Source organism: Halomonas icarae (genome assembly GCF_009901955.1).
In the GTDB taxonomy this organism is placed as follows: domain Bacteria; phylum Pseudomonadota; class Gammaproteobacteria; order Pseudomonadales; family Halomonadaceae; genus Halomonas; species Halomonas icarae.
The window spans coordinates 869,034-983,839 of sequence record NZ_WUTS01000001.1; the positions used below are offsets into that span (position 1 = coordinate 869,034).

Genomic DNA, 114,806 nt, shown 5'->3' on the forward strand with positions numbered 1-114,806 from the left:
TGCAGCTTGCAGCTTGCAGCTTGCAGCTTGCAGCTTGCAGCTTGCAGCTTGCAGCTTGCAGCTTGCAGCTTGCAGCTTGCAGCTTACGGCGCCTCTTCCATTCCCTGTTCGCGCTGAGTCTGGGCCCAGCCGCCGATCTCCTTGTAGCGATTGACCATGGCGCAGAACAGCTCGGCGGTGCGTTCGGTATCATAGCGAGCCGAATGCGCCTCGCTGTTGTTGAATTCGATGCCGGCGGCCCGGCAGGCCCGGGCCAGTACCGTCTGGCCGTACATCAGGCCGGCCAGGGAGGCGGTATCGAAACTGGAGAAGGGGTGGAAAGGATTGCGCTTGATGCCGCAGCGGTTCACCGCGGCATTGAGGAAGCCGTGATCGAACGCCGAGTTGTGGCCGACCAGGATGGCGCGGGTGCAGCCATGGGCCTTAATCGACTTGCGTATGGGTCGAAAGATCTCGTTGAGCGCCTCGGACTCGTTGACCGCCACCTGGCGACGCAGGGGATCGTCGAGCCGGATGCCGGTAAAGTCCAGTGCCGACTGCTCGATGCTGGCACCCGCAAAGGGCTCCACGTGGAAGGCATAGGTCGACTCGGGGAGCAGGTAACCCTCGGCGTTCATGGTCAGGGTGACCGCGGCGATCTCGAGGATCGCATTGCGCTCGGAATCAAAGCCGCCGGTTTCCATGTCGACCACCACCGGCAGGTAGCTGCGGAATCGCTGTGCCATCAGGTCGCGGGCGATCGCCTCGCTCATGCACCTCTCCTTCGTGTTTGGCATTGATGTCGCGGGCAGGCTGGCCGCGGCCCGGCTCGAATCCGCGCAGTCTAGCAGCTCGCTCCCGCGAGGTCCCGTGGATGGGCGGTATTCGAGGCGAGGTTGGCGCGCTATACTGGCAGGTCTTCGTATTCATCAGAAAGGAGCTCCTCGAATGTCCGATGTCAAGAAGGTGGTGCTGGCCTACTCCGGCGGCCTGGACACCTCCGTAATCGTCAAGTGGTTGCAGGAAACCTACAACTGCGAGGTGGTGACTTTCACCGCTGACATCGGTCAGGGCGAGGAGGTGGAACCGGCGCGTGCCAAGGCTAAGGCACTGGGCGTCAAGGAGATCTACATCGAGGATCTTCGCGAGGAGTTCGTGCGCGACTACGTCTACCCGATGTTCCGTGCCAATACCATCTATGAGGGCGAGTACCTGCTCGGCACCTCCATCGCCCGCCCGCTGATCGCCAAGCGTCTGATCGAAATCGCCAACCAGACTGGCGCCGACGCCATCTCCCACGGCGCCACCGGCAAGGGCAACGACCAGGTGCGCTTCGAGCTCGGTGCCTACGCGCTGAAGCCCGGCGTCAAGGTGATCGCCCCGTGGCGTGAGTGGGACCTGAACTCCCGCGAGAAGCTGATGGCTTACTGCCAGCAGCACGACATCCCGGTGGACTTCGCCGGCCAGAAGAAGAAGTCGCCATACTCCATGGATGCCAACCTGCTGCATATCTCCTACGAGGGGGGCATCCTCGAGGATCCCTGGGCCGAAGCAGAAGAGGACATGTGGCGCTGGAGCGTCTCGCCGGAGGCCGCCCCGGACGAGCCCACCTACGTCGAGCTCACCTTTGACCAAGGCGATATCGTGGCCATTGATGGGGTGCCGATGAAGCCCCATGAGGTGCTCGAGAAGCTCAACAAGATGGGTGGCGATAATGGCATCGGCCGTCTCGATATCGTCGAGAACCGCTATGTCGGCATGAAGTCTCGCGGCTGCTACGAGACGCCCGGAGGCACCATCATGCTCAAGGCACACCGCGCCATCGAGTCGCTGACGCTCGACCGTGAAGAGGCCCACCTCAAGGATGAGCTGATGCCCAAGTATGCCGAGGTCATCTATAACGGCTACTGGTGGAGCCCTGAGCGTCGCATGCTGCAGGCCGCCATCGACGAGACCCAGCGCAATGTCTCGGGTGTGGTTCGCCTCAAGCTCTACAAGGGCAACGTCATCGTCGCCGGTCGCCAGTCCGATCAGTCGCTGTTCGACGAGTCCATCGCGACCTTCGAGGATGATGCCGGCGCCTACGACCAGAAGGATGCCGAAGGTTTCATCAAGCTCAATGCCCTGCGCCTGCGTATTGCCGCCGGCAAGGGGCGCAAGCAGGACTGATGTCGCATTGGGGCGCCTTCGGGCGCTCCAATGCTTTATGTGCCGCAAGGATCGTGGGTACTAGTAGGAGGCTTGTCATGTTCAAGAAGCTTCTTTCGGGGCTGTTGGGTGCTGGCGATGACGATGGCTCTGCGGGCCATGCCCCGGCCGCCGAGCCGGTGGAGCACAACGGCTATCTGATTGTCTCCGAGCCGGCACAGGAGGGTGGCCAATACCGCGTCAGCGGCTGGATCCGTCGGCCGCTGAGCGGGGATGGCGAAGAGGACGAGGATGAGGTGCTCGAGCACCGCTTCGAACGCTCTGATATGGTGCCCGGCCGCGAGGCCTGCGACGAGCTGATGATCAGCAAGGCGCGGCGCTTCATCGACGAGATGGGCGACGGCATGTTCGCTCGCTAGTCCGGTCGAGAGAGTCGTGCGCTTTCTGCATCGCGCCTCACCGTGGCGGGAGCTCTTTGCCGGGGAGACCCTGCCGGATCCCGCCAGCCTGCCTGATCTTGTCGCGCCCCTGCGCGATGCCCTGATCGATCTGGGGTCTCATCCCGACCTGGCCGACGCCCATGCCTGGCAATCCACCCTGGTGGAGGCACTGTTGCGTCTCGATCTGCCTGCCTGGCGGATTTCCCAACTGATCAGCGACCATAACGCCTGGCTTTACCGCCGTGCCGTCCGTCTCGCCGAGGCCGAGATGAAGGGACAGGGGTGGGGCGCGCCGCCGGTGGCGTACTGTGTCGTGGTGCTGGGCTCTGGAGGTCGCCACGAGAGTCTGCTGGCCCCGGATCAGGACAATGCCATGATCATCGATGAGTATCCGGATGCCCGGCATCTCGAGATTGACGGCTATTTCCAGTCGCTGGGCGAGCGCTTCAGCGATCGGCTCGATCGCGCGGGGATTCCGTTGTGCAGTGGTCATGTCATGGCCCGCTGGCCGATGTGGCGCAAGCGCCTCTCGGAGTGGCAGCGCCAGCTCGAGATATGGAGCGCCGACCGACGGGTCAAGCGCGTGCAACAGGCCAATATCCTGCTCGACTTCACCCCGGTCTTCGGTGACATGGGCCTCGCCGAGGCGCTGAGCGACTGGGTAGCAACGCGTCTTCCCGCGGCGGGGCTCTTCCTCGACGAGATGGGGGCGCTGTTCGATGAGCAGCCGGTGGCGCTGGATCGCCTCGGCCGGTTGGCCGGGGCGCTGGAAGGGGCACCCCACGAGCGGGCTATCAATCTCAAGCATCAGGCCATTTTGCCACTGGTCGCCGCGGCAAGGCTGATGTCGCTGCGGCACGGTGTGCGCGAAACCGATACCCGGCGGCGGCTCGCAGCGCTGGTCGCCAGGGGCAAGCTGGGGGCCGACAGCTGCCGAGAACTTACCGCCGCCCATGGGCGCTTGCAGGCGCTGCTGCTCCACGAGCAGTGCCACAATCTCGCTGCCGGCCGTGCCGCCGACGGCTGGGTGGATATGACACGCCTCGGCAAGGACCAGCGGATGTTACTGCGCCATGATCTGCAGCAGATACGGGCGCTGCAGCGTCGCGGACGCCGGGGCTAGCCGGGCTCCGGCGGCGCCTCGGGAAGCTCCATGATCAGGCAGGCGCCCCCTAGATGGGGGGCCTCTTCCACCCATAGACGACCACCGAGGTGGGCCACGATCCCGCGGCTGATGGGCAGGCCGAGGCCGCTGCCTCGGGGGCGACCATGACGGCTGTCGGGCGCTGCATCGGCGCGCTGGATCTGGTGGAACTTCTCGAACACGCGCTCGCGCTCCTCCTCGCCGATGCCGGGGCCATTGTCCTCCACCATCAGGCGGTAGTGACGCTTGTGTGGCAGCAGACTGAGTCGTACTCGCGCGTCCTCCTGGTCGGCAAACTTTCCGGCGTTGTCGAGCAGGTTGATGATCACCTGCTCCAGGCGATCCGGGTCGCCGATGACCGGGGCCTGCTCCGGCTCGATCACCACCTCCAGCGCCACTCCCCGGTCCGCCTGCATATGATGCACCGCATCCACGCTGTGACGCACCAGCGCCACCAGGTCGAGAGATTGAGGGTGGAGCGTCAGGCGCCCGCTCTCCAGGCGTGCCAGGTCGAGGATCTCCTCGATCAGTCGTGAGAGTCGCTGGCTCTCCTTGACCACCACATCGAGGAAGTGGACCCGCTTCTCTTCAGGCAGGTTGTCGCTGTCGCGCAGGATCTCGGCGAAGGCGCGGATCGAGGTTAGTGGGGTGCGCAGTTCGTGGCTGACCATGGCGACGAACTCGTCCTTCAGGCGGTCGAGTTCGCGTAGGCGCTCGTTGGCGGCACGCAGCTCCTCGCTGGCCAGGGCCAGTTCACTGGACTTCTGTTCCAGGCGTCGGTTGATCTCCAGGGTCTCGGAAGTGGTATCGAGGATGCTGAGGATCGACTCCAGGTCGAGTGCTTCACCGCGTACCACCGAGTTGATCAACACCCGTGCCGAGGCGTTGCCCAACGCCCCGGAGAGGGCCTGTTCGGCGCGCGCGATCTGGGCCGGGGTGGCCGGCTGTTCGGCATCACTCGTCTGGGGTTCGGTATCGGCGAAGACCCGAGCGGTCGTTCCTGTCCCCAGGTAGCGGTCGAGGAGGGTGCGCAACTCGCCACGGGTGGTCTGGCCGTGCCATAGAGAGGTCTCCAGCAGATTCGGGTGCATGGCCTCGGCAAACAGCGCCGCCTGAGTCTGCTCAAGCGGCGATTGACGACTGAACAGCGAGACCCCGACCAGCAGGCCGAGGTTGGCGGTCAGGCTCCAGAGCAGTGAGTGGGTATAGATGTCCCAACCCTCCAGGCCGAAGAGTGCATAGGGTCGCAGCCAGACAATGCCGAAGGGACCCTGCTCGAGAAAGGTGGCATCGAGCCAGCCGGACTGGGCGAAGCCAGGGATCAGCAGGGTCCAGGCCCAGACCAGCGTGCCGGCGATCAACCCCAGGGCGGCACCACGGTGATGTGCGCCGCGCCAGTACATGCCGATCAGCATGGCGGGGGCGAATTGGCAGGCTGCGGCGAACGAGACCAGGCCGATGGTCACCAGACTGTAGGCGTCGCCGACCAGCGCATGATAGAGGTAGCCCAGCAGCAGTATCAGCACGATTGCCACCCGGCGGATGCCCAGCAGCCAGCCGGCCAGCTCGCCGCTGGCACTGCGGTGCAGGCGGCGGGTACGCAGCAGCAACGGCATGATCAGCTGGTTGCTGACCATGGTGGAGAGCGCGATGGTCTCGACGATGACCATGCTGGTCGCCGCCGAGAGGCCGCCGATAAAGACCAGCAGCGGCAGGCCCTCCAGGTCGGCCGAGAGGGGCAGGGTGAGCACGAAGCGGTCGGGGTCGGCATCTCCCATCAGCAACAGGCCCGCCATGGCGATGGGGATCACGAACAGGTTGATGGCCAGAAGGTAGAGCGGGAATAGCCAGCTGGCGCGAGCCAAATGGCGCTCATCGACGTTCTCCACCACCAGCACCTGGAACTGCCGGGGCAGCGTGAGAAATGCCAGAAAGGCCAGCACCAGCATGCCCGCCCAGCCGGTTGCGCCACCGGGTACGGCATCCAGCCCCAGCCGTGCTGCCAGTTCCGGCGTGGCGGCGACCCGGGCGAAGAGATCGCCGGGGCCCTGGAAGAGCACGAAGACCGTGAAGATACCGACCGACAGGAAGGCTATCAGCTTGACCAGGGACTCGAAGGCGATGGCGGCCACCATCCCCTCGTGGCGCTCGCTGGCATCCAGGTGGCGGGTGCCGAAGAGAATGATGAAGACGGCCAGCACCAGTGCTACCCAGAAAGACTTGTCCAGCCAGAAGGGCTCGTCGGCCAGACGCAGGTCGCCGGCATCGGGGTAGTTCACCAGCACCGCGTGGGTAACGGTGATCGCCTTTAACTGCAGGGCGATATAGGGCGTGATGCCGATCAAGGCGATCAGTGCCACCAGGGCCCCGAGGCCCGAGCTCTTGCCGTAGCGGGCACTGATGAAGTCCGCAATCGAGGTGATGCGCTGAGCGCTAGCGATACGCACCATCTTGCGGATCAGGAAGGGAGCCATCAGCATCGCCAGGGTTGGCCCAAGATAGATCAGCAGGAAGCTGGGGCCGAACTGGGCGGCGCGACCCACGCTGCCATAGAAGGTCCAGGCGGTGCAGTAGACCGCGATGGAGAGCGCATAGACATTGGGCGAGCCGATCAACGAGCGTCCCTGCTCGGCGCGTCGGTCGCCCCAGGCGGCGATCAGGAACAGCAGTGCCAGGTAGCCGAAGGCGACGCTGAGCACCACGATGTCGCTGCGCATGGCCTACTCCCTTGGTGGCTTGCGGGTGCTCGGGCTCTCCATCAGCCAGGCCGTCAGCCCGATGATGAGCCCCCAGGCGATGAACAGGTAGAGCGGCAGCCAGGAGATCGCCATGGCCCGGTCCGGCACCAGCACCAGGGGCGGGGTGAACAGCAGCGCGGCCAGGATGATCAATGCCAGCAGGCGCTCGCGGCGCCGCGGTACGCTCAGCATGGCAAGACGCTACGATCGTATGTGGTCGTCATGAGGCGCAGGCATCCTCCTTGCTCAATGCACTGTGCTGCAGGGCCAGGGCCTTCTCGAGTGTGTCGATGCCGCGGGCCTCCAGGCGGGGCAGCAGCGATAGCCATAGCTCGGCGGTGACCCGGGCATCGCCCAGGGCGGTGTGGCGAGTGCCCGGGGGGAAGGAGAGGTCATAACGCTCGGCCAGGCTGTCGAGGTCATGCCCATCCAGGCTGGCATCCAGCGCCCGGGAGATCAGCAGGGTGTCGAGTATCGGCATGTCCAGTGCGATGCCGGCTCCTGGTGATTGCAGGGCAAGCAGATCGAAGGCGGCGTTATGGGCCAGCAGAACGGCGTCTCCCACATAGTCGCGGAAGCGAGGCAGTGCCACCGAGAGTGGAGGAGCGCCGGTGACGGCGTCATCGGTGATGCCGTGAATGGCGGTGCTGGCCGGAGGGATCGGTTTTCCCGGATCGACGTAGAGGTCGAAGGTTTCACTGGCCAACAGTCGTGCGTTGACGACCCGACAGGCGCCGATGCTGATCACGGTGTCGCCGCGGCGTAGCTCGAGGCCGGTGGTCTCGGTATCGAAGGCCACCACTTCCAGGGCGCGTAGCGGTCGGGCGGCCAGCTCCGCATCGGGTGCCGGCAGGTCGGCGATGCCGAAGTCGTGGAACTCGGGGCGCGGCGGAAGCGTCGGGCGCGGTGCCCCGACCCGCCCCGCGGCGTGAAAGGGCAGGCGCAGCCGGGCATGCTGACCATCGTCATCGGCCAGGCTCCAGACGTCGCTATCGTGCTGATGCAGCACGTCGGCCACCCGGGGGGTGAAGGGAAGTGCCTCCAGGCGCTGCTGTTGCCACTCGCCGAGCCGGGATTCGGCAAGCGGCTTGCCCTTCCAGATCAGGTCGAGGTAGACCCGCCTGTTGCCCAGGCGTACCTCGCCCTCCAGGGAGACATCGCCCAGCGTCGAGGCCAGCGTGTCGAGCAGCGAGCCCAGCAGCGCCAGCAGGGCACTGGCATCACCCTTCAGCCAGGCCGGCATGCCGACCGCGGTGAGCTGGCGTGTCGTCGGGAGCCGCTCGTTGAGGCTGGCCCAGAGGTCGTTGGACCACAGGGGGATCAGCCGCTCGCCCTCCTGCTGCATGCGCTCGACAAGGGACGAGAGGCCATCGATATCCTCCCCCAGGGCCTGGCTCTCCTCAGCGATCACCCGCTCCAGCCGCCGACGCATCTCGCCGGCGCCTTCGGGCAGGGCGGAGAGGGCGTCGGCGGCACTGGTCAGGCTGGCGCCATGGCGACGTAGCCGCGGCAGACCATCGAGCAGCTCGGCACGGGCACCCATCTCGCTGGTCCAGGCGGCGGTGGTGTCGATCAGGGTCAGCATGGTCTCGCCATGGCTGCCGGGTACCCGGCGCAAGGTGGCAAGCAGCCAGCGCTCGCCGCTGGGCACCAGCACCTCGCGAGGGGCTCCATTGGCGGGTAACTGGCCCAGGGCATGCTGCAGACTCACGGCGGGCAGCAGGGCCTCGAGACGCTTGCCAAGACCAAGGCTGGCGTGATCCTCGAACAGTGTCTCGGCAGCCTGGTTGAACAGCAGAATGCGACGGTGGTGGTCGCATAGCAGGAGCGGCGTATCGAGCACCTGCAGCAGGGTCTCGAGTTCCTGGCGTATCCGTGCCGCGCTCCGCGCGCCTTCGGTGTGGGCGGTGGCCAGTCGGGAGCGGTCGCTGCGCCATGCCTCGCGAACCCGCACCAGATCGGGGCCAAGGGCACGTAGCCAGCCCTCCGGGGGATAGTCGTCCCGGGCGTCCGGATTGGCCACCAGTCGTGCCAGCTGCACCTGCAGGTGACGAAGCGGCGTGAACAGCTGGCGCTCGAGCAGCAGGCCGACCAGGAAGATGGTGCCGCCACCCGAGAAGCAGCCCGCCCACAGTACCAGGCGGGCGATCCCTCGGGGCTGGAAGAGGGTATCGAGCCATAGCGCGAAGGTGGCGCCACCGAAGATGCTGATGCCGCTGAGCAGCAGCCACAGGCCGATCAGCCGCTGGCGGCGGGGCAGGCCGGAGAGCCGACGACTCATCAGGACACCTCGGAGAGCAGAGCCTTGACCTTCTCCACCAGCGCCTGGGTCGAGAAGGGTTTGGTGACGTAGTCATCGGCGCCCAGCGCCAGGCCCTTCTCGCGCTCGACCTCGCGCCCATGGGCGGTGAGCATGATGATGGGCAGACGGCGATGGGTCGGATCGCCACGCAGACGCTCGAGCACATCGAAGCCGCTGATGCCGGGCAGGCTAATATCCAGCAATACCAGATCCGGCGCCCCCTCCGCGACCCGCACCAGGGCGTTTTCACCATTCTCCGCGGTGACCACCTCGAAGCCGGCCTGCTGCATCAGAAACTCCAGTGAAAGGACGATATTCGGCTCATCGTCTACCACCAACACCTTGGCCATGACGCACTCCAGGTCATTATGATCGTTGTTGTTGTCAGTCTAAGTGGGTGTTGATGGCCGGGCAAAGACGACCTTGGCACAAGGCGGCGATAGCGGGGCGTGCTACGGTGGGGCTCAGGCTCTGTCCGAAAACTGGCTGCGCTCGGCTATACGGCGTTAACAATCGACTCAAAGACCTCATTTACACTCCGTAAACTCGTGCGCGAGCCCGGTCCGTCTTTTCGCCGATTTTTGCCTTGCCTAACCTTCTCTCGCCGACTTTTCAGACAAAGCCTGGTGTCTTTTTCTCTTCCTATCTTCCTTCATTTCTTTCAGTCGGAGATATGCGCATGATCGAACTGCACCATCTGGAAAACTCACGCTCGCAACGGATCCTGTGGCTGCTCGAGGAGCTGGGTATCGACTTCGAGATCGTCAGCTATTCGCGGGACCCCGAGACGCAACTGGCGCCGGCGTCGCTGCGTCAGCTCCACCCGCTGGGCAAGGCGCCGCTGATTCGTGATCTGGGCCGCGACGAGCGGGTGGTGGCCGAGTCCGGTGCTATTATCGACTACCTGGTCGAGCATCATGATACGCAGGCCCGACTGGCCCCATTGCCCGGCAGCGAGGCCCATGAGCGCTACCGCTTCTGGCTGCATCATGCCGAAGGCTCGGCCATGCCGCCGCTTGTCATGCGGCTGGTGTTCTCGCGGCTCGGACAGCCGCCGGTGCCAACCCTGGCACGCCCGCTGGGCCGGCTCTTTGCCCGCGGTGTGGAGCAGCAGTATCTGGGGCCGGAGATCCGGCGTCTAGGACAGTTCTGGGCGGAGGAGCTGGCGTCGCGAGGGCCATGGTTCGCCGGCGAGGCCTTCACCGCCGCCGATATTCAGATGAGCTTTCCCCTGCTGGCGCTCGAAAGCCGAGGTGGGCTGGTCGATTTTCCCCGGCTGGCCGAGTTCCTCGATGCTTGTCGTGAACGCGAGGCCTATCGGCGCACCGTGGATCGCATCGGCGAGTTCGGCCTGGGGTAAGGATGGTGGGTCGAGCAGTGGCGATACTGGGTGCTACTTTCGTCGTGCCTGGGTGGCTTCGATGGCCCATGTGATGGACGTCGCGCATATAAGAGACGAAGATCATCTAGCAACTGAAAAGCTTGTAACTGCCTGTCACGTTCACTGCTAGGAGAGTGCCATGAGTGCCATTCTCGTCATGGTCCTGGGTCTTGCCGCGATGGCGGCCGGGTACTTCGTGTACTCGAAGTTCATCGCCGAGAAGATCTATCGACTCGACCCCGACTTCAAGACGCCGGCCCACGAGTACGAGGACGGCATCGACTTCGTGCCCACCAACCGCTATGTGCTGTGGGGGCATCACTTCACCTCCGTGGCCGGTGCGGCGCCCATCGTGGGCCCCGCCATCGCGGTGATCTGGGGTTGGCTCCCGGCCTTCCTGTGGGTCGTGCTGGGGACCATCTTCTTTGCCGGGGTTCACGACTCGGGAGCGATCTGGGCCAGCGTGCGCAACCGGGCCAAGTCGGTCGGTGCCCTGACCGGTGATGTGGTGGGCAAGCGTGCCCGCAGCATCTTCATGATCGTCATCTTTCTGGTGCTGCTGATGGTCAACGCGGTGTTTGCCGTGGTGATCGCCGGGCTGATGATGAACTTCTCCAGCGCCGTGGTGCCGGTGTGGGGGGCTATCCTGGTGGCGCTGGTGATAGGTCAGATGATCTATCGCCGCAAGATGAGCCTGCCGATGGTCTCCATCGTCGGCGTGGTGGCACTCTATGCGCTGATCGGCATCGGGCCCTCGGTGCCCCTGCAGATGCCGGCGGAAGTGGCGGGTGTCTCCGGCAACGCCATCTGGATCCTGCTGCTCTTCGGCTACGCAGCGATTGCCTCGCTGCTGCCGGTCTGGGTGCTGCTGCAGCCGCGCGACTATATCAACGGCCTGCAGCTGTTCGTGGGGCTGATCGTGCTGTATGGCGCCATTCTGTTGCTTAACCCGAGCATGGTGGCGCCGGCGTTCAACGACAATGTGCCGGCCGGTACGCCCTCGCTGATTCCGTTGCTGTTCGTGACCATCGCCTGTGGCGCCATCTCCGGCTTCCATGGCCTGGTGTCATCCGGTACCACCTCCAAGCAGCTCAACAAGGAGACCGACGCACGCTTCGTCGGCTACTTCGGCGCCGTGGGTGAAGGCATGCTGGCGCTGGCCGCCATCCTCGCGGCGACCGCCGGCTTTGCCTCCTTCGCCGACTGGGAGGCGATGTACACCGCCTTTGGTCAGGGGGGCGTCAACGCCTTCGTCGAAGGGGGAGCCTTCATCATCTCCAATGGCCTGGGCCTGCCCGAAGCCACCGCGGCAACCCTGTTGACCGTCATGGCGGCACTGTTCGCCGGCACCACCATGGATACCGGCCTGCGCCTGCAGCGCTATATCTTCCAGGAGTGGGGCGAGATCTATCAGCAGCGCTGGATGCAGAAGCCGGCGATCGCCACCCTGCTGGCGGTGGGCAGCTGTCTGCTGCTGGCCTTCGGCGCGGGCGGAGCGGATGGCTCCGGCGGGCTGATCATCTGGCCGCTGTTCGGCACCACCAACCAGTTGCTGGCCGGTCTGTCGCTGCTGGTGGTCACCGTGATGCTGGTACGCCTGGGTCGCCCCATGTGGTTCACCCTGGCACCGCTGGTGTTCCTGCTGGTGGTCACCATCATCGCGCTGTTACTGCAGCTGCGCAGCTTCTTCGAGCAGGGCAACATCTTCCTGCTGGTGCTGGATATCGTGGTGCTGATCGCGGCCATCCTGGTTTCGCTCGAGTGTGTGTCGGCCCTCAAGCGGATCAAGAGCGAGGCCCCTGCCCAGCAAGAGTAACTAATGAAGCTTGAGGAGTCACAGGATGAGCGACGACCATGAGGAGGGTCGTGCGGCTCGTCTCGAACGGATTCGGGCCTGGCTAAGCCAGGCCCGTTTCTTCGCGGAGGAGGTCTACTCCTCTCGCTACCGGGGCGCGATTGCCCGCGCCCGTCGAGACGAGGACGACCTGTTCATGCTGCTGGTGTTCTCCGAGATGATGGGAGTTCCCAATCCGGCGGCCTACTACACCCTGGAACTGCAGCCCCTGTTGCTGGAACGCTTCCATGACTGGCATCAACGCATGGGAATGGAGCGCTCGCCACTCGACCACTTCAAATGTTGTTGAGGGTTCAATGAAAGAACTTCTGGAAAAACGTCTGCTCTGGGTGGGCGGCAAGGGCGGGGTCGGCAAGACGACCGTCGCCGCGGCCCTGGCGGTGCTCGCGGCCCGCCGTGGGCGGCGGGTGCTGGTGGTCTCCACCGATCCGGCGCACAGCCTGGGCGACGTTTTCGATCGTGAGCTGAGTGATGTGCCGCGGCGGCTGCTGCCCAATCTCGATGCCATGGAGATCGACCCGGATGCCGAGGTGGAGGCCCACCTGACCCGTGTCACCGCCCAGATGCGCCGCTACGCGGCACCGGAGATGATGGCCGAGCTCGAGCGTCAGATGCGACTGACCCGGCAGTCACCGGGCACCCAGGAGGCGGCACTGCTGGAGCGGCTGTCGCGCCTGGTCACCGATGATTCGGGGGAGTGGGACCTGATCATCTTCGATACGGCCCCCACCGGACATACCCTGCGCCTGTTGACGCTGCCCGAGGCGATGGCCGCCTGGACCGATGGACTGCTGGCCCATAGTCGCAAGTCCGAGGAGCTGGGCAAGGTGCTGTCACACCTGGCGCCCAAGCGCGGCAAGGATGTTTCGACGCCGTTCGATGACCCCCATGAGGATGGGCTGGCGGACCTCGATGAGAAGACACGCGATGTGGCCAGGACCTTGATGGAACGACGGCGGCTGTTTCATCAGGCACGCCGACACATCGAGAATCCGGACGAGACCGGTTTCCTCTTCGTGATGACCCCGGAGCGACTGCCGATCCTCGAGACGGCGCGCGCGGTGGCGGCCCTGGAGGAGGCCCATGTGCCGGTGGCGGGCACGCTCGTCAATCGGGTCATTCCCCCGGAGGCCGACGGTGACTTCCTCAACGCACGCCGTGAGCAGGAGGCCACCTACCTGAGGCGCATCGACGAGGAGCTGGGGCATCTGCCGCGCCCGCGGCTGCCGTGGCTACCCACCGATGTGCAGGGCATCGAGATTCTCGAGCAGCTGGCCGAGCGTCTCGAGGCGGAAGGCTTCTAGCGTTGAAACGGCCTTGGTCGCGCCCACTCATGCAGAACATGATGGTTGGCGCTTTCGCTCACAGCTCGATCTTCTCCTTGAACTCGCACAGATCCTCGATCACGCAGCTGCCGCAGCGGGGCTTGCGGGCGATACAGGTATAGCGGCCGTGCAGGATCAGCCAGTGGTGGGCATCCTGCCGGAACTCCCTGGGCACGTGGCGCAGCAGCTTCTTCTCCACCTCGACCACATCCTTGCCCTTGGCGATGCCGGTGCGATTGGAAACCCGGAAGATATGGGTATCCACGGCGATGGTGGGCTGGCCGAAGGCGGTGTTGAGGATCACGTTGGCGGTCTTGCGCCCGACGCCGGGCAGCGCCTCCAGGGCGGCGCGCGTCCCGGGGACTTCGCCGCCGTGCTTCTCCACCAGCAGATGGCAGGTCTTCATCAGATTCACGGCCTTGGTGTTGTAGAGGCCGATGGTCTTGATGTGTTCCTTGAGTCCATCGAGGCCCAGCTCGATGATCGCCTGGGGGGTATTGGCCACGGGGAAGAGCCGCGCGGTGGCCTTGTTGACGCCCACATCGGTCGCCTGAGCGGAGAGCAGCACCGCGGCCAACAGCTCGAAGGGGGTTTCCCAGTGGAGCTCGGTGGTGGGGTGGGGGTTGTGCTCGCGCAGCCGCGCGAAGATCTCGTAGCGTTTCTGGGCGTTCATGGCAGTCCGTGGCGATGGAAAGGCGGCGTTGCACCACTATCCGGGGCTTACCCGGCGACAGGTCTGCGAGGAGGCGCTGTGAATACGTCCCTGTACGCTACCGACGCCTTCCTTGGCGTAGGACCTCCTCTTCGACCTGTCCCCGGGGCCCCTACCTTTGGCAGTAAAACCGCGAGTCCGGTTTGGGTTTGATTGGCTTTGGCTCGTGATTTCGGAGAGGGACTAGCTTTACTCGCTCTTGTCCAGCGCGCTTCTGGCCTCGGCGAGCAGCCGCTCGGCTTCGGGCAGCTGGGCCAGTGCAGTGGCCTCGGCCTTGTCGTCGCCGCGGCGGCGAGCGCTCTCCAGCTGCTGTTGCACACGCTTCAGGGCCTGCTCGGCGGCCTTGAAGGCCATTCGCCGCTGGCGCTGGATGACCGCGCCACCGGGTGAACCGCTAGTCCCCTTGCTGGCAGAGCCGCGCCGTTGTTGCATCAGTCGCTTCTGGCGCTCGAGTCGCTTGTCGCGGGCCTCCCGGGCCTGGCGTTGCTGTCTGGTGCGGTGGCGTCGGCGACCCAGCTCGGCGCGACGCGCCAGGTAGGCGTCGCGCTCCGCATCGCTTTCGGCAGACGCCCAGGCGGGGTGAGGCACGAGGTCGATGCAGTCCACCGGGCAGGGCGCCACGCAAAGCTCGCAGCCGGTACACTCGTCGGTGATCACCGTATGCATGCGCTTGGCCGCCCCGAGGATGGCATCCACCGGGCAGGCCTGAATGCACTTGGTGCAACCGATGCACTCGGCCTCCCGAATTACCGCGGCCAGGGGCAGCTGGGCGGGCTCCGCCAGAGGCTGCTCGGGCTGGCCGGTCAGGGTGGCCAACCGAGTGAGCGTCGGCTCGCCGCCCGGGGGGCAGCGGTTGATCGGCTCGCCCTCGGCGATCGCCTCGGCATACGGCAGACAGCCATCGAAGCCACACTTGCCGCAATGGGTCTGGGGCAGCAGGGCATCGATGGCCTCGATCAGGTCATGGTGACTCACGGTGGCTCAGGTCACCCGCTGACCGGGCTCGGCGCCGGAGTCCGGCGAGAGCAGATAGATGCCCTCGTCGTTGCCCGAGGCCAGCACCATGCCTTCGGAGATGCCGAAGCGCATCTTGCGCGGCGCCAGGTTGGCGACCATCACGGTGAGGCGACCCTCCAGTGCCTCGGGGGCATAGGCGGCACGGATGCCCGAGAAGACCGTACGGCTCTCTCCGCCCAGATCCAGGCTCAGCTTGAGCAGCTTGTCGGCGCCCTCGACATACTCCGCCTTGGCGATGCGTGCGATGCGCAGGTCGACCTTGATGAAGTCGTCGAAGGAGATCTCCTCGGCGATCGGTTCCTCGGCCAGGGGTCCCCTTGGGGTCTCCTTGAGCTTCTGTTCTTCCACCAGGTCCTCCTTGGATGCCTCGATCATGGCGTCGATTTTATCCTTCTCCACGCGGGTCATCAGCGGCTTGAACTTGGCAATCTCGTGGTCGAGCAGCAGCTCGTGCCGGCTATGCCAGTCGAGGGAGTCGAGCTTGAGGAAGCCACGGGCCTGCTCGGCCATGGCCGGGACTACCGGCGCCAGATAGACCATCAGCTGACGGAACAGGTTGATACCGACCGAGCAGATATCCAGCACCTTCTGCTCGCGCCCCTCCTGCTTGGCCAGTACCCACGGCTCCGCCTCGGCGATATAGGTGTTGGCCTCATCGGCCAGCTCCATTACCAGGCGCATGGCGCGGCCGAATTCGCGGGTCTCGAACTGCTCGGCGATCTCGTCGCCGGCGCTGATGAAGCGGGCGACGCGCTCGGGCTCGGCACAGTGGACGGAGAGCTTGCCGCCACCCAGCTTCTTGACGAAGCCGGCGCAGCGGCTGGCGATATTGACGACCTTGCCTACCAGGTCGCTGTTGACCCTGGCGGCGAAGTCCTCGAGGTTGAGGTCGAGGTCGTCGACCCGCGAGGTGAGCTTGGCGGCGAAGTAGTAGCGCAGATATTCCGGGTTGAGGTGGTCTGCATAGGTGGCGGCCTTGATAAAGGTGCCACGGGACTTGGACATCTTGGCGCCGTTGACGGTCACGAAGCCGTGGCAGTTTACCGCCGTCGGGGTGCGGAAGTCGGCACCATGCAGCATGGCGGGCCAGAACAGGGCGTGGAAGTAGACGATATCCTTGCCGATGAAATGGTAGACCTCGGCATCGCTACCCCTCTTCCAGTAGCTGTCGAAGTCGATGCCCTCGCGGTCGCAGAGGTTCTTGAAGCTGGCCAGGTAGCCGATCGGGGCATCGAGCCAGACGTAGAAGTACTTGCCTGGGGCGTCGGGAATCTCGAAGCCGAAGTAGGGCGCGTCACGCGAGATATCCCACTCGTTGAATCCGGCCTCGAACCACTCCATCAGCTTGTTGCGGATCTGGGGCTGGACATGACCATCGTTGATCCAGCCATGCATGAAGTCGGCGAAGTCGGGCAGCTTGAAGAAGTAGTGGGTGGAGCTGCGCACCTCGGGCGTGGCGCCGGAGATGGCCGACACCGGGTCGATCAGCTCCGCCGGGGTGTAGGTGGCTCCGCACGCCTCGCAGTTGTCGCCGTACTGGTCGTCGCTCTTGCACGAAGGGCAGGTGCCCTTGATGAAGCGGTCGGCCAGGAAGAGCCCCTTCACCGGGTCGTACATCTGCTCGATGTCGCGGGTCGCGATATGGCCCTTGTCGCGCAGGCGAGTGTAGATCAGCTCGCTGAAGTAGCGGTTCTCTTCCGAGTGGGTCGAGTGGTAGTTGTCGAAGGCGACGCCGAAGGTCGCGAAGTCCGCCTGGTGTTCCCGGCTGACACGCTCGATCAACGCCTCGGGTGTGATGCCTTCCTGCTCGGCGCGCAGCATGATCGCGGTTCCATGTGCGTCATCGGCACACACGTAATGACACTGCTGGCCACGGCTCTTCTGGAAGCGCACCCAGATATCGGTCTGGATATATTCGAGCAGGTGGCCGAGGTGAATCGCGCCGTTGGCATAGGGCAGGGCGCTGGTGACCAGAATCTTGCGAGTGGCGTTCGTCGACATGTCGGCTCTTGAATCCCTGGAAAATCAGATGCTCGATTGTAGCCGGGATGGCGTCTCGCCGCACCCGGCATCCTCGTGTGCAACAGCCCCGGCCTATCCACTCAGCGCCGGGCGGAGGCGTGATAGACACCAAAGTGGGTAAGGCCTCGGTCATGGAGGTGTAGCGCCTGCATACGGCTCATCACGCCCTGCTCGCAGTACAGGAAATAGTGCCGGTCGTCGGGCAGCTCCGGGGCACGCTGTTGCAGCTCGTAGAAGGGGATCTCGAGGCGTTGGCCCGACTTCAGGGCGAGCGGGGCCACCTCGCGCTCTACCGGAGGGCGAATGTCGATAACGCTGACATCCTCGCCCGCGTGGGCTTCGGGGACATCCTCGCCGGCCTGGTGGCCAGTTGAGACGTGCTGGTCCTCGCCGAGGCGGTCGGTACGGGTGGTCTCGGCGGCCTCGATGACGGCGTCCAGTATGGCAAAGTCGAACTCGGCCTCGGCCTCGGCGATCTGGTCGCGACGGGCTCGGGTGTTGGGGCGTCGCGAGATGACGCCGCAATACTCTGGCATCACTTCGGCGAAGCGGGCGGTATCGATCTGTCGCGCCTGGTTGATGATGGTCTGCTTGTCATCGGTCAGCAGCGGACGCAGTATCGGCAGGTCGCTGGCATCATCGATCAGCGCCAGGTTGGTCAGGGTCTGGCTGGAGACCTGGGCGATGGCGTCACCGGTGACCAGCGCCGGTATGCGGGCACGCAGGGCGATGCGTGAAGCGGCCCGCGCCATCATGCGCTTGAGCACCACACCCATCATGCCGTCCGGCACCTTGCGCAGGATCTCGCCGACCACCGGCTCGAAGGGGACCGAGATGAAGTTGACGCGATGCGACAGGCTGTAGCGTTGCCAGAGGTGTTGGGTGACCTCACGCACGCCCCGCTCATGCTCGGGGCCGCCCAGGTTGAAGAACAGGAAGTGGGTCTTGATGCCGCGGCGGATCATTCGCCAGGCGGCCACCGGTGAGTCGTAACCGCCGGAGATCAGCGCCAGCGCCTGGCCCTGCAGGCCGAGAGGGTAGCCACCCAGCCCGGTCAGGCGCCGATCGATCAGGCGCAGTCGTTGCTCGACCACCTCTACCGTCACATTCACTTCGGGGTGCTTGAGATCGACCCTGGCATCGGGCGCGGCGGCGAGCAGTGCCGCACCGAGATGGCGTTCCAGGTCGGAGGAGGTGAAGTCGTGCTGGCCGCGGCGTTTGGCCGAGACACGAAAGCGCCGGCTGGCGATGCGCTGCTGCCAGCATGGCACGACATGAGCGGCGATATCGTCGAGGTCATCGAAATCGACCTCGCGAACCTCCTGAACCTCCTGAGCACCAGGAACCCGACAGAGGCGCGCCTCGATCTCATCGATCAGCGTCGCCTCAGCGCTATCGGGTACCGACACCATCAGCAGGTCCCATCCCGCGCGCACTCCGATGCCGGGCTCCAGAGGCTTCAGGGTATTGCGCACATTGGCGGCGAGACAGCGGGTCATGTGCTGACGAACGGAGCGCGACTTGATGGTGATCTCGGGGCTTAGCTTGAGGAGGTAGTACATGATGGTGAAGGCTGTATAGCTCTAGTCAAATCAATGGGTTGTTATTCTAACAGAGTCGTGGTGCACGAACACGCAAACGCCCGGCAGGTGCCGGGCGTCGCTGGGGGCTTGCCTGAAGGGGGAAGGCCATTACTCAGTAGAGTGCCTGCTCCTCGTTGACGACCTCACGAAGCAGCTCGAGGAAAAGCCTGTCGGCTTCACTGTGCTCCTCGGGATCCTCCGGGATATGAATGCTGGTAGTGTCCGATATCTCGTTGGCGATACGGGCCATGACCTCCTGAGAGTTGCCTTCAGGCACATGACGACGGGCGATTTCCAGCGCCTGGTCGAGAATTCGAGGATCCTGTAGCAGCTTCCTTATGAAACCCTGCAGTTCGTTGATGACGCGTGTCTTCTGAATTTCCGATGAGGACATGGCGTGCTCCTTGTGATAACCGGCCGTGTCGATGCTACGACGATAGCACGTTTACAGGACGCATTGCTGATATCTTACGGTGGTTTCTGGGTAATGGAGATAGAGTAGGCCAGTCTGACTGAGGTGCCTGGTTTCTCTCGAATTACTTTGTATTTGACTCAGGGATGTTTGATCCAGTGGAGAAATCCTCACTCGTATCATCGCTCGGTGACCCGTTGGTTCCTCGCTTCACTCAATAGACCTCGCTTGGCTGCTGGGCCGGTTCAGCTGGCGGATGCCTGGACCGGTGACGCCCTTGATCCCGAGCTTGAAGATCATCTCGGCCTCTTTCAGGCTGGCGACACCCTCGGCAATGGCTATCATGCCAATGGAGTGGCAGAGAGTGGCGATTCCCCGCAGGAGTGTCTGTTGATCCAGGCTCTCGTGAAGACCCTCGACCAGAGTGGCGTCGATCTTGATGTAGCTCAGACCCAAGCCCTCGAGGTCGGTGATACGGCGAAACTCGCGACCCACATGTTCCACACCCAATCGACAGCCGAAGAGCTGAAGCTCGCGACCCAGGCTGTGCAATGTCTCCAGGTCGTGGGTCAGCATGGCTTCCGGCACTTCGATCCAAAGCTGGCGTGCGGCTTCCCGATTGCCCTGGAGCAGATTGCGGAAGTCCAACATGAAACGACCTTCGCGCAGCGACGCCGGGGAGAGGTTGATGCCCAGCGGCATGCCGTGGCGGTTGATCTCGCGCAGTGTCTCGCGGGCCACCGCCAGGTCCAACAGAGGTTCGAATCCGAGGCGAGAGATCCAGGGCATGAAGATATCGGCCGGGCGCCACTCGCCCTTAAGGCGCAGACGCGCCGGGCACTCGAGGTGCAACAGCTGACCCTGAGTGTCGAGCACCGGATAGCGGCCTAGATATACGCCGCCATCGAGTGCCTGAGACAAGGCCTGGCGCCACTCGGCGTGACTATTGAAAAGCGTCAGGCGCTGAGCTCCCTTGGCCACCAGCTGGACAAGATGGCCGCTATTCTCGGCATTGGCGAGTGCTCCGTCGAGGCTTGCCAGAAGGGCGCTCGGTTGGTCGCCCTGGGCGTAGGTGATCAACGCCGAAGGAAGCGTGAGGGTAGCCTCCTGCTGTGCCTGCTCGAGGGTTGTCAGTCGCTGGATGATCTCCTCACCGATCAGCTTGGTGTCACTCGAGGAGGGGATCAACAGGGCGAAATCACTGCCGTTCAGGCGTCCGGCAACCCCTTCGCCCACCAGCGTGCCAACCTGTACGAGGCTCTGGCCCAATTCGTGCAATAGCCGGTCGGTTTCGGCCTGCCCCAGGCTTGCGTTGATCTTTCCCAGTCGTGACAAGCGCACCAGGGCAAGCGTGCCTGTAGCCCGATGATCACTGCGCCTGAGGGTATTGTGAAGGTGGCTCATGAAGGCTTTTCGATTGAGCACGCCAGAGACCGAGTCATGCTGCAACCGCTTGCGAAGCAGGTCGATGCGTTCACTCTCACGGCCAAGCATCTCGGCCAGGGATTCGGAAAGGTGGTTCATGGCATTTACCACCTTTCTTACCTCGCGCAGGCGAGGTTCGGGCGTGGTGATAAACTGCCGGTTACCAATCTCATGGGCTTGCTTTACCAGGCGTCGCAGCGGTCGACGAATACTTCGCGCGACCCATGCGGCGAGGAATAGACCGACTATGCAGAGCATGCCGAACCAGCCGGCAAGCTTGAGCGTCGCGAGCCACAGCGGCCGATAGGCGATGCCGGGCTGGCTCTCGAGGGTCAGAGTACTGTAGCGGTTCAAGGGGTCATTAACGGTCGCATGGCCGGCCGGTGCTTCGATGTTGGCCAGGTTGACAAACCAACGCGGAACCTCGATAGACGGCTTGCTGTCCTCATGCAGGGCCACGACATTGCCTTGAGTGTCATGCAGTGCGATGCGGCGGTAGTGGCCGGAATCAAACTGGGTGGCCAGCAGTTGAGCGACGTTATCAGGGGTCATGTTTCCCTGGCTGATGGCCAGTGCCACAGCCTCGGCATTCAGACGGTTGCGTAGTTCGGCTTGCTGTTCCAACTGGAGTCGGAAACTGGTCATGCCAATATACAGGGTGCCGCTAAAGGCCAATAAGAGTACCAGGGCGATAGTCAGCCAGAGCTGCTTGATAAGCGACACGTCGATGTACTCCCCATGGGGTTGGCGTCCAGCAGCCACGCGTCATCTCAAATACCCAGGCGTAACGGCTGCGTCGTCGCAGACGAGAGCCGACTGCCAGCTGAGCAGCTCGCGACGAATGGTTGGCACCAGTTTACAGTAGCTAACGTCAACTTACATCAGTTTACGAGAACGTCAGCAAGCGCCGAAGTCAAGGACGGGGGCGTGGCGGCTCAGATCTCGCACCCTCTCATCCTGCCGCACTTGGGCGTCTCGGCAGGCATGAGGGGGGATTGCGGCTTGTTCGTAATCATGTGGCCAGGCGTGCTGAGGGCGCTGAGCTCAGCGTGCCTCGCTCCTGGGTTCGTTCTGCGCCGCGCCTGGCGTAAAGGGGGCGCGCCCCGCCTTGTTGAGAACCGGATTGGCGTACTGGGCCAGCCACCACTCCCGAAGCTCGGCAGGCACCTGAGCAAGCCGCGTCTCGAAGCGTTCGCGATCGGCCCCGGTGATCTCGCCGAGGTCGACAAGCTCCGCAGCGTGACCCAGGGTCTCCAGTGCCAGATAGTGGCTCGGGAAGAGCTGGTAGCCTTCCAGTACCTGCCGGTCGATCTCGGCGGCGACCTCATCGGGCGCCGTGAAATCGGCGCCGAGCGGGGTGCCGAAGGTGAGCTTGACGCGCCCCTTGTGGCCGGTGATGCCGGCAACAATGGAACTGATGTCCTCGTACTGACCTTTTTCGTATTTGCCGAGTGTGTGCATCGCGTGCAGTTCGCGGGCCTTCTGTACGTCGCACGGGTCATACTCGTAGCTGATCGCGACCGGTACCAGGCGCAGTTCGCGAATCGCCTCGCCGAGGCTTGCCTGGCGATCCTCGGCCCGCCGCGACATCGTCATCATCTTGATGATCGCCGGGTCGGTGCCATCGATGCCGTCCTTGGCACGTCCCTCACGCTGGGCCATCCAGATGGAGTGATTGTCGCCGGTAATGGAGTGACGCATATAGCCGGAAAGCTTCTGGTAGGCGGCCAGCATGGCGCGTTTGCCACGTGCGCTGCGCGGCACGATGAAGCTCTTGTTGAGGCGCATCAGGTCGGTGACATAGGGCTTCTTGAGCAGGTTGTCGCCGATGGCGATGCGCACCGTGTTGCGACCCGCCAGGTAGAGGGCGTAGTTGACGAAGGCGGGGTCCAGGGAAATGTCGCGGTGGTTACCGATAAACAGATACGCCGTTGCCGGGTCGAGCCTGTCGAGTCCGGCGGTGGTGAACTCATCGGTCGTGGTGCGAATCATCCGCTCCATGTAGCCGGCGATACGCTGCTGGAACTGCTTGATGCTTTGAACGCCACGCACCTGCCGGCGCAGCGCCAGGCTTGCCAGTCGACGCGAGAGGCCAGGCATCAGGCGCGAGAGTCGCGGCAGGCGATAGCGGGTCAGGGCATCGAGCAGCTCAGGCTCCTGGGTGAGGTTCGCTAGCACCCCCGCGACCTCGTCGTCGTTGAAGGGGCGGATGTCGGCCCAGGGGTCCTGAGCGCTGCTGTCGGGTCGGTTCTCGGTCATGGTGCTTGGGTGTCGCTTGCGGTGCCGGCCTCGCCGCCCAGCCAGGCAATGAGGCGTTCGGTGTTTTCGCCCAAAGCCTGGGCCATCAGTACGAAATCGGTATCCAGGCGCAGCAGGGCGTCATCGCCATCATCGCTGGCGTTGGCCTCGTCGATCAGTGCGTCGCCGAAGCGCAGCGACTTCAGCGCCAGGTCGTCATGCAGGACGAAGCTTAGCCGGCCCTCGATCTCCACCGCCAGCTTGCTGGCCTGCCGTCCGCTCTCCAGCAGCTGCTGGATCTCGTCGCTGTCGAGGTCGACCTGGCGGGCACGCAGTACGCCGTCATCGCCCTTGGCCTTAAGCTCCACCTGGTCACCCACCACCAGATCGGCGGGGCGTGAGGCGGGGTCGGTAAGCCACTGGGTCATGGCGCGCATTGGCATTACCTGGGTTGCCAGTGGCGTGACCTTGAGACTGCCCAGGGTTTCCCGCAGCAGGTCGAGTAGCTCCTCGGCTCGCGTTCGCGAACTTGCGTTGACCCCGACCAGCCGGCGCCGGGTGTCCCACCAGAGGTCGATCTTCTGGCTGCGGACGAACGCACGAGGCAGCAGCTCCTCGACTACCTGCTCCTTGAGGGTGATCTTCTCCTGGCGGCGCAGCTTGCGCCCCTCGCGAGCCTCTACCTCGGCGGCGCGCTCGTCGACCTCTTCCTTGACGACGCTGGCGGGCAGCAGCCGTTCCTGACGCAGGGCGCTGAGCAGGCGTTGCCCCTGCAGCTCGTGAAGGCGGCTGGTGTCGGCACGACCGCCCGGGAAGGTCCAGCCAAGGCGGCGGGGATCCTGTCCGCCCAGCGGTCGCGCCGCCTGTTCGGCCAGGGCTTCTTCGAGCGTGGCGGCATCCAGCTCAGGTGCGTCGTGTAGCCGATAAAGGTGTAAGTGCTTGAACCACATGCAGCATTTTTCCCGGAGAAAAGGGTCGCCATTATCACCGAAGGGGCGCGAGGGTGCCAGCATCGATCATGAGTCAGGCATAAAACGAATGTTTGAATTTGGGAGGGGTGGATGCCTAGAATCGAGTCCTTTCAGGCCAAGGAGTGATGACCCATGGATAGTCGAATTTCCTCTGTTTCAGTGCGCGTGCGTGGTTACCATCTCGATGGCTATGGTCACGTCAACAATGCCCGCTATCTGGAGTTCCTGGAAGAGGGGCGCTGGGCCTATTTCGATGATCGCCCCGAGCTTTTTCATCGTCTGCGGCGCGGTGATGTGGCCTTCGTGGCGGTAAATGTCAATATCGACTACTGCGCGGCAGCCGTGGCCGGCGATGATCTCAAGGTCAGCAGCAGGGTCTGCGAGCTTGGCACTCGTAGCGCGCGCATGGCCCAGGAGATTCATCGACGTGGCGATGATGCACTGATCAGTCGTGCCACCATTACCTTCGTGTTGCTCGACGTGGCCGCCAACCGTGCCATTCCCATCGAGGGGGAGCTGCATGAGCTGTTGGCTCCCCTCGTACTGGAGTAGCGGTGGCGGGGCGGAACCTGAATAGTCAGCTCCCTTTGCCCGCGTCGGAGTGATATGATGTGCGGCTGTAAATGGCGCCCCAGGCAACGCCACGGCGGGCGGCCAACCTCCTGCAGTGCAAAGGATTCGACGACCCATGGGTGAGCTCGCCAGAGAGATTCTGCCAGTCAACATCGAGGACGAACTCAAGCAGTCGTACCTCGATTACGCGATGAGCGTGATCATCGGCCGGGCGCTGCCGGATGTGCGCGACGGCCTCAAGCCCGTGCATCGGCGCGTGCTGTTTGCCATGCACGAGCTCGGCAATGACTGGAACAAACCCTACAAGAAGTCCGCCCGCGTGGTGGGCGATGTCATCGGTAAGTATCACCCCCACGGTGATAGTGCCGTCTACGACACCATCGTGCGCATGGCCCAGGAATTTTCCATGCGCCATGTGCTGGTCGACGGCCAGGGCAACTTCGGCTCCATTGACGGCGACAGTGCCGCCGCCATGCGTTACACCGAGGTTCGCATGGCGCGGCTCTCTCACGAGCTACTTGCCGATCTGGAGAAGGAGACCGTCGACTGGGTCGACAACTACGACGGCACCGAGCGTATCCCCGAGGTGCTGCCCACCAAGGTGCCCAACCTGCTGGTCAACGGCTCGTCGGGTATCGCCGTGGGCATGGCCACCAATATCCCGCCGCACAACATGGGGGAGATCATCAACGCCTGCCTGGCATTGATCGATGATTACACCCTCTCCGTCGACGATCTGATGGAGCATATTCCCGGCCCTGACTTCCCCACGGGTGGCATCATCAACGGCCGTGCCGGGATCCTCGAGGCCTATCGCACCGGCCGTGGGCGCATCTACGTGCGTGCCTGCCATACCATCGAGCATGATGAAAAGAGTGGCCGGGATCACATCATCATCGATGAGCTGCCCTACCAGGTGAACAAGGCGCGTCTGATCGAGAAGATCGCCGAGCTGGTCAAGGAGAAGCGAATCGAGGGAATCGCCGAGCTGCGCGACGAGTCTGACAAGGACGGTTTGCGGGTGGTGATCGAGGTCAAGCGTGGCGAGTCCGGGGAGGTGGTGGTCAACAACCTGTTCGCCCAGACCCAGCTGCAGACCGTTTTCGGCATCAATATGGTGGCGATCGAAAACGGTCAACCGAAGATCCTCAATCTAAAGGAGATTCTCGAGGCATTCATTCGTCATCGTCGCGAGGTGGTGACACGGCGCACCCTGTACGAGCTTCGCAAGGCTCGCGAACGTGGTCACATTCTCGAGGGCCTCACCGTTGCCATCTCGAACATCGACGAGGTCATCGAGCTGATCAAGGCTTCGCCCAATGCGGCCGAGGCAAAGGAGAAGCTGCTTGCACGAGACTGGTCGCCCGGGCAGGTCACCGGAATGCTCGAGCGGGCCGGCGCCACCTCCTGCAAGCCCGAGGATCTCGAAGAGGGCTTCGGGCTCAATACGGCGGGCAGCGAGTATCGCCTGTCGCCGGCCCAGGCCCAGGCTATCCTCGAGCTGCGTCTGCACCGCCTGACAGGTCTCGAAACCGAGAAGTTGCTCGACGAATATCTCGGTATCCTCGAAAGGATCGCCGAATTGATGGCCATACTGGCGTCCGCCGAGCGTCTTCTCGAGGTGATCCGCGAGGAGCTCGTCGCGGTACGTGACCAGTTCGGCAATCCGCGCAAGACCGAGATTCAGGCCAGCCACCTCGACCTCTCCATGGAGGACCTGATCGCCGAGGAGGATATGGTGGTCACCGTGTCTCGCTCCGGCTATGCCAAGACCCAGCCGCTCTCGGACTACCAGGCCCAGCGACGCGGTGGTCGCGGCAAGTCCGCCACCGCCATGAAGGATGAGGATGTCATCGAGCATCTGCTGGTGGCCTCGACCCATGACACCGTGCTGCTGTTCTCCAACCGCGGCAAGGTCTACTGGCTCAAGGTCTACGAGATGCCGGCGGCCAGCCGTGGGTCACGCGGCAAGCCGCTGGTCAACATGCTGCCGCTGGATGAGGGCGAGTCGATCAATGCCATCCTGCCGGTGCGCGACTATGACCCCGAAAGCTATATCTTCTTCGCCACCGCCAAGGGGACGGTGAAGCGTACCAGCCTCGAGCAGTTCTCGCGGCCGCGCAGCGTCGGTCTGATTGCCATCGATCTCGAGGAGGGCGACCGCCTGGTCGGTGCAGCCATCACCTCGGGTTCCGATCATGTCATGCTGCTCTCCTCCAATGGCAAGGCGATTCGTTTCGAGGAGGGAAATGTGCGGGCCATGGGGCGTACCGCGCGCGGCGTGCGCGGCATGCGCCTCCTCGACAGTGCCGAAGTGATCAGCCTGATTATCCCCCAGAGCCAGCTGATCGATGCCGAGGCCAGTTGTGATAGAAGGGCGGAGAGTGACGCCGAGATTGAAGGCGAGGAGGGAGCGTCCGTGGAGGCCGGTAATGGCGGCCAGATCTATATCCTGACCGCCTCCGAGAACGGCTACGGCAAGTGCAGTCGCCTCGAGGAGTTCCCGCTACGCGGTCGTGGCGGTCAGGGCGTCATCGCCATGCAGACCAGCGAGCGCAATGGCTCGCTGGTGGCGGCCATGCAGGTCTACTCCTCCGATGAGATGATGCTGATCACCGACCGTGGCACCCTGGTGCGCACCCGTGTTGATGAGGTCTCGATCACTTCGCGAAATACCCAGGGCGTGATGCTGATTCGACTGGGTAACGAGGAGAAGCTGGTCAAGACGGTGCGCGTCGATGAGCCCGAGGAGTCGGAAGAGCCTGAGGGCGCTGGAGAGGCTGAAGGCGCAGATGACGCCTCCGCCGAGGCAGGTAACGAGGCTGCGGGGTCAGACCCCGAAGAAGATTGAGGGAGCTGACCCCAATGGAGAACCAGGACGCATGACACGTCATTTCAACTTCTGCGCCGGTCCGGCGGCGCTGCCTACCGCGGTGCTGGAGCGGGCCCGCGACGAGATGCTCGACTACCGTGGTCACGGCCTGTCGGTGATGGAGATGAGCCACCGCTCGGCGGAGTATGTTGCCATCGCCGAAAAGGCCGAGGCCGATCTGCGCGAGCTGCTGGCGATCCCCGCCAACTATCGGGTGCTCTTTACCCAGGGCGGGGCGACGCAGCAGTTTGCCGCGGTGCCCTTCAATCTGCTGGGAAGCGGCGGCACCGCCAACTTCGTGGATACCGGCATCTGGAGCCGCAAGGCCATCGCCGAGTCGCGCCACCTGTTCGGTGATGCCCGGGTGGCGGCTTCGAGTGAGGCCAGCGGCAATACCCGGGTGCCGCAGCAGGGGGAGATCGAGCTCTCCCATGATGCGTCCTACCTGCATGTCACCGCCAACGAGACCATCGGCGGACTCGCCTTCGACTATACCCCGCGGGGGGTGCGTCCGGACGGGGTCGAGGTGCCACTGGTCTGCGACATGTCCTCGTCGATCCTCTCCGGGCCGCTGGATGTATCGCGATACGGCGTTATTTACGCCGGAGCGCAGAAGAATATCGGCCCCGCCGGGTTGGTCGTGGTGATCGTGCGTGACGATCTGCTCGAGCGCGCACGCCCCGACATGCCCACGCTGTTTGGCTACAAGACCCTCGCCGAGGGCGGCTCGATGGTCAATACGCCGGCGACCTACAGCTGGTATCTGGCAGGGCTGGTGTTCGAGTGGCTCAGGCACGATATTGGTGGCTTGCCGGCCATGGAAGCCATCAATGCGCGAAAGGCCGCCAAGTTGTATGCCGCCATCGATGGCAGCGAGCTCTACTCCAACCCCATCGCGCCGGCGAACCGTTCACGCATGAATGTCCCGTTCGTGCTTGCTGATGAGCGACTGGACAAGCCGTTCCTCGCCGAGGCCGAGCAGGCGGGGCTCCTCAACCTCAAGGGCCACCGCAGCGTAGGCGGCATGCGGGCCAGCCTTTACAACGCCGTTCCCGAAGCTGCCGTGGATGCACTGATCGATTTCATGGCCGACTTCGAAAATAGAAAGGGCTGAATATCATGAGCGACACCCCCATCGATCTCGATGCGCTGCGCAGCCGCATCGATGATCTGGACAGCCAGCTGCTGACGCTGATGAACGAGCGCGCCCAGTGCGCCCAGCAGGTGGCCCAGGTCAAGACCGCCGAGGATGCCGGGGCGGTGTTCTATCGCCCCGAGCGCGAGGCCCAGGTGCTGCGTCGTATCATGGCGCTCAACAAGGGACCGCTGGATAGCGAGGAGGTCGCACGGCTGTTCCGCGAGATCATGTCGGCCTGTCTGGCGCTGGAGCAGCCCATCAAGGTTGCCTATCTCGGCCCCGAGGGTACCTTTACCCAGCAGGCGACCCTCAAGCACTTCGGCGAGAGTGCCATCAGCCTGCCGATGGCCGCCATCGACGAAGTGTTTCGTGAGGTGGAGGCCGGGGCGGTCAACTACGGGGTGGTGCCGGTGGAAAACTCCACCGAGGGCGTGATCAATCACACCCTGGATTCCTTCATCGATTCCGGCCTGCGTATCTGCGGCGAGGTGGTGCTGCGAATCCATCATCACCTGCTGGTGGGCGAGACCACCCGACGGGACAAGGTGTCGCGGATCTACTCGCATCCGCAGTCCTTCGCCCAGTGCCGCAAGTGGCTGGATGCCCACTACCCCCAGGCCGAGCGGGTGCCGGTCTCCTCCAATGCCGAGGCGGCACGCCTGGTCAAGACCGAGTGGCACAGCGCGGCGATCGCCGGCGACATGTCGGCCAAGCTCTATGGTCTGACCCGCCTGGCCGAGAAGATCGAGGACCGCCCGGACAACTCCACGCGCTTCCTGATTATCGGCAATCAGGATGTGCCCATGTCCGGTGATGACAAGACCTCGATCGTGGTGGCCATGCGCAACCAGCCCGGGGCGCTGCATGATCTGCTCGAGCCCTTCCATCGCCATCAGATCGACATGACACGCCTGGAGACCCGTCCCTCGCGCAGCGGCGTGTGGAACTATGTCTTCTTTATCGACTTCAAGGGGCATCACGAGGAGCCCCGGGTGGCCGCGGTGCTGGAGGAGGTGCGCTTGCGCGCCGCAGAGGTCAAGGTGCTGGGGTCCTACCCCGTCGGTGTGCTCTAGGGCATGGCATCGATGGTGACGCGTAAGCACGAGGAGTCTCGCATCCTGATCGTCGGGCTCGGCCTGATCGGGGGCTCGCTGGCCGCCGCCCTGAGAGCCAGTGGCTACGGTCGTCGCGACAGCGGCGATGCCGACGGCTTCGGGTCGGCTAAGGAACGCGACAGCGGCGATGCCGACGGCTTCGGGTCGGCTAAGCTACGCGACAGCGACGATCCCGGCGGCTTCGGGCCGGCTGAGCAAATCGTCGCCTGTGATCCGGATCCGAACGAGATCCGGCGCGGCCTCGAGATGGGGCTGATCGATCGCGGTGATACTCGCCTCGAAAGGGTGGTCGATGGTGTTTCGCTGATCGTGCTGGCCGTGCCGGTGCTGGCCATGCGCAGCGTGATGGGTGAGCTGGTCCGCTGTCTGGGTGACGCCGCCGGCGATGTGGTGCTCACCGATGTGGGCAGTACCAAGGCGGCCATCCGCGACTGTGCGCTGGAGGTCTTCGGCCGGATGCCGGCCAACCTGGTGCTCGGCCACCCCATCGCCGGCTCTGAAAAGAGCGGTGTGGCGGCGGCCGACCCTGAGCTCTATATCGGCCACAAGGTGATCCTCACGCCCGAACCGGATACCGACCCCGCGGCGCTGGCCCGCGTACAGGCGATGTGGAGCGCCTGTGGTGCCGAGGTGCTGGAGATGGGGGTGGAGCGCCACGATCAGGTGCTGGCTCGCACCAGCCACCTGCCGCATCTACTGGCCTTCTCGCTGGTGGACACGCTGGCGCGCCAGGATGAGCGCCTGGAGATCTTTCGCTATGCCGCCGGTGGTTTTCGTGACTTCACGCGTATCGCCGGCAGCGACCCCGTCATGTGGCGTGACATCTTTACCGCCAATCGTGATGCCGTGCTCGCCTCCCTCAATGATTTTGAGGCCGGCGTGGCACGCCTGCGTGTTGCCGTGGAGCGTGGTGATGGTGACGCCATGTTGGCGATCTTCGATCGCGCCAGCCATGCTCGGCACTACTTCGAATCCCTGCTCAACAAGACCAGCTATCAGGCGGAATATCAGATGCAACAGCAAGGTAATCTGCGCTACCGGATGAGCCCCGGTGGTGCCGTGGTCGGGCGCATTCGTGTTCCCGGTGACAAGTCGATCTCCCATCGCTCCATCATGCTCGGCGCCTTGGCCGAGGGAGTTACCGAGATCAAGGGGTTTCTGGAGGGAGAGGACAGTCTGGCGACCCTCCAGGCATTCCGCGAGATGGGGGTGGCCATCGAGGGGCCATATCAGGGGCGAGTCACCGTGCATGGGGTCGGCCTGCACGGCCTCAAGAAGCCCTCAGGTCCCCTGTATGTCGGCAATGCCGGTACCGCCATGCGCCTGTTCGCCGGGCTGCTGGCCGGTCAGGCCTTCGATACCGAGCTCACCGGCGACACCTCCTTGACCAAGCGCCCCATGAATCGGGTGGCCGACCCGCTGCGCCTGATGGGGGCCGAGATCGATACCGCCGAGGGGGGGCGACCGCCACTTCAACTCCATGGTGGTCGTGCGCTCAAGGGCATCAGCTACGACATGCCGATGGCCAGTGCCCAGGTGAAATCCTGCCTGCTGCTTGCCGGCCTGTATGCGGAGGGGGAGACCCGGGTCAGCGAGCCGGCCCCGACCCGTGATCACACCGAGCGCATGCTGGCCGGGTTCGGCTATCCGGTACACCGTGATGGGGATACCTGCTGGCTCTCCGGTGGTGGCCGTCTCACCGCGGCGCCCATCGATGTGCCCAGCGATATCTCCTCGGCGACCTTCTTCCTGGTAGCCGCGGCGATAACCCCGGGCTCGGACCTGGTGCTTGAGCATGTGGGCATCAACCCGACTCGTATCGGTGTGATCAATATCCTCAAGTTGATGGGGGCAGATCTGCGTCTGGAGAACGAGCGCGAGGTAGGGGGAGAACCGGTAGCCGATCTGCATATCCGCCATGCGCCGCTTAAGGGCATCGACATCCCACTGGAGCAGGTGCCGCTGGCCATCGACGAGTTTCCGGCGCTGTTTATTGCCGCTGCCAATGCCCGGGGAACCACGCGTCTACGCGGCGCGGAAGAGTTGCGTGTCAAGGAGTCCGACCGGCTGCAGGCGATGGCTGACGGGCTGGCCGCCATCGGCGTCGAGCACACTCTCTACCCCGATGGCATCGATATCGTTGGTGGAGGCAGTGCCGAGGGTTCCAACTATGGTGGCGGCCGTATCGACAGCCTCGAAGACCATCGCATCGCCATGTCGTTCGCCATCGCCGCGCTGCGGGCGAGCGAGGAGATCATCATCGATGACTGTGCCAACGTGGCGACCTCCTTCCCCGGGTTCGTCGACCTGGCGCGCAAGGTGGGACTGACACTCACGGAAGAGAGTGGCGAGGAGGGGGCATGAGTGATTCCCAAGCCAGTCTCCAGGCGCCAGTGTTGACGATCGATGGCCCCGGTGGTGCCGGCAAGGGCACCATCAGCCGTCTGGTGGCTGAGCGCCTGGGCTGGCATCTGCTCGACAGCGGCGCGCTCTATCGACTCACGGCACTGGCTGCCGGCAAACATGACGTGTCTCTGGATGATGAGGCGAGTCTCGCCGAGGTGGCGCGCCATCTCGAGGTGGTGTTTGTCGCCGAGGGCGGCACCACCCGGGTGATGCTCGAGGGCAGCGATGCCACCACCACCATCCGTACCGAGCAGGTGGGTGATGCGGCCTCCCGTGTGGCGGCGCTGCCGGGGGTCCGCGAGGCATTGCTGAGCCGCCAGCGCGACTTCCGCCAGTTCCCGGGGCTGGTGGCCGATGGCCGTGATATGGGCACCGTGGTATTCGCCGATGCGCCGCTGAAGATATTTCTCACCGCGAGTGCCGAGGAGCGAGCTCATCGTCGCCAGGCTCAGTTGCGGGAGGCCGGTGTGGATGCTAGTCTATCGAGTCTTTTGAAGGAGATTCAGGCGCGCGACGCCCGCGACATGCAGCGCAGCGTGGCGCCACTCAAGCCGGCAGAAGATGCCATCACGCTTGATACCACGCGCCTGACGATACCGGAAGTGGTGGATCGGCTGACGGAGCTGCTGACCCAGCGTGGTCTGCTCCCCGACGCCTGAAACTCCCTTGCGGCGCCTCCGGCAGCATGTGATGACGTGGCTCGGCACCGTTTGCCGAGAGCCGAGCCAGGTCGAACCAGCGCCAACATCTCCGGGGGTTTGGTGAATAAGGCCCGCACTCGCTGGTGGTGCGGAGGAAGCGACTCCGTCGCACTTTAACGTTGATCACGTAGGAACATCATGAGCGAAAGCTTTGCTGAACTTTTTGAACAGTCTCTCCAGGACATCAACATGGAGCCGGGCGCCATCGTCGTGGCTACCGTTGTCGACATCGAGGGTGACTGGGTTACCGTCAATGCGGGCCTGAAGTCGGAAGGTCAGATCCCCTCGGCCCAGTTCCGTGACGAGAGCGGTGAACTGGCCATCGCCGTCGGTGACGAGGTCCACGTCGCCCTGGAAGCCGTTGAAGACGGTTTCGGCGAGACCCGTCTGTCCCGCGAGAAGGCCAAGCGTGCCGAAGCGTGGAAGGTGCTGGAAGCTGCCTTCGAGAAGGACGAGATCGTCAAGGGCGTGATCAACGGTAAGGTCAAGGGTGGCTTCACCGTCGATGTCGACTCCATCCGTGCCTTCCTGCCGGGCTCTCTGGTCGACGTGCGTCCGGTGCGCGACACCACGCACCTCGAGAACAAGGAACTCGACTTCAAGGTCATCAAGCTTGACCCGAAGCGCAACAACGTTGTCGTTTCCCGTCGTGCCGTCCTCGAGGCCGAGAACAGCGCCGAGCGTGAGGCCCTGCTTGCCACGCTGCAGGAAGGCCAGCAGATCCTGGGTATCGTCAAGAACCTCACCGATTACGGCGCCTTCGTCGATCTGGGTGGCGTCGACGGCCTGCTGCACATCACCGACATGGCCTGGAAGCGTATCAAGCATCCCAGCGAGATCGTGGCCGTGGGCGACGAGATCAGCGTCAAGGTCCTCAAGTTCGACCGCGAGCGCAACCGTGTGTCTCTGGGTCTGAAGCAGCTGGGCGAGGATCCGTGGGTCAACATCAAGGATCGTTACCCGGAAGGCACCAAGGTTCACGCCACCGTCACCAACCTCACCGACTACGGCTGCTTCGCCGAGCTGGAAGAGGGTGTCGAGGGTCTGGTTCACGTCTCCGAGATGGACTGGACCAACAAGAACATCCATCCGTCCAAGGTGGTGCAGGTCGGCGACGACGTGGACGTCATGGTCCTGGACATCGACGAGGAGCGTCGTCGTATCTCCCTGGGTATCAAGCAGTGCACCGCCAACCCGTGGGAGACCTTCAGCGCCACGTACAACAAGGGCGATCGCGTTGCCGGTACCATCAAGTCGATCACCGACTTTGGTATCTTCATCGGTCTGGAAGGCGGCATCGATGGCCTGGTGCATCTCTCCGACATCTCCTGGACCGATACCGGCGAAGAAGCGGTTCGCCAGTTCAAGAAGGGCGACGAGGCAGAGGCCGTGATCCTCTCCATCGATCCGGAGCGCGAGCGCATCTCTCTGGGCATCAAGCAGCTGGATACCGATCCGGTCGCCGAGTTCCTGGCCGTCAACGACAAGGGTACCGTGGTTACCGGTCGTGTGATCGAAGTCGATGCCAAGGAAGCTCAGGTCGAGCTGGCCACCGATGTCATCGCCGTGCTCAAGGCCTCCGAAATCAGCGCCGACCGCGTCGAGGATGCTCGCAACGTCCTCAACGAGGGTGATAGCGTCGAGGCTCGTATCATTGGGGTGGATCGCAAGAACCGTCAGATCAACCTCTCCATCAAGGCCAAGGATCAGGACGACACTCGTCAGAACCTGAAGAAGCTGCGTGAAGAGACTCCCGAGAGTGGTGGCCCGACCACCATCGGTGACCTGATCAAGCAGCAGATGGGTCAGGACTGATCGGATAGCGCTTTCCGATCCGCCAGGACCGCCGCCCTCCGGGGCGGCGGTTTTTTTCTACGTGTAGGGTCCCGACATCGACGAGATATTTCTCTCTCGATGCTCGAGATGGTGGATGAACTCCAGCCTTCCGGAGTCTCTGCTGAATAGTGGTGTCATGAACTCGTAAAGTTATTCGTCCAGGAGAGTTCATCATCCTGGCGAGTTGTTTGTTTGTCTCTACTGCTGAGTTTGAGTGTGGATGGAAGTGTTTAATTGCGACAACTTTCACTGGCTAATCAATTCAACTAGACTATTGCCAAGTATTGAGTTTGACGCGCATAATATACATCCCTTGCATCCCGTCGTAATTTCCAAGGAAGCTTCCCATGTCTCTTCTTAACGAATATATGCAGATGGAGCAGCAGTTGAAGGAGCTCCAGGCCAATCTTGATAAGCTGCAGAATGATAAGCGCCTACAGAGTGAGCTCGAGTTCAAGGAAAAACTCGAGTCGCTGATGAAGGAGTATGGCAAGAGTGCAGCCGAAGTCATTGCACTGCTCGACCCCAAGCCGGCAACCTCCGGGCCCAAGACGCCTTCAACCGCTTCCACCGGCACGCGTCGCAAGCGTAAACTGAAGATCTACAAGAACCCCAACACTGGAGAGGTCGTCGAGACTCGCGGTGGTAACCAGAAGACGCTCAAGGCGTGGAAGGATGAGTTTGGTCCCGACACCGTCGAGTCCTGGCTGGTGCGTGTTGAAGACTAGTTCTCTGGCGTGAACGGAAGAGAACGGCTCTTGCGAACGGCGCCAGTGGGCGCCGTTCGTGTATCCCGCCGTCAGGCCGCAGTCTGCTCTTGAGCGGAAGGGCGAGCCGCTAGGCTGGCGTCATTCCTTGGGGATGGCCCTGACGTGTCGAGCAGGATGGCGTTAGCGATCGCGCTGAATACGAGTATAATCGACGCTTCTCCAATCGGGCGGTGTGCTATTCACACCTCATTTTGCCCGCTTAAAGATGACCACCAATGAAACAACAGACACCACGCAAAGCCATGGGTGAGCGCGATAAACTGCGCCAGTTCCGGGAGCTCGACGATGCCTTTGCCGAGGCCCTGCGCGCGCTGGATGCCACTCCGGCAGCTGAGTCCGCAGCCGAACTGGCGCTGGAGCCTTCCGAAGCAGAGGATATGGCTCGGGTGACAACTGTTCCCGAAGGGTTTGAAAAGCGGCTCGAGGCACTGATGGCGGAGTATGACTTCTCCTCACAGCGTGTCAGAGAGCTTCTGGAAACCCTGCAGCACTTCGAGTCGAATGCCTGAAGGCATCACGCCTCTCGGGTGGAAAGCTCCAGCGCCGTGATACGTTCCAGCGCCTGGTGGCGATGATTGCCGCATAGTTCGGCGTCATAGTCGAATAGCCGGCAGACGGCCGGCCGAGAGGGATCACCGAACAGCCGGCAAAGGTTGTGTTCGTCGAGCTGTGCGCAGCGTGTGCCGGCGGGCTTGCCCTCCGGCATGCCAGGTATGGGCGAGGTGATCGAGGGGGCGATACAGCACGCCCCGCAGCCGGGGCGACACCCCGGCGTCTCCTGTGCATATTGCATGATGTTCTCCTCGCGATGGGGGAGTGGCTCGCTATGGCCGGGCCGTGGCCATGGCGCCCTTGTCGACACCCTCGAAGGCCTGCACGCGAGTCGCTCGACCGGTTTCCTGGCTGATCTCGTCGGCGAGCCACGCGGCGATATGCTCCACCGTGGTCGGGCTCGGTAACACCACGCAGCGCTCCCGAGGCAGGGTCAGCGTGAAGTGGCCCTGTTCGGAGGTGTAACGGCTGGTCAGCCGGCCGAGAGAGGTGGTGCCCAGCCCCTCGGCCACGTCGGCCGCGTCCACCAGGTAGCGATCCGACAGGCGCGACGCCCAGTCGGCTTCAAGCGCCGGTTGGCGCCGGCCATCCTGCCAAATGTATAGTCTCGAGCGATGTCCGTGGGCGATGCGCTGGCAGTTGCCTGCATGGCGCCTGAGGCCGTGGCTATAGGTGTAGCTTGCCCCCTCGATGGTCTCTTCGCGCAGTGTCAGCCGAATGGCCTCAACCCGCGGTGCTGGCTCGTGCGACAGCTCGGCGGCCAGCTGCTCGGCCAGTCGGTCCGGGATGATCGTATCCCAGGGCAGCAGGGTGAAGGCCTGGCGAGGGCCACGGACCTCCATGACATAGGGGGTCTCGGTGCGCACACAGAGACCCTCGTCGCAATCCTGCACACTGATGCCGGGGGCCGCGGTAGGTATCAGCAGGGTGTGGTCGGCGCCCTGGTCGAGGCGTGACTTGATCCACGGTTTCACTTCGCCGAAGTCGAATAGCATGCCATCCTCGCCGAGCTCGCCATCGAGCTCGGCATCTACGGACCAGCTGGCGCCGATCAGGCCTCGGCTGGGAGACCACAGGGAAACATCGAGATGGGTGAGGTGGTTGACGAACAGTGTCATCAGTCGATCCCCGCAATCTTGTGGGTCTGCAGCGACAGTCGCCACTGTGGGTTGGCCAGGCAGTAGGCTACGGTCTCGGCCAGGGTGTCGCCGTCGTCCCCTCGGGGAGCGGTGTCCATGGGCTGTAAAAAGAAGTGCCGGAAGCCCAGGTCGACAAACTGTTCGGGCAGCGCCTCGGCCTGGGGGTAAACCAGCTTGAGCTCGTCGCCTGAGGTCTGAACGAGCGGGGCGGTGCCCTTGGGGCTGACGCACAGCCAGTCGATGCCAGGCGGCGCCGGCAGGGTGCCGTTGGTCTCCACGGCAACATCGAAATTGCGGGCATGCATGGCGGTAATCAGGGGGTTGTCGAGTTGCAGCAGCGGCTCGCCTCCGGTAAAGATCACCTGCGGCGTGGCCGTGCCGGGGGCGTCCGGCCACAGGGTGGCCAGATGGTCGGCCAGCGCCGAGGCCGAGGCGAATCGTCCGCCGTTCTGGCCATCGGTGCCGACAAAGTCGGTATCGCAGAAGCGGCACATTGCCCGGGCCCTGTCCTCCTCGCGACCGGACCAGAGGTTGCAGCCGGAAAAGCGGCAGAAGACGCTGGCGCGGCCGGCCTGGCCGCCTTCGCCCTGCAGCGAGTAGAAGGCCTCCTTGACCTGATACATCAGTGATCTCCTGTAGCAGAGCCTTGGGCCGACGAGACGGCGGGGTCGGGTTGCTGATCAGTTGCGCCGGAGCTGGAGTGCTGAGAGTCGGCGTGGGAGTCAGGCCGTTGGGAGTAGCTCAGCGGATCGCGCACCCCGTTGGCGGCGAAGGCCGCCAGGCGCTCCCGGCAGCTGCCGCAACGCCCGCAGGCCAGGGCTTCGCCCCGGTAGCAGGTCCAGGTCTCGGCGTAGTCGAGCCCCATGGCCAGGCCATCGGCGAGGATGGCGGTCTTGTCGTGGTGCAGGTAGGGCGCATGAACGGCGATCGGGGTGAAGTGGGCGAGGCCGGCCACGGCCTGCATGGCCGCGACGAACTCGGGTCGGCAGTCCGGGTAGAGCACGTGGTCGCCACCATGGGCACCGTAATCGACCCGGTCGGCGCCGATGTTCACTGCCTTGGCGATGGCCAGCGAGAGCAGGATCATGTTGCGGTTGGGTACCACGGTGTCCTGAAGGCTGGTCTCTTCGTAGTCGGCCTCCGGTAGCGTACGACTGGCATCGGTCAGTGCCGAGGCGTCGATCAGGCCATGGATGGCAGTGATGTCGACCACCTGATGAGGCATGCCGAGCCGCTGGCAGACTCGGCGGGCGACCTCGAGCTCGCGGGCATGGCGCTGGCCGTAGTCGAAGGAGAGGGCGTGTACCCGGCGGCCCTCGCGTAGGGCACGGTGCAGCACGGTATAGGAGTCCATGCCACCGGAGTAGATCACCACGGTGGCCGGGGAGTCGGGTTGGGTCATGGGGGTACCTGATGAGTCGGAGAATTTGTCCGTCCCGTCGCACCATCTATCGGGCGCGTCGGGACCTTGGCCGGGGTCCGGTCCGGAAGGCCGCCTAGTCTACGCAAGGCGGGGGATTCTGGCCAGAATCGGCGTGAGTTGCTACACTTTCGCGCCTTTCATCCCCTTGCATCCCTGCGGCCAGACGCCGTCGAGGATGCCATCGTCCTGACAACGGTGATCCCCATGCAAGCCCCTGAACTGCTGTCCCCCGCGGGCACCTTCAAGAACATGCGTTACGCCTTCGCCTATGGCGCGGATGCGGTCTATGCCGGCCAGCCGCGCTATTCGCTGCGCGTGCGCAACAACGATTTCAAGCTCGATAACCTGCACAAGGGCATCGCCTATGCGCATGAGCGGGGCAAGCAGTTCTACGTGGCCTCGAATATTGCGCCGCATAACAGCAAGCTGAAGACCTATCTGCGCGATATGGAGCCGGTGATCGAGGCCGGACCGGATGCGCTGATCATGTCTGACCCTGGGCTGATCATGATGATTCGCGAGCGCTGGCCCGATCAGGAGATTCACCTCTCGGTGCAATCCAATGTGGTCAACTGGGCGGCGGCGCGCTTCTGGCAGCAGCAGGGGATCAGCCGAATCATTCTCTCTCGCGAGCTGTCGCTCGAGGAGATCGCCGAGATCCGTGCCGAGTGCCCCGATCTCGAGATCGAGACCTTCGTGCACGGTGCCCTGTGCATCGCCTACTCCGGACGCTGCCTGCTCTCGGGCTATTTCAATCACCGCGACCCCAACCAGGGTACCTGCACCAACGCCTGCCGCTGGCAGTACAACACCGTGGCGGCGGCCCACGACGAGACCGGCGACCTGGTGCCGGCCAACTCGGCCGCGGCTCATGCCGCCAGCGGTGTCTGGACACCGGGCCAGGGCGGCGGCCAGGGTGGGTTGATCGCATCGGGCGGTGGCAGCACGCGCCACAGCACGGCCACGGCCGGTGGGGTAGAGGGCCAGGATGAGCTCTCGGCCCTGATCGAGGATGCCACGCGCCCCGGTGAGCTGATGCCGATCTTCGAAGATGAGCACGGCACCTATATCATGAACTCCAAGGATCTGCGCGCCGTGCAGCACGTGCCGCGGCTCACCGAGATGGGGGTCTCCTCGTTGAAGATCGAGGGGCGCACCAAGTCCCACTACTATGTGGCGCGCACCGCCCAGGTCTATCGTCGGGCCATCGACGACGCCGTGGCTGGCCGTCCCTTCGACATGCGTCTGATGGATGAACTCGACAACCTCGCCAACCGCGGCTACACGGAGGGCTTCTATCGCCGCCATGTCCACGACGAATATCAGAACTATGAGCGTGGCAACTCCGTGGGCGTGCACCAGCAGTTTGTCGGCGAGGTGATCGGCTACGACCCCGACCGCGGCGTTCTCGAGATCGACGTCAAGAACCGCTTCGAGGTGGGGGATGGCATGGAGCTGATGTTGCCGGGTGGCAATCGTCGTTTCGTCCTCGAGCATATCGAGAACAGGCGCGGTGAATCCGTCGGCGCAGCCCCCGGTTCGGGTCATGTGGTGCGGATCCCGGTGCCTGGCGAGGCGATCGCCCCGGAGCGAATCGAGTTTGCGCTGCTGATGCGCGATCTCGGCTGACGGGAGATTGCTGGGGTAATAGCCAGCCGGCGTCATACCGGTGAGAGACGATGCGAGCCCACCCCTTTCCAGGGGTGGGCTCGCGGCGTATATGGCGATCACCCGGGTGGGATGTCACTCCTTGCGTAGTGAGGCGTTGAGGTGATCGACCACCTCGGCCCAGTCGGCATCCTCCTCGATCGCTTCGCGCAGGAATTCCGCCTGTCCTTCGTTCCAGCAGGCGGCATCGGGCAGGGCCGTCTCCTCGGGGATAGGGGCGTGGCGGTCGATAAAGCGCTTGATCGAATCGGGATCCGAAGCGAGCCCGAGCTGTTCGAAGAGTTCGCTGAAGGGGTGGTCGGGATGTTCCATGGTGGCGTCCCCGGCTGGGTCGGTGGGGCGGTCAGCCGATGGTGACCGCGAAGCATGCACCCCCACCATAGCCATTTGTCGCGCCCTCTGCCTGAAGCGCGTCAACGCTCCTGAGTCGGTGGCGCTAACGCTCCCCCACCAGTGGCGCAAGGAAGCGACGTCGCCGCTCGGCATCCTCCAGCGGCTGGGCGAGCAGGTGAACCAGCTTGGTCAGGGCCGCCTCCGGAGTCATGGCGCCACCCGCCAGCACCCCGGCATCGGTGAGCCCCTGGCCGGCGGCATAGTCCCCCGGGCGGATGGTGCCATGGGGGCACTGGCTGATGGCGGCGATCAGCTTGCCGTCAGCGCTGGCTCGGGTCAGCTGTTCCAGCAGGGCAGAATCGTCGGGCAGGTTGCCGGCTCCCCACACCTCTAACAGGGCCCCCTTGAGGCGTGGGTCGTTGAGCCAGGCCGCCAGCTGCCGGGGGCTGATGCCGGGCCACAACGCGATACGCGACACGCCGCCGTCGCCAAGCGGCGCATAGTCGGGTAGCTCAAAGCGCGGCGCGATCTCCTCCTCTCGGGCAAGGCCATGTTCGGGATAATGCCTGGCGGTGTCTGCGATCTGCTCGCCGAGCAGTGGAGCGTTGGGGCTTTCGAAGGCGATGGCATCGCAGGTATGCCACTTGCGGGCACGTACACCGCGCAGCAGCCTTCCCCCGAAAGCGATGGCGACCTCCTGGAGTGCCGGGTTGGCGGCGAAGCGCAGTGCCAGGGCGACGTTTCCGGCGGCGTCGCTGTTCGGCGCCTCCAGGGGCTGCATGGCGCCGGTGAACACCACGGGGCGGTCGATGCCCTGCAGCTGGTAGGCGAGACTCGCGGCGCTCCAGGCCAGGGTATCGGTGCCGTGAAGCACCACGATGCCGGCGTGGTCACGGTAGCGCGCGGCGATGACCGCGGCCAGTCGCGACCAGTCGGCGGGGGTGGCCGCGCTGGAGTCGATGGGGTTCGATAGGGAGAGCAGCTCGTAGGCGGGCAGTTCGGCGACGGTGCCCCCCGGCAGGCACTTCAGGGCGCGTGCCAGGCGGGCTTCGATATTGCCGCCCGGGGCCAGTCCTCTGGGCGTCTCCTGCATCCCCAGGGTACCGCCGGTGTAGATCACGAGCAGGGGGCGAGGCCGTCGGGAGTCAGGCATGCACATGGGCGGCTCCTAAGTGGCGTATGGCCGTTATCATCTAAGTGGCCTATGCCCGAAATCATCTAAGTGGCGTGTGGCCGATATCATGGCGGCACAGGGGTATGATCAGAGCGCCTGGTCGCTATCGAGTGACCACCTGGCCATCATTGTCGATCTCCAGGCGGCGGTTGCGGCCGGCAAAGAGGGCAAAGGTGGCGGCTAACGCACAGATCGCCAGCAGCACGCCGGTGATGATGCCGAGCCCCAGGTCGAGCTGAAGCATCACGCCCACCCCCAGCGGTCCCATGGCGGCCAGCGTGTAGCCACCGCCCTGGGCCAGGCCGGAGAGCTTGCCGGCCAGGCGCGAGTTGCCGGTGCGCAGTACGATCAGTGTCAGGGCGAGACTGAAGCTGCCGCCCTGGCCCAGGCCGAGCAGGATCACGCCGATCCAGCGCAGTGAGGGAGTGCCCTGCAGCAGCAGCCAGAACCCCGAGGCGACCAGTGCCAGCACCAGCAGCAGGGCGGGGCGCTGATCCCGGCCCAGGCGTGCCAGCCAGGGGGCGGCCAGGGCGGCGGGCAATTGCACCATCACCGAGGCGCCCATCATCCAGCCGGCCTCGGCTTCACCGTAGCCACGTGCTACCAGCAGGGTGGGAAGCCAGCCAAAGACGATATAGGCAAGTGATGACTGTAGTCCCATCATCAACATCACCTGCCAGGCCAGGGGTTGGGTCAGCACCGCGCGCATCGAACCGCCACCGCCGGGCAGCGCCGCTTCATCGCGGCGGGGAGCCAGGGTCTGCCAGGCCACCAGGGCGATGAGCGCCAGCGCCGACCAGCTGGCAAGCCCCAGATGCCACGCGCCCAACCAGTCGGCCAGAGGGATGCTCAAGCCTGCCCCCAGGGCCCCGCCCAGACACAGTGCCATGGTATAGACGCCCGTCATCAGGTCGGCCCCCGCGGGTAGCTCGCGCTTGACCAGCGCCGGCAGCAGGGTGCCAGCCACGCCGATGGCGGCGCCCGCCATCAGGGTGCCGATAAAAAGCGCGGTGATCACGGGAATGCCACGCAGCGCCAGCCCCACGGCCAGCAGTATCAACCCGGCGGCCAGGGCCCGCTCGGGTCCCAGGCGCTTGGCCAGCCAGGGGGCCAAGGGAGCAAACAGCCCCAGGCAGAGAACGGGTAGCGTGGTGAGGGTGCCGATGGCCAATGCCGACAACCCCGTATCCTGTTGGACACGAGTCAGCACCGGGGCCAGGGAGGAGAGGGCGGGGCGCAGGTTGAGGCCCACCAGCACCATCAGAGTGATAAACAGTCCCAGGCTGACGCGGGACTCCCGCTTAGTCGCGGTCATGTCGCCACTCCCTGGCCTGCTTGGGGCGCAGTCTCAGGCGCTGCTCTTCTCTGCGGGGTGCCAGGAGAGGATGCTCCTCGCTTTGGTTCTCGGGCCGAAAGACCACCCTGCCAAGATGGTGGGGCATCTCTTGTTTCACCTGGCGCAGGATATCGGTGACATCCTCCGCACTGACCAGTGCGCCGCCTCCGTTCAGCGGGTCGGGCTGGGCCACCAGGCGACCCTCGAAGAGCCAGCAGCGCTGGGGAACCTGGGCGATCTGCCAGTCGCGGCCCTGCCAGCGGGCCTGGTTATCGGGGAGCAGCTGCAGCTCTTCCAGCGGCACCAGCGCCTCAAAGAGTCGGGCGTTCAGCACGGCTCGACCGCCCGTGGCCATGCGCACGGGCCCCGTATAGCGAGAGTCGTTCAGCGCCGTCATTACCGCCTTGCGATTCGGCTTGGCGGGCAGGGTCGCACGGCCACAGAGATGCAGCAGGTCGTGGTCGACCTGCTTGATAACCCAGATATCAATAGGTTGCTTGCCAAACAGTTGTTTGAGCATGGTTGAGTGACATTGTTGGGGGAGTGGGGGGTATATTCACATATTGTGATGCTATCCGCTACCGCCGGGTCAGGCCTGCTGGCGACCGCCACCACTACTGTTTCTGCCCCCGCGCCGGCGTCGACGCGTGGCGGTTGCCTGATCATCGTCGCGCCGCTGGCCTTGTCCACGTGGTTGGCCACCGCCACCGCGTTTCTGGCCATTACCGCCGCGTCCACCACCGCCACGACGATTGCGGCCGTTTTCGATGGGCTCCGGCTTGGCATTGGGGTCGGGCTCGAAGCCGGGCTCGATGCGCTTCTCGAGGTCGCGCTTGATCAACCGCTCGATGCCCTTGAGCAACCCATGCTCGTCGACGCAGACCAGCGACACCGCCTGTCCCTCGCTTCCGGCACGGCCGGTGCGGCCGATACGGTGGACATAGTCCTCGGCGACATTGGGCAGCTCGAAGTTGACCACGTGGGGCAGCTCCTCGATGTCGAGGCCACGGGCGGCGATGTCGGTGGCCACCAGCACCTGCAGGTCACCGGTCTTGAAGGCGGCCAGCGCCTTGGTGCGCGCCGACTGGCTCTTGTTGCCATGAATCGCCATGGCCGGGATCTCCTGCTTGGAGAGCTGTTCGGCCAGACGGTTGGCACCGTGCTTGGTGCGGGTGAAGACCAGTACCTGGTGCCAGTCGTGCTCGGTAATCAGGTGGGCCAGCAGCTCGCGCTTCTTCTCGCGGTCGACACGGTAGATCGTCTGATCGACGAGCTCGGCGGTGGTGTTGCGGCGAGCGACCTCGATCATCTTGGGATCGTCGAGCAGCTTGTTGGCCAGTGCCTGGATCTCGTTGGAGAAGGTCGCCGAGAACAGCAGGTTCTGGCGCTTCTCGGGCAGGACCCGCAGGATCTTCTTGATATCGTGGATGAAGCCCATGTCGAGCATGCGGTCGGCTTCGTCGAGCACCAGGATCTCTACCTTCGACAGATCGACGTGTTTCTGCTGCTGCAGGTCGAGCAGACGCCCGGGGGTGGCGACGAGCACATCGAGGCCAGGGCGGATGGCATCGACCTGGGGCTGCTGGCCGACGCCGCCGAAGATCACGTGGCTCTTCAGGGTCAGCAGGCGACCATAGTCGGCCACGCTCTCGCCTACCTGGGCGGCCAGCTCACGGGTCGGTGTCAGCACCAGGGCACGCACCTGACGCTTGCCGGGGCGTGGGCCGTCGGCCAGGCGTTGCAGCATCGGCAGGGTAAAGCCGGCGGTCTTGCCGGTGCCTGTCTGGGCGCTGGCCAGCAGGTCACCGCCCTTGAGCACGGCGGGGATCGCCTGCTGCTGGATGGGAGTCGGGATGGTGTAGCCTTGTGCCTCTACGGCGCTCAGCAGTTCGGCACGCAGGCCGAGTTCGGAAAAGGTCATGCGGTCTCCGCAGAACACCTCGGCCGTGCCGCGCGATCATGCGCAGCCAGTCCCGGGCCGGGGTGTGAAAGATTCGGGGTCAGGGCGCGGCAGGAGGGACTCGCTGATGTGCCGCGACGCGCATTATGCCAGATTCCGGGCTTGGGCGCAGCTACTCTTGCCGGCGTGTGCCGCGAACGGCCTCGGCGAGCTCGTCGGCCGCGCTGTCCCACCCTCGGCCCAGGGCGCGGACCAGTGCGGGATAGCCATCGGCCTCGAGGGCGTTTTCGAGCACCAGGGGCTGCATCGCCAACAGGCTCCCGTCGGCGGCATGCAGGCGCCAGCGGCCGCCGATGACGGCCCGGCCATCGTGACGCCCCTGGAAACGGTCGATCTCCAGCGCCAGGCGCAGGGAATTTGCCTCGCGGGGGGCCGTGCCGTCGAGAAGGACCCGGGTATCGGGAAGCCGCTGCGCCAGGCGGTCACGCAGGCCGCGTTGCAGCTGCTTGCCGAGGGCTTCGGCCCATTGATGGCCGCGGGCTTCCACCAGGGTGATATCGTCGATCTGCATGACGATGCCCTCGACATCCAGGTAGTCGGCGAGTCGTGGCGTGGCAACCTGCAGCTGATAGCGCGTTTCGGCTCCCGCCGCACCCTGCCGAGTGGCCTCTGGCATGGTGGCTTCGGGCATGGTGGCTGCTGGCAAGGTGTAGCGCTCGGGCGCGGGCTTGCTACTGGCGCACCCCCCCAGCGTGCCAGCCAGCAGCAGGATGGCCAGGGCGGCACCAATCCATCTTCTTGCCATCATGACAAGCTCTCCTTACTCTCGTGGTGCGCGCGGCACGGGGTCCTTGGCATCCAGGCTGTCGAACAGCAGGGCACGTGGGTTGTCGGACAGCGTTCTGGCCACCGGCTGGAGGTCACGCAGCAGCCGCTCCAGGCGCTGGGTGGCGCCCACCAGCTCCTGGTAGGCTGACGACTCGGGCGAGAGGCCCTCCAGGGTGGTGCGCAGTCCCTCCAGGGTGGCATTGAGGTTGACAGGGACTTCGCGGGTCCCGGGGGCTTCCACCAGCTCCCTCAGGGAGGCGGAGAGCGTGCGTACTTCCTCGAGCATTGCCTCGGACGCAGCGAGGTTGCGGTCGAGGCCCTCGAGCAGGGGCTCCACCTCCAGGTCGTTGAGCTTGGCCAGCAGGCTGGTGATCTGTGACTCGATGAGCGCGAACCCCCCGGATGTGGTGGGGAAGACGCGCTGCTCAGCGAAGGTGAGCGGCGCATACTTCTCCTCCAGCTCGCTGTGAAAGTTGAGGTCCACGAACAGTGCTCCGGTCAGCAGGTTGCCGCTCTTGAGGGTGGCGCGCAGACCCAGTTCGAAGAAGCGCTCGTATCGGTCTCGCCACTGCTCGAGGTCGATCTTCTGATTCTCGATACCCAGACGCTGGGGCTCGATGCGGATCAGCACCGGTATGGCGAAGCCGTTGCGACCGCCCGGCTGCTCGGCGGTAAAGTTCCAGGGCACGGCGGCCACGGTGCCTAGACGCACGCCGCGAAACTCGACTGGCGCACCCTTGGTCAGTCCGCGAACCGAATCGTCGACCAGCAACACGTACTCCAGATAGCGATTGAAGGTTCCCTGGCGTGCGGTGTCCTCGTCGGGGTAGAGGGTGAAGGTCGTATCGGCGGCCACCTTGCTACCCAGTGGCAGGTCCTCGGGAACGCCGAAGGTGACGCCACCACCGAGCAGGGCCTCGAAGGATTCGACATTGACCCGAAAGCCTTCGGAGTCCAGTCGCAGATCGATGCCGCTGGCCGACCAGAAGCGTGTGCTATCGGTCACCAGGCTGGCGTAGGGGGCCTCGATAAAGACCCGATGCTGCATGCGCCGGGTGGTGGCGTCAAAATCGGCCTCTTCCACGCGGCCCACGGTGTAGCCCTGGTAGGTGACCGGGTCGCCCACACGCAGCGAGTTGCCCAGCTGACTGATCAGGTTGATGCGCAGACCGGCGGCCCCGGCGGGCGCCACGGGGGGCTGGTCGCTCACCTCGAACTCGCGCGCCTCGATCTCGCTCTCGCCCGGTTGCAGCTGAATATAGGCGCCGGACAGCACGGTGTTCAGGCCGCTGATGCCCTCGCGCCCCACTCGCGGCTTGACCACCCAAAACTGGCTGTCCTCGACCAGCATCGCCTCGTTGTCCGGACCCATACGAGCGGTAATCACGGCGGTGGAGAGATCCTCGGAGAGGTGTACCTGCTCGACCCGGCCGACTTCCACATTGCGCGTCTTGATCAGGGTGCTGCCTGCCTCGATGCCCTCGGCATTGCTGATGGTCAGGGTGATCTGTGGGCCACGGCTACGGTAGTTGTCGTAGACCAGCCAGGCACCGATCAACAGGGCCACGATCGGCACGATCCAGATCGGCGAGACGCGTGCCTGAGGCGTAGCCCGAGCATGGTGCTGTGGGGGGGAGGCGTCGTCATGACGCGGATTCTCTTCACTCATCCAGAGCTTCCTTCAGGATGTCGTCCATGGAGGGGCGGTCGAGATGTGATTGTCTCAGCGGGCATCGGCGTGTCCCAGATCAGTCGGGGATCGAAGGTCATGGCGGCCAACATGGTGATCACAACCACGGCGCCGAAGGCGAGGGCGGCGGGCCCGGGCTCGATGGACATCAGCGTACCGGCGCGAATCAGCGCCACCAGGATGGCCACCACGAAGACATCGATCATCGACCAACGGCCGATGAATTCGGTGACACGATAGAGCCGTGTGCGGGTCACCGCATTGAGCTCGCTGCTGCGCCTGACCATCAGGCATAGCCAGGCCAGGGCCACCAGCTTGCCGACCGGCACGATAATACTGGCGATGAAGATGACGGCGGCGACCGGCCAGGAGCCCATGCCGATCAGCTCGACGACTCCGCCGACAATGGTCGAGGGTGAGCTATGTCCCAGGCTGGTGGTGGTCATGATCGGATAGACATTGGCCGGGATATACATGATCGACGCGCCTGTCAACAGCGCCCAGGTGCGCTGCAGGCTGTACGAGCGACGGGCATGCAGTGTTTCGCCGCAGCGCTCACACCGGCCATGGCCGTCGGCATCGAGCCGGCCGACCAGCCCGCAGGTATGACAGCCGGCGAGGCCCTGAGGGGCCGCGGTCTCGCCGGTGCGAGCCCCCTTCGGCGCACGCGGTTCACCGGCCAACGAGAACCACATCCAGTCGGCATCCAGCGACTGGGTGGTCAGCAGCAACAGCAGGGCGAAGGCACAGAATGACCAGAACGACACGCCGAGGTCGATGTCGGCCATGCCGGCTATCTTGATCAGGCTCACCAAGGCGCCAATGATAAAGACATCGGCCATCATCCAGGGGGTGAGATGTGCCAGGGAGCGCGCGATCGTTCGGCTGGCCGGTAGCGGGGTGTCGCGTAGCAGCCCCAGCTGCAGCCAGATCACCCCGGCCAGATAGATCGCAGGCAGTACCACGATGGTCAGGATCACGGCACCGCCCACTACCGGCTGGTGGAAGCCGATCATCGTCGTGGCGGTCTGGGTCAGTTCGATGCGATTGCCGATGCCACCCACGCTAAAGCTGAGGAAGGGAAAGGTCAGGGCCAGGCCCAGCGCCACCAGGGCCGCCAGCGCCAGGGCCAGACTGCGCTGGACGGGGCGAAAATGGCGGGTCACCAGGGTGTGGCGGCAGCGTGGGCAGTCGGCCTTCTCGCCGGGGCGCAGCGGTGGCAGGGCGACCAACCAGTCGCACTCCTGACAAGCACGCAGGCGGCGCCGCGCGCGGCTCTCCGGCGGCGTGCGCTCGACGCGCGCTGCCTCACCCTGCAGCAACGGCGGGGTGGTCAGGCGTTGGCGAAGAGGAACAGAGGGCGTGGCCAAGGGGGTAGGGTGTCTCCTGGAGCGAGGCTTCACTCATCACCCGGCTCAGGCGTACACTGCGCCGGACCGTGGTCTGATGGAAAGTGTGACACGTCACCCGGGCACTGTCATTTTTCAACATGCACATATGAATGTAACGGGAACGAGACGATGATCCTACCCGCGGTGGCGGTAGTCGCAGGATTGATCCTGCTGGTATGGAGCGCCGAGCGCTTCGTCGATGGCGCGGCGGCGACCTCGGGCCGCCTGGGGCTGTCGCCGCTGCTGATCGGTATGCTGGTGATCGGCTTCGGCACCTCGGCCCCGGAGCTGGTGGTCTCGGCGCTGGCGGCGGGGCAGGGTAACCCCGGCCTGGCGCTGGGTAACGCCTACGGCTCCAATATCGCCAATATCGGCTTGATCCTGGGGCTGGTGGCGCTGGTCGCGCCGCTGACGGTGCACTCCTCGGTAGTGCGTCGTGAACTGCCGGTGCTCGGCGTCGCAACACTGCTGTCGGCGCTGTTGATGTGGGGAGGCGTCATCGGTCGTCTCGAAGGCACGTTGCTGCTGATTCTGTTGGCTGCCTTCATGGGGGTGAGTATCTGGCGCGCCCGTTACGCGGGCTCGGATTCCCTGGCCGCCGATACCGAGGAGAGCCTGACGGCTCATCCCATGAGCCTGAAGGCCGGGCTGGTCTGGACCGGTGTCGGCCTTGTGCTGCTGGTGATCAGCTCGCGAATTCTGGTCTGGGGCGCCGTGGCCATCGCACAGAGCCTCGGAGTCAGCGACCTGATCATCGGGCTTACCGTGGTGGCGGTGGGCACGTCGCTGCCCGAACTCGCCTCATCGATAAGCGCGCTGCGTCGCAACGAGCATGACCTGGTGCTCGGCAATGTGGTGGGGTCCAACCTCTTCAACACTCTCGGCGTGGTGGGCCTGGCAGCGGTAATTCACCCCATCGAGGTGGGCGACGAAGTGCTGCTGCGGGACTGGAGTGTGATGACGGTCATGACACTGTTAATGACAGCATTCGCCATCGGCTGGCGGGGGAGGAAAGGACGCATCAACCGGTTTGAAGGCGCTGCGCTGCTTGCGATGTTCGTTGCTTATACCGCCTGGATGGTGCGCCTGGTACTGAGCGGCGGCTGACACCGGTGCGACAACGCGACGCGCAACTTATGGCGGCCAGAGGGGGGCAGCGAGGGTAGGATAGATCAAGATCAGCTCATAAGCTTATTTCCGCGATTGTTTTCGAGGTCGTCAACGCCTTGACGTGCGGCTGCTAGGCTATGGTTGTCCCAGGTGTCCAGGTGGAATGCGCCACGGCATCGGCAATGCCGGTTCCCGAAGCATAATGCGCCGTTGAGCGTGCAGACGCATCCCTTGCGACGGACTCGTGTCATCTGCGTAACGAGGCAAGCGCCATGGAACTGGATCCTTTGCTGTTGTCGCGACTGCAGTTCGCCTTTGTGGTCTCCTTTCATGCCATCTTCCCGGTGTTCACCATCGGCCTGGCATCCTATATTGCCGTGCTAAACGGCCTCTTCTACAAGACGGAAAACCCCGCCTGGGACCGCCTCGCCCAGTTCTGGACCCGGGTGTTCGCCGTGGTGTTCGGCATGGGGGTGGTATCGGGCATCGTCATGTCGTTTCAGTTCGGCACCAACTGGAGCAACTTCTCCTATGCCACCGCCAACTTTATCGGGCCGATGCTCAGCTATGAAGTGGTTACGGCCTTCTTCCTGGAGGCGGCCTTCCTCGGCGTGCTGCTGTTCGGGCGCGGCAAGGTACCCCAGGGGGTGCATCTGTTCGCCTCGATCATGGTGGCATTGGGCACGTTTATTTCCTCGTTCTGGATTCTTTCCGCCAATAGCTGGATGCAGACCCCGGCCGGTGCGGAGCTGATCGATGGCCGCTTCCATATCACCGACTGGTCGGCGGCGATCTTCAACCCGTCGTTCCCCTGGCGCTTCTCTCACAAGGTGATGGCGTCGTTCGTTACCGGTGGCTTCGTGGTAGCGGGCGTCAGCGCCTGGTACCTGCTGATCGGCCGCGATGTCGAGGCGAACCGCCGTGCGCTCTCCATGTGCCTGTGGCTGCTGCTCGTGCTGACTCCCGCCCAGGCGGTGATCGGCGATTTCCACGGCCTCAACACCCTGGAGCATCAGCCGACCAAGGTGGCCGCCATGGAGGGCCACTGGGAGACCAGCACCGATGTACCGCTGCTGCTGGCCGCCTGGCCCGATCAGGCGGCTCAGGACAACCGCTTCGAAATCGGCATCCCCAATCTGGCCAGCCTGATTCTGACTCACGATATTCATGGCGAGATACCGGGTATCAGCGAGGTGCCCCAGGATGAGCAACCAACGGTATGGCTGGTGTTCTGGTCGTTCCGGGTCATGGTCGGTCTGGGCATGCTGATGATCGGTGTCTCCCTGGTGGGGCTGTGGTTGCGTCGCGGCGGCCGCCTCTATCGGCAGCGAGGCTACCTGCAGCTGCTGAGGCTGATGAGCGTGACGCCCTTTGTCGCGGTGCTGGCCGGATGGTTCGTGACCGAAACGGGCCGTGCCCCCTGGCTGGTCTACGGACTCATGACCCACGCCGAAGGGCTCACTCCGTCACTGACCGGAGGCATGGCGCTGTTTACCCTGATCGGCTACATGACGGTCTATGCCGTGGTGTTTGCCTGCGGCCTCTACTATCTCACCCGCGTGGTGCGCCAGGGCATGCTGCCTGCATCGGGTGGCGATGCCGATCCTTCGCCCCACGCCAAGCGGCCCTTCTCGGCAGCCAATGCCCGCTTCGATGACGATGCGGCCCCAACCTGGAGGCAGTGATATGGAATCCTTCGACCTCTCCATGATCTGGGCGGTGATCATCGGCTTCGGCGTGATCATGTACGTACTGATGGACGGTTTCGACCTGGGGCTCGGCATCCTCTACCCCTTCGCGCCGAGCGAGGAGGCCCGGGACGTGATGATGAACTCCGTCGCCCCGGTATGGGACGGCAACGAGACCTGGCTGGTGCTGGGCGGGGCCGGGCTGCTGGGGGCCTTTCCGCTGGTCTACTCGGTCTACCTGCCGGCCCTCTATATCGGGGTCTTTCTGATGCTTGCCGGCCTGATCTTCCGTGGCATCGCCTTCGAGTTTCGTTTCAAGTCGCGGCGCAACCGGGCGTGGTGGAACCGCGCTTTCTGCTGGGGATCGGCGGTCGCCGCCTTCGCCCAGGGCGCCGTGGTGGGGGCCTATATCGAGGGCTTCCCGGTCGAGGACTTCGTCTTCGTCGGAGGGGCCATGGACTGGTTGACGCCCTTCGCGGTCTTGACGGGCATCAGCCTGATGGTCGGCTATGCCCTGCTGGGGGCCACCTGGCTGATCCTCAAGTCTGAGGGCGAGATCCAGCGCTGGGCCTATCGCATCACCCCGGTCCTGCTGCTGGCGGTGCTCTCCGCCTTCGCCATGATCAGCGTCTGGACCCCGCTGGTGGATCCCGCGGTGTTCCAGCGCTGGTTCGATCATATTCATCTGATCTGGGTGCTGCCGGCCCTGGCCCTGGCCTGTGCCGCCTGGCTGTTGCTGGCGGTCCATCGGCGCCAGGAGGGGCAGCCCTTCATCGCCACGCTGGGGCTCTTCCTCTTCACCTATCTAGGCCTGGTGGCCAGCAAGTGGCCGGTGATCGTGCCTCCCGACTACACGATCTGGGACGCCGCCTCGGCACCCGAGTCGCAGCTCTTCCTGCTGATCGGTGTGCTCTTCGTGATTCCCATCGTGCTGGCCTATACCGCCTGGTCCTACTGGGTGTTCCGCGGCAAGGTCCGTCCCGGCGACGGCTACCACTAGTCGGTGGGCCGTCGTAATAGTGCCACCGGGCAAGCCTCCCGGTGGCTGGCCGCTTATGCCGCCGAGGAGCGCTGGCGCCTGAACCTGGCGGTCGCCGCCGGTGTGGTGGCCGCCCTGGCCACCCTGGGCCAGCTGGTGCTGCTCGCTCATTTTATCAGCGAGCTGCTGGTGGCCCAGGCGCCGCTGGTGAGACTGACTCCCCTGGCGCTGGGCATGCTGGGGCTGCTGCTGGTGCGCAGCCTGGCGTTGTTCCTTCAGGAGCGGCTGGGGCTCGTTGCCAGCCTGGCCCTGCGTCGGCGGATACGCGGCGAGCTACTCGATCATCTGGCCAGGCTGGGGCCGGCGGGGCTCTCCAACAGACACTCGGCGTCACTGGCCAGTCAGCTGGTCGAGCAGGTGGAGGCTCTGGATGGCTATATGGCGCGTTATCGCCCCCAGCTCGCCCTGGCCATACTCCAGCCGTTGATGGTGCTCGTGGCGGTGGCCTGGCTCGACTGGCTGGCGGCGCTCTTCCTGCTGCTATCGGCGCCACTGATACCCCTGTTCATGGCCCTGGTAGGCATGGGGGCCGAGCGCCTCAATCGAGAGCAGTTCGAGGCGGTCTCACGCCTGTCGGGCCACTTCATCGATCGGGTCCGGGCGGTCACTACCCTGCAGCTCTTCGGTCGCACCCAGGAGGCGACGGCCGAGGTGCACGCTGCCGCCGACGACTATCGCCGGCGCAGCCTGCGCACCCTGCGCGTGGCCTTTCTCTCCTCGGCGGTGCTGGAATTCTTCGCCTCGGTGGCGATCGCCATGGTGGCGATCTATGTCGGGTTCGGCCTGCTCGGCTATATCACATTCGGCCCCTCGCCGGAGCTGACCCTATTCAGCGGCCTATTGGTGTTGCTGCTCGCTCCGGAGTTCTTCCAGCCGCTGCGTGTGCTCTCCCAGCACTATCATGACCGGGCCGCGGCCTTGGGCGCCGCCGACGGGCTGATGGCGCTGCTCGCCGAGAGCGTCGAGGAGCTGCGCGGTAGCGGCGGTGAAGAAGCGCCCGCCGCTTGCGTATCCGAGGGGTTGATTCGCCTCGAGGCGGCCACGGTGAGCTATCCTCAACGCGGCCGCGTGCTCGGCCCCCTCGACCTGACCCTGGTGCCTGGCGAGGTGCTGGTGATAAGCGCCCCCTCAGGGGGAGGAAAGTCGACGCTGCTTCACCTGCTGGCGGGCTTTGTTGGCCCCGAGGGGGGAAGGCGGCGGATGGCGCCCGGGCTGCGCTACGCCTGGATGGATCAGCGGCCGCTGCTGGTCAAGGGCAGCCTGGCCGATAACCTGCGCCTGGCGGCACCGCAGGCGGACGTATCGGCCATGTACCGAGCCCTGGAGCGTGCCGGCCTGGGCGAGTTGCTGGCACGCCTGCCCGAGGGGCTCGGTACACCGCTGGGCGAGCGCGGTGCGGGACTCTCCGGTGGTCAAGCCCAGCGGCTGGCGCTCGCCAGAGTCTTCCTGTGCGATGCTCCGCTGGTGCTGCTCGATGAGCCCACGGCGAGTCTGGATGCCGCGACCGAGGCGGATGTCATCGCGGCGCTGAGAGAGCTGGCCCGGGAGGGGCGTTGTCTGGTGATTGCTACCCACCATCCGGCGTTGATGGCGCTGGCCGACCGGGGCCTGATGCTCGATCAACAGGGAGAGCGCATTCGATGAGAGAGCCTGTGGAGGAGCGTGGTGACCTGTGGGGCGAACTGGCTCCCTGGCTGCAACTGCTGGCATGCCGTCGCGGGCGGCTGGCCGCTGGCGTCGGGTTGATGGCACTGACGCTGCTGTCGGCGATCGGCCTGCTGGCACTGTCCGGCTGGTTTATCACCGCCACCGGCCTCACCGGCATGCTGCTGGCGGCAGGGGCGGCGGCACGCCTGGACGTCTATCTACCGGGAGGCGGCATCCGCACCTTTGCGGTGACGCGAACCGTGGCTCGCTATCTGGAACGCCTCTACAATCACGACACGGTGCTGCGACTGCTCGCCGATCTGCGCGGACGACTGTTCGGTGTGATCGCCGGCCTCGATGCGCACGCCCTGAGAGAGCGGCGCGCCAGCGACTGGCTCAATCGGTTGACCGCCGATATCGATACCCTGGACAGCCTCTACCTGCGGCTACTGGCGCCGGCCGCGGTGTCGCTGGTCGCCACCCTGGGGCTTGGAGGCTTCCTGGCCCTCTGGACGCCCATGGCAGGGCTCGTGGTCGGAGGCGTGTTGCTGTTCGGCTGGGGCTGGTTGGTGGTCGGTCAGGCGCGCCAGGGAATGGCCGCCAGTCGGCGCCAGGTCACCACTCGCGAGTTACTGCGAGGGCGCCTGGTGGAACAGATGCAGGGCATGGCTGAGCTGGAGGCCTATGGTGCCCTTGCACCTCATCGTCAGCGGATCGAAGCCCTGGAGGCGGAGCTCTATCGGGATCAGCGCCGGCTCGGGACCCTGGTGGCGCTGGGCAATGCCCTTGTCACACTGCTGGTGGGAGGAGCGGCACTCACGGCGCTGTGGCTCGCCGCCACGGCCTGGCAGGCCGACATGCTTACCGGACCGCTGGCGGTGATGATGCCCCTTGCCGTGCTGGCCATGAACGAGGCCCTGACCGGCCTTCCCGCTGCCTTTACCTGGCTGGGCGCCACCCGGGGCGCGGCGGCGCGGCTCAACGGGCTGCGCCGGGCGGCGCCTCAGTCGCCGGCGGTGAAGAGTGGCCGGGCTACACCTCCTGGCCCTCTTGCGGTATGCCTCGACAGGGTATCGCTGCACTACCCTGGGGCGCCGCTGGCGGCTCTGGAGGGGCTTTCGTTGCGGCTCGCTGCCGGTGAGCGGCTGGTGCTGTGCGGTGTCTCGGGGGCGGGCAAGTCGAGTGTTGCGGGGCTGCTGCTGCGTCAGCTCACGCCCAGCGCCGGCGAGATCCTGCTGGGAGGCGTGGCCCTGGACGCCTGGCCAGAGGTATCGCTTCGCCGGCGAGTGGCCGCGCTGACCCAGCATGTCGATCTGCTCGATGACAGCCTGGCCGCCAACCTGTGCCTGGCCCGACCGGAGGCGGAGGAGGGGGCATTATGGGCGGCGCTGGTCTGGGTCGAGCTGGCCGACTGGGCGATGACGTTGCCCGCAGGCCTCGCCACTCGAGTCGGCGAGGGGGGGCGGCGCCTCTCCGGTGGCCAGGCGCGACGCCTGGCCCTGGCCCGCCTGTACCTGCTGGATCCCGATCTGGTGATTCTTGACGAGCCCTTCGCCAGCCTCGATGCCGCCACCGTGGCGCGGCTGAGCCCTCGACTGAATGCCTGGCTCGAGGGGCGTACCACGCTCTACCTCGTGCATCAGCTGGATGGCGGAGATTTCGATCCACCCGGGATCGATCACCGCCTGACACTGGTCCAAGGCCGAGTGAGCTCTACCTGAGCCATTCTTTCACGCTTCACAAGGAGACGATATGACGGTCAGGGATGCAGTATCCGAGCGGGGGCGTCGCCACTCCTCCCTTCGCCTCGTCATCCTGCTGGCAGGGGCATGGCCAGTAGGCTCGGCCACGGCCGCCGAGCTGCCCATCGAGGCGGTGACGCTCTCCTCCGGCGGCCTGGCCGAGGTGCAGCGCAGGGCCAGCCTCGAGGGAGATGGCACCCTCTATCTGGAGGTGCCCCTGGAGCAGGTCAACGATGTGCTCAAGAGCCTGATGGTGCGTGACCCGGCGGGGCGCCTTCAGGGGCTCAGCCTCGATGGCCTGGCGACGCTGGAGGAGACCTACCGTCGACTGCCCTTTGGCCCGGAGGACCTTGGCTCGATAGCCCGGCTGGCCGATAGCCTGCAGGGGGTCAAGGTAAGGGTGAGCTCCGGTGGGCAGCGTCTCGAGGGACTGCTGCTGGGTGTCGCGGAGCATGGCGTCGAGGAAAGTGGACGCGCCGTGCAGACTCTGTCGCTGCTCGATGAAGAGGGGGGCGTGGCCACATTGCGCCTGGGCGACGATGCCCGCCTCGAGGTGCTGGATCCTGCCCTGCGTGAGCGCCTGGCCGAGGCCGCCGAGGTCAGTGGCCGCGCCCGCACCGATGAGATGCGTCGCATCGCCATCGACCTCGATGGCGAGGGCGAACGCGATGTGTCGCTGACCTATGTGGTGGCGGCACCGGTCTGGAAGAGTACCTATCGACTGCTGCTCGAGGCCGATAACGAGGCTCACCTGCAGGCTTGGTCGGTGATCGAGAATGCCAGCGGCAGCGACTGGAGTGATGTGGCGCTGACGCTCTCCAGCGGTGCCCCCGTCACCCTGACCCAGCGTCTGCTGGAGCGCTACTGGCCAGCGCGCACGGAGGTGCCGGTCACTGCCGACAGCATCGCACCGGTGCGGCCCGACGAGGGTGCCATGGAGGCGCTTTACGGTGCCAAGGCCGAATCCATGATGGCCTATGGCGACGCTGCAGTGAGCCGCAGCGCAGCGGCACCGTCTGCCCCGGCATCGCGCCCCGAGGTGGTCGAGAGCGCCACGGCGGCCACCTGGCGCCTGCCCACTTCGGTGGATCTCGCGGCGGGGCGAACCCTCTCGCTGCCCTATATCGATGCCGTCGTGCCGGCCCGTCGTGTTTCGCTCTACCAGCCTGAACGCGGCGAGCGTCACCCGGTGGCGGCGGTGCGTCTGGAGAACACCACGGACGCCTGGCTGCCTCCGGGGCTGGTGACCGTCTATGACGCAGGAGTGGGGCACGTGGGTGATGTTAACCTGCCCGGGATTCCCGCCGGAGAGTCGCGTCTGGCCAGCTTCGCCGCCGACCGCAAGGTGCGTATCGCCGCGAGCTCCCACCCCGAGGAGCGGCTCGAACGCATGGTCATCGTCGATGGTGCCTTGCGGATCACTCATCAGTCGCGGCGAGTGACGCGCTATGCGGTAGAGAACGATGCCCGTGAGGCGCGAGAAGTGTTGATCGAGCACCCCCGCCGCAGCGGCTGGGAGTTCGCCTCCGAGGCCCTGATGGAGAGCACCCCCCGCCATCATCGCCTGGCGCTTGCGCTCGCGCCTGGCGAGAGCGGTGAGGTCATGGCGCGTGAGACTCGGGTGCGGCGTCAGAGCATGGCGTTGGCGAATGCCGGCGTGGCTCAGCTGATCGAGTGGCGAGATGCCGCCGACGGCGAGACCTCGGTGCAACTCGAGCGGGTTCTGGAGCGTCGCCGGGCGCTGGACGCGGTGGAACAGGAGCTGGAAGATGTCGAGGAGCGGCTGGCGCGAGCCGTCGAACGCCAGGCGCGAATTCGTGACAATCTGGCTGCGGTGGGCTCTGACAACGCTCTCGGCCAGCGCTATCTAGGGGATCTCGAGGCCGCAGAGGAGAAGATCGCCTCGCTGGAGGCGCAGCGTGAGACCCTCGAGGCCGAGCGGGAAACGCGTCGCGAGACCCTGGCCGAGACGCTGCGTGAGTTATCGTAGTTGCGTTGACAGCCGCGTCTTTCGTGTTGGCGCGCTTTCTTTCAGCATGGCTCCATATCGTTCCAGGAGAGTGAGATAAGCGATGCGAGACTTCCTGACCCGACTGCCCAAGGTTGAGCTGCACCTGCATATCGAAGGCACCCTGGAGCCCGAGCTGATGTTTGCCCTGGCCGAGCGCAACGGCGTCACGCTGCCCTACGCCTCGGTGGAGGAGGTGCATGCCGCCTATGACTTCAGCGATCTGCAATCCTTTCTCGACCTCTACTATCAGGGGATGAGCGTATTGCAGACCGCCCGGGACTTTCATGATCTGGCCATGGCCTACTTTCGCCGTGCCCATGCCGAGGGCGTGGTGCATGTGGAGATGCACTTCGACCCCCAGGCACACCTCGTGCGGGGCGTCGGTCTGGCGGTCGTCATGGAGGGGCTCTCCCTGGCATGCCGCGAGGCCGAGAGGGAGCTGGGTCTCTCCACGGCACTGATCATGGCGTTTCTGCGCGACCGTGATGCCGATGAGGCGATGTGGGTGCTGGAGCAGGCGTCGCCCTATTGGGAGATGCTCGATGCCGTGGGGCTGGATAGCGCCGAACTGGGCAATCCGCCGGAGGCGTTCAGTGAGGTCTTCGAACGGGCTCGCCGTCTGGGGATTCCACGGGTAGCGCATGCCGGCGAGGAGGGCCCCCCCGAGTACATTCGCAACGCTCTCGACCGGCTCGACGTGTGTCGTATCGATCACGGGGTGCGTTGCCTGGAGGACCCGGCCCTGGTGGCCCGGCTGCGCGACGAGCAGGTGGTGTTAACGGTATGTCCGCTCTCCAATCTGCGCCTCAGGGTGGTTGAACGGCTCGAGGAGCACCCGCTGCCACGGATGCTGGCCGAAGGGCTCAATGTGACCCTCAATTCCGACGACCCCGCCTACTTCGGCGGCGGCATGCTCGCCAACTTCCTGGCCTGCAAGCGCGCCTTCGGCTGGGGCAAGGAGACCTTCAGGCGCCTGGCCGGCAACGCCATCGAGGCCGCCTTCGTCGATGAGGCACGCCGCCAGGAGTGGCGTCGACAGCTGGAAGAGGCCTGACCGGCCAGACGTATCGTCATGACCGAAGACGGCAGCCCAGAGGCTGCCGTCTTGCTATCCAGGCCCGGCGCATGGTCAGGCCTGCATCATCCTATCGGGCTCAACAGCTACAAATGGATATGACCGGTATCAGCCATCGCGACGATGCTGTAGCCGACCATCGGCCCAGGTCTCGGCGACACAGCGGTCGTCTCCCATCATCATCAGCGCAAAGAGCGTCTCGGCCAGGCTTTGACTGCGGGCGGTTCGTCGCGCCAGCAGCGGGGTGGCGGCGGGGTCGAGAACCACGAAGTCGGCATCCATTCCCGGCGCCAGGCGGCCGATATGATCGTCGAGGGAGAGGGCGCGGGCGTTGCCCAGTGTCAGCCCAAAGAGGCCTTGCCAGGCGGTGAGGGGCTGTCCACGCAGCTGGCCTACCTGGTAGGCGGCCTTGAGCGTTGCCAGGCCCGAGAGGTCAGTGCCGCCGCCAACATCGCTGGCAAAGGTGACGTTCAACGCCCTCTCCCGGGCAGCCTGACGGTCGAACAATCCGCTGCCCAGGAAGAGATTGGAGCTGGGGCAGAAGGCCAGGTTGGCTCCGCGTTCGGCCAGCCGTGTGCGCATCTCGTTGTCGAGGTGGATGCCATGGGCGAAGGTACTGCGCGGGCCGACCAGCCCCGACTGTTCATAGACCTCCAGGTAGTCCCGACTGCCCGGGAAGAGCTCAGCGACCCAGTCGAGTTCGCCGGTGTTCTCGGCCAGGTGGGTCTGGACCCACAGGCTGGCGTCGCTGCGCAGCACCCCTCCTGCGGCGTCGAGCTGCGCGCGAGTGGAGGTCGGGGCGAAGCGCGGCGTCAGGCTGTAGCCTAGCCGCCCCTTGCCGTGCCAGTCGCCGATCAGTCGCTCACTGTCCCGGATGCCCCCCTCGAGGTCGTCGGTCAGCCCTGCCGGAGCGTGGCGGTCCATCAGTACCTTGCCTGCCAGCATGCACAGGCCGCGGCGGTGACTGGCGGCGAAGAAGGCATCCACCGAGGCGGGATGGCTGGAGCAGAACACCTGAGCGGTGGTGGTGCCGACCCGCAACAGCTCGTCGAGAAAGGCATCGGACAGCGCCGCGGCGTGGTCGCGGTCGGCGAAGCGCTGCTCCTCAGGGAAGGTGTAGTCATTGAGCCAGTCGAGCAACTGGCGTCCGTAGGAGGCGATGATCTCGAGTTGCACATAGTGGACATGGCTATCGATAAAGCCCGGGACAATCAGCTTGCCGCGGTGATCGATCACCTCGGTGTCGGGGGGCAGGGTCGGTGCCAGGCGGGTGTACTCCTCCACCGCCCGGATCCGACCATGCTCGATCCACAGGGCGCCATCGGCGATATGGCGCACACTGCCCGGGGCGGGCGTGTCGCTGTCGCCGGGGTCGGCATCGAAGCTCAGCAGTTCGGCGCGCAGCACGCGCGAGTCAGACTTTGTCATCACGTTGTCGAGGCTCAGTGGGTCTTTTGGGTCGCTGGCTAGAAGAGAGCGCGCAGCTCGGCCGAGTCAAGGCCCCGTTGGTCGGGGCGTTCGTTATCCGCCACCAGTGGCAACAGCTCGGCCACGGTGGCCAGGGCGATGGCGTAGGGGCGCTTGTCGCCGCCACGCTGTTGGCTTCCCTCCGGGCCTGCCATCATGCCCATGGGACAGCGCACCCGGGCCAGGGCGGCCTCATCGTGGCCGGCGTCGCGCAGACGCGAGCGGAAGCTTGCCCACTTGCTCCGGGAGCCGATCAGGCCGATGGAGGCGCAGTCACCGCGTCGCAGCAGGGCGTCTACCAGGGCGCGGTCCTCGGCATGGTCGTGGGTCATCACCAGACAGTGGGCGCCCGGGGGCAGGGCGCCCACGGCGGCCTCGGGGTCCGGTGCCGGACGGCATGCCAGCCGCGCCTGGTGGGATGCCCAGTCGGGAAAGACGCCCTCGCGGCTGTCGTGCCATAGCAGCTGCCAGCCGAGCGGCTCGACCAGGCGGGCGATCTCGCTGCCCACATGGCCGGCGCCGAATAGCGCCAGGGTGGTGGTGCTGCCGGGGAAGACCTCGATCAGCACATTGACGAAGCCACCACAGCACTGGCCACTGCGACCGCCCAGGCTGAAGGCTTCCAGGCTGATGCCGGGCTGCGGTTGCCCGTCATCACCGGCCAGGCGCTGCCTAGCGGCGGCGATGGTCTGCCACTCGAAGGTGCCACCTCCCAGGGTGTCGTAGACGGCGTCTGTGGTGATCACCATGCGTGCCCCGGGCTCGCGTGGCGTCGAGCCGGCGCTGGTGACCTGAGTGGCCAGGGCGTGGGGCACGCCCTCCTGCTGCAGGCGGTGAAGGGCGGCGTGCCAGCATTCCGGGCGCGCACTCATGGCACTACCTCCTCGCTGGGCCGTGTCTCCAGATGGGCATGGCGGCGCAACGCCTCGGCGGCCATCAATACCCGCTCCGGCGTTGCCGGGGTGTCCAGACGCGGTGCCTCACGGTAGTTCACCAGGCTTGCCAGGGCATCGCGCAGCGCCGACCACACCGAGATGGCCAGCATGAAGGGGGGCTCGCCCACCGCCTTGGAGCGGTAGAGGCTGGCCATGGAGTTGGGGTGGCCCTCCATCAGCTCGACGTTGAACACCGGCGGCAGGTCGCCGAAGGTGGGGATCTTGTAGGTGGCTGGTCCTTCGTTGAGCAGGCGCCCGTCGCCGTTCCACCTGAGCTCCTCGCTGGTCAGCCAGCCCATGCCCTGGATGAAACCACCTTCGACCTGGCCCAGGTCGATGGCCGGGTTGAGCGAGTCGCCGACGTCGTGAAGGATGTCGACGCGTGTCACCTGATACTCCCCCGTCAGGGTGTCGACCTGGACCTCACTGACGGCGGCGCCGAAGGCGTAGTAGTAGAAGGGGCGCCCCTTGCCGGTTTCGCGGTCATAGTGGATCAGCGGGGTGGCATAGAAGCCCTTCTCGGAGAGCGATATCCGCCCGAAGTAGGCCGCCTGCACCAGCTCACCCCAGGGGATGCGCCGCTGGCTCTCGCCGCTGCCGGCCACCAGGTGGCCCGCTTCCAGGCGCATGCCGTCGCGCTCCAGCCCCTGGTCGGCATGCAGATTCGCGGCGGCGAAGTCGAAGAGCCGCTCCTTGAGCCTGAGACAGGCGTCCCGGGCGGCCATGCCGTTGAGGTCGGCGCCGCTGGAGGCGGCCGTCGGTGAGGTGTTGGGAACCTTGTCGGTGCGGGTGGCGGTGATGCGTACCGCCTCGAGATCCAGCCCCAGCTCGCGTGCCACCACCTGGCAGATCTTGGTATGCAGCCCCTGACCCATCTCGGTGCCGCCGTGATTGATCTGCACGCTACCGTCGGTATAGACGTGGAGCAGGGCGCCGGCCTGGTTGAGGTGCTGGGCGGTGAAGGAGATGCCGAACTTCACCGGCGTCAGCGCCAGTCCGCGCTTGAGCACGGGGCTTTGGGCATTGAAGTCGATGATCTCGCGGCGACGCTGCCAGTACTCGCTGGAGGTCTCCAACCGCTCGACCAGCTCGTGCAGCAGGCCGAGCTGCTCCACCGTCTGACCATAGTGGGTGGTACGACGCAGGGGCGCCTCGCCACCGCGGTAGAGGTTGCGCTTGCGAATGGTCAGCGGGTCCTCGCCGACACGCCGCGCAATATCGTCCATGGCCGCTTCGATTACCATCATGCCCTGGGGCCCCCCGAAGCCACGGAAGGCGGTGTTGGAGGCGAAGTGGGTGCGTGCTCGGTGGCCGGTGACCCGGGCCTGGCCCAGCGAGTAGGCATTATCGGCGTGGAACATGGCGCGGTCGACGATCGCCTCGGAGAGGTCCGGCGAGTATCCGCAGTCACCGATCAGGGTAAGTTCGCCGCCCTGGATCACGCCCGCCTCGTCGATGCCCAGCCGGTAGCGATTGTGGAAGGGGTGGCGCTTGCCGGTGGCGCGCATGTCCTCGGCGCGGGGCAGGCGTAGCTTGGCGGCACGCCCGGTGCGACGGCTGATCAGGGCGGCGATGCACGCCCACGGCGAGGCCTGGGTCTCCTTGCCTCCGAAGCCGCCCCCCATGCGGCGCACCTCCACCGTCACCGCATGCAGGGGAATGCCCAACACCTCGGCGACCAACTTCTGGGTCTCGCTGGGGTGCTGGTTGGAGGTGTGAACCACGACGCCCTCGTCCTCGGTGGGCGTCACCAGGCAGGCCTGGCCCTCGAGATAGAAGTGCTCCTGACCGCCGACAAACTGCTCGCCCTCCACGACCGAGGAGGCCATGGCGAGGGTGGCCTGCCAGTCGCCGCTCTCCTGAACGTGGGTCGGGCGCACGAGCTCGCCGCGCTCGGCGGCGGCCACCGGGTCGAGGCTGGCCGGCTGCTCGTCGATCTTCACGACGCCTGCGTCCATGGCGGCCTTGACCGCCTCTCGGGCGGCGCGCTGGCTCTGTGCGGCGATGGCGAACAGGACCTGGCCCGCGTAGCTGATCTCTTCTTCCACAAAGATCGGATCGCCGGGAAATACCGGACCGATATCGGTATGCCCCGGCACGTCGTGAAAGCCGACCGCGTCGACCACGCCGGGCAGGGCGCGCACCCGCTCCATGTCGACCGGCGCCAGGCGGCCGTGGGCCACCGGAGAGAGCGCCAGTGCCAGGTGCAGGCATCCCGCCGGCGCCTGAATATCATCGATATAGGTGGCTCGCCCGGTCACGTGTTTGATCGCGCTTTCGTGGGCGTGAGCGTGGGTGCTGCTGGCGGTGGCGCTTCCCTGGCGCTGGCGGGGCTTAGTGAGCGTACGCATGGAGCATGACCTCCCGGGAGCCGTGGGAATTGTTGTCGAGTTGATCTCTTTGACTCACAACCAGACGCAGCCGTTCGAGCAGGTTGGCGGCGCTGAGGCGGCGGTAGTTGGCGCTGCCGCGCACATCACTCATGGGCTGGAAGTCCGTCTCGAGGGCGGCACGGGCCGCAGCGAAGGCCGCAGGTGTAGGGGCGTATCCCTCCAGGGCCGCCTCGGCCGCGAGGGCGCGTTTGGGGGTCGCCGCCATGCCGCCGAAGGCCAGGCGCACGTCGCGCATCACGCCGTCGTCGAGGCGCCAGGTAAAGGCGCCGAGTACCGCAGAGATATCATCCTCACGACGCTTCGAGAGCTTCCAGATCCTCAGTTCCCGTTCGGGCTGGGGGTGGGGCAGGAAAATGGCGCGAATCACCTCGCCCGGGCGCAGTTCGGTGCGCTTGTAATCGAGGAAGAATTCATCGAGGGGGAGCTCGCGTTCGACGACTTCTTCACCGCTTCCTCCTTCACCGTCTCCGGGACCCGCCAGCCAGAGGCGACTGCCCAGGGCGAGCAGCACCGGCGGGGTGTCGCCGATGGGCGAGGCGTTGGCGATATTGCCACCCAGGGTGCCGCGGTTGCGTACCTGGGCCGAGCCCAGACGATGGAGCAGATGCTCGAAGGCGGGGTAGTGCTCGGCCAGCAGCGGCTCGAGCCGTGCATAGGTCACCGCCCCGCCGACCCACCAGCCTTGCCGTCCGTCATCCAGCGTGGTCGGCTCGATGTGCTGGAGCTCGGGGACCCGGGTCAGGTCCACGACGCGCGGGAAGCGGGCCAGGCGTTGGGTCACCTCGAGCCAGAGATCGGTGCCCCCGGCGACCAGTGGCGCCTCGGGATGCGCCCGGCGCTCGGCGATCAGTGCCTCCAGCGAGGCGGGCTGAATAAAGCCGAACGCCTTCTGCTGGGAGGCCGGTTCGGCGCTCTCTGTCTTATCGACCTCCTCGACATCGTTGCTTTCCGAAGCTGCCGGCTCCCAGACCCTGACGGCGGGGTAGTGGTAGTCACCCATGGTCATGGCGGCATCGCGAATCGGGCGATAGCCGGTGCAGCGGCAGAGGTTGCCGCCAAGCGTTGCCTCCAGGCGCGCCGCCGTCAGCGGAGCAGGTGCGCGTTGTTGTTCTTCGTGGAGGGTAAACAGCGACATCACGATCCCCGGGGTACAGAAGCCACACTGGCTGGCGTGGCACGCGACCATGGCCGCCTGTGCCGGGTGCAGGGCATCGCCCCGGGCCAGCCCCTCGACGGTTACCAGGGCGCGATCGTTGAGCTGATGAGCGGGTGTGATGCAGGCGTTGGCGGCCTGATAGCGAAGGGTACCCTGGTCGTCGCGCTCGCCGATGGCCACGGTGCAGGCGCCGCAGTCACCGGTGGCGCAGCCCTCCTTGGTACCGGTCTGGCCCAGGGTGTCGCGCAGCAGCTCGAGCACGCTGGTGTCGGGCGTCGCCTCGCACCGGCGCGGTTGGCCGTTGAGCAGGAATTCAATCATCACCGTTCTCTTGTGGTTGGAATTCGGCCGGTGGCGGAATCCGAGGCTTTGCTGTCAGGGGGAGCCTCGAACCCGTCTGACCGATCGGTCAGGAAGACTTTTAGCTTGGTTCATGAAAGGGAGGAATGCAAGCTCTGGCCCGACTGCTCCAGGGCAATCGCAAGATAGCTTGGCAGCCTGGTGGCTCGGGGCTGATCTGGCGACAAGCCTACGAGGAGGCGCTGTGAATACTTCCCTGTACGCTACCGACGCCTTCCCTGGCGTAGGACCTCCTCTTCGGCTTGTCCCCAGCGCCCCTTGTTTCCGATAACGGCGATATCCCTGCCGACCATCGCCACTATGGTTTGCACGCCTTGGGGGCGTGCGGCAAACTTCTGCCATTCAGACCGGCCAGGAGAGCCCCCATGACCCAGCGTGATGCTGTCGTTTCCGTTCGCACCGACAACGGCAGCGGGGCCACCCGGGAGCGCAACGAGCGCGAGATACTGGCCGCCGCCGAGCGGGTGTTCGCGGACCATGGTTACCGTGGCGCCAGCCTGGCCGAGATCGCGGCCCGGGCGGGGCTGCCCAAGTCGAACCTCCTCTACTACATGGGCAGCAAGCGTGGCCTCTATGTGCGTCTGCTGGAGCGGATGATGGCGCGCTGGAATGCGCTGCTCGACGAGATCTCCGTGGATGACGACCCGGCCGAGGTACTGGAGGCCTTTATCCGCAGCAAGATGCAGCTCTCTCGGCGACACCCCGAGGGGTCGCGACTGTTTGCCGCCGAGATTCTGGCCGGCGCCCCCTTCCTCCAGGAGTATCTGCGTGGTGACCTGCGGGACTGGGTAGAGGCCCGCGCGGCGATCTTTCGCCAATGGGCCGAGCGCGGGCTGATGGACCCGGTCGACCCGGTCTGGCTGATCTTCCTGATCTGGTCGGCGACACAGCACTACGCCGACTTCGAGGCCCAGGTGGTCGGCATCACCGACCGGGAGTCGCTCAGCGACAGCGATGTCGAGAGCATCACCACCTTCCTGACCCGGGTGATCCTCAAGGGCTGTGGTGTTGAAGTACGTGCCAAGACGGAGCGCTGACACGTCATGACCCTCCCCATCGACGCTCGCCTCGACGCTATCCATGCGGCGCTGGCCGACCACTCCCGTGCGCTGCTGGTGGCCGAACCCGGTGCCGGCAAGACCACCCGGGTGCCGCTCTCCCTGCTCGATGCCCCCTGGGCCCGAGAAGGCCGCCTGCTGCTGCTCGAGCCGCGACGAGTGGCGGCACGACTGGCCGCTGGCTTCATGGCCGATCAACTCGGTGAACGGCTCGGGGAGACGGTGGGCTACCGGATGCGCGGCGAGAGCCGGGTGGGCCCCGCCACGCGTCTGGAGGTGGTGACCCAGGGGGTGCTCACCCGGATGCTGCAGGAGGACCCCCTGCTCGAGGGCGTGGCCGGCATCCTCTTCGATGAATTTCATGAACGTAGCCTGGAGGCGGATCTGGGCCTCGCCCTGGCCCTGGACGCCCAGACGGTACGTGATGACCTGCGCCTGCTGGTGATGTCGGCCACCCTGGATGTCGAAGCCCTGCTCGGTGTTCTGGGTCAGGAGACGCCGGTGATCGAGTGTCCCGGTCGAACCTTTCTGGTCGAGACCCGCTATCGAACGCTCAATGCCCGCCAGGAGCTGCCTGCCCAACAGGCCAGGGCACTGCTCGACGCCATGGCCGAGCAACAGGGGGACGCCCTGGTGATCCTGCCCGGGGTGGCGGAGATTCGTCGCCTGGCGGCGGAACTGGCCAGCCGTGCCCCCGAGCTGCTTGCCCTGGAGCTCCACGGACGCCTGCCTCTCGACGCCCAGCGCCGCGCCCTGCGCCCCGACCCCGAGGGGCGCCGCCGGGTGGTGCTGGCCACCGCCATCGCCGAGTCCAGCGTCACCGTGGATGGCGTGCGCCTGGTGGTGGATGCCGGTCGCGAACGGGTACCGGTGTTCCAGCCGCGCAGCGGCCTGACCCGGCTGGAGACCCGGCGAGTCAACCGTGCCAGCGCCGACCAGCGACGCGGGCGTGCCGGCAGGCAGGGGCCGGGGCTCTGCGTCCGACTGTGGGCCGAGGAGCAGCCGCTGATCGCCCATGGAGAGCCGGAGATTCGTCAGGCCGACCTGGCACCGCTGGCCTTCGAGCTGGCGCGCTGGGGTATCACCGACGCACACCAGCTGGCCTGGGCGACGCCGCCACCGGCCGGGCCCCTGGCCGCCGGTCGCGACCTGCTGCGCCGCCTCGGGCTGGTGGATGATGCCGACCACCTCACCGAGCTTGGGCGAGGTGCATCGCGCTGGCCCACGCATCCTCGCCTGGCGGCGATGCTGGAGCGTGCCGGCGAGCGCCGGGCTTCCGCACTGGCCTGTGCCCTGGTGGCACTGCTCGAGGAGCGCGGGGTCGACCAGGAGCGTGACCTGGAGCGCCTGCTGCAGGCCCGGCTGGGCGCGCCTCGGTCGCACCGCCAGTGGCATCGCGACGCCGAGCGTCTGGCCCGCATCGCCGGGGTGGCACTCGAGGTCTCCGACCCGAGCCCACTCGGGGAGCTGCTGGCCATCGCCTACCCGGAGCGTATCGCCCAGCGCCTCGAGTCGCCGGGGCGTTTCCGCCTCGCCGGCGGTGGGCACGCCACCCTGCCCGAGGGCCATCCCCTGGCACACACCGAGCTGCTGGTGGCCGCCGAGCTCTCCGGTGAGGCCAGCGGCGCGCGTATCTTTCGCGCCGTGGCGCTGTCTCGCGAGCGCCTGGAGGCGCTCTATCCCGAGTGTGCCGAGTGGCGCACGCGTCTCGAGTGGTCCGACGAGCAGGGTGGGCTGACGGGGGAGGAGGTGCGCGGCCTGGGGGCCGTGGTGCTCGAGCGACGTGCCCTTCAGGCGTTGCCGCCGGGGGCGGTGCGCCAGGCTCTGCTCGATGCCCTGCGCCGCCGCGGGCTCCCGGACAGCGAGGCGCTGACCCAACTGCGGGGCCGGCTGGCGCTGCTGCACCGCACCCTGGGCGACGCGTGGCCGGAGGTGTCCGATGAGGCGCTGCTCGAGGGGCTCGACGACTGGCTGGGGCCCCACCTCGACGGCATTCGTCGGCTGGACGCCGTGGAGCGCCTGCCGCTGGGGCGTCTGCTGCTGGATAGCCTCGACTGGCCACTGCGAGGACGTCTCGATGAGCTCGTCCCGGAGCGCCTGACGGTGCCCAGCGGTGCTACCCACCGGGTCGACTACGCGCCCTGCCTGACGGGCAAGCCACCGGTGCTGGCGGTAAAGCTGCAGGAGTGCTTCGGCTGGCACGTCTCGCCGCGGGTCGCCGAAGGGCGCGAGGCGGTACTGTTGCATCTGCTCTCGCCGGCGCGTCGGCCGTTGCAGGTCACCGCCGACCTGGCCAGCTTCTGGGCAGGGGGCTATGCGCAGGTGCGTCGCGAGATGCGAGGTAGGTACCCCAAACACCCCTGGCCCGAGGATCCCATGGCCGCCGAGGCCTCCGCCCGTACCAAGAGGCCTCGGGTCTAGTCGTTGCGACGCAACAGATGCAGCGCGAAGCCTCCAACCAGTAGCGTGCCGGCGACCAGTACGCCCCACAGCAGCCAACGGGTCCAGTCTCGAGGCGGTATCAGGGCGGCCTCGCCGCCAAGGGAGTACCGCTTGCCCAGGCTGACGGTGGCCGGCTGCCACCCATCTCCATGACGCGCCCGCAGCGAATCCAGCACTGGTGCCAGCATCCCCTCCACGCGATATTCTCGTGCGCTGCCGGCGACGAGCCGCCAGGGGGCCTCACCCTCAGCCAGGAACACCACCTGCTCAGGGGTGTAGCCAAGCCGTAGCTGTGGTGGCGAACCGGGGTGAGGGGCATCGGTCAGCAGCCGCCAGTGGCGGTCGCGGATCTTGAGGTGCAGTGTCCGGGGCGGGGAACGCAGTTCGCCCGTTGGCGGCTCGAGGTGATACCCGGTCCAGTGGGGGGTGGTCGCCCTCCAGGGCGCCTTGGGTGATTCGCGACTCTCCAGCCGCCAGCGGGCGTTATAGGGCGTATCGTTCTCCACATCTGCGAGGCTTATCGGCGGCCGTCCGGGCAGTCGGTAATGGAACTCATCGGCGGCGACCCGCTCTCCGTCGAGGTTCACCCACTCCAAGGCCACGGCCTCCCGAGGCCCGGGCACCACCGCCTGAATGTCGACGATAGAGATCGCTGGTTGGCCCGGCAGCGGACGCAGGCGCAGGAATGGCGCCGAGGTGTCGGCCAGTTCGAGACGTCGGCGTACCAGGCGATCGCCGTCATGCGAGATATCCAGTAGCCGCCCCCTGGCCAGTACGGGGCGCCAAGTTTCAAGGTCATCACTCGCCTCTACGCGATAGAGGCTGTCCACAGGGACGCCAGAGGCCCAGCTCAGTGACAGGGCGGAAACGTTATCCTCCAGGCCGCTCAGGTCGACCAGGGCGGCGCTTCGGGGACTCGTCTCCTCTCCCTTTTCTTCCTTGTTCGCCGTGCCGCGGCTCTCGATCCGGCGCAACCGCCCCAAGGCGTCGGTCTCGCCGATCAATTCCCAATAGGCGGTATCGCTTGGGGGTGCCGGTAGCGGAAACCAGGGAACCCCTTGGGCGCGCTCACTTGATATCGGGGTGGGGAGCTTCTGCAGCAGGGTGGGAACGGCTTGCCCGCGGGCGTCGACCACCTGAAGGTCAACCAGCGTCGGGGTATGCAGACTACGGTAGACCTCCGGGGGCAGGGTCAGGCGATAGGCCGCCGCGGGCGACTCGACCTGGAGGGGCCAGGCGTGCTGCCAGTTTACTTCCAGCGCTTCCGCCACGGCCAGGCCTGGCCATAGCAGCAGTGCCCATATGCCGATGCACCTCATGGTGTTTTCTCCTGCCGTCGCGGCGGTGCCGGGGCGAAGTAACCCACGCCGATACAGAGAAGCCCATAGCCGATAAAGGAAGCGATACCCAGCAGGTTGCCCAGGTGTTGGCGATCCACCACCACCAGCTTGACCAGTACCACCGCCATCAACAGCGCGGAGAGTCGCCATAGGGTGCGCTGCCGGCGCCGCGAGCCCAGCACCCAGCCGGCCACTCCCAGCAGGCTCCAGAGCAGTGTCAGGCCAGTCTGCACCAGACCAAGCTCCAGCATCGCCGGCGACCAGGGGGCGCCGCCTGCCAGGTGAGCGCCGCGCAGCAGCTCAACGGTGAGCAGGATGAAGGCCATGGACCCCAGAAGAACCGGTGCCAGGCGTGCCGGTGCCGCCGGCCAGAATCCACCACGCCATAGCTGCCAGGCGAGCAGCAGGGCAGCCCACTGCACCAGAGCGAGTGGGTTGGCGAATGGCAACCAGGGCAGCGGGGAGGGGGTGCCGGGGCGCAGCAGCAACACCACCCAGGCGAGCACCAGCATCAGCAGTACCCCGGCCGACAGGGAGCCACGCCACGCCATTGCCGGTTCGCTCAGAGGGCGTAGCAACCAGCCGGGGTGGTGGCGTAGCAGCGCGGCAAGCGCCAGCCAGGGTAGCGTGGCGGCAGCAAGCTGCCAGGCGGGTGCGAGGGGGAGGGGCAGCGGTTGGAGCAACAGGGTGCTGAGGAAGAGCGGGGCGCACCACAGCCAGGCGCCCTGGGCCCAGGCCACGGGCTGGAGAGGCTCTCCGTTGAGTGCTGTGGTGTGGCGTGCGAGTCCTTGAAGCTGTCGATAACCGAATGCCATCACCAGGGCCCAGCCCCAGGGGGCGAGAGGACCGGTGACATGAGGAGCCAGCAGGATCCGCTCGAGCGCCCCGGCGAGTGACAGGGCCGACAGCAACAGTCCGCCGGCGATACACCAGGCCAGCGGTGCGGCCGGTCGACGGCGATAGCGCTCCGCCAGGGCGAGTCCGGTGAGCGCCAGCAGCGCCAGGCGCCAGTCGTCCGTCAGGTTCGGTGGAGCGAAGTGCTCGATCTCACGGTTGACGATGCCGAGCCACCAGGCCAGTCCCCAGGCCAGGTCACCCAATGCCCAGCGGGGCTGGCCGGTGCGCCACAGCAGCTCGGCGCTGACCAGGCCCGCGGCGGCAATTAGTCCGCCTGCCATGAAGGCAGCATTGGCCAATGGCGTGCTCGTGGTCCCGGCCAGGAGTAGGCTGCCGAGCAGCGTAATGCCGGCGATCAACTGCAGTGCCAGGCCCGCGAGGCGAGGAAGTAGGCGGCTCTGGCGGAGTGCCAGCCATATCAGGGCGACCCCCTCCATGGCGAGGAGCCCGGCGCTGACCCTGGCCGAGAGCGCCAGCGGGATGGCCAGGGTGGCGAAGCCCAGCGCCAGGGCGGCGTGGGACTCGCCGAGCAGCCGAGTGGGGGCGCGGCGGGTGAGTCCTGCGGCGAAGAGGGCGTAGAGCAGGGCCACTCCCAGGGCACACAGGGCCAGTGGGAACCGGCTCCCCTCGAGAAGTGCCGCCTGCAGGCCGAATGCCAGCAGTGGGGTGCCGAAGACCAGGCTTCCATTGACTCTCCTGGCCCCCCGGCCCGGCGATGCCGCTTCCTCCTCACCGCAGCCATGAAGATCACGGCGAGCATGGAGGATCGGAATCATCAGGTAGAGCAGAAAGAATATCCCCAGAAAAGGCTGAGCCACGGCAAAGTGGCGGGGCGTGTACTCCAGCACTCCCCAGGCAGTGGCGATAGCAAAGGTGGCAACGAAGCCCAGCATATCGAGCAGCCGCCAGTGGCGCACCCAGGCGATGGCAAAGATGCCGAGGTTGAGCAGGGCGTAGTAGCCGAACAGCACCAGTGGGTCACCGGGGCTTCGGGTAAGCCATAGCGGGGCCAGGAAACCCGCCAGGCTGCCGAGCACCGCCAACGCCTGGGTATTTTGCACTGCACCCAGCACGCCTAGCCCCGCCACCAGCGCCACGCTGAGGGCGAAGGCCAGCGGCAGAGGCAGTAGCTCAAAGCGCTGGGCGGCGGCGAAGATGACCATCAATAGCACGCCGATGGCACCGCCCTGAAGGCTCAGCGCGAACACCCGTCTTGCTCGGCGTTGCCGCCAGCCGACACCCAGGGCGGCTACCGCCAGGAGGGTGATGCCGGCCAGGCGCAGCTCGACGGAGAGGGTCAGCCACCCCTGAGTCGAGGCGTGTCGGATCAGCGCTGCAAGCCCTGCAAACAGCACCAGGATGCCAATCTTGACCGGCAGGTTGCCCTCGTTGAGCCAGCGCCCGAGCTTGCCACGCACCTCGGCGAGGCGATGTATGACCCTGTCAGGCCAGCTAGCCTGCTGGCTTGCACCACGGCCGGGGTCGGGTGCGTTGCTCTCTTGCCAGGCGTCCGCCGGGGGGGGAGTCTTCTCGGCCGGCCTCATCGTGCCTGGGTGGGACGGCGTGGCGAGAGGCTCTGCCCTGGCGCTCTCGACGAGGGTGTCGTCGGCGGTGAGGCGCGCCAGCGCCGTCTCCAGGTCGGTCACCCTTCGCGTCAACCGGGTGAGGCGCACCATGGCGACGATGGCCATCAGGCTCGGCAGCACCAGCAGGATCAACAGTAGGGTCGTCAGTAGCGGCATGGATTCTCCCCGGAGACTTCACAGCATGGGCGAGACGCGCCCGGTTGTCGTTTGTTGCTCTGGGCTCAGCGGCGCCGCCTCAGCACCCACTTCTCGGCTTCGATCACCAGATAGAGGCCGATGCTGACCGCAAGGATCGCCATCCAGTGGGACGGGGCGAGTCCCTCGGCACCGAACACCAGCTGCATGACAGGCAGGTAGGTCCAAACCAGCTGCAACGCTACCACGGCCACGATGGAGCCCCACACCGGCCGGCTGCCGAAGATACCACCGAGGCTGAGGGTGCTGCCGATCAGGAAGCGGCTATTGATCAGGTAGGCGGCGCTGCCCATCACCAGCATGTTGACGGCTCCCGCCCGTGCCAGTTCGATGCTGCCGCCCTGGGCGTTGAGAATCCACGAGAAGACCCCGAACACGCCGAGCAGCAGCAACAGGGAGACAAAGCCCACCCGCCACAGCAGGAAGAGGTCGAGCAGGGCGGCGTCCGGTTTGCGTGGGCGGCGCCTCATCAGGTTGTGCTCACCCTTCTCGAAGGCCAGCGCCAGGCCCAGGGTCACGGCCACCACCATATTGACCCACAGCGCCTGAACCGGCGTGACCGGTAGCTGAGTGCCGGCTACTACGGCCAGCAGGATGGCCAGCCCCTGGGCGCCATTGGCGGGCAGCAGATAGGTGATGGTCTTGCGGATATTGTCGTAGACCTTGCGGCCCTCGCGGATGGCCCCGACGATGGTGGCGAAGTTGTCGTCGGCCAGCACCATCTCCGCGGCCTCCTTGGCGGCCTCGGTGCCCTGGATGCCCATGGCAACGCCCACATCGGCGCGCTTGAGCGCCGGGCCATCATTGACCCCATCACCGGTCATGGCACAGATGCCGCCATGCGCCTGCATCGCCCGAACCAGGCGCAGCTTGTGCTCGGGCGACGCTCGGGCGAACACATCCACCTCGAGGACCACCTCGCGAAGCTCGGCATCGGACATCGCTTCGATCTCGCGGCCGCGTATCGCGCGCTCGGTATGGGCAAAGCCCAGCTGGCGGGCGATGGCCAGGGCGGTAACCGCGTGGTCGCCGGTGATCATCACCGGACGGATGCCGGCGGCCAGGCACTCCCGCACCGCCGTGATGGCCTCGTCGCGAGGTGGATCGAGCAGTCCCACCAGCCCCAGCAGTATCAGGTCGTCCTCAGCGTGGTGATCCTCCAGCGCCTGAACCTCCTGGAGTGGCTTCTCGCCCAGGGCCAGGACTCGAAGGCCCTGGGCCGACAGCGCGTGGATACGTGTTTCCCACTGCTGGCGCTCGATCGCCATCTCCCCGCCATCTTCGCGACGCACCCGAGTGCATCGCTCCAGCAGGCGGTCGGGCGCCCCCTTGATCAGCAGAACCTGCTGCCTCTCCCGTTCATGCAGGGTGGCCATGGACTTGCGCCTGGAGTCGAAGGGGATGGTGTCCAGGCGGGGGTGCTCACCTCGCAGGGAGCGTGTCGCGATTCCCGCCTTGGCCGCCGCCACCACCAGGGCACCCTCCGTGGGGTCGCCGTGGATCACCCACTGCTCCTGCTCATGGGCCAGCTCGGCATCGTTGCAGAGTACGCCGACCTCGAGGAAGTGGTGCAGGGCGCGATGCGCCTCGGTTACCAGAGGGGGCGAATGCGAGTTGTCGTCGGCATCCAGCGCGTGGAAGTCGCCGTCGGGGGCGAAGCCGGTGCCGGTGATATGGATCTCTCCCTCCGGCAGCCAGATCGCCCTGGCGGTCATCTCGTTGCGGGTCAGGGTGCCGGTCTTGTCGGTGAAGATGGTGGAGATCGAGCCGAGGGTCTCCACCGCCGGCAGGCGCCGAATAATGGCATTCTGTCGAGCCATGGCCTGCACCCCCAGGGCCAGGCCGATGGTGACGATGGCCGGCATGCCTTCGGGGATGGCCGCCACGGCGAGCCCCACCGCCGCCATGAACATGTCGCCGACGGGCTTGTCGTGAACGAGCACCCCGAAGACGGCGGTGAGCACGGCGATGGTCACGATGACCAGGGCCAGGATGCGACCGGCCCGGTCGATCTGGCGCAGTAGCGGCGTCTTGAGCTGTTCCACGCCGCGCAACATCTCGGAGATGCGGCCGATCTCGGTGCGGATGCCGGTCTCCACGACCAGCCCGCGAGCGGTACCCTGGACCACCAGGGTGCCGGCATAGGCCATGCCGGTGCGATCGCCAAGGTCTGTGTCATCCGCCACCGCTGCGGTAGCCTTCTCCACCGCGGTGGACTCCCCGGTCAGGGAGGCCTCGTCGGTACGCAGGCGCTTGGCCTCCAGCAGGCGCAGGTCGGCCGGCACGCGATCACCGCCCTCCAGCATGACCACATCGCCCGGCACCAGCGCCTCGGCATCGATCGTCTGGCGCTTGCCGTTACGCAGCACCCTGGCCTGGGGCGAGAGCATATCGCGAATGCTCTCCAGGGCCTGCTCGGCCTTGCCCTCCTGAAGGAAACCGATTAGGGCGATGATCAGCACCACGCCGAAGATGGCGATGGCATCCAGAGTATGGCCAAGCCCCAGGCTCGCCACGCCGGCGCCGATCAGCACCAGCATCAGGGTATTGTTGAGCTGCTCCAGGAGTCGCTTCCACCAGGGACGGCCCTCGGCCCGCTGAAGCAGGTTGGGGCCGAAGCGCGCCAGACGAGCTCGGGCCTCGGCCTCGCTCAGCCCGTGACGATCGGCCTCGAGGTGCTCGAGGGCCTGCTGTTCGGACTGGGCGTGCCAGGCGACTCTCTTCCAGGGGCGGGGCTCAGACATCCAGTAACCTCCAGCGGCGGCGCAATGTATTCCAGATGTAACACACTCGATGTTGCAGTGCCGTAATGCAGGACAAGTTATCGGTTCAAGTGGTTGGTCTCGAGACGAGAAGGGTGCCGGCACTGCCGGTCGAGCCGTCTGCCGACCCTTGGTAAGATGGTGGACTGCCAAGCTCACAGGAGCCTCCATGCCGAGCCCCTCAACTACTAGTCCTCGTGTCTGTCCTAGTGCCTGTCCTTGTGCCTGCCCTTGTGATAGTGGCAAGCCGCTGGACGCGTGCTGTGGCCGCTACCATGCCGGGGAGCCTGCCCCCACGCCCGAGGCGCTGATGCGTTCGCGCTACAGCGCCTTTGCGTTGAACCTTACCGACTATCTGCTCACGAGCTGGCATCCCGACACCCGCCCCGTGTCGTTGACGGCGGATGACACCACCCACTGGCTTCGGCTGCAGGTGGTGAGCAGCGGCGAGCAGGGGGATGAAGGCTGGGTGACGTTTCGTGCCACCTTCCGGGAGGGCCACCAATACGGGGTGCTCGAAGAGGCGTCACGGTTCCGCCGGGAGGCGGGCCACTGGCGCTACCTGGATGGACAGCCGACGGTGTCGCGCCTGAAGCCCGGGCGCAACGAGGCCTGCCTCTGCGGCAGCGGGCGCAAGTTCAAGCGCTGCTGTGCCCTGGGCTAGCCCCTCCTATGGCTGGCCGTCCTCCGGATGAGCCCTTAGACTGGCCGGCCGCCGCCTCAACACTCTTCACTCCTGCGATCGGATATCTCCCATGGCCCAGACCCTCTCGAAACGAATCAACAAGTACATCAGCGAAAGCGGCATGTGCTCGCGGCGAGAGGCCGACAGGTACATCGAGCAGGGCAATGTGCGCATCGATGGCAGGCGAGCCACCCCCGGCGACCGTGTCGCCCCCGGCAGCGTGGTCAAGGTGAATGGCCAGGTCGTCGAGCCCCTGGCGCTGGAGGAGGAGGATCTGGTCTTCATCGCCCTCAACAAGCCGGTAGGCATCGTCAGCACCACCGACCCGGACGAGAAGGCCAATATCGTCGACTTCGTCAAGCACGGCACCCGAATCTTTCCCATCGGCCGTCTCGACAAGGACTCCCAGGGGCTGATCTTCCTGACCAACAACGGCGACCTGGTCAACCGCATCCTGCGCGCCAGCAACAATCACGAAAAGGAGTACCTGGTCACCGTCAACAAGCCGGTGACCGACGAGTTTCTCGCCGGCATGGCCGGTGGTGTGCCGATCCTCGGTGAGGTCACCAAGAAGTGCCGGGTGGTCAGGGAGTCGCGCTTCGTCTTCAATATCACCCTGGTGCAGGGGCTCAACCGCCAGATTCGCCGGATGTGCGAGGTATTCGGCTACGAGGTGGTGAAGCTGGAGCGCATCCGCATCATGAATGTGTCGCTCAAGGGGCTGGCCAACGGTGACTGGCGTGATCTGACTCCGGACGAGGTGTCGACGATCCTCGCCATGACCGAAGACTCCGCCTCGGAAGCCGGCGAGCCCGCGCGTCGCAAGACCCGGCGCAAGGGGGCGAGCGGTAGCAAGGCCCGTGGCGGCAGCTCAGCGGGCAGGTCGGCGGGAAAGCCGGCAGGCAAGGCGGGAACACGCCAGAAACGCACGCCGCGTGGCGCTGACGGGGCCAGCTCTCGCACTGGAAAACCCGACGCAGGAAAACCGAGTTCCGGCAAGCCCGGCAAACGCAAGGTGACGGGCAAGGGCGCGGCAGCCGGCAAGGGGTTTGCCGGGAAGCCAGCCGGCCCCAAGAAGCCGGGAGCCAAGCCGAAGGGCGGCCGCCCCTCCGGCTCCCGCGCCAAGGCGATGGCCCCGGGCGGCAAGCCCCGTGGCAGGAACAAGTAGCGCTTCGCTCCAGATAAAGAGAGACCGTCATGACCGACTCCCGTCGATACAGCCCCGCCGCGGCGCGCAATCGTCAGCCGATTTTCGAGGTGCTTCAGGCCGCGTTGCCCGAGCGTGCACGGGTGCTGGAGCTGGCCAGTGGCAGCGGTGAGCATGCCGTGCACTGCGCCACCGCCATGCCCCAGTGGGTATGGCAACCGAGTGACCCGACCCCCGAGGCGCTGGCCTCCATCGCCGCCTGGCGTGAGCAGACGGGCCAGGCCAACCTGCTCGAGCCGGTGCGGCTCGACGCCACCGATAAGCAAAGCTGGCCGATGGGGCCCTTCGAGGCGATCGTTGCGATCAACCTGATCCATATCTCGCCCTGGGCGGTGAGCGAGGCGCTGATGGCGCGCGCCGGTGAGCGACTCGTCTCCGGCGGCGTGCTCTATCTCTATGGCCCCTATCGACGCGCTGGCGAACACACGGCACCCAGCAACGCCGCCTTCGATGCCGACCTTCGACGGCGCGACCCACGCTGGGGGGTGCGGGATCTCGAGGAGGTGGTCGCCGAGGCCGAGCGTCATGGCCTCAGGCTCGAGCGCACGCTGCAGATGCCCGCCAATAATCTTAGCGTGGTACTCGTTCGCGACTAGGCTCTGTCCGAAAACTGGCTGCGCTCGGCTATACGGCGTTAAAAGTCGACTCAAAGTACTCATTTACACTCCGTAAACTCCGTCTTTTCGCCGGTTTTTGCCTTGTCTAACCTTCGCTCGCCGACTTTTCAGCCAAAGCCTAGCGAGCCTCGGGGATTTCCCCGGGCTCACGGTAGCGGGGAGGTGTGTTCACGCGCTCCTCCCGGCTGAGGGTCTCATCCTCGGCGGGCACCCCCCATACCGTCTCCCTGTGCCCATCGTCGAAGGTGTAGGTGGTGCAGCCGGCAAGCAGCAGAGTGCCCAGCAGGGTGGCAGCCAGAAGTAAGCGTGTCGTCAGCATGGGGGCATCCAGTTGTTGTCGAGCAGCGCCCAGGACGAGCGCCGGGCAGGAACCCCAACGCTACCCTGTCTGGCGATACCTGGGAAGTGTCTGACCTGCCTCGGAGCCATTGCGCTCTCGCCACCGGCATGGCGTCAATTTCTACGTGGCGGCAGCGAGTTGCGGGACTTGAGTCGGACAGTGGCGGCGAGTAATCTCGCCGAACTTAGCATGACCTCAAGTCAACACAGGATCGAAACACATGGACCAACTGCTCGAAAGCCTGACGGAAATTCTGGGACCGGAAAATGTGCTGACAGGCGAGGCCGTGCTGGAACGCTCCGCCGACTGGTTCAGCTCGATGCCCTGCGAGGCAGCCGCCATCGTACGCCCGGCCACCACCGAGCAGTTGAGTCAGATCATGACGCTCTGTCACAAGGCACGCCAGCCAGTAGTGACTCATGGTGGCGTGACCGGCGTGGTCCATGGGGCCGTCGCCAGTGCCAACGAGCTGGTGATCTCGCTGGAGCGCATGACGGCCATCGAAGAGGTGGATGCGGTGGGCGGCACCATGACGGTACAGGCCGGCATCCCCTTGCAGAGCGTGCAGGAGGCCGCCGCCGAGATCGACATGCAGTTTCCGCTGGATCTCGGGGCCCGTGGCTCCTGCACCATCGGCGGCAATATCGCGACCAACGCCGGCGGTGTGCAGGTGATTCGCTACGGCATGATGCGCCAGCAGGTGCTCGGCCTCGAGGCGGTGCTGGCGGACGGCCGGGTGGTCAGCTCCATGAACAGGATGCTGAAGAACAATGCCGGCTATGACCTGAAGCAGCTGTTTATCGGCAGTGAGGGCACCCTGGGCATCGTTACCCGTGCCGTGCTCAGGCTGCAGCCACGGTTGCCCAGCGAGCAGTGCGCCATGGTCGCGGTCCCCACCTTCGACGCCCTGACCACACTACTCGACCTGACGTCGAGGCGCCTCGACCTGAGCGCCTTCGAGGCGCTGTGGAACAGTCACTATCGGTTGATGACCGAGGAGAGCGGTGCTCATAGGGCGCCCCTGCCGGTCGATTCGCCCTTCTATGCGATCATCGAGACCCAGGGGGTGGATCGGGAGCACGATGCCGAACGCTTTCAGGCGCTTCTCGAGCAGGCGTTCGAAGAGGGGCTGATCAGCGATGCCGTGCTGGCCAGTTCCGAGGCCCAGCGTCAGGAGCTATGGGCGATACGGGAGAATATCGAGGTGCTGATCCGTGCCCTGGGTCCGATGTTCTCCTTCGATGTCAGCCTGCCGATTCCCGCCATGGCGTCCTATGTGGCCGACCTGGAGCGGCAGCTGGCACAGGCGTTCCCCGAAGCGGGCCGACTGGTCACCTTCGGCCATCTGGGGGACGGTAACCTGCATATCATGGTGACCGTGGGCGATGCCGGCAGGGAGAGCCGTTATGCGGTCGAGAAGCTGGTGTATCAGCCCCTGGCCGAGATCGGCGGCTCCATCTCGGCCGAACATGGCATCGGGATGGAGAAGCGTGACTATCTCTATCTGAGCCGCAATGAGGATGAGATCGAGGTGATGAAGATGCTCAAGAAGGCGCTCGACCCCAAGGGGCTGCTCAACCCGGGCAAGGTGCTGCCTTGATCACTGCCGGAACGGGTGGTCGGGCCCGGAGATAGCGAGAAGGGCCTGAGACGCTTCTAGAGCGATGAGCGATGCCGCCTGACCCGGCGGCATCGCGGTTTCAGGCCTTCACGAATCTGCCTAGCTGCCCGACCAGCCGGCCAGGATCGGCACGTAGACCACCAGCAGCAGCACCGCGATCAGCCCCAGCAGATAGGGGAGGATCGCTCGGGTGATGCGCTCCAGCGGCAGCTGGGTCACCGACGAGGCCACATAGAGATTGATCGCCACCGGCGGGGTGATCATGCCGATCGCCAGGCCCACCACGATGATCAACCCGAAGTGGATGGGATCGATGCCCAGCTGGGTGACCAGCGGCAGCAATACCGGCGTCAGAATGATCAGCGCGCTGGCGGTCTCGATAAAGACACCGGTGAGCAGGATCACCGCCACCACCAGCAGCATGATCACCAGCGGGTTGGTGGAGAGCGAGAGCACCGCCTGGGCGATGGCGCCGGGCACCTGCCAGCTCGACAGGGTCCAGCTGAGTACCGCCGAGGTGGCGATCACCAGCATGATCACCGAGGTGGTGATGGCCGAGCGGATCAGGATACGGTAGACATCCTTGAGCCCCAGGTCGCGATAGACGAACAGCGACACCAGCAGCGCGTAGTTGACCGCGATCACCGCCGCCTCGCTGGGGGTAAAGACCCCCGAGAAGATCCCGCCGAGGATGATCACCGGGGTCATCAATCCCCAGCTGGCACTCTTGAAGGTACGCCAGATGGTGGCCGCCGACAGGGCGGTGCCACGCGGGTAGTTGCGACGATAGGCCTGCACGATGGCAATCGCGGAGAGCCCGAGGCCCATGGCAATGCCCGGCAGAATGCCGCTCAGGAACAGGGTCGACACCGACTGCTGGGCGATCACCGCATAGATGATCATCGGCACCGAGGGCGGGATCACCACCCCGATGGTGCCGCTGGCGGCGATCAGGCTGGCGGCCGAGGCGGGCTCGTAGCCCTTCTTGCGCAGCTCCGGCACCAGACTCGAGCCCACCGCGGCGGTGGTGGCGGCGCCGGAACCCGAGATGGCGGCGAAGAACATCCCGGCGCCTACCGAGACGATCGACAGCCCACCCTTCAGAAAGCCGAACAGCGAATCGGCGAAGTCGACCAGCTTCTCGCTGACCTTGCCCTGGGCCATCAGGTCGCCGGCCAGGATAAACATCGGTACCGCGACCAGGGCGAAGGAGTTGATGCCCTGGAACATCTGCTGGGTGACCACCATCAGCGGCACGCCCTGGGCGTTGAGCGCCACCAGGGTGCTGGCACCGATGGCCAGGGCGATGGGCACCCCCAGCAGCATGAAGAGCAGAAACAGCAGGAGGAGCAGGGCGGTCATGGTGCCTCCTCATCGTCGCTGGAGGGGGCGGCGTCACCGTTCAGGGCCAGGGTGGCGATATCCACCAGGGCATACCAGGCCATGATCGCCGCCGAGAGAGGAATCACGGCGTAGATCCAGGTCATGGAGACCCGCAGCGAGGCCGACTTCTGGAAGCTCTGGACCTGCATGTACTCCCAGCCGATCACGACCAGGGCGAGCAGAAAACCCAGTGCCACGAGCAGGGCGGCGATGCGTGCCAGACGTCGGGGCAGGCCGGGGAGGGCCTCGACCACGAAGGTCACCGCGATATGACGTCCGCGGCGGAACGCCAGGGTGCCCGCCAGGAAGGTGATCCAGACCAGCAGGAAGCGGGCCACCTCCTCGGTCCAGCCCACCGCGGTGAAGAGCACGCGCGACAGGATCTGCAGGGTGATCACACCGATCAACGCCGCCATCGCCGTGAAGACCACGGGTGCGATGACGGCGTCGAGGGCGCGCTCACTCCACTGCAGCGGTCGCAGCAGGGAATGGGCGAGGGAAGGCACTTACTTCAGGGCCTCCTGGATACGCGGCAGGTAGTCACCGAACTGCTCGCCATACTGCTCATAGACCGGGGTCACGGCCTGCTGGAAGGCGGCGATATCGGGCTCCTCGACGATCTGCATGCCCGCCTCACGCAGCGCTGCCAGCTGTTCGGCCTCCATCTCGGCGTTGACCCGTCGCTCATGCTCGGCGGCTTCCTGAGCGGCCTGCTCGATCACCGACTGGGCGGCCTCCGGCAGCTTGTTCCAGGCCGGCATGCCCATCACGAAGAGCGCCGGGGCATAGGTATGGCGAGACAGCGTCATGTGATCCTGGGTCTCATGAAGCTTGAAGGAGTGGATCACGTTGACCGGGTTCTCCTGGCCGTCGATGGTGCCCTGCTGCATGGCGGTCAGGGCCTCGGTCCAGGCCATGGGCACGGCGTTGGCACCCAGCTCGCGGAAGGTGTCGACGTAGACAGGGTTCTCCATCACGCGGATGCGCAGGCCGTCGATATCCTCGGGGCTCTCCACGGCGCGCTCGCTGTTGGTCAGGTTGCGAAAGCCGCGCTCGGCATAGGCCAGGCCCTTGAGGTTGACCTCGGAGAGTCGGTCCAGCAGCTCCTGGCCGATCTCGCCGTCGAGCACCTCATAGGCCGCCTCGGGGCTGGGAAACAGGAAGGGCAGCTCGAAGACCGCCATCTCCTCCAGGAAGTTGGCCACCGGCCCGTTGGTGATCACGCCCATGTCGACGGTGCCGATCTGCATGCCCTCGAGCAGGGTGCGCTCGTCGCCCAGGGTGGCGTTGGGGTAGAGCTCGATATCCAGCTTGCCGCCGGTGCGCTCCTCCACCAGCTCCTCGAACTTCATGGCGGCGAGGTGGAAGCCATCCTGCTCATTGACCACATGGGCCAGGCGCAGGGTCATCGGGTCCATGTCGGCGAACTCGTCGGCCTGGGCGCCGGCGGCCATGGCCAGGGAGACGGAGAGTGCCAGCGTGCTGCGGATAAAGCCGTTCATTATCGGTTTCCTTATTGGGGTCAGCGTGTTGCGAAATCCAGCGGCAAGAGCATGCACTGCCCTTGGGAGGCTGGTCAATTTCATTCGGGCGGGGTTGCCTGGCATCGGCTACGACAGGGGAGCGGCCTGGGCACGCAGCCAGGCGATCTCCTCGGCCCAGATGGCGGGCTCGATGGTCTCCAGCACCAGCGGCATATTGTCGGTGCGCGGATCCTGCATCAGGGCGGTGAAGCAGTCGCTGCCGATATTGCCCTGGCCGAGGCTGTGGTGACGGTCGACCCGGCTGCCGAACTCGCTCTTGGCATCGTTGAGATGCATGCCCTTGAGGTACTCGATGCCCACCACGGCATCGAACTCGTCGAGCATCGCCACGCTGGCTGCCCGAGTGCGCAGCTCGTACCCGGCGGCGAAGGCGTGGCAGGTATCGATGCAGACCCCGACCCGTGTCTTGTCCTCCACCTGCTCGATGATCTCGGCGAGATGCTCGAAGCGCCACCCCAGGTTACTGCCCTGTCCGGCGGTATTCTCGAGCACCGCGGTGACGCCACGGGTCTGGGCGAGCGTCTCGTTGAGCGATTCGGCGATGCGCGCCAGGCAGTCGCTTTCGCTGATCTTGCGCAGATGGCTGCCCGGATGGAAGTTGAGGCGGTCGATGCCGAGCTGCTCGCAGCGTTGCAGTTCATCGAGAAACGCCGCCCGTGACTTGGCCAGTCCCTCGGCCTCCGGGTGACCCAGATTGATCAGATAGCTGTCATGGGGAAGGATCTGGCCGGGTCCGAAGCCATGGCGCCGGCAGGCGCTGCGAAAGGCCTCGATCACCTCGTCGGTGAGGGGCTTGGCCCGCCACTGGCGCTGGTTCTTGGTGAAAAGCGCGAAGGCGTTGGCGCCGATCTCCACGGCGCGTTCCACCGCCTTGTCGACACCACCGGCGGCGCTGACATGGGCTCCGATAAATTTCACTGCTCTCTCCCTGTAACGGTTTGATGTCGCGGCATTGTAGGCGTCCAGGGCGGGACGGCAACTCTCAACGGCGCCGTCCCAGCCAGTAACGATGGCCGCGTCGTTCGGGGCGAGCCTCCACCAGCGGTTCACGAGGGCGATAGGGTCGCCCTGAGGGCGGCCTGGGGCCCTGGCGTTCGGCCAGCGCCATCAGGCGTTGGATCCGCTCGCCGGTAGGCGGGTGGGTCTGCAGGTAACGCAGCCAGCCCGGCAGCTGCCGGCGACCGAACAGGGTCGTCAGCCAGATGCCGTTGCGCCGTTCCAGAAGAGAGAGTGCCTCGGCCAGTGCCTTCGGGTCGCGGGTCAGTGCCGCCGCCTCCAGGTCCGCGGTGAACTCGCGGTTGCGCGACAGGGCCAGCTGCAGCAGGGAGCTGGCCAGAGGCGCCAGGCCGACCGCGAGCAGCTCGAGCCAGGGCATGCGGATCTCGCCGGCCATGACCATCGGCAGCAGGGCAATCAGCGCCAGCTGCACCAGCATGGCCCCCCACACGGTGAGTCGCGTCATGGTGGCGGCCATGGACATCACCCGGGTATCACCGTGGCGCAGATGGCTGACCTCATGGGCCAGCACGCCGGCCAGCTGACGCAGGGGCAGGCTGTGCAGCAGGCCTTCGGTGATCGCGATGCCACCGTCCCGGGCATCGCCCACGGCGAAGGCGTTGAGGTCCGCGGAGGGAACATAGAAGAGCCAGGGTGGCTGGGAGATCCCCGCGCGCCGGTAGAGCAGCTCCATCACCCGGTAGAGCTGCGGCGCCTGATGTCGGTGCAGCGCCCCGGCGCCACTGCGTGCCAGCACCAGCCTGGCCGGAATTCGCCCCCCGAGGTAGAGGGTCAGCATCACCAGGCCGAAGACCCACAGCACGCCCACGGGGCCCGCCAGCAGCCAGGCCGGCATGGCGAGCAGTATCGACATGCCGGCCAGGATCAGCAGGTGCTGGCAGGTGTTATGCAGCCGCTGGGCGGTGAGGCGAGAGCGCATGGCGAATCTCCTGTTGGAGGCCATAGGGAAGGCCTGGCGGACCCGTGGTAACCCTGGCCGCTGACCAAGGCGGCAACTTTCTCTGTAACAGTGTATGTCAGCGTGTAAAAAGTTTATGGAAATGCTTCCCAAGGATTGAAAACCCTGCGGTGATGCGTTTTATTAAACGAACAAACAACTAGGAGAGTAACGATGTCACTGCCCATTCACATCCCGGAAATCCTGGACCATCTGTTGCGTCAGGCCGAAGCCATCAAGGCGTCTCAGGAGGCGATCAGCGCCTATCTCAATTGAGCGTTCCTCGGCCAGGGACGGCCAATGTTCGCGACTCTTTCCCTACCTTCTTACCCCGCCTCCCTTTCAGTATCCCGCTGCTCCCGGCTCGGCAAGGAATTCTGACGACAGCGTCCAATTGAGATGAGGTTGCGCCTCCGGCACTATGTGGCCTCACCGGCGACGGGTCGGTGATCGGTTTGCCAACGACCAGGGACGCGACATGGGCCAGCTGCTACGCATCGTGATGATCCACGGCCACCTCGAGGGAGTGGTCGAGCTCAGTGTGGATGGCCACACCAATATCTGCGGTACCAATGCCTCGGGCAAGACCACTCTCCAGCGGCTGGTGCCGGTGTTCTACGGTGAGCTGCCCAATCGGGTGGTGCCGCGTACACGCCTCAAGTTCGATGCCTTCTATCTACCCCATCGCAACAGCTACCTCGTGTATGAGTACCGTCGCGAGGAGGGGGATCTCTGCCAGGCGGTGTTGACCCGCCGTGCCGAGGGCGGGGTCGAGTACCGCTTCGTGGGCGATGCCTACCGGCCCGAGGATTATCTGGTGCAGAGCGACGCCGGCGTGGTGGCGCTGGACTATGCCCAGTGGAGCAATGGCCTGCGCCGCCGAGGGGTATCGGTCTCGCCCAAGCTGGGGGCCACCTCCGAGTATCGTGCGGTGATCCAGAATGACTTCACCCAGACCGGCAGCCAGCCCCGAGGCAACAGCAAGGAGGGGCTGCGCCTGCGCCAGACCGCCGCTCGCTTCAGCCTGGTGCGGCCCGGTCAGCGCATCCGCCATATCGAGAAGCTGGTCTCGGCGGTGCACGCCAAGGAGGGCAAGATGGACACCCTCAAGACCATGCTGGCGGCGATCTTCGAGGAGGATGGCGTCGAGCTGCCGGTGACCCGTATCCGCAACACCAAGGCCCGTGAGTGGATCTCGCGCATGCGCCAGTCCATGCGCCTGGAGCCCCTGCAGCGCTCACTGGGTGAGCTGGAGCGCCTGGATCGCGAGATCGCCGATCTGGAGGCCTCGCTCTGGCAGCTCAAGCCCCAGCTGGAGGCCGATCGTCACCGCGCCGAGCGCGAGCAGGCCGAGCGTGAGGCCGAGATTCAGCAGCGACAGCGTGATTTCCAGGCCCGCGAGACGGCCTACCGCGAGCAGCGCGATGCCGACAACGACCGCGCCAGCGAGCTGCACAGCGAACTGGAGCAGACCCGCGGCGTGCTCGATGACCTGCAGCGCCAGTATGAGGCCTTCGAGGCGGCCGATATGCCGAGCCTGGAGCAGGATCTCAAGGCGCTGCCCCAGTGGCGTGAGCAGCAGCAACAGCTACGCGATCATCTGGAGGTGATGCAGCAGGCGGTCAAGGAGAGCAAGGCCAAGCTGGAGGCACGCCTGGTGGAGCTGGGTGACCTCCTCGAGGCGCGACGCGATGAACTTCAGGGCCTGATCGATGCCCTGGGGGAGGAGAAGGAGGCCTGTCGCGACCAGCAGAGCGAGGCCGAAGGACGCCTGGATGCCGACTATCAGGCCCGCCGCCAGGCGCTGGACGACGACTACCGCGCCCGTCTGGCGCAGATCACCGAGCGTCTTGCCGAGCTCAAGGCGGGCCTTGCGCACACCGCCCAGAGCCCCGAGGAGGCCCGCGAGGCGGAGCAGGCCCAGGCCCGGGTCGACCAGGCCCAGAGCGAGCAGGCATCTGCCGCGGCGGCCATGGAGCAGCTGCGTGGCGAGCTCGATGGGCGCAAGCAGGAGCGCGACGCGGCCGAGCACGTGCTGGAGAGGACCCGTGCCCGGCGCACCCGCGCCGAGGCGCACCTCGCGGCGCTGCATCTGCAGCGCGACCCCACCCAGGGCAGCCTGCGCCACTTCCTGCGCCACCACCGGCCGGGCTGGGAGCAGACCCTGGGCAAGGTGGTGGCGCCCGAGCTGCTGGAGCGGCGCGACCTCGCCCCGCAGTTCAACGACAGGGCGAGCGACGACCTCTTTGGCCTGACACTGGATCTGGCCGCCATCGAACCGCCCGACTATGCCCAGGACGAGGCCGAGCTTCAGGCCGCCATCTCCGCCGCCGAGGCGGCGCTGGGCGAAGCCCAGGAGGATGAGAAGGCGGCCGAGAAGTCACTGCGGGCCAGCCATCAACGGGTGCAGGAGGTCGATGCCCGCCTGGAGCGCGCCCGTACCACGCGGCGCCGCGCCGCCGAAGAGGTGGATTACGCCCTGCAGGCGCGTAGCCAGTGCCAGCAGCGCCATGCCGCCGCCCAGCAGGCGCGCCAGGCCGCCAGCCGTGAATCGCTGGCCGAGCAGGAGGCCGCCCATCAGGCCCTGCGTGAGGAGCAGCGCCAGGCCCTGGAATCGCTGGCCGACGGCCACCGTGCCCAGCGCCTCGAGCTTACCGCCGATTTTCAGGCGCGGCTGGCCGGCTTCGATCAGCAGATCCAGCAGCACCGCCGTCAGCTCACCGAGCATAGGGAGGAGCACCGCCGTCAGCGGGAGGAGCTCGAAGCGGCCTATGACCGCGAACTGGCGGAGCAGGGGGTCGATCCGGTCAGCGTGCGCGAGACCCGTGCGCGCATGGATGCCCTGGCCAGTCGCATTCGTGATACCGAGGGACGCCGCGAGGAGCTCGATGCCTATGCCCGCTTCATGCGCGTGGAGTGGGGCGAGCGCAAGCCGCGGCTGGTGGAGAAGGAGGCTGAGCTCTCCCGCGAGTGCGATGCCCTCGAGCGTCGGCGTCATCAGCACCGCGCCGACTTCCACGCCGCCCGCGACGAGCACCGCGCGACGGTGAATGAGCTCACGGCCCGCCGTGATGCGGCCAGCAGGCTGGTGGAGACCCTCGCTCCGCTGCTCGACAAGCTCGAGTCCCTGGCCCTGGTGGCGGCCCCCGAGCCCCTCGGCGAGGTGCCCGGGGATACCGAGGAGCGCATCGAGCGCCTGCGTCAGGGGCTTACCGATCATGCCCGCGAGCTCGAGGCCCTGCGCCGCGGCTGCGAGAAGCTGGAGTCCGAGCTGATCAAGGGGGCCAGCACCGACTTCCAGGATACCCTGGAGGCCGAGCGGGCCCGGCTCGATGGCGAGAGTCCGCGCCGCCTGCTGCCGGTGATCGCCGGCATGCTGCAGCTTCTCGAGGGCCAACAGCAGCAGCTGCTGCAGGAGGGGCGCAACCTCTCCGATGACCTCGACAAGTTCTTTACCGTGTTCAGCGACCTCAACCGGCGTATCAGTGCCCAGAGCCGGCGCCTGTCGGATGAGGTGGCCGACGATCTCAAGCTCGAGGGCATCGGCCGCGCCGAGGTGAAGATCCAGTCCACCATCGACGAGCTGGGCTTCTGGGAACCGCTCAAGCGATTCTCCCAGCACTACCGCGAGTGGCGCGACTCCGGCCAGCCGCTTCCCGGTGACGACTATCTCGACAGTCTGGCCGATGTGGTCGAACTGTTGCGCAGTGACCAGCAGTACAGCTTCGAGAGCCTGCTGCGCCTGGAATTGCATCTCAACGAGGGCGGTACCGACCTGGTGATCCGCAATGATCGTCAGCTGCTGGAGTCCTCCAGCCACGGCATGGCCTATCTGATCCTGTGCAAGTTCCTGCTCGCCTTTACCCGGCTGCTGCGTGGGCCGGCAGAGATCGCCATCCACTGGCCGATCGACGAGATCGGTACCCTTGCCTACCACAACGTCGAGAAGCTGTTCGATGCCTGCGACAACAACCATATTCATATCGTCGGCGCCTTCCCCAACCCGGAGTCGGACGTGCTGCTGCTGTTCCATAATCGTTATCTGATCGACCGTGACGAGGCCGAGCCCGCCAAGCGGCGGCTCAAGCGTATCGAGCCCCGCCTGAGCCGTCTGGCACAGCGCCTGCAGGCACGCGCCGAGGAGGTGGCATCATGAGCCAGGAGGTGAACTCCCAAGCGGAAAGCGACGAGGCGATGATGTCGGCGCACGCCAGCCTCGAGCGCTCCCTGGTGGCGCTGGGGCCACTGGTCGAGCGGCTGCTGGCCGGCGAGTTCCTGTGTGCGGTCAGCGACGAAAGCGCCTTTCGTCACCTGCAGGACGAGCGGACCCGCGAGCGGATCGATGCCTATCTGCGCCCGCTCAACCGGCGGCTGGCCACCAATGATGAGGGCAGCGTCTACTTCCTGGCCTGGCGGACCCTCGATGAAGGGGCCCGGGAACAGCTCTCCCGACAGCTGGCGGATACCGTCAACAGCCTGCTCCCGCTGCTGGAGTGGCTGCAACTGGTGCAGGAGGCGTTGGGGCGCGATGGCCCGGCCGCCCCGGGTGACGTGCTCAAGCCCGCCGACTTCAGCTCCCGCTGCGAGGATCACCAGGGGCTGCGCGAGCGCCTCGAGCGCCTGGCGGGCGATCCCTTCTTCGGCTCCCAGAGCGACCAGCTCGATGCCCAGCTCAAGCAGGTTTTCAAGCGGCTCAGGGAGCACGGCTATCTGCTGCAACCCCATCCCGATCGTCAGTACTACCTGGTCACCGCCAAGATCGACTACCTCATCGATCTGGTGCGCTTCATTCGCGACGAGGAGAACCTGCCGGTGGATGACCAGGCGCCCAGTGGTCAGGAGAGCCTGCTGTGAGTGATGCCCCTTCCCATGATCTGGAGAGCCGCCTGATCACCACCGGGGTCGAGCGGCTGGCGCTGCTCGGCAAGCATGCCGAGGCGCTGATGGCGGGCTACGCCCGGGACGAGGTGCCGCTGGAGGGGCTCAGCACCACCGCGCTCAATCGGCTGCTGGCGGCCCGCATCCTGTGGCGCCCGGACGAGCAGGGCGGCGTCAAGCTCGCTCCCAAGGTGAGGGAGCTTATCGCCGAGATGCTGGCCGACGAGAGTCGCCGCCACGTCAACGCCGATGTGGCCGAGACCCTGGAGCTTATGCGCAGCCTGGTGCAGAGCTACCGCGAGGCCCGCGATGGCGGTGAATACTGGCGCCAGGAGCAGCAGCTGTTGCGCCTTCGCCAGGAGGTGGATGACCTCAACGGCCGCTTCGCCGATGCCATCGACAGCCTGTGGCGACGCCTCAACGGCGACTTCGGTTTCGTCAGCCGGCTGGGCGACAAGATCCGCGAGAACGAGCGGGCCCAGAAGCAGATCGTGCGGCTGCTCGATGGGCTGGCGCTGATCGACTTCGACGAGCTGATCGCGCTGGTGGGCAGCGACGGCGCCCTGCGCAAGCTGCTGTTCAGTGGCCTGCAGCAGCAGCTGACCCAGCACTACACCAGCCTGCGCGAGGTGCAGCGGCGCATGGTCGAGCTGATGGCACGCTTTCGCCAGCAGCAGTCACGCAGCCGCCTGGTGGCCGGCATGGCCGGTTTCCTGCGCGAGCACCCGGGGTTCGTGCCCGGCAACTATGCCCGGCGCGGCGAGGTGCCGGCGCTGGTCAATCGCGCCACGCCGCTGGTCGCCGCCGGCGCCGCGGCCCTGGACCACCATCCCGATAGCCGGGCGCTGACCGAGCTGCTGCACCGGCTGCCGCGCCCGGCCCAGCGTCCGGAGCCGGTGACCGCCGCCGGCGCCGCCGCGCCCCAGGAGGACGCCCTGGTCGCCGCTCGTCACCAGGCGCTCAAGGAGGAGGTGGAGCGCTTCTACCTCTCGGTGGTGGATCGCGGTGGTGAAGGCGTCAGCGCCCTGGCCTATCGGCAGGAAGGCGCGCTTGAGTGGGGCGAGGAGATCTGGCTGTTCCAGGTGATCGCCGAGTTCCAGGGCCTGCCCCGCAACGAACAGCGCGCCTTTCGCCTGAGCCAGCAGGAGAGCCAGGCCAGCCCCTACAATCATCTGCGACTGATCCACGACGTCGTCGTGCAACTGGCGTAAGTGCCGAGCCGATCGCCATGACGCTCTCCATGTCGATATTCAAACCGCTATCCAACAAACCGATATCCAGCAAACCGCTATCCAACAGGCTGCGTACCCACCATGCTGCTATCCAACCGAGCCCGTAAGCTGCTGCGCGACGCCCAGCAGGAGCTGGTCACCCGACCCGTCGTGGACAGGAAGCGCCGGCCCGTCATCAACGATATCGTCGATTGGTGCCGGGATCACGATATCGAGCTCGGGGCGCGTCTCTCCCATGACAGGCTGCGACTCGACGCCGAGCTGCTTGGCGTGATCGATGAGACCCTGATCGGCCTGGGCGAGCCTGCCCTGGGGGCCGACCTCGCTGGCCTGAGCACCACGCAGCAGGCGGCGCTTGGCAATCGCGAGGACAAGGCCATGCGCGAAAAGCCCCGGGAGCAGCGAGTGCTGGCCAGCCTGCCGGCGATGGGGGAGCGAGTCGGGCTGATCAAGCGCCAGCGCGAGGTGGTGGATATCGACTGGCGGGATATCGACCTCGACGCCTTCGAGGTGCTGGTGCAGATCGAGAACCTGGATGGCTTCTATGACTTCTCGCCGGCGATTCCCGCCCTGGAGGGCTGGTCATCGCTGCTGGTGCTCTACCGTGGCGACCGCCACTATGGCGGTGGCTTCTCACGGCTGGCCGAGGCCTGGCAAGTGAGCGGCAAGCCGCATCTCTATCTGGGGGATTTCGACGCCAAGGGGGTCGGCATCGCGCTCTCCAGTGGTGCCACGCATCTGCTGCTGCCGCCGCTGGTGGTCCTTGCCGAGCGGGCCAACCCCCAGCACTTGCCGCCAGAGCAGCAGGGCGATCAGCAACGACTGCGAGCCCATGTCGCCGGATTGCCCGACGGGCACCCGCTGGCCGACTCCCTGGCGATTCTGCTGGACGACCAGCGCGGCCTGCGCCAGCAGTGGTTTGGCGATGCCGAGCAGTGGCGGCGGGTGGCGCTGCACGATGGATTGCCATCCTCGCCGTGATGTGGCACCGATGCCTTCGAACTTTTCCTTCGAACTTCTCCTTCGAACTTCACCTTATCAGGATGACGTGCCCGTGGAACTTCTTCAGCAGCTCGATATGCGCCATGCCCTGACCGGCCTGGTAGCGCTGGTGGTCGGTGTCCTGATCACCTTCTTTCTCCAGCAGCGCCGGCTAGGCGCCGTGCGCCATCAGCGGGATGTGGCCCGCGATGCGCTTCACGCCCAGCAGCTGGAGGCCCGCGAACAGACGGTGGCGCTGCAGGTGGCCGAAGGCGAGGTGGAGACCCAGCGTGAGGCCGTCGAGGCCCGGGGACGTGAGCTCGAGCGCTTCCGCGACGCCTACTATGCGCTCAAGCAGACCCATGGCGAACTGACCACCCGGCTGGAGGAGAAGGAGGCTCACTTCGCCCGTCAGCTGGCCTGGATGGAGGAGAGCAAGCAGCAGCTCAAGGTGGAGTTCGAGAACCTCGCCAACGAGCTGCTGGAGCAGAAGGGCAGGGCCTTCACCTCGCTCTCCGAGCGCAGCCTTGAGGGGCTGCTCAAGCCGTTTCAGGAGGAGATCAAGGGCTTTCGCGACAAGGTCGAGACCCTGCACACCCAGGAGACCGCCCAGCGTGCCAGCCTCACCACCGAGCTCAAGCATCTGCAGCAGCTCAATCGTGATATCACCGACCAGGCCGCCCAGCTGACCGAAGCCCTCAAGGGGCAGAAGAAGGTGCAGGGCAACTGGGGCGAGCTGATGCTGGAAAACGTGCTGGACAGTGCGGGCCTGCGCGCAGGGGTGGACTATCAACGCGAGAAGAGTTTCACCACCGAGCAGGGCAAGCGCCGCCCGGATGCGCTGGTCTATCTACCCGAGGGGCGTCATTTGGTGATCGATGCCAAGACGTCGCTTGCCGCCTATCTGGAGTATGTCAATGCCGAGGATGAGCTGACCCGCCGGCGGGCGCTGGCCGACCACGCCAGCGCCGTGGGCGACCGCATCGAGGAGCTGGCGGACAAGCACTACTATGATCTGCCGGGACTCAACTCCCCGGAGGTGGTGATCATGTTTATCCCGGTGGAGTCGGCCTATATCGAGGCCCTGCGCCACGATGCGACCCTCTATCAGCGGGCCATCGAGCGCAACGTGCTAGTGGCTACCCCCACCACGCTGCTGACCAGCCTGAATATCGTCGGCCAGCTATGGCGCTTCGAGAATCAGAGCCGCCACAGCGCCGAGCTGGCGAGAAAGGCCGAGCGCTTTCATACCAAGCTCTCCTCCTTCCTGGAGAGCATGCAGGACGTAGGCAGGAAGCTCGACGGCGCCCGCGAGAGCTACGACAAGGCGTTGGGTCAGCTGGTCAACGGGCGTGGCAACCTGGTCAAGCAGGCCAGCGAGTTCCGCGAGCTGGGCGTGGCGGTGAAGAAGGAGCTGCCCGCCGAGGTGCTGGAGCGGGCCCGGCTGGAGGTCGGCTCCTCGGGAGCAGCCAGTCAGGTCGAACCGACAGCGGGAGAAGAGCGTTAAATGCCTCGGCCGCGCGGGACGGCTAGACTGGCGGTGAGAGCCACTGACCGACAGGGATGGTAGAGAACCGACATGGCCTTTCGTTTTCAGCGCCGTATTCGCCTGGCGCCGGGTGTTCGCCTCAACCTCGGCAAGGGGGGGCTCGGCCTTTCGGTGGGGCCACGGGGGGCCAGCCTGAGCGTGGGCCCCGCTGGTGTGCAGGGCCATGTGGGGTTGCCAGGCACCGGCCTGGCCTATCGCCAGCGCCTGGATGGTCGCGATAGCGGTGGATCAAGCGGCGGCCGCCAGCAGGCGGGGCAAGGCACCAGCCGTGGCGATGCCGCGGCGCTCGAGGCGCGATTGGCCGAGGGCGATAGTGTGCCGCTGCGGCTGGAGGTCGACGAGAGCGGTCAGCTCCACTACTTCCATGGCGATGGCACGCCCATGAGTGATGCCGAGGCACGCAGCATTCGCCGCCATGCCGAGGCGAGCCTGCGCGAGCAGCTTCAGGCCCACTGTGACCGTCTGAATGCCGAGATCGAGAGACTGGGGCGGCTGCACGAGGAGACCCCTTCGCCCGAGTCCAACGGCTATGAGGTCAGCGAGTTCGACGAGGCCCCGCCACCGCCATTTCAACCGCTGTCGCCGGTATGGTGGCATGCCCTGTGCCCGCCGGCGAGGCGTCGCCGTGAGGCGCGCAATGCCCGCCTCAAGAGCGAGTTCGATGAGCGTTATCGCGCCTGGGAGTGGCGCAAGGCCGGGCATGATGCCGCGGAGTTTTCCCGCTATCAGCGGGAGAGCGATGGGGTGTGGGATGACCCGCAGGCGATGGAGGCGACGCTGCGCGAGCGTCTCGAGGAGATCGACTGGCCCCGCGAGACGCTGGTTGACTTCGAGCTGGGCAGCGATACCGCGACCATTGCGGTGGATATCGACCTGCCCCGGGAAGAGGAGATGCCGGACCACTACTGGGCCATGCCACCCAAGCAGCTCAAGCTTTCGCCCCGCCGACTGAGCGCCACACGTCAGCGTGAGCTCTATCGTGATCACGTACATGGTATCGCCTTTCGCGTGCTGGGGGCGGTGTTTGCCCGCCTGCCCGGGGTCAAGGAGGCGCGTGTGTCGGGCTACCGCCAGACTACCGACCCGGCGACCGGCAGTGAATCTGACCAGTATCTCTATAGCGTCAAGGTGACCCGGGAGCAGTGGGAGCGTATCGCGTTCGACAACCTGGAGCAGGTCGATCCGGTGGCGGCGCTCGAGGCCTTCACCCTGCGCCGCGACATGACCAAGACCGGCATCTTTCGCGATATCGAGCCGCTGAAGCTGGTATAAGCGAAGGGCGGGCCTGAGCCCGGTCAAGATGCTGGCCTTAACGTCGCGATAAGCTGGTATCAGTTGAAAAGAACGGCGCCGAATCATCCTGCTAGCGCCCAGCCGTCCGTCTGGAGGAAGTCGTGATGAACGTCATATACCGCATCGATCGCCCCTATGAGTCCGGCCGCATCGAGGTCTACGGCGACGAGCCCTACGAGTGGCGCATTCTCGACCATGCCGGTCATGTGGTGCGCGACAGTGCCGCCGACGACAGCAGTGCCGGCGGCTACAGTGCGGCAGAGCTGGCCCTGCGTGACGCCATCGCCTTCGACGCCGACGACAATGTTGTGCCTATCTTCTTTGGCCACAGCGCCGACGCCGAGCGGGAGAATGCCGCCCAGGCCCAGCGGACCGCCGAGAGCCTGCAGGCCCTGACGGGGGCGCCGAAGAGCGCCACCAGCCAGGCGCGCCTGGACAGCCGTCATGCCACCGATGATGCCGCCCAGGACTACCTGGATGCCCGCATCGAGGCGATGGAGCGAGTCGTTGAGGAGCTGGAGGATAGCGTCGGGCGGCTGAAGACACTGGCCGAGGCGGAGGCGTAGCGTCGCTTCAGCTGCCGACGCCACAGATTCATCATGGTGTGGGCGGCTCACCAAGGATGCTGATCCCAGTACCGAGCCGCTGCTCGATGCTCTGGCCGATCGCCAGCAGTCGCGCCTCCTGATGGGGGCCCGCCATCACCTGCAAGCCCACCGGCATGCCGGCGGTATCGTTACCCACCGGCAGGGTCAGGCCGCACAGCCCCATGAAGTTGGCGATCATGGTATTGCGCAGCGCCTGCATATTGGCCCTTGCATAGGCCTCCACCGAAAGCAGGCTCTCCAGGGTGGGCGGCGTGATCGCCACGGTGGGGGTGAGCATGGCGTCTACACCAGCGATCTCCCTCTCGGCCATGCCATACAGCTTGTCGACAAGGGCGCGTCGACGCACATATTCCCAGGCGGGCATGTCGTCCACCGCCTCGACCCTGGCGGCAACATTGGGGTCCAGCGCGGCGATCGCGTCGGGAAGCTCGGTCTTGAGAAAGGCCGACAGCTCCGCCGCGGCCACCCCACCCTCCATGAACAGCCGATACGCCTCATCGGTGTTGGGCAGATCCAGGGTCACCAGGCGCGCCCCGGCGGCCTCGAGCTGGCGGATGGCCTGTTCGACGCACTCGGCAATGCCAGGGCTGCAGTCATCCCAGAAAAACGCACTGGGTACGCCAAGGGTGAGCTCGGCGAGGGCCGGCGTGGCCGGGACGCGGTCATCGCGGCCCGTCAGTGCACCATCCAGGGCATCGAAGGCAAACGCCAGGTCGTCGACGCGATGAGCCAGCAGCCCTGGGGTGTCCAGGGTCGGGGAGAGCGGCACGATCCGCTTCCCGGGCCAGCGTCCCGCGGTGGTCTTGAGGCCTGCCACCCCCGTCATGGAGGCGGGGATTCGCACCGAGCCCGCGGTATCCGTTCCGAAGGCCAGGCTTGCGGTTCCACCGACCAGCGATACCCCAGCCCCGGAGCTCGAGCCCCCGGGGATTCGGTGATTCTCAAGATCCCAAGGGTTGCGAGGCGCTCCCCAGTGGGCATTGGTTCCGAGGCCGCCGAAGGCAAACTCCACCGTATGGGTCTTGCCCATCACGCTGGGCAGCTGGGCGAGCAGGGCCCTGACCAGAGGGCCGGCCTGCTCCCACCGTGGTGGCAGCCGCTGGGACGAGCCGGCATAGGTCGGCAGCCCCGGCACCGCAAATAAATCCTTGAGTGATACGGGGATGCCCATCAGCGCGCCGGTGTCTCCCCCCTGACGAATCACTTGATCTGTGGCCCGGGCGTGGGCGAGGGCGGCCTCGCCGTTCCAGGTCATGTAGGCGTGATCATGCTGACCGCGGCTACGATGGGCCTCAAGGGAGGCCTCTGCCAGTGACGTGGCCGTGAGCTTGTTGCTGCGCAGTGCGGTATGTATCTCACGGAGCGGGAGCCTGAGGGGGGAGTCGGTCATGGCTGTATTTCCTTGTTGTCAGTCACGAATCGAGTTGTGGTTTTGGCTTCGGAGTATCTTCGGGTGATGCCACGGATATGGCGATTTCTCACACTATGAGTGGGTTTGAGTCAGACGGAGGGCCAGTAAAGTTACTGGAATAAATAACAGAAAAGCCATGCCAGGTTGGCATGGCTTTTCTTTTCAGCGCTCAATCATAACACCTAGGCAGTGACATACTCGGCGTCGACAGTATCGGTCGACTCGGTAGAGGAGGGTGCTGCATAAAGCTCTGCAGGAACACCCTCCTGTTCATAATGCTTCGGATTGATCCAGGTGGTCGTTACATGCTCCCAAGGGACATTCTCACCGGTCTGCTTTCGATGAAAGTTTGCCCCCGACTTGGAAGCCTGGCCCCAGGTGGTGGCAGGGAAGAATCCGATGGTGTCTCCATCGTGAACTACCTTGAAGATGTCCATCATTGATGCGTTGACCTCCTAAACATACCAGACCCTCAACTAGGCCACAGAATCCAGTATCATGCCTTGAAGTAACACTTTTTAGCTGACCCTCCATGATACCGTTTTAAATAAAAAGTAGCTAATTTTGTAAGTTTTAGGCGTGTTAAAAAGTGGCGTAAAAGAGATGTTATTTACTTTCCTGGCCGTTCATCTCCCCGATCCACGCCACCTCCAGCCGAAAGGGCCCCGACCGCCGGTCGGCGATAAGCAACCCCACCTGCCGGAGCGCCGCGGGATCGAGCGGCGGGGCGTCCTCCAGTCGCCGACCGCGGAACACCGCCTCGAACGCGTGCCAGGGCAGGGCAAGGCGTTGCCACTCGCCGGTGGGGGGCTGGAACAGCGCCCGATAGGCGGCGCCCTCGAACAGTTGGTTGGTGCGCAGGCGCAGCTGGTAGCAGCGGCCGTCGCCGCGCACATGGAGCACCAGGCCCGGAGCGCCGCTCAGGTCCATGGCCTCGCGTTCGCGGCGAACCGAAGCGAAACCGCCGTTGTTCTCCAGGGACGTCTCGCCACTGAACACCCCGACGCCGTCTTGCACCTGCAGGTTGCCGCGGGAGATGCCGCCCATCACATCATCGTTGATGGCCCGCCAGCGCTTGGCCTCGGCCGCGTGTTGAAAGTCGATCAGGTGTGCCGTCATGGGGGAACCTCGGGGTCGCGTGTCACCTGATGCCCAGTTTGCCTGTCGAGACACTCGCTGTCTTCCGGGGTGTCATCGTTGCACAGTTCGAAAAGAGCAGCGCCAGCGGGCCGGGCTCGCACCGAGTTCGGCCGGCTGCTTCCGGGTGCTTCAAGCCGCGGCTACCCAGTACCAGTACAATGCGGTGTTTGTGGCTTCTGCCAATCGCGGCTTGGTGCCGCTGGCGCCGGTGCTTCAATCAGCCGCCGATGCCGTGACTACTCGTCGCCAGCGTGAGAATGAGGAGCGAGCGCTGCTCTATGTCAGCCTGACGCGTGCCAGAAAGCTGGCGTTTGTCTTCGGCTACGGGCAGATGAGCGAGTGGTTTTGATCGGCACCGCGGTGGTGTTACTGGAAGGCTTGCTATGATTCGTCGGTCTGCTGATCCTCAGCAGGCTTCTGATTGTGAGTATTCTGCTTGGGTGCTCGCTTCGTGCATGGCGGCATCATGCCCCAGGAGATCGTCGTGCCGGTGCTCACCGTCAAGCACCTGCGCGGGGAAGAAGATCGAGAAGCGCACCCGCCGCAACGTAGACGTGATCTCGCCCAAGGCCTCGCTGAAGATGGTCAACAATATCCAGAGCTTCGAGCTGCTGCAGACCGAGGCGGTCTCCAGCGAGAAAACGGTGACCTTCGACAGCACCAGCGGGCGCATGAAGTCCGTGCACCTGTCGCTGTCGGGTACCGACTTAGATCGCGAGTGTGACTACTTTCTTCCAAAGTTGTCAATTGACAACTTTGGCGACGAATGCCTAAGCTACTTGCAGGAGACACGATGACCCGTCCACGACACAGCAAGAAGGACATCGAGGCGGCGCTGGTCCATGCCGAGGCGCAGGGCTGGCGGATTGAACTCGCTTCGGATCATGCCTGGGGCCGGCTGTACAGCCCGCACAACGATAGCGAGTGCCGCTGCGGAGAGTTCTGCATCGTAAGCGTGAGGAGCACACCGAAGAACCCCGCCAATCATGCCCGGCAACTGCGCCGCGTGGGCGACAACTGCACGGGGGGCACATCCTCCGAGGAGGACGAGACATGACGACCTACGACTTTACCCTCAAGTTTGCGGTTCCCGATGACCTGGGCATGGAGGCGCTGGAATTCCGTCTCTTCGAGGCGGGCTGTGACGATGCCTTGATAGGCGTTGGCCTGAAGGGGCGTTTGGCCCTGGAGTTTTCCCGTGAGGCGGTGTCGGCCCAAGAGGCGATTACCAGCGCCATGGCGGATGTGAAGCGCGCGATCCCCGAGGCACGTCTGATCGAGGTGGGGCCTGACCTGGTTGGGGTCACTGATATTGCCGAGCTACTGGATTTTACCCGCCAGAACATGCGCAAGCTGCTGCAAACGCACCTGGCGACCTTTCCGCTGCCGCTGCATGAGGGGCGTGCCTCGCTATGGCACCTGGCCGAGGTGCTGGACTGGTTCCAGACCCATCAGCGCAGGAAGATCGACGACGCCCTGCACGAGGTGGCGCAGGCCAGCATGCAGGCCAATGTGGCTCGTGAAAGCCGCCGGGTGCCGGCGGAACATATCCGCCACTTCGATGATGCCCTGGTGTCATAAATGACCAATCCGGTGGAACCCGTTCGAATGGAAGTGCTCCCCCAACGTCAGCTCTGACGAGCCTGCTGACCTCAACACCCACTTCGCCGGGCGGGTAGTGCGCAAGGACCTGACCCAGCGGGACAAGGCGCTGGGGGTAGAGTAATCCCCCTTACTGACAACTATTCCGGAGAGAGCCTCGTGAACACCGAACCCGAACTCATTCAGAGCCCCCTGAGCCAGACCATTATCCGTGACGGCCATACCCTACAGGTAGATATCTACCGCCTGGAGGAGGAGCCCGACTGGCTGCTGGAAGTCGTCAACGAGGATGGCACCTCCCATGTGTGGGATGATCGGTTTCCCACCGATCAGGCCGCCCTGGATGCGGTGCATGAGGCGATCGATGATGAGGGTATCGCGGCCTTCCTGGATTGATGATTTGGCCTAGAGCACGCGAAAGATAGAGGAGGAAGGAGAGGGGGAGGGGGGAAGTAATAGGGTGTTGGCCGTCCACCTCCCTTGGCTTATTGATCTCGCCTGGAACCTATATGGAACCCACGGGAGCCACAACGAAAAACCGCCACTCGGCATGACCCGTTAGTGGCGGTTTCTCTTGATGTTTCTGGTCGGAGCGACAGGATTCGAACCTGCGACCTTTGCAACCCCATTGCAACGCGCTACCAAGCTGCGCCACGCTCCGACTCGCGTTTTCGGTTTCCTGACCGTCTGGCCTGTGCCCCGAGAACGAGGCGTATACTAGCGCGTTAGCTGGCAAATGAAAAGCCCCTTTTGCACTTTCTTTTCAGATGCTTGGGTTGGGAGCGCTGGGGCGTGTCGCGATGATGCTCTATGATGTCGGCGGTTTGTGCCGGGTATCGGGCGTTGTCGGGGTCGCAGAGGGGGAGTTGCCGTGCCGTTGATCATGGGGATGAGTGTGTTGTTGGCTTGCCAGTTCCTGGGGGAGCTGGTAGCGCGTGGGCTGACGCTGCCGATACCGGGGCCGGTGATTGGCATGGTGATCCTGCTGATTGGGCTGATGGTGAATGGCAAGGTGCCCAGGAGCCTGCGCATGACAGGGGAGGGTCTGCTGCGCTACCTGACCCTGCTGTTCGTTCCGGCGGGGGTGGGGCTGATGGTGCACTTCACGCTGATCGGACGGGATCTGTGGCCGATCCTGATCACCCTGGTGGTGTCCACGGGGTTGACCCTGGCCGCGACTGCCTGGGGACTGGATCGGCTAAACCGTCGCCGGGGAGGGGAGTCGCGATGAGCCTGGCGACGCTGGACCAGCTGTGGGTCTATCTCTCCGGGAACCCGCTGCTCTCGCTGCTGATGACGCTGCTGATGTTCAGCCTGGCGGTGCGCATCAACACGGCTCTCGGCGGCACGCCACTGCTGCACCCGGTAACGCTCGCCATCGTCATGCTGATCGGCCTGCTGCTGCTGGTGGATATGGATTACGCCACCTATTTCGAGGGGGCGCAGTTCATCCACTTCCTGCTGGGGCCGGCCACCGTGGCACTGGCGATCCCCCTGTATGACCATCGTGAGCGGGTCAGGCGGCTGCTGGTGCCACTGCTGCTGGCCTGTCTGCTGGGCATCGTCACGGCGGTGGCCAGCACCCTGGGCATTGCCCTGGCACTGGGAGCGCGCCTGGAAACGGTGCTCTCCCTGGCGCCGCGTTCGGTGACATCTCCCATCGCCATGGGGATCGCCGAGCAGATCGGAGGCATTCCTTCGCTGGCGGCGGGCCTGGTGCTGCTGACGGGATCCATCGGCTGTGCATTGTCGCCCTGGATATTTCGTCTGTTGCGGATCCAGGATCCGGTGGTGCAGGGGTTTGCCCTGGGGCTGTCGGCGCATGGCTTCGGCACGGCCCAGGCGTTTGCGCGGATCGGCGCCGTGGCCGGGGCCTTCTCGGGCCTGGCCATGGGGCTGACGGGGCTGCTTACGGCGTTTCTGCTGCCGCTGATCACGCGTCTCTTCGGGCTGGGGAACTGAAAAGGCGCCCGATCGGGGGCGCCTGAGTAGGGTGGTGTCGGTCGCTGCTGGGTGGCTAGATCTCCTCCCATATCCGTTTGCGAAAATCATGGCTGAGCTTGGTGGCGTGCTCCAGGCGCTTCATCTGGGCGTTGCTCACCTCCTTCACCAGCTTTTCATAGCAGGCCTGCACCTCCTCTGGAGTAGTGGGCTGTGGCCCGTCGAAGCACTCGGCGATTCTCTCACCGCTCTCGGCGATGGCCTTCAGGAACTCGGCTTCGAACTGCAGTGCCTCGGCGAGGCCTTCCATCCAGGCCAGTTGGGTGCGTGCCATGGGGTTGGCACCCTTGGTCCACTGCTGCTGCCACCATTCAAGCATCGGGTTGGAGAAGGGGTTCTGGGACATGACGATCTCCTGGTCACTACGCCAGCGGCTGGTTGATACGGCATACGCCTCGTGATGTTGACTAGAGTATAGGAGACCGTAGGCGGGAGGGCGGCGCTGGAGCGCTGCCCTTGTTAGTTGAGTTCAGGGTGCATGTCAGGGAGCGAGTGCGATGTGGAGCGTGGTCAAGTCGGTACTGGCGGCCTTCTTCGGCGTACAGAAGGATGCCCAGCGTCGGGAGGACTTCGAGGAGGGGCATCCCGTGGCGTTCATCGCCGTGGGAATCCTGATGGGATTGGTGTTCGTGGCGGTCGTTGCATTCATCGCCGTGTCGGCGGCGCGTTGAAAAAGGCGTTGGCGGTGGGCGAGGGCGCGACCGTTGGCCGCAGTGTGGGTGTCTACACTTCCTTACAGAAATAGCTGAATCGAACGACCATCCGCGTGCGGATAGCGCGTGAGACGACAATAACAAGTCACGATAACCAGCAAGGAGGAGGCGCCGATGCGCACGTTCATCGTGTGGACAGCAGGTTGCCTGGTCGTCCCCCTGATGACGACGCTGGCCATGGCCAATGGCTGGAACATGCCGGTGGGGGTGACCGATGTGAGTCGTGAGGTCCACTCCCTGCATATGACCATCTTCTGGATCTGTGTGGTCATCGGCGTGATCGTGTTCGGGGCGATGTTCTACTCCCTGTTCCGCTTTCGCCACTCCAAGGGGGCCAAGGCGGCGCATTTCCATGAGCACCCCCTGGTCGAGGTGATCTGGACGGCGATTCCACTGCTGATCCTGATCGGCATGGCGGTACCCGCCACGGCCACCCTCAAGAAGATGTATGACCCCTCCGATGCCGATCTGGATGTGATGATTACCGGCCAGCAGTGGCGCTGGCACTACGAGTATCTCGGCGAGGATGTCGCCTTTACCTCCAATCTCGGCACTCCCCGCGAGACGATTCGTGGCAAGGGGGAGCGCGGCGAGCATTATCTGCTCGAGGTCGATGAGCCGCTGGTGCTGCCCGTGGATCGCAAGGTGCGCTTCCTGATGACCTCCGATGATGTCATTCACTCCTGGTGGGTGCCGGATCTGGCCGTCAAGCAGGACACCATTCCCGGCTTCGTCAACGAGAACTGGGTGCGGATCAATGAGCCAGGCGTCTATCGCGGCCAGTGTGCCGAGCTGTGCGGTATCAACCACGGCTTCATGCCGATCGTGTTGCAGGCGCTGGAGGAGGAGGAGTTCGATGCCTGGCTGGCCGAGCGCAAGGAGGCGGCCGCTCAGGAGGCCTCCGGTGTCGACCGCGAATGGAGCCTGGACGAGCTGATGGCGCGTGGCGAACAGAGCTACAACGCGGTGTGTGCCTCCTGCCACCAGCCCGATGGCAGTGGCAACCCGCCGGCCTTCCCGGCCCTGGCGGGCAACCAGGCACTGATGGAGGAGCGCGAGCGACATATCGAGACCGTGGTCAACGGGGTCTCGGGTGCCGCCATGCCAGCCTTCCGTAACACCCTGAGTCCGGTGGAGGTTGCCGCCGTGATCACCTACGAACGCAACGCCTGGGGCAACGAGACCGGCGATGTGGTTCAGCCGTCGGAGATCGCCGAGCGGCTGGAAGAGTAGGTCGGCCGCGGTATTCCCAAGCGATCAGACAAGAACAGCGACAATCAGGGAGAGTGACCATGGCGCCCAAGCTGCCCCTGCATCACCCCGTCGAGCAGAGCTCTACCGCCAGTGCCGGTGGCCAGGCGGCACACTCGGCCCCGCCCCGTGGCCTGATGCGCTGGCTGCTGACCACCAATCACAAGGAGATCGGCAGCCTCTATCTGATCTTCTCGCTGACGATGTTCTTTATCGGCGGAGTCTTTGCGCTGGTGGTGCGCGCCGAGCTGTTCCAGCCGGGGCTGCAGCTGGTGGAGCCGGAGTTCTTCAATCAGATGACCACCATGCATGGTCTGATCATGGTGTTCGGTGCGATCATGCCCTCCTTCGTGGGGCTGGCCAACTGGATGATCCCCCTGCAGATCGGCGCGCCGGACATGGCCCTGCCGCGGCTGAACAACTTCAGCTTCTGGCTGCTGCCGGTGGCTTTCACGCTGCTGCTGAGCACCCTGTTGATGCCCGGCGGTGGCCCCAACTTCGGCTGGACCTTCTACGCGCCGCTCTCCACCACCTATGCGCCACCTTCCACCACCTTCTTTATCCTCTCGCTGCATATCGCCGGTATCAGCTCGATCCTCGGCGCCATCAATATCATCGCCACGGTGCTTAACCTGCGCGCGCCGGGCATGCGGATGATGGACATGCCGCTGTTCTGCTGGACCTGGTTGATCACCGCCTTCCTGTTGATCGCGGTGATGCCGGTGCTGGCCGGGGCGGTAACCATGATGTTGATGGATATCAACTTCGGCACCAGCTTCTTCAATGCCGCCGGTGGCGGGGATCCGGTGCTCTTTCAGCATCTGTTCTGGTTCTTCGGGCATCCCGAGGTCTACATCATGATCCTGCCCGCCTTCGGGATCGTTTCGGCGATCATCCCCACCTTCTCGCGCAAGCGGCTGTTCGGGTACGCCTCCATGGTCTATGCCACCGGGGCCATCGCCATCCTGTCGTTCATGGTCTGGGCGCACCATATGTTTACCGTGGGCCTGCCGCTGACCGCCGAGCTATTCTTCATGTACACCACCATGCTGATCGCGGTGCCCACCGGGGTGAAGGTGTTCAACTGGGTGGCGACCATGTTCCGCGGCTCGATCAGCTTCGAGCCGCCGATGCTGTTCGCCCTGGCCTTCGTGGTGCAGTTCACCATCGGCGGGTTCTCGGGGCTGATGCTGGCCATCTCGCCGGCGGACTTCCAGTATCACGACACCTACTTCGTGGTGGCGCACTTCCACTATGTGTTGGTGCCGGGAGCGCTGTTCGCGATTCTGGCCGCGGCCTACTATTGGCTACCCAAGTGGACTGGCCACTATCCCAATCTGAAGCTGGCCCAGTGGCACTTCTGGCTCTCGGTGATCGGCGTCAACCTGACCTTCTTCCCCATGCACTTCTCGGGACTTGCCGGCATGCCACGGAGGATTCCCGATTACGCCTTGCAGTTCGCGGACTTCAACCTGGCATCCAGCCTGGGCGCCTTTCTGTTCGGCGCCTCCCAGCTGCTCTTCGTATGGCTCATCATCAAGTGCGTGCGCGGTGGCGAGAAGGCCCCGGCCAAGGCCTGGGAGGGCGCCGAGGACCTCGAGTGGAGCGTGCCGAGCCCGGCACCGCTGCACACCTTCGAGCATCCGCCCACCTTTCGGCATGACGAGAAGTAGCGGCGGCGTCTCTAGCGACTAGCGGGGAGAGGGATATGGAGGAGCGTCAGCAGTGCGGCAGTCAGAGAGCCCGAGGGGTCAGGCGAACCGTGGCCCGAACCCTCTTCGCCCTGGCCGGCATGTTCGTCTTCGCCTTCGCCCTGGTACCTCTCTACGACGTCTTCTGCGAAGTGACCGGGCTCAATGGCAAGGTGGACACCCAGGGCCAGGCACTGGTCGCGGAGGAGGTCGATCAGACCCGCGCGGTGACCGTGCAGTTCGTGACGCGCACCAGTGCCGGCCTGCCATGGAACCTCGAGGTGGAGACGCGTCAGATTCGCGTGCACCCCGGGCAGAGTACCGAGGTCGGCTTCGCCTTCCACAACACGGCAGACAGCGCCGTCTGGGGGCGGGCCGTGCCCAGCGTGACGCCGGCCCGCGCCAACCTGCATCTGCGCAAGCTGGCGTGCTTCTGTTTCGAGGAGCAACGCCTGCAGGCGGGGGAGCGGATCGAGCTACCGCTGATCTTCCAGCTGACCCGGGACCTGCCTGCCGACGTCAATACCGTAACCCTGGTCTATACCCTGTATCCGGTTGACCGTGACGAGGCGGCGCTTCAGGCACGCGCCGACGGCGACAAAGGAGGTGAGGCATGAGTGGTGGCAGCTACTACGTACCCCCAACCAGCAAGTGGCCGGTGCTCGGCTCGCTGGCGCTGGGTCTGATGTTGATCGGTTTCGGGATGATCCTGGTGTATGGGCTGAACGGCGTCATGATGGCGGCCGGTTTCGTGGCGCTCCTGGCCGTGATGGGGTTGTGGTTTCGCGACGTGATCAGGGAGTCACGCGGGGGGCTCTACGATGCCCAGATGGATCGCTCCTTCCGTCAGGGCATGGCCTGGTTCATCTTCTCCGAGGTGATGTTCTTCGCCGCCTTCTTCGGCGCGCTCTTCTATGTGCGTACCTTCGCGCTGCCATGGCTGGATGGGGAGGGCGCCAAGGGGGTGGCGGCCCTGCTGTGGCCGGAGTTTACCGCCAGCTGGCCGCTGCTGGAGCCGCCCGGCGATGTGGCGGGGCCGCGGGAGGTGTTGAGCCCCTGGCAGTTGCCGCTGGTGAATACCCTGATCCTGGTGGGGTCCAGCATCACGCTGACCGTGGCCCACGAGGGGTTGAAGGAGGGCATGCGCGAGACCACGCGTAACTGGCTGCTGGTGACCGTGCTGCTGGGTCTGAGCTTCATCGTCATTCAGGGGGTCGAGTACTACGAGGCCTATTACCACTACGGGATTACCCTGGAGGCGGGCATCTATGGTTCGACCTTCTTCCTGCTGACCGGCTTCCACGGGGCCCACGTGATCATCGGAGCCACCATCCTGGCGGTGATGCTGTTGCGGATCCTGCGCGGTCACTTCGCCGCGGAGAATCACTTCGGCTTCGAAGCGGCCTGCTGGTACTGGCACTTCGTGGATGTGGTATGGGTCGGTCTCTTTCTGTTCGTCTATGTTTTCTGAAGCTCGTTTTCTGAAGCTCGTTTTCTGACGCCAGCTTTCTGACGCCAGCTTTCTGAAAGCCGTCTTCCGAGCCTCTGAGGCTTTGTCTTCAAGACGATCGCGATGGTCGGGTTCAGCCCAGATTGCCGGCGTAGAAGCCATAGAAGAGCAGGGACAGCAGGATGGCGGCGAGGGCCACCCGCAGCTTGAGGGAGACCAGCAGCCGTCGCGAGGTGGCATCGTCGCGCAGCAGGAAGCCGGCGCCGGCGGCGAGGCTGGTCACCATGGCCAGGAATACCAGGGCAATCAGGATCTTGAGAAGCATGGCGCACTCCTTGGATATGAAGGTTTTCCAGCATGCCCGCCCAGGGCGGTGGCGGCAACGCCTGTGGTGGACGCTCTGGTCCCTGCTGGTCGTGCTGGGGGTGGCGCTGGGGGCGTGGCAGTGGGAGCGTGGCGAGCAGAAGCGTGCCTACCTGGCGCAGTTGGAGGCGGCACCGGCACTTGTCGACCCCCGAGAGGTTCCCCCCGAGGGGAGTCGGCTGACGCTGTCCGGCGAATACCTGGCCGACAAGACCCTGTTTCTGGATAACCGCACCCACGAGGGACGCCTGGGGGTGGCACCCCTGACGCCACTGCGTGGCGATGATGGTCACGTCTGGCTGGTGCAGCGTGGCTTCCTGGAGACCGGCACCAGCCGTGCCGACCCCGAAGTGGCGACACCCAAAGGGCGGGTCACCCTGCGCGGCCGCTGGCAGGCGGCTGGGGATGGCGCTCCGCTGTTCGGACCCAATCGTGAGGGCGCCAGGCTTCAGCGCATCGAACTCGATGCCTGGTCGCTCGACTTCGCCCATGCCGGCTGGCTGCACCTTGAGGAGGGCCCCGGTGCGCTGCCCGGCTGGTGGTCACCGAGCGTCATGCCACCGAGTCGCCATGTCGGCTATGCCGTGCAGTGGTGGGGGCTGGCGCTGGCGGCGTTGGTGGTGATGGTGCTCGGTGGCCGGTGCATGGGGCGGCATCCCGATGAGATACCCGCGGAGGATCGATCATGACGATGGCCCATGCCACCCCCTATGGACGGCTCAAGCTGGCGGCGCTGCTGCTGTTTCTCTCGCTGCCGGTGCTGGTGGCCACGGTGATGGCGTTGTGGCGTGTCGGCATTCCCGAGGGGCGAACCGCGCATGGCGAGCTGGCGCCAGAGGTGCCGGTGCTGGCCGATTGGCCGCTGGCCACGCCGATGGCGCCCATGGTCTCCGGTGATTGGGTCCTGGCGTTCGACTGCGGCGAGCGCTGTGACGAACTCAGCGATCAGTGGTGGCGGCTGCATCGCGCACTGGGTAGCGACGCGCCGAGGGTCAGCCGGCTGCGCGTGGGTGGCGTTGGCGATGCGCTGCCCGGGGCGGTGGTTGGGCAGTGGGTCGAACGCCCCACCTGGCTCGAGTCGGACCGGGTATGGGTGATCGATCCGCGCGGTCAGGTGGTGCTCGGCTATGAGCCCGAGGCGGACCCCTATGCGGTCAAGGCAGACCTGGAGCGTCTGCTGCGCATGAACCCGGAGGCCCCCTGGCAGGCTGACCAGGAACTGGCGGGGCGCTGAGCCCGCGGGGCAAGGTGAGGGTTGGCGATGCAGGCAGCACATCGGCGGGTGGCACGGCTCAAGGGGCCGGGACGCTGGCGGGCACTGAGCCCGGACACATAGAGGAGGGGTGGCGATGCAGGCAGCACATCGGCGGTTGGCACTGCTCAAGGCGTTGAGTCTGGCGGGTGTGGTGTTCACGGTGGGGGTGATACTGCTGGGCGCCTGGACGCGCCTGGTGGATGCCGGCCTGGGTTGCCCGGACTGGCCGGGCTGCTACGGTGCCCTGGTGGTGCCCGACGAAGGACAGGCGCTGGCGCACAGCCCGAACTCGCCCCTGGAGAGCGCCAAGGCCTGGATGGAGATGATCCATCGCTATGTGGCCTCCGCTCTGGGCCTGCTGGTGATCGCCCTGGTGGTGCTGGGCTGGTCACTCAGACGCCATGCCGACTATCCCTGGTGGGTCTCGCTGGGGCTGCTTGGGCTGATCATGGTGCAGGGGGCGTTCGGTGCCTTCACCGTGACGCTGAAGCTGTGGCCCCAGGTGGTGACGCTGCATCTGCTCGGCGGGCTTGGCGTGATGCTGGTGTTTCTCTGGCTGCATCTGCGCCTGCGCCGCTGTGCCAGTGGGAATCTGACCCTGGGTGGCGTGGCCCCGCCCCGTCGTCGTCTCACCCCGCTATGGGGACTGGCCGCGGTGCTGCTGGTGATCCAGCTGGCCCTGGGGGGCTGGGTCTCGAGCAACTATGCCGGCATCGCCTGCCAGGGCTTCCCCACCTGTAACTCCCAGTGGTGGCCGGCCCTGGACTGGAGCGAGGGGTTTCATCTGACCCAGAGCGTCGGGCCCAACTATCTGCATGGGCAGTTGCATGCCGAGGCGCGCAGCGCCATCCAGGTGGGGCACCGTCTGGGGGCGTTGGCGCTGGGCCTCGCGGTTCTGGCGCTGTGGGCCCGCTACCGGCGCGAGAGAGCGCTGCGGGGGCCCCTGGTGGGGCTGGTGCTGGCCTATGCCGGGCAGTTCTCCCTGGGGGTCGCCAATGTGTTGATGTGGCTGCCGCTATGGCTGGCGCTGCTGCATACGGCGGGGGCCGTGGCGCTGGTCTTGAGTCTGGCGTTGGCCGCCTGGCGATGGCGCTCTCTCGAACCCATCTCGACCCGTTCACAACCCATAACGCAGCAGAAGAAGGAGTGGGTCCATGTCTGATTCACTGACCACCGAGATCCGCGTCACCGAGCTCGCCTCCCCTTCGCTGGGCAGCTGGGGCTGGCGAGATCTGGTTACCCTGTGCAAGCCACGCGTGGTGCTGGTGATGCTGGTGTGTGCCCTGGTCGGCATGGCGTTGGCGCGGCCGGTGTTGCCGTCGCTTGGGGTCGTCTTCTTCGGCCTGGCGGGCATCGGCCTCACCGCCTGTGGTGCGGCCGCCTTCAACCATGTGGTCGACAGGCGACTCGATGCCATGATGCTGCGCACCGCGCGGCGGCCGCTGGCCACCCGACGCATGCCGGGCAGCATCGCCCTGGCCTGGGCCACACTGCTGTCGCTGGCCGGCCTTGGCCTGCTGGTGTGGCAGGTCAATGGACTGACCGCCTGGTTGACCCTGGGGTCACTGATCGGCTATGCGCTGGTCTACACGACCTTCCTCAAGCATGCCACGCCCCAGAATATCGTGATCGGTGGGCTGGCCGGTGCCGCACCGCCGCTGCTGGGCTGGACGGCAGTCACCGGCCAGGTGGGACCCGAGCCATTGCTGCTGGTGTTGATCATCTTCGCCTGGACGCCACCGCATTTCTGGGCGCTGGCGCTGCACAAGCGCGATGAGTATGCGCGTGCCGGGGTGCCGATGCTGCCCGTTACCCACGGCGTGGCCTTCACCCGCCTGCAGGTATGGCTCTACGGCTGGCTGACCGTGGCGGTAACGCTACTACCATTCGTGATCGGCATGAGTGGTGCGGTTTATCTGGTGGGGGTGATGGCGCTCAATGCGCGCTTCATGTTCTGGAACTACCGCGTCTGGCGGGGGCAGGACCCCAGGGCGCCACTGGCCGCGTTCTGGTTCTCGATCCGCTATATCCTGGGGCTGTTCGGCGTGCTGCTGCTGGACCACTACGCCCAGGCCTGGACGCTGTGGCTGGCGCCGGCGATCCAGTAGTCGGGGAGTGGTGCCGTCGTGGTATTGATGCGACCCCGAGAAACGACACGGGCCCGGCGATTGCCGGGCCTGTGGCGTGTTGGCCTGGTGGCTGTTTATCAGAACTGGTTTACCAGGGCGGGGCTGTCAGAGCAGAGCTACCAGAGCAGAGCTACCAGAGCAGGATGACCAGCAGGTAGGCCATCACGGTGACCACCACGCTGCCGACCAGGTTCAGGGCGAAGCCGGCCCGGATCATCGACTGTATCTTCATATGCCCGGTGCCGAAGACGATGGCATTGGGTGGCGTGGCCACCGGCATCATGAAGGCACAGCTGGCAGCGATGGCGGCCGGCACGGTGACCAACAGCGGTGAGATCTCCAGCGATAGCGCCAGGGCGCCCAGCAGCGGCAGGAAGGCGGCGGCGGTGGCGGTGTTGGAGGTCACCTCCGTCAGGAAGATGATCACCAATACCACGATGCCGATCATGGCTAGCAGCGGCAGGGTGCCGAAGATGCCCAGCTGGCCGGCGATCCACTCCGCCAGGCCGGTACGGGTGATGGTACCGGCCAGGGCCAGACCGCCCCCGAACAGCAGCAGGATGCCCCAGGGGACCTGTTGCGCATCATCCCAGGCCAGGAGACGTTCGCGGGATTGCCTCCCGCTCGGGATCAGAAACAGCGCAATGCCGGCCGCGATGGCGATGCCGGTGTCGGTCAACCAGGGCAGCCCGACGTCGTTGAGCAGCGGGCGTGCCACCCAGGCGATGGCGGCCAGAGAGAACAGCACCGCCACGCGGCGCTCGGCGGAGGACATCGGGCCGAGGTTGGCAAGCTCGGTATCGATCATCCCGGCGCTGAGATTGGCTGAATCGTGGCTAGCCGAATCCTGGTGGGTCGGATCGAGCTTGAAGCCACGTCGTGTCAGCCACCACCAGGTCGCCACCATCATGGTGATGCTGATCGGCAGACCCACCAGCATCCACTGAGCGAAGCCCAGATCGATGCCGCGGTCCTCGGCCAGGTAGCCGGCCAGCAGCGCATTGGGTGGCGTGCCGATCAGGGTGGCGACACCACCGATGCTGGCCGAGTAGGCGATGGCCAGCAGCAGGGCGGTCGCGTAACGGCGCAGCTCCTCGGGGTCACTATCGCCGAGCAGGCTGATCACCGACATGCCGATGGGCAGCATCATGATCGAGGTGGCGGTATTCGACACCCACATGCTGAGAAAGCCGGTGGCGACCATGAAACCGGCGATCTGCCTGCGCGGCTGGTGCCCCACCAGCTTGAGCACGTGCAGGGCGAGGCGGCGATGCAGGTCCCAGCGCTGCATGGCGATGCCGAGCAGGAAGCCACCCAAAAACAAGTAGATGATCGGGTTGGCATAGCTGGCAGTCGCCTCTCCCATGCTACCCAGCCCCAGTGCCGGTACCAGCACCATGGGCAACAGCGAGGTGGCGGGAATCGGGATGGCCTCGGTCGACCACCAGGCGGCCATCCACAGTGCCATGCCGACACAGGCCCAGGCCGCCGGCGGCATCTGGGCGGGGGGCGGTAATAGCAGGGTGAGCAGCAACAGGGCGGGGCCGAGCCACAGGCCGATTCTGGCGGCGAGGGCGGGCGGCGCCGGTGCCCTGGACGAGCTGGAGTGATCGGGCATGGCGGATTCCAGTACCGGGTGAGTGCAGTGAAAGGTTGAGTGCCTGGCGATTGAGTGTCTGGCGATAAGGCGGCCGCATTGTACTCAAGAATCTTCTGTAACGTCAGAGGCATGCGCCGCCGGGCTTGGGGTCTAGAAACGTTGGGTTCGAGACCAGTTGGGGTCGCGGCACGTTGGGGTCGCGGCCCGCAAGGGGGTAGAATCGTACGCCCACTTTCTGTCATGCCATGGTGATACTCGATGAGCTCCACCACCGCCCTGATTCTTGCCGGCCTAGCCCTGGTCGTCATCGCCGGCCTCGGCGCCTATGCCTTTACCCTCTGGCGCGAGGTTCGGCGGCGGCGGGCCAGGCAGCAGGATGAACTGCGTCGGGCCCATGAAAATTGTCTGGAGAACCTGGAGCTGGTGGCCTCGGCACTGCTTCAGGAGCAGGTGGATATCACCGAGGGTGCCTGGCGTTGCAAGGTGCTGCTCGAGATCCTCGACTCACGGCTGCTGGAGCGTGAGAGCTTTCGCCCCTTCGGCGAGGTCCATGCACGGACTCGCCACCTTCATACCCATGAAGCCCGCAAGGCGCTGACCCCCAAGGAGCGCTTCAAGGAGGACAAGGAGCGCTTTGCGGTCGAGGAGGAGCATCGCGATGCCGTTCTCGAAGCCGCCCGCGCCGCGCTGGTCTTCCGGCGCGACTGGCCGGCGAGCCTGCATTGAGAGTTAGGCACGCCAGCAACCTTTATCGAACACTGTGCGATAGCGCCAGGTTTTGCTAGTCTATCCCTAGACGATTGAACAATCTGCCGAGCTGCTGCAAGCTTGGCGCGTGTTGGGGTCGGTGAATACCCTAAGGGTGTGCCGTGCCACAGCATCTGTGTTGCAACGAAGAGTGCCACACACGATCGTCGGGATCATCTGGGAGGCGGCAAGCAGTTGCCTACCCTGGAGCGATAAAAGAAAAGAGAAGGAGTTTCACATGAAGAAGTCCACGACTGGCTTGCTGCTCGGTTCTGCTCTGGTGGTCGGCCTTGCAGGCTGCGCCACCCCGAATACGACCCCGTCCTCCGACAAGCCCTGGTATCAGCAGCCGGTGACCTGCGGTATCGCCGGTGCTCTGATCGGCGGTGGTATCGGTTATGCCACCAGCGGTGAGTCCGATGAGGAAACCGGTGCTGCCGTTGGCGCTACCTCCGCCGCTGCCATCGGCGCCCTGCTGTGCGCCGATTCGCCGGAGCCGGTGGCCGAGCCCGCGCCGATGCCGGAGCCCGAGCCCGAGCCCGTGTTTGTGCCGGTGACCCTGCAGAGCGATGTGACCTTTGCTTTCGACTCCGCCGAGCTGCGTCCCGGCGCCGCGTCCGAGCTGAACCAGGTCGCCAGCACCCTCAACGACAATCCCGAGGTTCGTGTGACCATCGCCGGTCATACCGACGCCATCGGTACCAACGAGTACAACCTGGAGCTCTCCAAGGATCGTGCCGACTCCGTGCGTGACTACCTGATGAGTCAGGGCGTTGCCGGTGATCGCATGAACACCGTGGGTTACGGTGAAGAGCGCCCGGTCGCCACCAACGAGACCGACGCGGGGCGTGCCATGAACCGTCGCGTGGAGATCATGAGCCAGTAACGACTGGATTCATGTTGACGGCGGGCTCAGGCTCGCTTGCAGGGGCGCCTCAGGGCGCCCCTGTTGCGTCGCTACAGTGGCGCCACAAGTGGTGCTTTGTTATCGTGGCGCGTCATCCGGCACGGTCCGGCACCGTCTCGCCAGCGGCACTTCTTGTTTACGGCGATGGCCGGGCTCCGGCTGACAAGTACCTATTCACTCTTTGTTCACTGCGACATGTGGTCTTTCGTATGGGCCACCACTGCGCGAAAGGACCCCTTCATGCCAATCGTGACCCTGCCTGACGGCAGCCAGAGACGCTTCGATGCCCCGCTGAGCGTGATGCAACTGGCCGAAGACATCGGCCCAGGACTCGCCAAGGCCTGTGTGGCCGGCAAGATCGACGGTGTGCCGGTGGATGCCGCCGATATCATCGATCGTGATGCCGAGGTGGCAATCCTTACCGCCAAGGACCCCGAGGGTCTGGAGGTGGTGCGTCACTCCTGTGCCCACCTGATCGGTCACGCCGTCAAGCAGCTCTATCCCGATGCGAAGATGGCCATAGGGCCGGTCATCGATGATGGCTTCTACTACGATATCGATTTCGGTCGCTCGGCGACCCCGGACGACCTCGAAGCCATCGAGCAGCGCATGAAGGCGCTGATCGACAAGGGCTATGAGGTGGTCCGTGAGTACGTCGACCGCGATAAGGCGATGCTTGCCTTCCTGCACCGCGATGAGCCCTACAAGCAGGAGATCGTGCGGGAGATTCCCGAAGGGGAGACGATCCGTCTCTATCACCATGAAGAGTATGTCGACATGTGCCGGGGGCCACATGTGCCCAATACCCGGCATCTGAAATCATTCAAGTTGACCAAGCTGGCCGGTGCCTACTGGCGTGGTGATGCCACCAAGCCCATGCTGACGCGCATCTATGGCACCGCCTGGCCCGACAAGAAGCAGCTCAAGGCCTATCTCAAGCGTCTCGAGGAGGCGGAGAAGCGCGATCACCGCAAGCTGGCTCGCAAGATGGATCTCTTCCACCTCCAGGAAGAGGCGCCGGGGATGGTGTTCTGGCACCCCAACGGCTGGACCATGTATCAGGCGCTCGAGCAGTATATGCGCCGGGTGCAGGTCGAGAATGGCTACCAGGAGATCAAGACCCCCCAGGTGGTGGATCTGTCGCTGTGGAAGAAGTCCGGTCACTGGGGACACTACAGCGAGCTGATGTTCACCACCGAGTCGGAGAAGCGCGA

At 65.3% G+C, this 114,806-nt stretch carries 100 protein-coding genes and 1 tRNA gene (1 of these 101 only partly in view); 56 read left to right on the plus strand and 45 right to left on the minus strand.

Features of this window, described 5'->3' with window-relative positions:
- Positions 1-83: 83 nt before the first annotated feature.
- Positions 84-752 carry a ribonuclease T gene (gene rnt / locus GRB80_RS04075; RefSeq protein WP_132041205.1) on the minus strand — a complete coding sequence of 223 codons (669 nt, stop codon included), beginning with the start codon at positions 750-752 and terminating at the stop codon, positions 84-86.
- 175 nt (positions 753-927) lie between these two features.
- Between rnt and GRB80_RS04080 the strand changes: the two genes are divergently transcribed.
- The 3 genes from GRB80_RS04080 (at position 928) to GRB80_RS04090 (ending at position 3,690) form a co-directional block, all read left to right on the plus strand.
- Entirely contained in the window at positions 928-2,148 is a 1,221-nt protein-coding gene (locus GRB80_RS04080) for an argininosuccinate synthase (RefSeq protein ID WP_161422617.1), read from the plus strand.
- 77 nt (positions 2,149-2,225) lie between these two features.
- Complete coding sequence (locus tag GRB80_RS04085; RefSeq protein ID WP_161422618.1) at positions 2,226-2,546, plus strand: HlyU family transcriptional regulator; 321 nt, start codon at positions 2,226-2,228, stop codon at positions 2,544-2,546.
- Positions 2,547-2,562: 16 nt separating this feature from the next.
- The gene (locus GRB80_RS04090; RefSeq protein ID WP_161422619.1) at positions 2,563-3,690 is read left to right on the plus strand and encodes a DUF294 nucleotidyltransferase-like domain-containing protein; all 1,128 of its coding nucleotides are present in this window, start codon (positions 2,563-2,565) and stop codon (positions 3,688-3,690) included.
- On the opposite strand, the gene GRB80_RS04095 is transcribed toward GRB80_RS04090, so the two are convergent.
- Genes GRB80_RS04095 through GRB80_RS04110 form a run of 4 tightly spaced genes read right to left on the minus strand, consistent with a single transcriptional unit; the run spans position 3,687 to position 9,101 of the window.
- On the minus strand, positions 3,687-6,428 hold the full coding sequence (locus tag GRB80_RS04095) for a sensor histidine kinase (protein WP_161422620.1): 2,742 nt from the start codon (positions 6,426-6,428) through the stop codon (positions 3,687-3,689). The two genes, GRB80_RS04090 and GRB80_RS04095, sit on opposite strands and share 4 nt — an antisense overlap.
- Positions 6,429-6,431: 3 nt before the next feature.
- On the minus strand, positions 6,432-6,641 hold the full coding sequence (locus tag GRB80_RS04100) for a hypothetical protein (protein WP_161422621.1): 210 nt from the start codon (positions 6,639-6,641) through the stop codon (positions 6,432-6,434).
- 28 nt (positions 6,642-6,669) lie between these two features.
- Positions 6,670-8,730, minus strand: a complete 2,061-nt coding sequence (locus GRB80_RS04105; RefSeq protein ID WP_161422622.1) for a 3'-5' exonuclease — start codon at positions 8,728-8,730, stop codon at positions 6,670-6,672.
- The gene (locus GRB80_RS04110) at positions 8,730-9,101 is read right to left on the minus strand and encodes a response regulator transcription factor (RefSeq protein ID WP_161422623.1); all 372 of its coding nucleotides are present in this window, start codon (positions 9,099-9,101) and stop codon (positions 8,730-8,732) included. Before GRB80_RS04110 ends, GRB80_RS04105 begins: the two co-directional genes overlap by 1 nt.
- 329 nt (positions 9,102-9,430) lie before the next feature.
- Here GRB80_RS04110 and GRB80_RS04115 point away from each other — a divergent pair, with 329 nt between their 5' ends.
- The 4 genes from GRB80_RS04115 to GRB80_RS04130 all read left to right on the plus strand — a co-directional run bounded on the left by GRB80_RS04115 (position 9,431) and on the right by GRB80_RS04130 (position 13,291).
- Entirely contained in the window at positions 9,431-10,111 is a 681-nt protein-coding gene (locus GRB80_RS04115; protein ID WP_161422624.1) for a glutathione S-transferase family protein, read from the plus strand.
- 160 nt (positions 10,112-10,271) lie between these two features.
- Positions 10,272-11,948: a carbon starvation CstA family protein gene (locus tag GRB80_RS04120; protein ID WP_161422625.1), complete on the plus strand. Its 1,677-nt coding sequence runs from the start codon at positions 10,272-10,274 to the stop codon at positions 11,946-11,948.
- Positions 11,949-11,973: 25 nt separating this feature from the next.
- Positions 11,974-12,276 carry a cory-CC-star protein gene (locus tag GRB80_RS04125; RefSeq protein ID WP_161422626.1) on the plus strand — a complete coding sequence of 101 codons (303 nt, stop codon included), beginning with the start codon at positions 11,974-11,976 and terminating at the stop codon, positions 12,274-12,276.
- 7 nt (positions 12,277-12,283) lie between these two features.
- Positions 12,284-13,291, plus strand: coding sequence for an ArsA family ATPase (locus GRB80_RS04130; RefSeq protein ID WP_237561916.1), 1,008 nt, complete (start codon positions 12,284-12,286; stop codon positions 13,289-13,291).
- Positions 13,292-13,349: 58 nt separating this feature from the next.
- Here the strand turns inward: GRB80_RS04130 and nth are convergent, their stop codons facing one another.
- The 8 genes from nth to GRB80_RS04170 all read right to left on the minus strand — a co-directional run bounded on the left by nth (position 13,350) and on the right by GRB80_RS04170 (position 23,671).
- The gene (gene nth, locus GRB80_RS04135; RefSeq protein WP_132041193.1) at positions 13,350-13,985 is read right to left on the minus strand and encodes an endonuclease III; all 636 of its coding nucleotides are present in this window, start codon (positions 13,983-13,985) and stop codon (positions 13,350-13,352) included.
- A gap of 228 nt (positions 13,986-14,213) precedes the next feature.
- Positions 14,214-14,999, minus strand: a complete 786-nt coding sequence (locus GRB80_RS04140; RefSeq protein ID WP_161422628.1) for an RnfABCDGE type electron transport complex subunit B — start codon at positions 14,997-14,999, stop codon at positions 14,214-14,216.
- Positions 15,000-15,005: 6 nt separating this feature from the next.
- Positions 15,006-17,042, minus strand: coding sequence for a methionine--tRNA ligase (gene metG, locus GRB80_RS04145; protein WP_161422629.1), 2,037 nt, complete (start codon positions 17,040-17,042; stop codon positions 15,006-15,008).
- Positions 17,043-17,143: 101 nt separating this feature from the next.
- Positions 17,144-18,625 (minus strand): tRNA uracil 4-sulfurtransferase ThiI, encoded by a 1,482-nt coding sequence (gene thiI / locus GRB80_RS04150; protein ID WP_161422630.1) that lies wholly within the window; start codon positions 18,623-18,625, stop codon positions 17,144-17,146.
- 133 nt (positions 18,626-18,758) lie between these two features.
- Positions 18,759-19,040 carry a hypothetical protein gene (locus tag GRB80_RS04155; protein ID WP_132041189.1) on the minus strand — a complete coding sequence of 94 codons (282 nt, stop codon included), beginning with the start codon at positions 19,038-19,040 and terminating at the stop codon, positions 18,759-18,761.
- A gap of 228 nt (positions 19,041-19,268) precedes the next feature.
- Complete coding sequence (locus GRB80_RS04160) at positions 19,269-21,245, minus strand: EAL domain-containing protein (RefSeq protein ID WP_161422631.1); 1,977 nt, start codon at positions 21,243-21,245, stop codon at positions 19,269-19,271.
- A gap of 282 nt (positions 21,246-21,527) precedes the next feature.
- The gene (locus tag GRB80_RS04165) at positions 21,528-22,742 is read right to left on the minus strand and encodes a 1-acyl-sn-glycerol-3-phosphate acyltransferase (protein WP_132041183.1); all 1,215 of its coding nucleotides are present in this window, start codon (positions 22,740-22,742) and stop codon (positions 21,528-21,530) included.
- Complete coding sequence (locus GRB80_RS04170) at positions 22,739-23,671, minus strand: recombination-associated protein RdgC (protein ID WP_161422632.1); 933 nt, start codon at positions 23,669-23,671, stop codon at positions 22,739-22,741. Before GRB80_RS04170 ends, GRB80_RS04165 begins: the two co-directional genes overlap by 4 nt.
- A 153-nt stretch (positions 23,672-23,824) precedes the next feature.
- Between GRB80_RS04170 and GRB80_RS04175 the strand changes: the two genes are divergently transcribed.
- The 9 genes from GRB80_RS04175 to GRB80_RS04215 all read left to right on the plus strand — a co-directional run bounded on the left by GRB80_RS04175 (position 23,825) and on the right by GRB80_RS04215 (position 35,612).
- The gene (locus GRB80_RS04175) at positions 23,825-24,244 is read left to right on the plus strand and encodes an acyl-CoA thioesterase (RefSeq protein ID WP_132041181.1); all 420 of its coding nucleotides are present in this window, start codon (positions 23,825-23,827) and stop codon (positions 24,242-24,244) included.
- Positions 24,245-24,380: 136 nt separating this feature from the next.
- Positions 24,381-27,116: a DNA gyrase subunit A gene (gene gyrA / locus GRB80_RS04180; protein ID WP_161422633.1), complete on the plus strand. Its 2,736-nt coding sequence runs from the start codon at positions 24,381-24,383 to the stop codon at positions 27,114-27,116.
- A 31-nt stretch (positions 27,117-27,147) separates the two neighbouring features.
- Positions 27,148-28,251, plus strand: a complete 1,104-nt coding sequence (serC, locus tag GRB80_RS04185) for a 3-phosphoserine/phosphohydroxythreonine transaminase (protein ID WP_132041179.1) — start codon at positions 27,148-27,150, stop codon at positions 28,249-28,251.
- A gap of 5 nt (positions 28,252-28,256) precedes the next feature.
- On the plus strand, positions 28,257-29,348 hold the full coding sequence (gene pheA / locus GRB80_RS04190; protein WP_161422634.1) for a prephenate dehydratase: 1,092 nt from the start codon (positions 28,257-28,259) through the stop codon (positions 29,346-29,348).
- Between the two features lie 12 nt (positions 29,349-29,360).
- Entirely contained in the window at positions 29,361-31,754 is a 2,394-nt protein-coding gene (locus tag GRB80_RS04195) for a bifunctional prephenate dehydrogenase/3-phosphoshikimate 1-carboxyvinyltransferase (RefSeq protein ID WP_237561917.1), read from the plus strand.
- Entirely contained in the window at positions 31,751-32,455 is a 705-nt protein-coding gene (cmk, locus tag GRB80_RS04200) for a (d)CMP kinase (protein WP_161422635.1), read from the plus strand. Before GRB80_RS04195 ends, cmk begins: the two co-directional genes overlap by 4 nt.
- Positions 32,456-32,635: 180 nt before the next feature.
- Positions 32,636-34,312: a 30S ribosomal protein S1 gene (gene rpsA / locus GRB80_RS04205; protein WP_161422636.1), complete on the plus strand. Its 1,677-nt coding sequence runs from the start codon at positions 32,636-32,638 to the stop codon at positions 34,310-34,312.
- A gap of 368 nt (positions 34,313-34,680) precedes the next feature.
- Entirely contained in the window at positions 34,681-35,061 is a 381-nt protein-coding gene (locus tag GRB80_RS04210) for a histone-like nucleoid-structuring protein, MvaT/MvaU family (RefSeq protein WP_132041174.1), read from the plus strand.
- 257 nt (positions 35,062-35,318) lie between these two features.
- The gene (locus GRB80_RS04215) at positions 35,319-35,612 is read left to right on the plus strand and encodes a hypothetical protein (RefSeq protein ID WP_237561918.1); all 294 of its coding nucleotides are present in this window, start codon (positions 35,319-35,321) and stop codon (positions 35,610-35,612) included.
- A gap of 5 nt (positions 35,613-35,617) precedes the next feature.
- Here GRB80_RS04215 and GRB80_RS04220 read toward each other — a convergent pair whose 3' ends face one another.
- From GRB80_RS04220 to queC, 4 genes are read right to left on the minus strand one after another with little or no spacing between them, the layout of a single operon-like run.
- Positions 35,618-35,896, minus strand: a complete 279-nt coding sequence (locus GRB80_RS04220) for a YkgJ family cysteine cluster protein (RefSeq protein WP_161422637.1) — start codon at positions 35,894-35,896, stop codon at positions 35,618-35,620.
- Between the two features lie 31 nt (positions 35,897-35,927).
- Entirely contained in the window at positions 35,928-36,773 is an 846-nt protein-coding gene (locus GRB80_RS04225) for a 6-carboxytetrahydropterin synthase (RefSeq protein ID WP_161422638.1), read from the minus strand.
- Positions 36,773-37,417, minus strand: a complete 645-nt coding sequence (gene queE / locus GRB80_RS04230) for a 7-carboxy-7-deazaguanine synthase (protein ID WP_161422639.1) — start codon at positions 37,415-37,417, stop codon at positions 36,773-36,775. The genes GRB80_RS04225 and queE overlap by 1 nt, the downstream gene beginning before the upstream one ends.
- Entirely contained in the window at positions 37,417-38,196 is a 780-nt protein-coding gene (queC, locus tag GRB80_RS04235; RefSeq protein ID WP_161422640.1) for a 7-cyano-7-deazaguanine synthase QueC, read from the minus strand. Before queC ends, queE begins: the two co-directional genes overlap by 1 nt.
- A 225-nt stretch (positions 38,197-38,421) precedes the next feature.
- Here queC and trhP point away from each other — a divergent pair, with 225 nt between their 5' ends.
- Positions 38,422-39,846, plus strand: coding sequence for a prephenate-dependent tRNA uridine(34) hydroxylase TrhP (gene trhP / locus GRB80_RS04240; protein WP_161422641.1), 1,425 nt, complete (start codon positions 38,422-38,424; stop codon positions 39,844-39,846).
- A gap of 114 nt (positions 39,847-39,960) precedes the next feature.
- Here trhP and GRB80_RS04245 read toward each other — a convergent pair whose 3' ends face one another.
- From GRB80_RS04245 to GRB80_RS04280, 8 genes are all read right to left on the minus strand, one after another.
- A complete protein-coding gene (locus GRB80_RS04245; protein ID WP_132041170.1) occupies positions 39,961-40,197 on the minus strand; it encodes a DUF2789 domain-containing protein in 237 nt (78 codons plus the stop codon).
- A gap of 124 nt (positions 40,198-40,321) precedes the next feature.
- Positions 40,322-41,371 (minus strand): asparaginase, encoded by a 1,050-nt coding sequence (locus GRB80_RS04250; protein WP_202597162.1) that lies wholly within the window; start codon positions 41,369-41,371, stop codon positions 40,322-40,324.
- Between the two features lie 124 nt (positions 41,372-41,495).
- A complete protein-coding gene (locus GRB80_RS04255) occupies positions 41,496-42,707 on the minus strand; it encodes an MFS transporter (protein ID WP_237561919.1) in 1,212 nt (403 codons plus the stop codon).
- Positions 42,694-43,248 carry a hypothetical protein gene (locus tag GRB80_RS04260; RefSeq protein ID WP_161422643.1) on the minus strand — a complete coding sequence of 185 codons (555 nt, stop codon included), beginning with the start codon at positions 43,246-43,248 and terminating at the stop codon, positions 42,694-42,696. Before GRB80_RS04260 ends, GRB80_RS04255 begins: the two co-directional genes overlap by 14 nt.
- A 69-nt stretch (positions 43,249-43,317) precedes the next feature.
- Complete coding sequence (locus GRB80_RS04265) at positions 43,318-44,649, minus strand: DEAD/DEAH box helicase (RefSeq protein WP_161422644.1); 1,332 nt, start codon at positions 44,647-44,649, stop codon at positions 43,318-43,320.
- 151 nt (positions 44,650-44,800) lie between these two features.
- Entirely contained in the window at positions 44,801-45,436 is a 636-nt protein-coding gene (locus tag GRB80_RS04270; RefSeq protein ID WP_161422645.1) for a PqiC family protein, read from the minus strand.
- Between the two features lie 12 nt (positions 45,437-45,448).
- Complete coding sequence (gene pqiB, locus GRB80_RS04275; protein ID WP_161422646.1) at positions 45,449-47,125, minus strand: intermembrane transport protein PqiB; 1,677 nt, start codon at positions 47,123-47,125, stop codon at positions 45,449-45,451.
- The gene (locus GRB80_RS04280) at positions 47,122-48,483 is read right to left on the minus strand and encodes a PqiA/YebS family transporter subunit (protein WP_161424232.1); all 1,362 of its coding nucleotides are present in this window, start codon (positions 48,481-48,483) and stop codon (positions 47,122-47,124) included. The genes pqiB and GRB80_RS04280 overlap by 4 nt, the downstream gene beginning before the upstream one ends.
- Positions 48,484-48,666: 183 nt before the next feature.
- Between GRB80_RS04280 and GRB80_RS04285 the strand changes: the two genes are divergently transcribed.
- From GRB80_RS04285 to GRB80_RS04315, 7 genes are all read left to right on the plus strand, one after another.
- Positions 48,667-49,644 carry a calcium/sodium antiporter gene (locus GRB80_RS04285; protein WP_161422647.1) on the plus strand — a complete coding sequence of 326 codons (978 nt, stop codon included), beginning with the start codon at positions 48,667-48,669 and terminating at the stop codon, positions 49,642-49,644.
- A 275-nt stretch (positions 49,645-49,919) separates the two neighbouring features.
- Entirely contained in the window at positions 49,920-51,332 is a 1,413-nt protein-coding gene (locus GRB80_RS04290) for a cytochrome ubiquinol oxidase subunit I (protein WP_161422648.1), read from the plus strand.
- Position 51,333: 1 nt separating this feature from the next.
- Positions 51,334-52,335 carry a cytochrome d ubiquinol oxidase subunit II gene (gene cydB / locus GRB80_RS04295; RefSeq protein WP_132041163.1) on the plus strand — a complete coding sequence of 334 codons (1,002 nt, stop codon included), beginning with the start codon at positions 51,334-51,336 and terminating at the stop codon, positions 52,333-52,335.
- A 3-nt stretch (positions 52,336-52,338) separates the two neighbouring features.
- Positions 52,339-54,018: a thiol reductant ABC exporter subunit CydD gene (gene cydD, locus GRB80_RS04300; protein ID WP_161422649.1), complete on the plus strand. Its 1,680-nt coding sequence runs from the start codon at positions 52,339-52,341 to the stop codon at positions 54,016-54,018.
- On the plus strand, positions 54,015-55,742 hold the full coding sequence (gene cydC, locus GRB80_RS04305) for a thiol reductant ABC exporter subunit CydC (RefSeq protein ID WP_161422650.1): 1,728 nt from the start codon (positions 54,015-54,017) through the stop codon (positions 55,740-55,742). Before cydD ends, cydC begins: the two co-directional genes overlap by 4 nt.
- Before the next feature lie 31 nt (positions 55,743-55,773).
- Complete coding sequence (locus GRB80_RS04310; RefSeq protein ID WP_132041160.1) at positions 55,774-57,753, plus strand: DUF4139 domain-containing protein; 1,980 nt, start codon at positions 55,774-55,776, stop codon at positions 57,751-57,753.
- Between the two features lie 82 nt (positions 57,754-57,835).
- Positions 57,836-58,828: an adenosine deaminase gene (locus tag GRB80_RS04315; RefSeq protein ID WP_132041159.1), complete on the plus strand. Its 993-nt coding sequence runs from the start codon at positions 57,836-57,838 to the stop codon at positions 58,826-58,828.
- Between the two features lie 129 nt (positions 58,829-58,957).
- Here the strand turns inward: GRB80_RS04315 and guaD are convergent, their stop codons facing one another.
- From guaD to xdhA, 4 genes are read right to left on the minus strand one after another with little or no spacing between them, the layout of a single operon-like run.
- Positions 58,958-60,277 carry a guanine deaminase gene (gene guaD, locus GRB80_RS04320; protein WP_161422651.1) on the minus strand — a complete coding sequence of 440 codons (1,320 nt, stop codon included), beginning with the start codon at positions 60,275-60,277 and terminating at the stop codon, positions 58,958-58,960.
- Positions 60,278-60,315: 38 nt separating this feature from the next.
- A complete protein-coding gene (gene xdhC, locus GRB80_RS04325) occupies positions 60,316-61,188 on the minus strand; it encodes a xanthine dehydrogenase accessory protein XdhC (protein WP_161422652.1) in 873 nt (290 codons plus the stop codon).
- Positions 61,185-63,602: a xanthine dehydrogenase molybdopterin binding subunit gene (xdhB, locus tag GRB80_RS04330; protein WP_161422653.1), complete on the minus strand. Its 2,418-nt coding sequence runs from the start codon at positions 63,600-63,602 to the stop codon at positions 61,185-61,187. The genes xdhC and xdhB overlap by 4 nt, the downstream gene beginning before the upstream one ends.
- Entirely contained in the window at positions 63,586-65,121 is a 1,536-nt protein-coding gene (xdhA, locus tag GRB80_RS04335) for a xanthine dehydrogenase small subunit (protein WP_161422654.1), read from the minus strand. The genes xdhB and xdhA overlap by 17 nt, the downstream gene beginning before the upstream one ends.
- 404 nt (positions 65,122-65,525) lie before the next feature.
- Here xdhA and GRB80_RS04340 point away from each other — a divergent pair, with 404 nt between their 5' ends.
- Positions 65,526-66,197, plus strand: a complete 672-nt coding sequence (locus GRB80_RS04340; RefSeq protein ID WP_161422655.1) for a TetR/AcrR family transcriptional regulator — start codon at positions 65,526-65,528, stop codon at positions 66,195-66,197.
- A gap of 6 nt (positions 66,198-66,203) precedes the next feature.
- Positions 66,204-68,639 carry an ATP-dependent helicase HrpB gene (hrpB, locus tag GRB80_RS04345; protein ID WP_161422656.1) on the plus strand — a complete coding sequence of 812 codons (2,436 nt, stop codon included), beginning with the start codon at positions 66,204-66,206 and terminating at the stop codon, positions 68,637-68,639.
- Here hrpB and GRB80_RS04350 read toward each other — a convergent pair.
- The 3 genes from GRB80_RS04350 to GRB80_RS04360 all read right to left on the minus strand — a co-directional run bounded on the left by GRB80_RS04350 (position 68,636) and on the right by GRB80_RS04360 (position 75,422).
- Positions 68,636-69,979: a DUF3999 domain-containing protein gene (locus GRB80_RS04350; RefSeq protein WP_161422657.1), complete on the minus strand. Its 1,344-nt coding sequence runs from the start codon at positions 69,977-69,979 to the stop codon at positions 68,636-68,638. The two genes, hrpB and GRB80_RS04350, sit on opposite strands and share 4 nt — an antisense overlap.
- Positions 69,976-72,639, minus strand: a complete 2,664-nt coding sequence (locus GRB80_RS04355) for a DUF2339 domain-containing protein (RefSeq protein ID WP_161422658.1) — start codon at positions 72,637-72,639, stop codon at positions 69,976-69,978. The genes GRB80_RS04350 and GRB80_RS04355 overlap by 4 nt, the downstream gene beginning before the upstream one ends.
- Positions 72,640-72,704: 65 nt before the next feature.
- The gene (locus GRB80_RS04360; RefSeq protein ID WP_161422659.1) at positions 72,705-75,422 is read right to left on the minus strand and encodes a cation-translocating P-type ATPase; all 2,718 of its coding nucleotides are present in this window, start codon (positions 75,420-75,422) and stop codon (positions 72,705-72,707) included.
- Positions 75,423-75,609: 187 nt separating this feature from the next.
- On the opposite strand from GRB80_RS04360, the gene GRB80_RS04365 reads away from it, so the two are divergent.
- The 3 genes from GRB80_RS04365 (at position 75,610) to GRB80_RS04375 (ending at position 77,928) form a co-directional block, all read left to right on the plus strand.
- The gene (locus GRB80_RS04365; RefSeq protein WP_161422660.1) at positions 75,610-76,104 is read left to right on the plus strand and encodes a YchJ family protein; all 495 of its coding nucleotides are present in this window, start codon (positions 75,610-75,612) and stop codon (positions 76,102-76,104) included.
- Positions 76,105-76,195: 91 nt separating this feature from the next.
- On the plus strand, positions 76,196-77,293 hold the full coding sequence (gene rluF, locus GRB80_RS04370; RefSeq protein WP_161422661.1) for a 23S rRNA pseudouridine(2604) synthase RluF: 1,098 nt from the start codon (positions 76,196-76,198) through the stop codon (positions 77,291-77,293).
- 29 nt (positions 77,294-77,322) lie between these two features.
- Positions 77,323-77,928 (plus strand): DUF938 domain-containing protein, encoded by a 606-nt coding sequence (locus GRB80_RS04375; protein WP_161422662.1) that lies wholly within the window; start codon positions 77,323-77,325, stop codon positions 77,926-77,928.
- Positions 77,929-78,067: 139 nt separating this feature from the next.
- Here GRB80_RS04375 and GRB80_RS04380 read toward each other — a convergent pair whose 3' ends face one another.
- Positions 78,068-78,268 (minus strand): hypothetical protein, encoded by a 201-nt coding sequence (locus GRB80_RS04380; RefSeq protein WP_161422663.1) that lies wholly within the window; start codon positions 78,266-78,268, stop codon positions 78,068-78,070.
- Between the two features lie 241 nt (positions 78,269-78,509).
- On the opposite strand from GRB80_RS04380, the gene GRB80_RS04385 reads away from it, so the two are divergent.
- Positions 78,510-79,889 (plus strand): FAD-binding oxidoreductase, encoded by a 1,380-nt coding sequence (locus tag GRB80_RS04385; protein ID WP_161422664.1) that lies wholly within the window; start codon positions 78,510-78,512, stop codon positions 79,887-79,889.
- A gap of 120 nt (positions 79,890-80,009) precedes the next feature.
- Here the strand turns inward: GRB80_RS04385 and GRB80_RS04390 are convergent, their stop codons facing one another.
- From GRB80_RS04390 to GRB80_RS04410, 5 genes are all read right to left on the minus strand, one after another.
- Complete coding sequence (locus tag GRB80_RS04390; RefSeq protein WP_161422665.1) at positions 80,010-81,272, minus strand: TRAP transporter large permease; 1,263 nt, start codon at positions 81,270-81,272, stop codon at positions 80,010-80,012.
- Entirely contained in the window at positions 81,269-81,799 is a 531-nt protein-coding gene (locus GRB80_RS04395) for a TRAP transporter small permease (RefSeq protein ID WP_161422666.1), read from the minus strand. Before GRB80_RS04395 ends, GRB80_RS04390 begins: the two co-directional genes overlap by 4 nt.
- Positions 81,800-82,795 (minus strand): TRAP transporter substrate-binding protein, encoded by a 996-nt coding sequence (locus tag GRB80_RS04400; protein ID WP_132041141.1) that lies wholly within the window; start codon positions 82,793-82,795, stop codon positions 81,800-81,802.
- A 108-nt stretch (positions 82,796-82,903) separates the two neighbouring features.
- Positions 82,904-83,755 (minus strand): deoxyribonuclease IV, encoded by an 852-nt coding sequence (gene nfo / locus GRB80_RS04405; RefSeq protein WP_161422667.1) that lies wholly within the window; start codon positions 83,753-83,755, stop codon positions 82,904-82,906.
- A gap of 64 nt (positions 83,756-83,819) precedes the next feature.
- Positions 83,820-84,773: a zinc metalloprotease HtpX gene (locus GRB80_RS04410; RefSeq protein WP_161422668.1), complete on the minus strand. Its 954-nt coding sequence runs from the start codon at positions 84,771-84,773 to the stop codon at positions 83,820-83,822.
- 496 nt (positions 84,774-85,269) lie between these two features.
- Here GRB80_RS04410 and GRB80_RS04415 point away from each other — a divergent pair, with 496 nt between their 5' ends.
- From GRB80_RS04415 to GRB80_RS04445, 7 genes are all read left to right on the plus strand, one after another.
- Entirely contained in the window at positions 85,270-88,947 is a 3,678-nt protein-coding gene (locus GRB80_RS04415; RefSeq protein WP_161422669.1) for an ATP-binding protein, read from the plus strand.
- A gap of 71 nt (positions 88,948-89,018) precedes the next feature.
- Positions 89,019-89,645: a condensin complex protein MksE gene (locus tag GRB80_RS04420; RefSeq protein ID WP_132041258.1), complete on the plus strand. Its 627-nt coding sequence runs from the start codon at positions 89,019-89,021 to the stop codon at positions 89,643-89,645.
- A complete protein-coding gene (locus GRB80_RS04425) occupies positions 89,642-90,880 on the plus strand; it encodes a hypothetical protein (protein ID WP_161422670.1) in 1,239 nt (412 codons plus the stop codon). Before GRB80_RS04420 ends, GRB80_RS04425 begins: the two co-directional genes overlap by 4 nt.
- Before the next feature lie 102 nt (positions 90,881-90,982).
- Positions 90,983-91,882, plus strand: coding sequence for a DUF7281 domain-containing protein (locus tag GRB80_RS04430; RefSeq protein WP_161422671.1), 900 nt, complete (start codon positions 90,983-90,985; stop codon positions 91,880-91,882).
- Between the two features lie 73 nt (positions 91,883-91,955).
- Positions 91,956-93,389, plus strand: coding sequence for a DNA recombination protein RmuC (locus GRB80_RS04435; protein ID WP_309663543.1), 1,434 nt, complete (start codon positions 91,956-91,958; stop codon positions 93,387-93,389).
- A gap of 72 nt (positions 93,390-93,461) precedes the next feature.
- Positions 93,462-94,703, plus strand: coding sequence for a DUF4236 domain-containing protein (locus GRB80_RS04440; RefSeq protein WP_161422672.1), 1,242 nt, complete (start codon positions 93,462-93,464; stop codon positions 94,701-94,703).
- Positions 94,704-94,828: 125 nt separating this feature from the next.
- Positions 94,829-95,290: a hypothetical protein gene (locus tag GRB80_RS04445; RefSeq protein ID WP_161422673.1), complete on the plus strand. Its 462-nt coding sequence runs from the start codon at positions 94,829-94,831 to the stop codon at positions 95,288-95,290.
- Positions 95,291-95,321: 31 nt separating this feature from the next.
- On the opposite strand, the gene GRB80_RS04450 is transcribed toward GRB80_RS04445, so the two are convergent.
- The 3 genes from GRB80_RS04450 to GRB80_RS04460 form a co-directional block, all read right to left on the minus strand.
- Positions 95,322-96,722, minus strand: coding sequence for an amidase (locus GRB80_RS04450; protein WP_161422674.1), 1,401 nt, complete (start codon positions 96,720-96,722; stop codon positions 95,322-95,324).
- Positions 96,723-96,925: 203 nt separating this feature from the next.
- Entirely contained in the window at positions 96,926-97,183 is a 258-nt protein-coding gene (locus GRB80_RS04455) for a hypothetical protein (protein ID WP_161422675.1), read from the minus strand.
- Between the two features lie 166 nt (positions 97,184-97,349).
- Positions 97,350-97,862, minus strand: a complete 513-nt coding sequence (locus tag GRB80_RS04460; protein ID WP_161422676.1) for a CIA30 family protein — start codon at positions 97,860-97,862, stop codon at positions 97,350-97,352.
- A gap of 145 nt (positions 97,863-98,007) precedes the next feature.
- Here GRB80_RS04460 and GRB80_RS16520 point away from each other — a divergent pair, with 145 nt between their 5' ends.
- From GRB80_RS16520 to GRB80_RS04485, 5 genes are all read left to right on the plus strand, one after another.
- Positions 98,008-98,232 carry a 3'-5' exonuclease gene (locus tag GRB80_RS16520; RefSeq protein WP_161422677.1) on the plus strand — a complete coding sequence of 75 codons (225 nt, stop codon included), beginning with the start codon at positions 98,008-98,010 and terminating at the stop codon, positions 98,230-98,232.
- A 117-nt stretch (positions 98,233-98,349) separates the two neighbouring features.
- Positions 98,350-98,607 (plus strand): hypothetical protein, encoded by a 258-nt coding sequence (locus tag GRB80_RS16660; protein ID WP_474098014.1) that lies wholly within the window; start codon positions 98,350-98,352, stop codon positions 98,605-98,607.
- A gap of 69 nt (positions 98,608-98,676) precedes the next feature.
- Entirely contained in the window at positions 98,677-98,940 is a 264-nt protein-coding gene (locus tag GRB80_RS04475) for a hypothetical protein (protein WP_161422678.1), read from the plus strand.
- Complete coding sequence (locus GRB80_RS04480; protein ID WP_161422679.1) at positions 98,937-99,464, plus strand: helix-turn-helix transcriptional regulator; 528 nt, start codon at positions 98,937-98,939, stop codon at positions 99,462-99,464. Before GRB80_RS04475 ends, GRB80_RS04480 begins: the two co-directional genes overlap by 4 nt.
- Before the next feature lie 180 nt (positions 99,465-99,644).
- Positions 99,645-99,881: a hypothetical protein gene (locus GRB80_RS04485; protein ID WP_161422680.1), complete on the plus strand. Its 237-nt coding sequence runs from the start codon at positions 99,645-99,647 to the stop codon at positions 99,879-99,881.
- A gap of 188 nt (positions 99,882-100,069) precedes the next feature.
- Here GRB80_RS04485 and GRB80_RS04490 read toward each other — a convergent pair.
- Positions 100,070-100,146 (minus strand) — tRNA-Pro (locus GRB80_RS04490).
- Positions 100,147-100,356: 210 nt separating this feature from the next.
- Here GRB80_RS04490 and GRB80_RS04495 point away from each other — a divergent pair.
- Positions 100,357-100,716 carry a CidA/LrgA family protein gene (locus GRB80_RS04495; protein WP_161422681.1) on the plus strand — a complete coding sequence of 120 codons (360 nt, stop codon included), beginning with the start codon at positions 100,357-100,359 and terminating at the stop codon, positions 100,714-100,716.
- Positions 100,713-101,447 carry an LrgB family protein gene (locus GRB80_RS04500; protein WP_161422682.1) on the plus strand — a complete coding sequence of 245 codons (735 nt, stop codon included), beginning with the start codon at positions 100,713-100,715 and terminating at the stop codon, positions 101,445-101,447. The genes GRB80_RS04495 and GRB80_RS04500 overlap by 4 nt, the downstream gene beginning before the upstream one ends.
- A 55-nt stretch (positions 101,448-101,502) precedes the next feature.
- Here GRB80_RS04500 and GRB80_RS04505 read toward each other — a convergent pair whose 3' ends face one another.
- Positions 101,503-101,832, minus strand: coding sequence for a hypothetical protein (locus tag GRB80_RS04505; RefSeq protein WP_132041126.1), 330 nt, complete (start codon positions 101,830-101,832; stop codon positions 101,503-101,505).
- 151 nt (positions 101,833-101,983) lie between these two features.
- On the opposite strand from GRB80_RS04505, the gene GRB80_RS04510 reads away from it, so the two are divergent.
- The 5 genes from GRB80_RS04510 to GRB80_RS04530 all read left to right on the plus strand — a co-directional run bounded on the left by GRB80_RS04510 (position 101,984) and on the right by GRB80_RS04530 (position 106,612).
- Entirely contained in the window at positions 101,984-102,157 is a 174-nt protein-coding gene (locus GRB80_RS04510) for a DUF2970 domain-containing protein (protein ID WP_161422683.1), read from the plus strand.
- A gap of 156 nt (positions 102,158-102,313) precedes the next feature.
- Positions 102,314-103,432, plus strand: coding sequence for a cytochrome c oxidase subunit II (gene coxB, locus GRB80_RS04515; protein WP_161422684.1), 1,119 nt, complete (start codon positions 102,314-102,316; stop codon positions 103,430-103,432).
- 59 nt (positions 103,433-103,491) lie between these two features.
- Positions 103,492-105,123 (plus strand): cytochrome c oxidase subunit I, encoded by a 1,632-nt coding sequence (gene ctaD / locus GRB80_RS04520; protein ID WP_132041123.1) that lies wholly within the window; start codon positions 103,492-103,494, stop codon positions 105,121-105,123.
- 35 nt (positions 105,124-105,158) lie between these two features.
- Positions 105,159-105,758: a cytochrome c oxidase assembly protein gene (locus GRB80_RS04525; protein ID WP_161422685.1), complete on the plus strand. Its 600-nt coding sequence runs from the start codon at positions 105,159-105,161 to the stop codon at positions 105,756-105,758.
- A complete protein-coding gene (locus GRB80_RS04530; protein WP_132041121.1) occupies positions 105,755-106,612 on the plus strand; it encodes a cytochrome c oxidase subunit 3 in 858 nt (285 codons plus the stop codon). Before GRB80_RS04525 ends, GRB80_RS04530 begins: the two co-directional genes overlap by 4 nt.
- Before the next feature lie 112 nt (positions 106,613-106,724).
- Here GRB80_RS04530 and GRB80_RS04535 read toward each other — a convergent pair whose 3' ends face one another.
- A complete protein-coding gene (locus GRB80_RS04535; protein WP_132041120.1) occupies positions 106,725-106,916 on the minus strand; it encodes a DUF2909 family protein in 192 nt (63 codons plus the stop codon).
- Here GRB80_RS04535 and GRB80_RS04540 point away from each other — a divergent pair.
- The 4 genes from GRB80_RS04540 to cyoE all read left to right on the plus strand — a co-directional run bounded on the left by GRB80_RS04540 (position 106,915) and on the right by cyoE (position 110,317).
- Positions 106,915-107,643 carry an SURF1 family protein gene (locus tag GRB80_RS04540; RefSeq protein ID WP_161422686.1) on the plus strand — a complete coding sequence of 243 codons (729 nt, stop codon included), beginning with the start codon at positions 106,915-106,917 and terminating at the stop codon, positions 107,641-107,643. The genes GRB80_RS04535 and GRB80_RS04540 overlap by 2 nt on opposite strands.
- Positions 107,640-108,188, plus strand: coding sequence for a hypothetical protein (locus tag GRB80_RS04545; RefSeq protein ID WP_237561922.1), 549 nt, complete (start codon positions 107,640-107,642; stop codon positions 108,186-108,188). Before GRB80_RS04540 ends, GRB80_RS04545 begins: the two co-directional genes overlap by 4 nt.
- Before the next feature lie 115 nt (positions 108,189-108,303).
- Positions 108,304-109,371 carry a COX15/CtaA family protein gene (locus GRB80_RS04550; protein ID WP_161422687.1) on the plus strand — a complete coding sequence of 356 codons (1,068 nt, stop codon included), beginning with the start codon at positions 108,304-108,306 and terminating at the stop codon, positions 109,369-109,371.
- Positions 109,364-110,317 carry a heme o synthase gene (gene cyoE, locus GRB80_RS04555; protein ID WP_161422688.1) on the plus strand — a complete coding sequence of 318 codons (954 nt, stop codon included), beginning with the start codon at positions 109,364-109,366 and terminating at the stop codon, positions 110,315-110,317. The genes GRB80_RS04550 and cyoE overlap by 8 nt, the downstream gene beginning before the upstream one ends.
- 151 nt (positions 110,318-110,468) lie before the next feature.
- On the opposite strand, the gene GRB80_RS04560 is transcribed toward cyoE, so the two are convergent.
- Positions 110,469-111,956: an SLC13 family permease gene (locus GRB80_RS04560; RefSeq protein WP_161422689.1), complete on the minus strand. Its 1,488-nt coding sequence runs from the start codon at positions 111,954-111,956 to the stop codon at positions 110,469-110,471.
- A 240-nt stretch (positions 111,957-112,196) separates the two neighbouring features.
- Between GRB80_RS04560 and GRB80_RS04565 the strand changes: the two genes are divergently transcribed.
- From GRB80_RS04565 to thrS, 3 genes are all read left to right on the plus strand, one after another.
- Positions 112,197-112,664 carry a DUF2489 domain-containing protein gene (locus GRB80_RS04565; protein ID WP_132041115.1) on the plus strand — a complete coding sequence of 156 codons (468 nt, stop codon included), beginning with the start codon at positions 112,197-112,199 and terminating at the stop codon, positions 112,662-112,664.
- A gap of 259 nt (positions 112,665-112,923) precedes the next feature.
- Positions 112,924-113,571: an OmpA family protein gene (locus GRB80_RS04570; protein ID WP_161422690.1), complete on the plus strand. Its 648-nt coding sequence runs from the start codon at positions 112,924-112,926 to the stop codon at positions 113,569-113,571.
- A 261-nt stretch (positions 113,572-113,832) separates the two neighbouring features.
- Positions 113,833-114,806 carry the 5' portion of a threonine--tRNA ligase gene (gene thrS / locus GRB80_RS04575; protein WP_161422691.1) on the plus strand. Its footprint extends 946 nt past the window's final position, so only the first 974 of its 1,920 coding nucleotides appear in the window; it begins with the start codon at positions 113,833-113,835; the stop codon falls past the right edge of the window.

Bases quoted from the DNA above. Each gene is read 5' to 3' on its own strand.
- GRB80_RS04245 (WP_132041170.1), bottom strand. From the start codon at position 40,197: ATGGAACATCCCGACCACCCCTTCAGCGAACTCTTCGAACAGCTCGGG.
- GRB80_RS04400 (WP_132041141.1), bottom strand. From the start codon at position 82,795: ATGAACGGCTTTATCCGCAGCACGCTGGCACTCTCCGTCTCCCTGGCC.
- GRB80_RS04545 (WP_237561922.1), top strand. From the start codon at position 107,640: ATGACGATGGCCCATGCCACCCCCTATGGACGGCTCAAGCTGGCGGCG.
- GRB80_RS04165 (WP_132041183.1), bottom strand. From the start codon at position 22,742: ATGACCGAGAACCGACCCGACAGCAGCGCTCAGGACCCCTGGGCCGAC.
- GRB80_RS04260 (WP_161422643.1), bottom strand. From the start codon at position 43,248: ATGCTCAAACAACTGTTTGGCAAGCAACCTATTGATATCTGGGTTATC.
- coxB (WP_161422684.1), top strand. From the start codon at position 102,314: ATGCGCACGTTCATCGTGTGGACAGCAGGTTGCCTGGTCGTCCCCCTG.
- GRB80_RS04100 (WP_161422621.1), bottom strand. From the start codon at position 6,641: ATGCTGAGCGTACCGCGGCGCCGCGAGCGCCTGCTGGCATTGATCATC.
- GRB80_RS04085 (WP_161422618.1), top strand. From the start codon at position 2,226: ATGTTCAAGAAGCTTCTTTCGGGGCTGTTGGGTGCTGGCGATGACGAT.
- GRB80_RS16660 (WP_474098014.1), top strand. From the start codon at position 98,350: ATGCCCCAGGAGATCGTCGTGCCGGTGCTCACCGTCAAGCACCTGCGC.
- GRB80_RS04350 (WP_161422657.1), bottom strand. From the start codon at position 69,979: ATGAGGTGCATCGGCATATGGGCACTGCTGCTATGGCCAGGCCTGGCC.
- GRB80_RS04130 (WP_237561916.1), top strand. From the start codon at position 12,284: ATGAAAGAACTTCTGGAAAAACGTCTGCTCTGGGTGGGCGGCAAGGGC.
- xdhA (WP_161422654.1), bottom strand. From the start codon at position 65,121: ATGATTGAATTCCTGCTCAACGGCCAACCGCGCCGGTGCGAGGCGACG.
- GRB80_RS04315 (WP_132041159.1), top strand. From the start codon at position 57,836: ATGCGAGACTTCCTGACCCGACTGCCCAAGGTTGAGCTGCACCTGCAT.
- ctaD (WP_132041123.1), top strand. From the start codon at position 103,492: ATGGCGCCCAAGCTGCCCCTGCATCACCCCGTCGAGCAGAGCTCTACC.
- cydC (WP_161422650.1), top strand. From the start codon at position 54,015: ATGAGAGAGCCTGTGGAGGAGCGTGGTGACCTGTGGGGCGAACTGGCT.
- GRB80_RS04440 (WP_161422672.1), top strand. From the start codon at position 93,462: ATGGCCTTTCGTTTTCAGCGCCGTATTCGCCTGGCGCCGGGTGTTCGC.
- queC (WP_161422640.1), bottom strand. From the start codon at position 38,196: ATGACCCAACCCGACTCCCCGGCCACCGTGGTGATCTACTCCGGTGGC.
- GRB80_RS04340 (WP_161422655.1), top strand. From the start codon at position 65,526: ATGACCCAGCGTGATGCTGTCGTTTCCGTTCGCACCGACAACGGCAGC.
- GRB80_RS04210 (WP_132041174.1), top strand. From the start codon at position 34,681: ATGTCTCTTCTTAACGAATATATGCAGATGGAGCAGCAGTTGAAGGAG.
- nth (WP_132041193.1), bottom strand. From the start codon at position 13,985: ATGAACGCCCAGAAACGCTACGAGATCTTCGCGCGGCTGCGCGAGCAC.
- GRB80_RS04360 (WP_161422659.1), bottom strand. From the start codon at position 75,422: ATGTCTGAGCCCCGCCCCTGGAAGAGAGTCGCCTGGCACGCCCAGTCC.
- GRB80_RS04510 (WP_161422683.1), top strand. From the start codon at position 101,984: ATGTGGAGCGTGGTCAAGTCGGTACTGGCGGCCTTCTTCGGCGTACAG.
- trhP (WP_161422641.1), top strand. From the start codon at position 38,422: ATGCAAGCCCCTGAACTGCTGTCCCCCGCGGGCACCTTCAAGAACATG.
- GRB80_RS04155 (WP_132041189.1), bottom strand. From the start codon at position 19,040: ATGTCCTCATCGGAAATTCAGAAGACACGCGTCATCAACGAACTGCAG.
- GRB80_RS04390 (WP_161422665.1), bottom strand. From the start codon at position 81,272: ATGACCGCCCTGCTCCTCCTGCTGTTTCTGCTCTTCATGCTGCTGGGG.
- GRB80_RS04450 (WP_161422674.1), bottom strand. From the start codon at position 96,722: ATGACCGACTCCCCCCTCAGGCTCCCGCTCCGTGAGATACATACCGCA.
- GRB80_RS04445 (WP_161422673.1), top strand. From the start codon at position 94,829: ATGAACGTCATATACCGCATCGATCGCCCCTATGAGTCCGGCCGCATC.
- GRB80_RS04290 (WP_161422648.1), top strand. From the start codon at position 49,920: ATGGAACTGGATCCTTTGCTGTTGTCGCGACTGCAGTTCGCCTTTGTG.
- xdhC (WP_161422652.1), bottom strand. From the start codon at position 61,188: ATGAGTGCGCGCCCGGAATGCTGGCACGCCGCCCTTCACCGCCTGCAG.
- GRB80_RS04255 (WP_237561919.1), bottom strand. From the start codon at position 42,707: ATGACCGCGACTAAGCGGGAGTCCCGCGTCAGCCTGGGACTGTTTATC.
- pqiB (WP_161422646.1), bottom strand. From the start codon at position 47,125: ATGAGTGAAGAGAATCCGCGTCATGACGACGCCTCCCCCCCACAGCAC.
- GRB80_RS04385 (WP_161422664.1), top strand. From the start codon at position 78,510: ATGGACCAACTGCTCGAAAGCCTGACGGAAATTCTGGGACCGGAAAAT.
- GRB80_RS04120 (WP_161422625.1), top strand. From the start codon at position 10,272: ATGAGTGCCATTCTCGTCATGGTCCTGGGTCTTGCCGCGATGGCGGCC.
- queE (WP_161422639.1), bottom strand. From the start codon at position 37,417: ATGTATCAGGTCAAGGAGGCCTTCTACTCGCTGCAGGGCGAAGGCGGC.
- GRB80_RS04505 (WP_132041126.1), bottom strand. From the start codon at position 101,832: ATGTCCCAGAACCCCTTCTCCAACCCGATGCTTGAATGGTGGCAGCAG.
- GRB80_RS04110 (WP_161422623.1), bottom strand. From the start codon at position 9,101: ATGGCCAAGGTGTTGGTGGTAGACGATGAGCCGAATATCGTCCTTTCA.
- thiI (WP_161422630.1), bottom strand. From the start codon at position 18,625: ATGTACTACCTCCTCAAGCTAAGCCCCGAGATCACCATCAAGTCGCGC.
- GRB80_RS04460 (WP_161422676.1), bottom strand. From the start codon at position 97,862: ATGACGGCACACCTGATCGACTTTCAACACGCGGCCGAGGCCAAGCGC.
- GRB80_RS04195 (WP_237561917.1), top strand. From the start codon at position 29,361: ATGGTGACGCGTAAGCACGAGGAGTCTCGCATCCTGATCGTCGGGCTC.
- pheA (WP_161422634.1), top strand. From the start codon at position 28,257: ATGAGCGACACCCCCATCGATCTCGATGCGCTGCGCAGCCGCATCGAT.
- GRB80_RS04560 (WP_161422689.1), bottom strand. From the start codon at position 111,956: ATGCCCGATCACTCCAGCTCGTCCAGGGCACCGGCGCCGCCCGCCCTC.
- GRB80_RS04170 (WP_161422632.1), bottom strand. From the start codon at position 23,671: ATGTGGTTCAAGCACTTACACCTTTATCGGCTACACGACGCACCTGAG.
- metG (WP_161422629.1), bottom strand. From the start codon at position 17,042: ATGTCGACGAACGCCACTCGCAAGATTCTGGTCACCAGCGCCCTGCCC.
- GRB80_RS04365 (WP_161422660.1), top strand. From the start codon at position 75,610: ATGCCGAGCCCCTCAACTACTAGTCCTCGTGTCTGTCCTAGTGCCTGT.
- hrpB (WP_161422656.1), top strand. From the start codon at position 66,204: ATGACCCTCCCCATCGACGCTCGCCTCGACGCTATCCATGCGGCGCTG.
- GRB80_RS04410 (WP_161422668.1), bottom strand. From the start codon at position 84,773: ATGCGCTCTCGCCTCACCGCCCAGCGGCTGCATAACACCTGCCAGCAC.
- GRB80_RS04375 (WP_161422662.1), top strand. From the start codon at position 77,323: ATGACCGACTCCCGTCGATACAGCCCCGCCGCGGCGCGCAATCGTCAG.
- GRB80_RS04175 (WP_132041181.1), top strand. From the start codon at position 23,825: ATGGATAGTCGAATTTCCTCTGTTTCAGTGCGCGTGCGTGGTTACCAT.
- rluF (WP_161422661.1), top strand. From the start codon at position 76,196: ATGGCCCAGACCCTCTCGAAACGAATCAACAAGTACATCAGCGAAAGC.
- GRB80_RS04265 (WP_161422644.1), bottom strand. From the start codon at position 44,649: ATGACCTTTTCCGAACTCGGCCTGCGTGCCGAACTGCTGAGCGCCGTA.
- GRB80_RS04480 (WP_161422679.1), top strand. From the start codon at position 98,937: ATGACGACCTACGACTTTACCCTCAAGTTTGCGGTTCCCGATGACCTG.
- cyoE (WP_161422688.1), top strand. From the start codon at position 109,364: ATGTCTGATTCACTGACCACCGAGATCCGCGTCACCGAGCTCGCCTCC.
- GRB80_RS04430 (WP_161422671.1), top strand. From the start codon at position 90,983: ATGCTGCTATCCAACCGAGCCCGTAAGCTGCTGCGCGACGCCCAGCAG.
- cmk (WP_161422635.1), top strand. From the start codon at position 31,751: ATGAGTGATTCCCAAGCCAGTCTCCAGGCGCCAGTGTTGACGATCGAT.
- GRB80_RS04355 (WP_161422658.1), bottom strand. From the start codon at position 72,639: ATGCCGCTACTGACGACCCTACTGTTGATCCTGCTGGTGCTGCCGAGC.
- GRB80_RS04285 (WP_161422647.1), top strand. From the start codon at position 48,667: ATGATCCTACCCGCGGTGGCGGTAGTCGCAGGATTGATCCTGCTGGTA.
- GRB80_RS04415 (WP_161422669.1), top strand. From the start codon at position 85,270: ATGGGCCAGCTGCTACGCATCGTGATGATCCACGGCCACCTCGAGGGA.
- GRB80_RS04525 (WP_161422685.1), top strand. From the start codon at position 105,159: ATGGAGGAGCGTCAGCAGTGCGGCAGTCAGAGAGCCCGAGGGGTCAGG.
- GRB80_RS04455 (WP_161422675.1), bottom strand. From the start codon at position 97,183: ATGATGGACATCTTCAAGGTAGTTCACGATGGAGACACCATCGGATTC.
- GRB80_RS04540 (WP_161422686.1), top strand. From the start codon at position 106,915: ATGGCGCACTCCTTGGATATGAAGGTTTTCCAGCATGCCCGCCCAGGG.
- GRB80_RS04380 (WP_161422663.1), bottom strand. From the start codon at position 78,268: ATGCTGACGACACGCTTACTTCTGGCTGCCACCCTGCTGGGCACTCTG.
- GRB80_RS04570 (WP_161422690.1), top strand. From the start codon at position 112,924: ATGAAGAAGTCCACGACTGGCTTGCTGCTCGGTTCTGCTCTGGTGGTC.
- GRB80_RS04550 (WP_161422687.1), top strand. From the start codon at position 108,304: ATGCAGGCAGCACATCGGCGGTTGGCACTGCTCAAGGCGTTGAGTCTG.
- rpsA (WP_161422636.1), top strand. From the start codon at position 32,636: ATGAGCGAAAGCTTTGCTGAACTTTTTGAACAGTCTCTCCAGGACATC.
- GRB80_RS04105 (WP_161422622.1), bottom strand. From the start codon at position 8,730: ATGAGTCGTCGGCTCTCCGGCCTGCCCCGCCGCCAGCGGCTGATCGGC.
- GRB80_RS04080 (WP_161422617.1), top strand. From the start codon at position 928: ATGTCCGATGTCAAGAAGGTGGTGCTGGCCTACTCCGGCGGCCTGGAC.
- gyrA (WP_161422633.1), top strand. From the start codon at position 24,381: ATGGGTGAGCTCGCCAGAGAGATTCTGCCAGTCAACATCGAGGACGAA.
- GRB80_RS04250 (WP_202597162.1), bottom strand. From the start codon at position 41,371: ATGCCTGACTCCCGACGGCCTCGCCCCCTGCTCGTGATCTACACCGGC.
- cydB (WP_132041163.1), top strand. From the start codon at position 51,334: ATGGAATCCTTCGACCTCTCCATGATCTGGGCGGTGATCATCGGCTTC.
- GRB80_RS04215 (WP_237561918.1), top strand. From the start codon at position 35,319: ATGAAACAACAGACACCACGCAAAGCCATGGGTGAGCGCGATAAACTG.
- GRB80_RS04270 (WP_161422645.1), bottom strand. From the start codon at position 45,436: ATGATGGCAAGAAGATGGATTGGTGCCGCCCTGGCCATCCTGCTGCTG.
- GRB80_RS04225 (WP_161422638.1), bottom strand. From the start codon at position 36,773: ATGACACTGTTCGTCAACCACCTCACCCATCTCGATGTTTCCCTGTGG.
- serC (WP_132041179.1), top strand. From the start codon at position 27,148: ATGACACGTCATTTCAACTTCTGCGCCGGTCCGGCGGCGCTGCCTACC.
- GRB80_RS04125 (WP_161422626.1), top strand. From the start codon at position 11,974: ATGAGCGACGACCATGAGGAGGGTCGTGCGGCTCGTCTCGAACGGATT.
- rnt (WP_132041205.1), bottom strand. From the start codon at position 752: ATGAGCGAGGCGATCGCCCGCGACCTGATGGCACAGCGATTCCGCAGC.
- xdhB (WP_161422653.1), bottom strand. From the start codon at position 63,602: ATGCGTACGCTCACTAAGCCCCGCCAGCGCCAGGGAAGCGCCACCGCC.
- GRB80_RS04475 (WP_161422678.1), top strand. From the start codon at position 98,677: ATGACCCGTCCACGACACAGCAAGAAGGACATCGAGGCGGCGCTGGTC.
- guaD (WP_161422651.1), bottom strand. From the start codon at position 60,277: ATGACAAAGTCTGACTCGCGCGTGCTGCGCGCCGAACTGCTGAGCTTC.
- GRB80_RS04565 (WP_132041115.1), top strand. From the start codon at position 112,197: ATGAGCTCCACCACCGCCCTGATTCTTGCCGGCCTAGCCCTGGTCGTC.
- GRB80_RS04535 (WP_132041120.1), bottom strand. From the start codon at position 106,916: ATGCTTCTCAAGATCCTGATTGCCCTGGTATTCCTGGCCATGGTGACC.
- GRB80_RS04220 (WP_161422637.1), bottom strand. From the start codon at position 35,896: ATGCAATATGCACAGGAGACGCCGGGGTGTCGCCCCGGCTGCGGGGCG.
- GRB80_RS04095 (WP_161422620.1), bottom strand. From the start codon at position 6,428: ATGCGCAGCGACATCGTGGTGCTCAGCGTCGCCTTCGGCTACCTGGCA.
- GRB80_RS04530 (WP_132041121.1), top strand. From the start codon at position 105,755: ATGAGTGGTGGCAGCTACTACGTACCCCCAACCAGCAAGTGGCCGGTG.
- GRB80_RS04310 (WP_132041160.1), top strand. From the start codon at position 55,774: ATGACGGTCAGGGATGCAGTATCCGAGCGGGGGCGTCGCCACTCCTCC.
- GRB80_RS04500 (WP_161422682.1), top strand. From the start codon at position 100,713: ATGAGCCTGGCGACGCTGGACCAGCTGTGGGTCTATCTCTCCGGGAAC.
- GRB80_RS04115 (WP_161422624.1), top strand. From the start codon at position 9,431: ATGATCGAACTGCACCATCTGGAAAACTCACGCTCGCAACGGATCCTG.